The sequence below is a fragment of the Allobosea sp. LjRoot90 genome, from assembly GCF_964254315.1.
In the GTDB taxonomy this organism is placed as follows: Bacteria; Pseudomonadota; Alphaproteobacteria; order Rhizobiales; family Beijerinckiaceae; genus Allobosea.
Genome location: NZ_CAXUTF020000012.1, coordinates 1 through 97,973, shown reverse-complemented (window position 1 = coordinate 97,973; position 97,973 = coordinate 1). Strand labels below are relative to the sequence as shown.

At 66.7% G+C, this 97,973-nt stretch carries 87 protein-coding genes and 1 tRNA gene; 35 read left to right on the top strand and 53 right to left on the bottom strand.

What is annotated here, in order from left to right:
• Positions 1-124 precede the first annotated feature (124 nt).
• Positions 125-865, top strand: a complete 741-nt coding sequence (locus ACSQ3M_RS27410; protein WP_436153246.1) for a metallophosphoesterase family protein — start codon at positions 125-127, stop codon at positions 863-865.
• Between the two features lie 30 nt (positions 866-895).
• Here the strand turns inward: ACSQ3M_RS27410 and ACSQ3M_RS27405 are convergent, their stop codons facing one another.
• The 5 genes from ACSQ3M_RS27405 to ACSQ3M_RS27385 all read right to left on the bottom strand — a co-directional run bounded on the left by ACSQ3M_RS27405 (position 896) and on the right by ACSQ3M_RS27385 (position 6,919).
• A complete protein-coding gene (locus ACSQ3M_RS27405) occupies positions 896-2,527 on the bottom strand; it encodes an ABC transporter ATP-binding protein (protein ID WP_436153245.1) in 1,632 nt (543 codons plus the stop codon).
• Complete coding sequence (locus ACSQ3M_RS27400) at positions 2,524-3,354, bottom strand: ABC transporter permease (protein WP_436153244.1); 831 nt, start codon at positions 3,352-3,354, stop codon at positions 2,524-2,526. Before ACSQ3M_RS27400 ends, ACSQ3M_RS27405 begins: the two co-directional genes overlap by 4 nt.
• A gap of 3 nt (positions 3,355-3,357) precedes the next feature.
• The gene (locus ACSQ3M_RS27395; RefSeq protein WP_436153243.1) at positions 3,358-4,335 is read right to left on the bottom strand and encodes an ABC transporter permease; all 978 of its coding nucleotides are present in this window, start codon (positions 4,333-4,335) and stop codon (positions 3,358-3,360) included.
• A 28-nt stretch (positions 4,336-4,363) separates the two neighbouring features.
• Complete coding sequence (locus ACSQ3M_RS27390) at positions 4,364-5,968, bottom strand: ABC transporter substrate-binding protein (protein WP_436153242.1); 1,605 nt, start codon at positions 5,966-5,968, stop codon at positions 4,364-4,366.
• Positions 5,969-6,067: 99 nt separating this feature from the next.
• Entirely contained in the window at positions 6,068-6,919 is an 852-nt protein-coding gene (locus tag ACSQ3M_RS27385) for a VOC family protein (protein WP_436153241.1), read from the bottom strand.
• A gap of 326 nt (positions 6,920-7,245) precedes the next feature.
• On the opposite strand from ACSQ3M_RS27385, the gene ACSQ3M_RS27380 reads away from it, so the two are divergent.
• Complete coding sequence (locus tag ACSQ3M_RS27380; RefSeq protein WP_436153240.1) at positions 7,246-8,574, top strand: NAD(P)/FAD-dependent oxidoreductase; 1,329 nt, start codon at positions 7,246-7,248, stop codon at positions 8,572-8,574.
• Positions 8,575-8,584: 10 nt separating this feature from the next.
• On the opposite strand, the gene ACSQ3M_RS27375 is transcribed toward ACSQ3M_RS27380, so the two are convergent.
• From ACSQ3M_RS27375 to ACSQ3M_RS27335, 9 genes are all read right to left on the bottom strand, one after another.
• The gene (locus tag ACSQ3M_RS27375) at positions 8,585-9,409 is read right to left on the bottom strand and encodes an inositol monophosphatase family protein (RefSeq protein ID WP_436153249.1); all 825 of its coding nucleotides are present in this window, start codon (positions 9,407-9,409) and stop codon (positions 8,585-8,587) included.
• A 33-nt stretch (positions 9,410-9,442) separates the two neighbouring features.
• Positions 9,443-10,285 carry an endonuclease/exonuclease/phosphatase family protein gene (locus ACSQ3M_RS27370; RefSeq protein WP_436153239.1) on the bottom strand — a complete coding sequence of 281 codons (843 nt, stop codon included), beginning with the start codon at positions 10,283-10,285 and terminating at the stop codon, positions 9,443-9,445.
• 33 nt (positions 10,286-10,318) lie between these two features.
• Positions 10,319-11,185: a carbohydrate ABC transporter permease gene (locus tag ACSQ3M_RS27365; RefSeq protein ID WP_436153238.1), complete on the bottom strand. Its 867-nt coding sequence runs from the start codon at positions 11,183-11,185 to the stop codon at positions 10,319-10,321.
• Positions 11,182-12,060, bottom strand: coding sequence for a carbohydrate ABC transporter permease (locus ACSQ3M_RS27360; RefSeq protein WP_436153237.1), 879 nt, complete (start codon positions 12,058-12,060; stop codon positions 11,182-11,184). Before ACSQ3M_RS27360 ends, ACSQ3M_RS27365 begins: the two co-directional genes overlap by 4 nt.
• 4 nt (positions 12,061-12,064) lie before the next feature.
• A complete protein-coding gene (locus ACSQ3M_RS27355; RefSeq protein ID WP_436153236.1) occupies positions 12,065-13,354 on the bottom strand; it encodes an ABC transporter substrate-binding protein in 1,290 nt (429 codons plus the stop codon).
• A gap of 55 nt (positions 13,355-13,409) precedes the next feature.
• Positions 13,410-14,450 (bottom strand): ABC transporter ATP-binding protein, encoded by a 1,041-nt coding sequence (locus ACSQ3M_RS27350; RefSeq protein ID WP_436153235.1) that lies wholly within the window; start codon positions 14,448-14,450, stop codon positions 13,410-13,412.
• A gap of 183 nt (positions 14,451-14,633) precedes the next feature.
• Positions 14,634-21,008 (bottom strand): autotransporter domain-containing protein, encoded by a 6,375-nt coding sequence (locus ACSQ3M_RS27345; RefSeq protein WP_436153234.1) that lies wholly within the window; start codon positions 21,006-21,008, stop codon positions 14,634-14,636.
• A gap of 200 nt (positions 21,009-21,208) precedes the next feature.
• Positions 21,209-22,420 carry a D-alanyl-D-alanine-carboxypeptidase/endopeptidase AmpH gene (gene ampH, locus ACSQ3M_RS27340; RefSeq protein ID WP_436153233.1) on the bottom strand — a complete coding sequence of 404 codons (1,212 nt, stop codon included), beginning with the start codon at positions 22,418-22,420 and terminating at the stop codon, positions 21,209-21,211.
• Positions 22,421-22,596: 176 nt separating this feature from the next.
• Positions 22,597-23,583 (bottom strand): LytTR family transcriptional regulator DNA-binding domain-containing protein, encoded by a 987-nt coding sequence (locus ACSQ3M_RS27335; RefSeq protein ID WP_436153232.1) that lies wholly within the window; start codon positions 23,581-23,583, stop codon positions 22,597-22,599.
• Between the two features lie 274 nt (positions 23,584-23,857).
• Between ACSQ3M_RS27335 and ACSQ3M_RS27330 the strand changes: the two genes are divergently transcribed.
• Both ACSQ3M_RS27330 and ACSQ3M_RS27325 read left to right on the top strand, forming a co-directional pair.
• Complete coding sequence (locus tag ACSQ3M_RS27330) at positions 23,858-24,307, top strand: VOC family protein (protein ID WP_436153231.1); 450 nt, start codon at positions 23,858-23,860, stop codon at positions 24,305-24,307.
• Between the two features lie 129 nt (positions 24,308-24,436).
• Positions 24,437-25,648 (top strand): MFS transporter, encoded by a 1,212-nt coding sequence (locus ACSQ3M_RS27325; RefSeq protein WP_436153230.1) that lies wholly within the window; start codon positions 24,437-24,439, stop codon positions 25,646-25,648.
• Positions 25,649-25,661: 13 nt separating this feature from the next.
• Here ACSQ3M_RS27325 and ACSQ3M_RS27320 read toward each other — a convergent pair whose 3' ends face one another.
• The 8 genes from ACSQ3M_RS27320 to mdlC all read right to left on the bottom strand — a co-directional run bounded on the left by ACSQ3M_RS27320 (position 25,662) and on the right by mdlC (position 35,306).
• Positions 25,662-26,897 (bottom strand): MFS transporter, encoded by a 1,236-nt coding sequence (locus tag ACSQ3M_RS27320; protein WP_436153229.1) that lies wholly within the window; start codon positions 26,895-26,897, stop codon positions 25,662-25,664.
• Positions 26,898-26,969: 72 nt separating this feature from the next.
• Complete coding sequence (locus ACSQ3M_RS27315) at positions 26,970-27,866, bottom strand: polyphosphate kinase 2 family protein (RefSeq protein WP_436153228.1); 897 nt, start codon at positions 27,864-27,866, stop codon at positions 26,970-26,972.
• 148 nt (positions 27,867-28,014) lie between these two features.
• On the bottom strand, positions 28,015-29,079 hold the full coding sequence (locus tag ACSQ3M_RS27310) for a TRAP transporter substrate-binding protein (protein WP_436153227.1): 1,065 nt from the start codon (positions 29,077-29,079) through the stop codon (positions 28,015-28,017).
• A gap of 46 nt (positions 29,080-29,125) precedes the next feature.
• Entirely contained in the window at positions 29,126-30,460 is a 1,335-nt protein-coding gene (locus ACSQ3M_RS27305) for a TRAP transporter large permease (protein WP_436153226.1), read from the bottom strand.
• Positions 30,457-31,005, bottom strand: coding sequence for a TRAP transporter small permease (locus tag ACSQ3M_RS27300; RefSeq protein ID WP_436153225.1), 549 nt, complete (start codon positions 31,003-31,005; stop codon positions 30,457-30,459). Before ACSQ3M_RS27300 ends, ACSQ3M_RS27305 begins: the two co-directional genes overlap by 4 nt.
• Before the next feature lie 265 nt (positions 31,006-31,270).
• Positions 31,271-32,194 carry a ketopantoate reductase family protein gene (locus ACSQ3M_RS27295; protein WP_436153224.1) on the bottom strand — a complete coding sequence of 308 codons (924 nt, stop codon included), beginning with the start codon at positions 32,192-32,194 and terminating at the stop codon, positions 31,271-31,273.
• Positions 32,195-32,203: 9 nt separating this feature from the next.
• Positions 32,204-33,676 (bottom strand): aldehyde dehydrogenase, encoded by a 1,473-nt coding sequence (locus ACSQ3M_RS27290; RefSeq protein WP_436153223.1) that lies wholly within the window; start codon positions 33,674-33,676, stop codon positions 32,204-32,206.
• 16 nt (positions 33,677-33,692) lie between these two features.
• Entirely contained in the window at positions 33,693-35,306 is a 1,614-nt protein-coding gene (gene mdlC, locus ACSQ3M_RS27285) for a benzoylformate decarboxylase (RefSeq protein ID WP_436153222.1), read from the bottom strand.
• Between the two features lie 80 nt (positions 35,307-35,386).
• Between mdlC and ACSQ3M_RS27280 the strand changes: the two genes are divergently transcribed.
• Positions 35,387-36,325 carry a LysR family transcriptional regulator gene (locus ACSQ3M_RS27280; RefSeq protein WP_436153221.1) on the top strand — a complete coding sequence of 313 codons (939 nt, stop codon included), beginning with the start codon at positions 35,387-35,389 and terminating at the stop codon, positions 36,323-36,325.
• A 30-nt stretch (positions 36,326-36,355) separates the two neighbouring features.
• Here ACSQ3M_RS27280 and ACSQ3M_RS27275 read toward each other — a convergent pair whose 3' ends face one another.
• From ACSQ3M_RS27275 to ACSQ3M_RS27235, 9 genes are all read right to left on the bottom strand, one after another.
• Positions 36,356-36,835, bottom strand: a complete 480-nt coding sequence (locus tag ACSQ3M_RS27275) for a DUF411 domain-containing protein (protein ID WP_436153220.1) — start codon at positions 36,833-36,835, stop codon at positions 36,356-36,358.
• An 8-nt stretch (positions 36,836-36,843) separates the two neighbouring features.
• Positions 36,844-37,110, bottom strand: coding sequence for a heavy-metal-associated domain-containing protein (locus ACSQ3M_RS27270; RefSeq protein WP_436153219.1), 267 nt, complete (start codon positions 37,108-37,110; stop codon positions 36,844-36,846).
• A 110-nt stretch (positions 37,111-37,220) separates the two neighbouring features.
• Positions 37,221-38,321 carry an ABC transporter ATP-binding protein gene (locus ACSQ3M_RS27265; protein WP_436153218.1) on the bottom strand — a complete coding sequence of 367 codons (1,101 nt, stop codon included), beginning with the start codon at positions 38,319-38,321 and terminating at the stop codon, positions 37,221-37,223.
• 2 nt (positions 38,322-38,323) lie between these two features.
• Positions 38,324-40,042, bottom strand: a complete 1,719-nt coding sequence (locus tag ACSQ3M_RS27260) for an ABC transporter permease (protein ID WP_436153217.1) — start codon at positions 40,040-40,042, stop codon at positions 38,324-38,326.
• 136 nt (positions 40,043-40,178) lie between these two features.
• Positions 40,179-41,516 carry an ABC transporter substrate-binding protein gene (locus ACSQ3M_RS27255; RefSeq protein WP_436153216.1) on the bottom strand — a complete coding sequence of 446 codons (1,338 nt, stop codon included), beginning with the start codon at positions 41,514-41,516 and terminating at the stop codon, positions 40,179-40,181.
• 192 nt (positions 41,517-41,708) lie between these two features.
• Positions 41,709-43,064, bottom strand: coding sequence for a sigma-54-dependent transcriptional regulator (locus ACSQ3M_RS27250; protein ID WP_436153215.1), 1,356 nt, complete (start codon positions 43,062-43,064; stop codon positions 41,709-41,711).
• Positions 43,061-45,004, bottom strand: a complete 1,944-nt coding sequence (locus tag ACSQ3M_RS27245) for an ATP-binding protein (protein ID WP_436153214.1) — start codon at positions 45,002-45,004, stop codon at positions 43,061-43,063. Before ACSQ3M_RS27245 ends, ACSQ3M_RS27250 begins: the two co-directional genes overlap by 4 nt.
• Entirely contained in the window at positions 45,001-46,374 is a 1,374-nt protein-coding gene (locus ACSQ3M_RS27240; protein ID WP_436153213.1) for an ABC transporter substrate-binding protein, read from the bottom strand. The genes ACSQ3M_RS27245 and ACSQ3M_RS27240 overlap by 4 nt, the downstream gene beginning before the upstream one ends.
• 141 nt (positions 46,375-46,515) lie before the next feature.
• A complete protein-coding gene (locus tag ACSQ3M_RS27235; RefSeq protein ID WP_436153212.1) occupies positions 46,516-47,439 on the bottom strand; it encodes a TIGR01459 family HAD-type hydrolase in 924 nt (307 codons plus the stop codon).
• A 104-nt stretch (positions 47,440-47,543) separates the two neighbouring features.
• On the opposite strand from ACSQ3M_RS27235, the gene phnD reads away from it, so the two are divergent.
• From phnD to phnE, 3 genes are read left to right on the top strand one after another with little or no spacing between them, the layout of a single operon-like run.
• Positions 47,544-48,596, top strand: coding sequence for a phosphate/phosphite/phosphonate ABC transporter substrate-binding protein (phnD, locus tag ACSQ3M_RS27230; RefSeq protein WP_436153211.1), 1,053 nt, complete (start codon positions 47,544-47,546; stop codon positions 48,594-48,596).
• A 21-nt stretch (positions 48,597-48,617) separates the two neighbouring features.
• The gene (gene phnC / locus ACSQ3M_RS27225; protein WP_436153210.1) at positions 48,618-49,409 is read left to right on the top strand and encodes a phosphonate ABC transporter ATP-binding protein; all 792 of its coding nucleotides are present in this window, start codon (positions 48,618-48,620) and stop codon (positions 49,407-49,409) included.
• Complete coding sequence (gene phnE / locus ACSQ3M_RS27220; protein WP_436153209.1) at positions 49,406-51,037, top strand: phosphonate ABC transporter, permease protein PhnE; 1,632 nt, start codon at positions 49,406-49,408, stop codon at positions 51,035-51,037. Before phnC ends, phnE begins: the two co-directional genes overlap by 4 nt.
• Before the next feature lie 13 nt (positions 51,038-51,050).
• On the opposite strand, the gene ACSQ3M_RS27215 is transcribed toward phnE, so the two are convergent.
• Positions 51,051-51,569, bottom strand: coding sequence for a thioredoxin family protein (locus ACSQ3M_RS27215; RefSeq protein WP_436153208.1), 519 nt, complete (start codon positions 51,567-51,569; stop codon positions 51,051-51,053).
• Positions 51,570-51,685: 116 nt separating this feature from the next.
• Here ACSQ3M_RS27215 and ACSQ3M_RS27210 point away from each other — a divergent pair, with 116 nt between their 5' ends.
• Genes ACSQ3M_RS27210 through ACSQ3M_RS27200 form a run of 3 tightly spaced genes read left to right on the top strand, consistent with a single transcriptional unit; the run spans position 51,686 to position 53,521 of the window.
• Positions 51,686-52,042 (top strand): hypothetical protein, encoded by a 357-nt coding sequence (locus ACSQ3M_RS27210; protein ID WP_436153207.1) that lies wholly within the window; start codon positions 51,686-51,688, stop codon positions 52,040-52,042.
• The gene (locus tag ACSQ3M_RS27205; RefSeq protein ID WP_057191327.1) at positions 52,039-52,419 is read left to right on the top strand and encodes an ArsR/SmtB family transcription factor; all 381 of its coding nucleotides are present in this window, start codon (positions 52,039-52,041) and stop codon (positions 52,417-52,419) included. The genes ACSQ3M_RS27210 and ACSQ3M_RS27205 overlap by 4 nt, the downstream gene beginning before the upstream one ends.
• 28 nt (positions 52,420-52,447) lie before the next feature.
• Positions 52,448-53,521, top strand: coding sequence for a YeeE/YedE family protein (locus tag ACSQ3M_RS27200; RefSeq protein ID WP_436153206.1), 1,074 nt, complete (start codon positions 52,448-52,450; stop codon positions 53,519-53,521).
• 24 nt (positions 53,522-53,545) lie between these two features.
• Here ACSQ3M_RS27200 and ACSQ3M_RS27195 read toward each other — a convergent pair whose 3' ends face one another.
• From ACSQ3M_RS27195 to soxA, 3 genes are read right to left on the bottom strand one after another with little or no spacing between them, the layout of a single operon-like run.
• Positions 53,546-54,436 (bottom strand): MBL fold metallo-hydrolase, encoded by an 891-nt coding sequence (locus ACSQ3M_RS27195; RefSeq protein ID WP_436153205.1) that lies wholly within the window; start codon positions 54,434-54,436, stop codon positions 53,546-53,548.
• Between the two features lie 17 nt (positions 54,437-54,453).
• A complete protein-coding gene (soxX, locus tag ACSQ3M_RS27190; protein WP_436153204.1) occupies positions 54,454-55,077 on the bottom strand; it encodes a sulfur oxidation c-type cytochrome SoxX in 624 nt (207 codons plus the stop codon).
• Between the two features lie 11 nt (positions 55,078-55,088).
• Complete coding sequence (soxA, locus tag ACSQ3M_RS27185) at positions 55,089-55,910, bottom strand: sulfur oxidation c-type cytochrome SoxA (protein ID WP_436153203.1); 822 nt, start codon at positions 55,908-55,910, stop codon at positions 55,089-55,091.
• A gap of 182 nt (positions 55,911-56,092) precedes the next feature.
• Here soxA and soxY point away from each other — a divergent pair, with 182 nt between their 5' ends.
• From soxY to ACSQ3M_RS27130, 11 genes are all read left to right on the top strand, one after another.
• Positions 56,093-56,557, top strand: coding sequence for a thiosulfate oxidation carrier protein SoxY (gene soxY / locus ACSQ3M_RS27180; RefSeq protein WP_436153202.1), 465 nt, complete (start codon positions 56,093-56,095; stop codon positions 56,555-56,557).
• A gap of 43 nt (positions 56,558-56,600) precedes the next feature.
• Complete coding sequence (gene soxZ / locus ACSQ3M_RS27175) at positions 56,601-56,930, top strand: thiosulfate oxidation carrier complex protein SoxZ (protein WP_436153201.1); 330 nt, start codon at positions 56,601-56,603, stop codon at positions 56,928-56,930.
• An 89-nt stretch (positions 56,931-57,019) separates the two neighbouring features.
• On the top strand, positions 57,020-58,717 hold the full coding sequence (gene soxB, locus ACSQ3M_RS27170) for a thiosulfohydrolase SoxB (protein WP_436153200.1): 1,698 nt from the start codon (positions 57,020-57,022) through the stop codon (positions 58,715-58,717).
• Between the two features lie 43 nt (positions 58,718-58,760).
• Positions 58,761-60,035, top strand: a complete 1,275-nt coding sequence (soxC, locus tag ACSQ3M_RS27165; protein WP_436153199.1) for a sulfite dehydrogenase — start codon at positions 58,761-58,763, stop codon at positions 60,033-60,035.
• On the top strand, positions 60,019-60,759 hold the full coding sequence (locus ACSQ3M_RS27160) for a c-type cytochrome (protein WP_436153198.1): 741 nt from the start codon (positions 60,019-60,021) through the stop codon (positions 60,757-60,759). The genes soxC and ACSQ3M_RS27160 overlap by 17 nt, the downstream gene beginning before the upstream one ends.
• A complete protein-coding gene (locus tag ACSQ3M_RS27155) occupies positions 60,759-61,076 on the top strand; it encodes a c-type cytochrome (protein WP_436153197.1) in 318 nt (105 codons plus the stop codon). Before ACSQ3M_RS27160 ends, ACSQ3M_RS27155 begins: the two co-directional genes overlap by 1 nt.
• A gap of 35 nt (positions 61,077-61,111) precedes the next feature.
• Positions 61,112-61,639 (top strand): DsrE family protein, encoded by a 528-nt coding sequence (locus ACSQ3M_RS27150; protein ID WP_436153196.1) that lies wholly within the window; start codon positions 61,112-61,114, stop codon positions 61,637-61,639.
• 47 nt (positions 61,640-61,686) lie between these two features.
• Complete coding sequence (locus ACSQ3M_RS27145; RefSeq protein WP_436153195.1) at positions 61,687-62,961, top strand: FCSD flavin-binding domain-containing protein; 1,275 nt, start codon at positions 61,687-61,689, stop codon at positions 62,959-62,961.
• A 63-nt stretch (positions 62,962-63,024) separates the two neighbouring features.
• Positions 63,025-63,414, top strand: a complete 390-nt coding sequence (locus tag ACSQ3M_RS27140) for a c-type cytochrome (RefSeq protein WP_436153194.1) — start codon at positions 63,025-63,027, stop codon at positions 63,412-63,414.
• 123 nt (positions 63,415-63,537) lie between these two features.
• On the top strand, positions 63,538-63,912 hold the full coding sequence (gene copM, locus ACSQ3M_RS27135) for a CopM family metallochaperone (RefSeq protein ID WP_436153193.1): 375 nt from the start codon (positions 63,538-63,540) through the stop codon (positions 63,910-63,912).
• A gap of 179 nt (positions 63,913-64,091) precedes the next feature.
• On the top strand, positions 64,092-65,186 hold the full coding sequence (locus ACSQ3M_RS27130) for a lysylphosphatidylglycerol synthase transmembrane domain-containing protein (RefSeq protein WP_436153192.1): 1,095 nt from the start codon (positions 64,092-64,094) through the stop codon (positions 65,184-65,186).
• Positions 65,187-65,190: 4 nt separating this feature from the next.
• Here ACSQ3M_RS27130 and ACSQ3M_RS27125 read toward each other — a convergent pair whose 3' ends face one another.
• A complete protein-coding gene (locus ACSQ3M_RS27125) occupies positions 65,191-66,078 on the bottom strand; it encodes a DMT family transporter (protein ID WP_436153191.1) in 888 nt (295 codons plus the stop codon).
• 323 nt (positions 66,079-66,401) lie between these two features.
• The gene (locus ACSQ3M_RS27120; RefSeq protein ID WP_436153190.1) at positions 66,402-66,839 is read right to left on the bottom strand and encodes a winged helix-turn-helix transcriptional regulator; all 438 of its coding nucleotides are present in this window, start codon (positions 66,837-66,839) and stop codon (positions 66,402-66,404) included.
• Between the two features lie 85 nt (positions 66,840-66,924).
• Between ACSQ3M_RS27120 and ACSQ3M_RS27115 the strand changes: the two genes are divergently transcribed.
• Positions 66,925-67,932 (top strand): alpha/beta fold hydrolase, encoded by a 1,008-nt coding sequence (locus tag ACSQ3M_RS27115; RefSeq protein ID WP_436153189.1) that lies wholly within the window; start codon positions 66,925-66,927, stop codon positions 67,930-67,932.
• 94 nt (positions 67,933-68,026) lie between these two features.
• Positions 68,027-68,581, top strand: a complete 555-nt coding sequence (locus ACSQ3M_RS27110; RefSeq protein WP_436153248.1) for a helix-turn-helix domain-containing protein — start codon at positions 68,027-68,029, stop codon at positions 68,579-68,581.
• Between the two features lie 6 nt (positions 68,582-68,587).
• Here the strand turns inward: ACSQ3M_RS27110 and flhA are convergent, their stop codons facing one another.
• Entirely contained in the window at positions 68,588-70,711 is a 2,124-nt protein-coding gene (flhA, locus tag ACSQ3M_RS27105; protein WP_436153188.1) for a flagellar biosynthesis protein FlhA, read from the bottom strand.
• A 225-nt stretch (positions 70,712-70,936) separates the two neighbouring features.
• Here flhA and ACSQ3M_RS27100 point away from each other — a divergent pair, with 225 nt between their 5' ends.
• The 3 genes from ACSQ3M_RS27100 (at position 70,937) to ACSQ3M_RS27090 (ending at position 73,283) form a co-directional block, all read left to right on the top strand.
• A complete protein-coding gene (locus tag ACSQ3M_RS27100; RefSeq protein WP_436153187.1) occupies positions 70,937-71,296 on the top strand; it encodes a hypothetical protein in 360 nt (119 codons plus the stop codon).
• Positions 71,297-71,381: 85 nt separating this feature from the next.
• Positions 71,382-72,812, top strand: coding sequence for an MFS transporter (locus ACSQ3M_RS27095; protein WP_436153186.1), 1,431 nt, complete (start codon positions 71,382-71,384; stop codon positions 72,810-72,812).
• Positions 72,813-72,998: 186 nt separating this feature from the next.
• Positions 72,999-73,283 carry a hypothetical protein gene (locus ACSQ3M_RS27090; RefSeq protein WP_436153185.1) on the top strand — a complete coding sequence of 95 codons (285 nt, stop codon included), beginning with the start codon at positions 72,999-73,001 and terminating at the stop codon, positions 73,281-73,283.
• A gap of 54 nt (positions 73,284-73,337) precedes the next feature.
• On the opposite strand, the gene flbD is transcribed toward ACSQ3M_RS27090, so the two are convergent.
• From flbD to ACSQ3M_RS27050, 8 genes are all read right to left on the bottom strand, one after another.
• Positions 73,338-74,702 carry a sigma-54-dependent transcriptional regulator FlbD gene (gene flbD / locus ACSQ3M_RS27085; RefSeq protein WP_436153184.1) on the bottom strand — a complete coding sequence of 455 codons (1,365 nt, stop codon included), beginning with the start codon at positions 74,700-74,702 and terminating at the stop codon, positions 73,338-73,340.
• A 44-nt stretch (positions 74,703-74,746) separates the two neighbouring features.
• Positions 74,747-75,103 (bottom strand): flagellar motor switch protein FliN, encoded by a 357-nt coding sequence (gene fliN, locus ACSQ3M_RS27080; RefSeq protein WP_436153183.1) that lies wholly within the window; start codon positions 75,101-75,103, stop codon positions 74,747-74,749.
• A gap of 4 nt (positions 75,104-75,107) precedes the next feature.
• On the bottom strand, positions 75,108-75,671 hold the full coding sequence (locus tag ACSQ3M_RS27075; RefSeq protein ID WP_436153182.1) for a FliH/SctL family protein: 564 nt from the start codon (positions 75,669-75,671) through the stop codon (positions 75,108-75,110).
• Positions 75,672-75,693: 22 nt separating this feature from the next.
• Positions 75,694-76,779, bottom strand: a complete 1,086-nt coding sequence (gene fliG, locus ACSQ3M_RS27070; protein WP_436153181.1) for a flagellar motor switch protein FliG — start codon at positions 76,777-76,779, stop codon at positions 75,694-75,696.
• 14 nt (positions 76,780-76,793) lie between these two features.
• Complete coding sequence (fliF, locus tag ACSQ3M_RS27065; protein WP_436153180.1) at positions 76,794-78,482, bottom strand: flagellar basal-body MS-ring/collar protein FliF; 1,689 nt, start codon at positions 78,480-78,482, stop codon at positions 76,794-76,796.
• Between the two features lie 199 nt (positions 78,483-78,681).
• On the bottom strand, positions 78,682-78,957 hold the full coding sequence (gene sciP, locus ACSQ3M_RS27060) for a CtrA inhibitor SciP (protein ID WP_038359348.1): 276 nt from the start codon (positions 78,955-78,957) through the stop codon (positions 78,682-78,684).
• A 113-nt stretch (positions 78,958-79,070) separates the two neighbouring features.
• Entirely contained in the window at positions 79,071-79,748 is a 678-nt protein-coding gene (locus tag ACSQ3M_RS27055; protein ID WP_436153179.1) for a flagellar hook assembly protein FlgD, read from the bottom strand.
• 14 nt (positions 79,749-79,762) lie between these two features.
• Positions 79,763-81,370 carry a flagellar hook-length control protein FliK gene (locus ACSQ3M_RS27050; RefSeq protein ID WP_436153178.1) on the bottom strand — a complete coding sequence of 536 codons (1,608 nt, stop codon included), beginning with the start codon at positions 81,368-81,370 and terminating at the stop codon, positions 79,763-79,765.
• Between the two features lie 251 nt (positions 81,371-81,621).
• On the opposite strand from ACSQ3M_RS27050, the gene mnmA reads away from it, so the two are divergent.
• The 8 genes from mnmA (at position 81,622) to ACSQ3M_RS27010 (ending at position 89,994) form a co-directional block, all read left to right on the top strand.
• Positions 81,622-82,806 (top strand): tRNA 2-thiouridine(34) synthase MnmA, encoded by a 1,185-nt coding sequence (gene mnmA / locus ACSQ3M_RS27045; RefSeq protein ID WP_436153177.1) that lies wholly within the window; start codon positions 81,622-81,624, stop codon positions 82,804-82,806.
• Positions 82,803-83,432 (top strand): class I SAM-dependent methyltransferase, encoded by a 630-nt coding sequence (locus tag ACSQ3M_RS27040; RefSeq protein ID WP_436153176.1) that lies wholly within the window; start codon positions 82,803-82,805, stop codon positions 83,430-83,432. Before mnmA ends, ACSQ3M_RS27040 begins: the two co-directional genes overlap by 4 nt.
• A 91-nt stretch (positions 83,433-83,523) precedes the next feature.
• Positions 83,524-83,600, top strand: a tRNA-Met gene (locus tag ACSQ3M_RS27035).
• A 271-nt stretch (positions 83,601-83,871) separates the two neighbouring features.
• The gene (locus tag ACSQ3M_RS27030) at positions 83,872-84,642 is read left to right on the top strand and encodes a DeoR/GlpR family DNA-binding transcription regulator (protein WP_436153175.1); all 771 of its coding nucleotides are present in this window, start codon (positions 83,872-83,874) and stop codon (positions 84,640-84,642) included.
• 73 nt (positions 84,643-84,715) lie between these two features.
• The gene (locus tag ACSQ3M_RS27025; protein WP_436153174.1) at positions 84,716-87,145 is read left to right on the top strand and encodes a GcvT family protein; all 2,430 of its coding nucleotides are present in this window, start codon (positions 84,716-84,718) and stop codon (positions 87,143-87,145) included.
• 34 nt (positions 87,146-87,179) lie between these two features.
• Positions 87,180-88,052, top strand: a complete 873-nt coding sequence (purU, locus tag ACSQ3M_RS27020) for a formyltetrahydrofolate deformylase (protein WP_436153247.1) — start codon at positions 87,180-87,182, stop codon at positions 88,050-88,052.
• A gap of 44 nt (positions 88,053-88,096) precedes the next feature.
• Positions 88,097-88,984, top strand: coding sequence for a bifunctional 5,10-methylenetetrahydrofolate dehydrogenase/5,10-methenyltetrahydrofolate cyclohydrolase (locus tag ACSQ3M_RS27015; RefSeq protein ID WP_436153173.1), 888 nt, complete (start codon positions 88,097-88,099; stop codon positions 88,982-88,984).
• Positions 88,985-89,115: 131 nt separating this feature from the next.
• Positions 89,116-89,994, top strand: a complete 879-nt coding sequence (locus ACSQ3M_RS27010) for a LysR substrate-binding domain-containing protein (RefSeq protein WP_436153172.1) — start codon at positions 89,116-89,118, stop codon at positions 89,992-89,994.
• A 15-nt stretch (positions 89,995-90,009) separates the two neighbouring features.
• Here the strand turns inward: ACSQ3M_RS27010 and ACSQ3M_RS27005 are convergent, their stop codons facing one another.
• The 7 genes from ACSQ3M_RS27005 to ACSQ3M_RS26975 form a co-directional block, all read right to left on the bottom strand.
• Entirely contained in the window at positions 90,010-90,855 is an 846-nt protein-coding gene (locus tag ACSQ3M_RS27005) for an EamA family transporter (protein WP_436153171.1), read from the bottom strand.
• A complete protein-coding gene (locus ACSQ3M_RS27000) occupies positions 90,852-91,607 on the bottom strand; it encodes a metallophosphoesterase family protein (RefSeq protein WP_436153170.1) in 756 nt (251 codons plus the stop codon). Before ACSQ3M_RS27000 ends, ACSQ3M_RS27005 begins: the two co-directional genes overlap by 4 nt.
• A gap of 64 nt (positions 91,608-91,671) precedes the next feature.
• Positions 91,672-92,226, bottom strand: coding sequence for an RNA pyrophosphohydrolase (locus tag ACSQ3M_RS26995; RefSeq protein ID WP_436153169.1), 555 nt, complete (start codon positions 92,224-92,226; stop codon positions 91,672-91,674).
• A gap of 3 nt (positions 92,227-92,229) precedes the next feature.
• Positions 92,230-93,894: a Na/Pi cotransporter family protein gene (locus ACSQ3M_RS26990; protein WP_436153168.1), complete on the bottom strand. Its 1,665-nt coding sequence runs from the start codon at positions 93,892-93,894 to the stop codon at positions 92,230-92,232.
• 20 nt (positions 93,895-93,914) lie between these two features.
• Positions 93,915-95,630 (bottom strand): putative 2-aminoethylphosphonate ABC transporter permease subunit, encoded by a 1,716-nt coding sequence (locus ACSQ3M_RS26985; RefSeq protein ID WP_436153167.1) that lies wholly within the window; start codon positions 95,628-95,630, stop codon positions 93,915-93,917.
• Positions 95,627-96,718: a putative 2-aminoethylphosphonate ABC transporter ATP-binding protein gene (locus ACSQ3M_RS26980; RefSeq protein WP_436153166.1), complete on the bottom strand. Its 1,092-nt coding sequence runs from the start codon at positions 96,716-96,718 to the stop codon at positions 95,627-95,629. Before ACSQ3M_RS26980 ends, ACSQ3M_RS26985 begins: the two co-directional genes overlap by 4 nt.
• 126 nt (positions 96,719-96,844) lie before the next feature.
• The gene (locus tag ACSQ3M_RS26975; RefSeq protein ID WP_436153165.1) at positions 96,845-97,864 is read right to left on the bottom strand and encodes a putative 2-aminoethylphosphonate ABC transporter substrate-binding protein; all 1,020 of its coding nucleotides are present in this window, start codon (positions 97,862-97,864) and stop codon (positions 96,845-96,847) included.
• Between the last annotated feature and the right edge of the window lie 109 nt (positions 97,865-97,973).

Genomic DNA, 97,973 nt, shown 5'->3' with positions numbered 1-97,973 from the left:
CCTCCGCGTCCGGCTCACTCCCGGGTTGCAGCACAGCGTCATCCCCGGGCTTGGCGGCAGCCCCGGAACGCGCCATCACAAGACCGGCTAGCACTGAGCCGGCTCTGGATTCGGGATTTGTGACATGCGGTTAGGCGTCATCGCCGATGTGCACGGCAACCTACCGGCCCTCGAAGCCGTGCTGGCCAGCCTCGCCGGGCTCTCCGTCGATGCGGTGGTCAATCTCGGCGATTGCGCTTCGGGCCCGCTCTGGCCGGCGGAGACAGTACGACTCCTGCGCGCCAGCGAGATGAGCCATGTCCGCGGCAACCATGACAGAGCACTCGGCGCGGCCTCCCCTGAGGAACTCGGCGCTTCCGACAGCTTCGCCTGGCGAGACCTCGACGCCGAGGCGCGCAACTGGCTGGCGGCTCTTCCGTTCGAGATCGAGATCGGCAAGGCGCGCTGCTTCCATGCCAGCCCGACTGACGACGAGACCTATCTGCTCGACGAGGTCGAAGGCGGGCGCCTGGTCGCGGCCTGCCCTGAGGCGGTCGAGACGCTCCTCGGCGTAACCGGTCATGCCGTGGTCCTGTGCGGACACAGCCACCAGCCGCGCCTGCTGCGCCTCGGCAACGGAACCATCGCCGTCAATCCCGGCAGTGTCGGCAACCCGGCCTATCACGCCACTTATCCGAGCCTTCATGTCTCGGAAAGCGGCGCGCCGCACGCCCGTTTCGCAGTCGTGACGATGGCGGATGCGGTCGAGATCGAGCATCACGCCGTCGCTTATGACTGGAACCACGCAGCACGGCGTGCCGAAGAAAACGGCCGAGCCGACTGGGCCCACGCCTTGCGTAGCGGCTGGATGCCGAGATCGCGATAGCAGGAACCCTGGCCACCAAGCAGCCTTGGATCAGCTCATCGCCTCTACGGCGAGCCTTTGCCCATTGCCGAAGTCGCGGCCTGGAATCGAGGCGAGCAGCGCCTTTGTGTAGGGGTGCTGCGGCTGGCCAAAGACCGTGCCGATCGGACCGCTCTCAACCACCTCGCCGCTCTTCATCACCGCCACCAGGTCGCAGACCTGCGCCGCAACGCGCAGGTCATGGGTGATGAAGACGATCGACAGGCCGAGGCGCTGGCGCAGCTCCGCCAGGAGCTTCAGCACCTGCGCCTGCACGGACACATCGAGCGCCGAGACCGGCTCGTCGGCGACCAGCACCTCCGGCTCGAGCGCCAGTGCCCGGGCAAGGCCGATGCGTTGGCGCTGGCCGCCCGAGAATTCATGCGGATAGCGTTCGGTCGATGCCGGATCGAGCCCGACCAGCCCGAACAACTCCTTGGCCCGGGCCATGGCCTGAGGCCGCGCCATGCCATGAACGATCAGCCCCTGCGCCACCGCCTCGCCGGCCTTGCGGCGCGGGTTCAGCGAGGCGAACGGATCCTGGAACACCATCTGGATATCGCGTGTCGCCGCGCGCATCTCTTCGCGGCTCAGGCTGGCGAGGTCGGTGCCGTTCAGGCGGATCTCACCGCTATCGGGATCGATCAGCCGCACGAGGCAGCGCGCCAGCGTCGACTTGCCCGAGCCGGATTCGCCGACGATGCCGAGCGTCGCGCCCTTGGGCAGCACCAGCGAGACATCCTTGACCGCATGGGTGACGCGCTGGCCGCGCCCGAGGAAACCGCCGGTGCGATAGGTCTTCGAGACATGGCTGGTCGTCAGGATCGGCTCGTCGGGCAGCGCCCGCGGCGGCGGCGCCTTCAGCGGCGGCACCGCGGCGATCAGCTGCCTTGTATAGGCGTGCTGCGGATTGCCGAGCACGGCCTGCGTCGCGCCTTGCTCGACGACATGGCCCTTGCTCATCACCGCGACCCGGTCGGCGATCTCGGCCACCACGCCGAAATCATGGGTGATGAACAGGACAGCCGTGCCCTTGCGGCGCTGCAGGTCACGGATGAGCTCGAGGATCTGCGCCTGGGTGGTGACGTCGAGCGCCGTGGTCGGCTCGTCGGCGATCAGCACCTTCGGATCGAGCGCCAGCGCCATCGCGATCATGGCGCGCTGGCGCTGGCCGCCGGAGAGCTCATGCGGATAGGCCTTGAAGGCGAGCGTCGGATCGGGAATGCGGACTTCCTCGAGCAGCGCGAGCGTGCGGGCCTTGATCTCGGCGGCCGACAGCTCGGTGTGCAGCTCGAACATCTCGCCGATCTGGTCGCCGATGCTGCGCAGCGGGTTGAGCGCCGTCATCGGCTCCTGGAAGATCATGGCGATGCCGGCGCCGCGCACCTTGCGCATCTCGGCTTCGCCGAGCCCGCAGAGATCGCGCCCCTCGAACAGGATGCGGCCGCCATCGATCGCGACGCCGCCGGGCAGGAGCCGCATGATCGCATTGGCCATCATCGACTTGCCGGAGCCGGATTCGCCGACGACACAGAGGATCTCGTTCGCCGCGAGCGCGAGCGAGACTTCAGCCATCGCATGCGAGCGGTCGCCGCCGGCCGGCAGCTTCACGCTGACATCGTCGAGGACAAGGATCGGGCTCATCGGCTCTTCAGCCTAGGATTGAGAGCGTCGTTGAGCCCCTGCCCGACCAGCGAAACGGCGAGCACGGTGACGAGGATGGCGATGCCGGGAATGGCCGAGACATACCATTGCACCCGCAGCACGTCGCGGCCCGCCCCGATCAGGTTGCCCCAGGAGGCGACGTTCGGGTCGGAGAGCTTGAGGAAGGCGAGCGCGCTTTCGAGCAGGATCGCGATCGCCATCACGACGCTGGCATAGACGATCACCGGCGGCAGCGCGTTCGGCAGGATCTCGCCGAAGATCAGCCTGACATCCTTGAGGCCGAGCGTGCGGCCCGCCTGCACGAATTCGCGGTTGCGCAGCGACAGGAACTCTGCCCGCGTCAGTCGGGCCGAAGCCGGCCACGAGACGATGCCGATGGCGATCGTCACGGTGGTGATGGTCGAGCCGAAGACCGCGACCAGCACCAGCAGCAAGAGGAAGTTCGGCAGGGTCTGGAACGCCTCGGTGACGCGCATCAGCGCGGTATCGACGTAAGCGCCGTAATAGCCGGCGAAGGCGCCGATCGTGATGCCGATCATGACCGAGATCACCGTCGCCACGCCGCCGATCAGCAGCGAGATGCGGGCGCCATGGAAGATCTGGGCGGCGATGTCGCGGCCGGAATTGTCGGTGCCGAGCAGGAAGCGCGGATTGCTGAACGGCCAGATCAGCGGCCGCCCGGCGAGCGCCAGCGGATCGCGCGGGTAGAACCAGTCGGCGCTCGCGGCCATGGCGAGCACGAGGATGAGCAGCAGCAGGCCGATGATGGCGGCCGGACTGCGGCAATAGAGCTTCACTAACTCCATGGCTCAGTTCCCCGCCGTGATGCGCGGGTCGAGCCGGGCATAGAGCAGGTCGACGATGAAATTGACCGCGATCACCAGCAAAGCCGAGACGAAGACGATGCCGAGCAGCGTGTTGAGGTCGCGCTGGATCACCGATTCATAGGCGAGGCGCCCAAGCCCCGGCAGCGAGAACACGCTTTCGACCACGACCGAGCCGCCGAGCATGGTGCCGGCCTGCAAGCCGATCAGCGTCACCATCGGCAGGAGCGCATTGCGCAGCACATGCCGCACCACGACCCGCGTCTCGTCCATGCCCTTCGAGCGCGCTGTGCGGACGAAATCGAGGTTCAGCACTTCGAGCATCGAGCCACGCATGATGCGCAGATAAATCGCCATGTAGAACAGGCCGAGCGTCAGCGTCGGCAGGACGAGATGCAGGGCGATGTCGAGCGTCCGCCGTAAGCCGATGTAACTGACCGTGATGTCCTCGAACCCGCCCGCCGGCAGCCATTGCAGATAGATCGAGAAGATGACGATCGCCATCAGCCCGAACCAGAAGGTCGGCATTGCATAGAACATCAGGCCGAAGGTGGAGATCAGCGTGTCCGGCCATTTGTTGACGCCGCGCGCCGCAACGACGCCCAGGATCAGCCCGAAGAAGAAGGCGAAGGAGAGCGAGGCGGTCATCAGCAGGATGGTCGCCGGCAGGCGCTCGGCGATCACCGTCGCCACCGGCTTGCCGTAGATCGCCGAGAAGCCGAGATCGAGCCTGACCAGTCGCCAGAGATAATTGCCGAGCTGGGCCCAGACGGAGAGGTCGAGCCCGTAGAATTCGCGCAGCTGCTTGGCGGTGGTCGCGTCGCCCCCGCCCATCTGCGCCATCATTGCATCGACGGTGTCGCCGGGCGCGAGCTGCAGCAGCAGGAAAACCCCGATCAGGATCAGGATCAGGGTCGGGATCGAGGCGGCGAGACGCCGCCCCGCGAGAGCTAGGACACGCATGGCAGCACTGACAAGGTTGGCGAGAGCGTCACTCCGCCAACCACAGATCATGCCAGGAGGACGAGCCCCAGCGCGGTGTGTTGGAGTGGTTGCGGGCCTTGGCGCTGATCGCCGTCAGGAAGATCTGCTCGATCGGCGTCCAGATCGGCAGCTCGGTGTTGGCGCGCCGCACGAAGTCGCCATAGAGCGCCTTGCGTTTGGCCGCATCGACCTCGGTCGCCGCATCGTCGATGAGCTTGTCGATGGCCGGGTCGGTCCAGTCCCACTGATTAGTCCAGGGCGCGCCCTTGGGCTGGCCGGAGCGATACCAGACAGTGGTCGAGACGGCCGGGTCGTTGCGGTACTGGTGCCAGCCAGTGGCGAGATCGAAGGCGTGGTCGTCATAGACCTGCTTCAGATAGCCGCCGCCATCATTACGGACGATATCGACCTTGATGCCGACATCGACGAGCGACTGCTGGATGAAGGTGGCAAAGAGCGTGATGTCCTCGCCCCAGGGCGCAGGCAAAAGCCGCAGCGAGAAGCGCGTCCCGCCGGCGCCGGGCTTGAAGCCGGCCTCGTCGAGTAGCTTGGCGGCGAGCTTCTTGTCGAACGGGTACTGCGGGCCGTTGTCGGCCGGATAGAAATCGGTCGAAACCGAGGGGATCGGACCCGTGCCGCGCTTTGCGAAATCGCCGAGGAAGTTCTCGATGAAGAACGGAATGTCGAGCGCATGCGCAATGGCGCGCCTGACGCGGATGTCGGCGAGCTCCTTGCGGCGGAAATTGAACTCGACCGTGTTGGTGCGGGCGTTGCCCTCATTGCCCTTGGTCGAGACGATGAAGCGCGGGTCCTTGCCGAGGCGGGCCGAGTCCGAGATCGTAAGGCCCGAGAACGGGCTGTAATGGATCTGTCCCGCCTCCATCTGGGCGGCGGCCGCGGCGCGATCGGTCACCACGCGCCAGACGATCCGGTCGAGATAGGGCGCGTTGGCGCGCCAGTAGGTCGGGTTGCGCTCGGCGATGACGTGCTGGCCGCGCTCGTACTGCACGAACCTGAACGGGCCGGTGCCGACTGGCGCGAGGTTGACCGGGTTCTGGCGGATGTCGCCCTTACCTTCATAGAGATGGCGCGGCGAGACATAGCCGAGGTCCGGCAGCGCGCGCAGCAAGAGGTTGAGCGGCATCGGGCGCTCGTAGCGGAACACTGCCGTCAGCGGATCTGGCGTCTCGACCGCGGTGAGGAAGAGCTGCAGCGTGGTGCCGTAGTTCAGGATCTTCTTCCACATCTCCATCGCCGTGAACTGCACGTCGGCGGAGGTGAAGGGCTTTCCGTCATGCCAGGTCACGCCGGGGCGGAGCTTGAAGGTGATCGTCTTGCCGTCGGGCGCGGCCTCCCAGCTCTCGGCGAGCACGCCGACGGGCTGGCCGTTGGCGTCGAGATCGACCAGCTGCTCCTGGATCTTGCCGCCGATGATGTAGACGCCGGTCGAAGCCTGCAGGCTCGGATTCAGCTGGCGTTGCTCGGCGCCGTAATGGACGGTGAAGACACCGCCCTTGCGCGGCGTTTCCTGTCCGAAGGAGCGCATCGGGAACAGCACGCTGGAGGCGATGGCGGCGCTGGTCATCAGCGCGGCGCGGCGGGTCATATCCATGGATGATCTCCTGGGGCCGGCGTGCATATCAGGCACGATGCGGTCGTCGCTGAGCCCCGTCAATTCGACGGGGCCGTTCTTAAAAAAGGGAAAGCCGCCCTATTGCGGCAGGAAGCTCACGATCACGCCATTGGCGGAGGCGGCAGGCACACTGACGGCGCCATCGTGCCCGACCCCGGCAGGGCCGAGCGCCTTGGCAGCGCGGTCGAGATCCTCGCTCGCCAGCACGATCGCCACGGCACCGGCCGGCGCCGTACCGACCCGCACCGCATCCGGGTAGCGCCGAGCGAGGCCGTTGGCGTCATAGAACAGGAAGTCGGCGCGCTTGCCGCCCGACGGCACCAGCCAGGCATCGTCCTGCTGCTTCACCGGCTCGTCGATCAGCCGGCTCAGATGCTCGGCGGCGGCCTTGGGATCGGTGGCAAGCACTTCGACGCGGATGATGCGGCTCGCGCCGTTCGCATGGCTCTGCAGCTCCGGAATCCAGACCGTCTCGCGGGTCAGATGCTGGCAGGCGAAGATGCGCAGGCTGCCGGGATTCTCGTCCAGCGGCCAGCGGAAGACGTTGAACCTGGCCTCGCCCTTGCCGCCATTGGGCAGATCGACCGGCCGGCCGAAATGGACAGGGCCGAGCGGCTCGAGGCCACGGCTCTTCAGCTCGGCGGCGCCGGCGGCGGCATCGTCCGTGGTGAAGGCGGCCCGCTCGATGCCCTCGCGCTCCCGAAGAAAGTCGCGGGTGGGCTTGTTGTGTTCGGTCTCGGCCAGGATGCCGAGCAGCTCGACATAATCGTCACCGAACATGATCGTGTAGTTGCCGCTGCCGAGAATGGGCGAATGCGTGCCGCGCGGCGAGACGGTGAAACCGAGGCGCTGCCATTGCCGGGCCGACGCGTCGAGATCGCGAACCGTCACCACGACATGATCGAGACCGAGAATGTGCTTCAGCGGCATGACGCCCCCTTATGATCAGAACCCAACGGAAGGAGAGTTCATCCGAACGGAGGTTAGGGCGCAACCGCTCCGGGATGACGATTCCAGCAACCCCCACTGCGTGGGAGACATAGCGTCGGGAGAATAGTATTTTCAAGAACCCGAGAAGCGAAGGCAAAATTTGGTAGAATTCATTCGTTTCAGGCGCAGAAAGTAGTAAATTATTCTCCGGCAGACGAAGTACCGGGAACGGCCTACTTGCGGGCTGATGGCCATGGCGGCAAGGATACGGGTACGCCCGCGGCGCGGGTCGTCACTCAACCCCTCCCTGCCGAAAGACGCCGCCGATGACTGCCCCCTCTTCCGTCGCCTGGCCGCCCTCGCTCTGGGCCGCGACGGCCCAGCCTGGCTCCGTGCTCGGGACGCTCGAAGGGCCAGTCGAGAGCGATGTCGTGGTGATCGGCGCCGGCTTCACTGGTCTCTCGACCGCGATCCACCTGCGCGAGAGCGGGATCGGCGTCACCATCCTGGAAGCGGCCGAGCCCGGCTGGGGTGCCTCCGGGCGCAACAATGGCCAGGTCATCCCGACGCTGGCCGGCCATGATCCTTCCGCGATGGTTGCCCGGCATGGCGAGGCCGGCGAGCGCTTCAACGCGGTGCTGCGCGACAGCGCGCAATATCTCTTCGATCTCGTGCGCAAATACGAGATCCCGGCCGAAGCCGAGCAGGCCGGCTGGGTCCAGCCCGTGCATTCGCCCGGCCGTTTCAAGCTCGCCGAGAAGCGCGTCAGGGAATGGTCCGCGATCGGCGCACCGGTCGAACTGCTCGATCGTGTGGCGACGGCGCAGATGCTCGGCTCGGATGCCTGGTTCGGCGGCTTCTGGAACCGCACCGGTGGCCATATCAACCCGCTCGCCTTGACTCGCGGCCTTGCCGAGGTCGCGCTCAGGCTCGGCGCGACCATCCATGCGCGCTCGCCGGCCGTGAGCATGGTCCATCAGAACGGCCGCTGGCTGGTGACGACGGCACAGGGGTCGGTGACGGCACGCGCGCTCGTGCTGGCGACCAACGCCTATACCGGCGAGTTCGAGCGCGACCTCGCCCCGGAGATCGCCAGCGAGGTCATCCCCGTCCTGTCCTGGCAGATGGCAACCAAGCCGGTCAGCGACAATATCGCGAAGACCGTCATCCCCGGCCGGCAGGCGATGTCGGACACGCATCGCGAGCTCTATTTCGCCCGCTGGGACGCCCGCAACCGCCTGGTGACCGGCGGTGCCGCGGTCCTGCCCGGAGCCGGCGGCGCCAAGCTTCGCCCGGCGGTCGCAGCACGGCTGAAGCGACTCTGGCCGCAGCTCGGCGAGGTCGAGTTCGACTATGTCTGGTCCGGCTATGTCGGGATGACGCCCGACAATCTTTTGCAGCCGCAGGTGCCGGGCTATCCGCGCATCCATCAGCTCGGGCCGAACGGTTTTGCCTGGGTCGGCTGCAACGGCCGCGCCGTCGCATTGTCGATCTCGCTCGGACGCGAGCTGGCAAAGGCAACGCAAGGCGCGGCACTGGAGACGCTGGGCCTGCCGCTCTCGGTGCCGAGGGCACAGCCCTTCCAGGGCTTGATCCGCCGCATCGCGCCGCTGGCCCTGCCGCTCTACCGAAGGCTGGATGCGCAGGAAATCTAAACAGCTCCCATCAACTCAGCAGGATCGCGCGGATTTCCTGCCAGCTCTCCGCATCGGGCGCGCAGAGCAGGCCGAGCGTCGGCCGTGCCGGCTGATAGGGCTGGCCATCCAGCATGCGGACATGGCCGCCGGCCTCGGCATAGATCAGCGATCCCGGCGCGTGGTCCCAGGGGCTGAGCCGGCCATAGAGCAGGAAGTGGCCGTTGCCCGCGGCGGCGAGCCGGTATTCATGGCCGCAGCAGCGCAGCGACGAGACATTGGCGAAGGCCGGCATGTGCCCCGGCAGCTTGCTGCGCAGCGGCTCCGGGAAATACTGCCAGCTCATCATGCCGGTCATCTCGCGCGGAGGGGCGGCCGGCGCCACCCGCAGGTCGCGGCTCTTGCCGTCGTCGGAGCCGAGCCAGGCACCCTCGCCACGCAGCGCCATGGCGCTGTCCCCGACGATCGGGTCATGGATCACCGCGGCGACGACCTCACCCTTGACCAGCACCGCAGCCATCACGGCGAAGAGCGGCAGGTCGGAAGCATAGTTCAAGGTGCCGTCGATCGGGTCGATGACGAAGGCGAGCTCGGCATCGCCGAGGCGCTCGACCAGCGCCGGATCGGCGGCGACCGCCTCCTCGCCGATCAGCGCGGCGCCCGGAAAGGCCCGGGCGAGCTCGGCGCTGATGAAGCGCTCCGCCGCCTCGTCGGCCTCGGTGACGAGGTCGGTCGCCGAGCGCTTTTCGCGGATCTCGCCCTCAGCCAGGTTGCGGAAGCGCGGCATGACCTCGCGGCGCCCCGCCTCGGCGAGGATGCGGGCGAGCGTCTCATGGTCCTGGCGTGTGAAGATCATCGTGGTCCAGTCGGCAAGAGTAGTGTGCGGCAATCAGCCCAGGTCGAACTCGACCAGGATCGGCTGGTGGTCGGAGACCTTGGTCTCGATATCGCAAATAATGGTGCGGGCCCGCGCCGCGAGATCGGGCGTCGCCAGCACATAGTCGAGGCAGCCGGCCTGGCCATAGGTCTGGTCGAACAGGTTGGCGGTCAGCGGGTGCGTCGCCTCCCCCATCACCGAAGGCCAGAGGTCGACCAGCGGCGGCTCGCCGCCGTCGAACGGCGCCAGCAACCGTGCCAGCACCGGATCGTCCGGCCGCATGTTGAAGTCGCCGGTCAGCACCGCGCTCACCGAGCTCGGCGTCATCCGATAGGTGTGCGGCCCGGCGGCTCGAGGCCTGGCATGACGCGCCAGCGCCATGCGGTGGGCCTCGCGAATGCCGTCGACCTGCGCGGCGCGCAGCTCCGACGACGAGTATTCGAGATGCGTCGTCATCAGCCTGACCGGGCCGAGCGGCGTCAGCGCCATCGCTTCGATCAGCATGCGCGGCATGTTGCGGGTCTCGGCCGCTTCCCAGGGCAGGAGATGGCGCAGCGCCTGCGCGACGGGATAGCGCGTCAGCAAGAGGTTGCCGAAGCGCTGGCGGCCGCCCTTGCCATCGTCGACATCGACGCCGATGCCCTCGATCGCGGTGAAGCCCGGCAGCAATTCGGCGAAGCGGGCGAACTGGTCGGTCTCGTCGTTGAAGTCGAGCTCGGGGAAGTTGTCCGCGACCTCCTGCAGGCAGAGGACGTCGAAATCCGCCATCTGCCGGGCATGGGCGACGACGCGCGCCGGGTCGACGCGGTTGTCCATGCCGCGGGCCCATTGGATGTTCCAGGTGATCAGTTTCATCCGAGCCGCCATGTCGTCACTTGATGCATGTCGTCACTTGATTCCTGCGCGCATGAAGCTCTGCACGAACTGGCGCTGGAACAGCAGGAAGCCGACCAGCAGCGGCGCCGAGGTCATCAGCGTCGCAGCGCAGATCACGGCCCAGTCGATTCCCTGGTCGCTCGACGAGAAGACCTGGAGGCCGACCGTCAGCGGCCGCGACTCGACCGAGTTGGTGACCAGCAGCGGCCAGAGGAAGTTGTTCCAGTGATAGCTAACCGAGACGAGGCCGTAGGCGATATAGGTCGGCTTGGCGAGCGGCACATAGACCTTCATCAGCACTTGCAGCGGACTCGCCCCCTCGACGCGGGCCGCGTCGTCGAGCTCCTTCGGCACGGTCTTGAAGGTCTGCCGCAGCAGGAAGATGCCGAAGGCCGAGGCGATATAGGGCAAGGCGATGGCCGGGATCGTATCGATCAGGTTGACCCTGGCGAGGGTGCGGTAGTTCTCGACGATCAGCGCGTCCGGCATGATCATCAACTGCGCCAGGATCAGCGCGAAGGCGATGTCGCGCCCCCAGAAATCCTGCCGCGCCAGCGCATAGGCCGCGAGCGTCCCCAGCACGAGCTGGAAGGCGAGGATCATGGTGACGAGGATGAAGGTGTTGAGAAAATAGCGCGCGAAGGGCGCGGCCGCCCAGGCGCGGGTGAAGTTGTCCAGCGTCAGCGGCGCGGTCAGCTCGAAACGGGTCGTGTACTCGGCCGGATGGATCGCGGCCCAGACGGCGTAAGCCAGGGGCAGAATCCAGATCAAGGCGAGCAGGATCGCGCCGATCGATTCCAGCGTCAGCGCCAGGCCCTTCGGCGCGTAAGGATCGGGGCGGCTGGAGGCCGCCGGCTGCGGTTGAGGCGCGCCGCTCATTGGTAATGCGTCCTGCGTTCGAGCCAGCCGTACTGGACGAAGGCCACCAGCGCGAGCAGCAGCAGCAGCACGCAGGTCAGCGCCGCGGCATAGGCGGTGTCCCAGAAGCCGAAGCCGACCTGATAGATGTAGAACAGCAGCAGCGTCGTCGCATTGTCCGGGCCGCCGCGCGTCATCACGAAGATATGGTCGATCATGCGGAAGGCGTTGATCACCGCATTGATCAGCACGAACAGCGTCGTCGGCATCAGCAGCGGGAACTGGACGCGCCGGAAGAACGTCCAGCGCGAGGCGCCCTCGATCGCCGCCGCTTCGCCGAGGCTGGGCGGGATCGCCTGCAGCGCCGCGAGGTAGAAGATCATGAAGAAGCCGGCCTCCTTCCAGATCGCGACGACGGTGACGGCGTAGAGCGCGGTGTCCTGCGACCCCAGCCAGTTGGTGGAACGCCCGCCGAAGGCGCCGACGATCTGCTCGAGCAGGCCGTATTGTGGGGTGAAGAAGAACAGCCAGATATTGGCGACCGCGATCATCGGCAGGATGGTCGGGGTGAAATACGCCATCCGGACCAGGGTGCGGCCGGCGATCCTGTCGTTGACCCAGACCGCCATCAGCAAAGCGAGCGCGATCGAGGTCGGGATCGTGCCCATGGCGAACCAGAGATTGTTCGCCATCGCCTTCCAGAAGATCGGATCGGCCATCATCTGCTGGTAATTGTCGAGCCCGACGAAACGCGCCGGGCGGCGCGCCCGCGGGGTCGACATGAAGCTGTCGACGAAGCTCGCGATCGCGGGCCAGTGCGTGAACAGGGCCAGGCAAGCCATGGCCGGCAGCAAAAGCAGCCAGCCATGGATCGTCGCGGTCGCGCGGTTGTTCATCGGCTCAGCGATAGGACTTCAGGATGCGCTCGGCTTCCGTCTGGGCGTCGGCCATCGCCTGCGCCGGCTGCTTCGTGCCGGTCAGGGCCGCCTGCAGGCCGTCGTTCAGTGCCTTGGTGACGCGCTGGTTCTCATGGGTCGAGAGCTCGGCGACGGCGGTCGGCAGCTGGTCGCGGGCGACGAGGGCCTGCGGGAAGTCGGCGACGTATTTCTTCATCGCCTCGGTCTCGTAGGCCGCCGGCGTCACCGCGACATAGCCGGTATCGGCGCTCCACTGCGCCGCCCGCTCCGGCGTGGTGATCCAGCGCACGAACTTGAAGGCAGCTTCCTGCTCGGCCGGACTCGCCTTCTTGGAGAGGTAGAAATTGCCGCCGCCGGTCGGGCTGCCGGGCTTCTTGCCGGCGGGCAGCACGGCGACGCCGAAGGGGAACTTGGCGTTGGTCCTGACATTGGTGAGGTTGCCGGTGGTGGTCCACATCATCGCGACCTTCTTCTCGAAGAAGTCGCGCGGCGTGGTGCCCCATTCGACGATGCCGGGCGGGTGGACCTTGTGCTTCTGCGCCAGGTCGACCCAGTACTGCAGCGCCTCGACCACGCCGGGGTTGGCGTAATCGGTCTTGTCGCCGGCCGGATTGGCAAGGATGGCGCCGGCCTGCGTCGTCAGCCCCTGGAAGAGCCAGTAGGGGAAGCCCGAAGACGGGATCTGGATGCCCCACTGGCTGGTGTTGCCGGCGGCATCGCGCTTGGTCAGCTTCTGCGCGAATTCGAGCTGCTGCGCCCAGCTGGTCGGCGGCTTCTCGGGGTCGAGCCCGGCCTCCTTGAACAGCTCTTTATTCCAATAGAGGACCACCGTGGAACGCTGGAACGGGATGCCCCAGGTCTTCCCGCCGGTCTGGCTGTTCTCCATGAAGCTGGGGAAGAAACCCGAAAGCCACTTCTTGTCGTCCTCGGTCTTGATGAAGGGATCGAAGGGAACGATCGCTTCCTCGTCGATCAGCGTGAACATGTCGGTCGAGAGCAGCACCGAGAGCACCGGCGGCGTGCCGCTCTTGTGCGCGGTCAGCGCCTTGACGATCGTCTCCTGATAGGTGCCGGCATAGATCGGCTTGACCTTGATGCTCGGGTTTTCCTTCTCGAAGCCGGCCGCATAGCTGTCGATCAGCTTGGTGATCGGCCCGCCGACGGCAACCGGATAGAAGAAGGAAAGCTCGGCCGATTGGGCGAGGGCCGGTCTCGCCATGGCGAGCGAGCCGGCGAGAGCCGCGGTGCTGCCCAGAAATTCACGCCTGTCCATGCTGTTGCACTCCCCTTGATACGGCGTTTTGAACGCCTTGGTTGTTCAGGCGTCGTCAGTCGAGGACGAGCCTTTGCTCGGTCTTCAAATCGAACCAGTGCACCGCCGCCTGCGACAGTCTGATGTGGACCCGGTCTCCCGCCGCGGCGCGAACCTTTCCGGGCCGGCGCACGATGAAGGGCTGGCCGTCGACGCGGGTCTCGACCAGGGTGTCGGCGCCGAGATACTCGACCGCCACGACATCGGCCGCAATGCCGGCCTCGGTGAGCTCGGTCATCTCGGGCCGGATGCCCACCGCAAGCGAGCCCGGCTCGGCATGAACCGGCGGCGAGAGGCCGGTGCCGCCGCTCGCCGAAATGGAGGCGAGCGGGATCACGTTCATCGGCGGCGTGCCAACAAAGCGGGCGACGAAGATCGTCGCCGGATTCTCGTAGAGCTGGTCGGGCGGCGCATCCTGCTCGATCCGCCCGTTGCGCATCAGCACGACCTGGTCGGCCATGGTCATCGCCTCGACCTGGTCATGCGTGACATAGACCATGGTGATGCCGAGGCGCTGCTGCAGCTCGCGGATTTCGCGCCGCATCTCGACGCGCAGCTGGGCATCGAGATTGGAGAGCGGCTCGTCCATCAGGCAGACTGGCGCCTCGGCGACGATCGCCCGGCCGAGCGCGACGCGCTGCTGCTGGCCGCCGGAGAGCTGCGAGGGCTTGCGCTCGAGCAAGGCGGTGAGCCCGAGGATCGAGGCGGCGCGGGCGAGCCGCTCATCGCGATCCGCGCGCGACACTTTCCGCACCTTCAGCCCGAACAGGATGTTCTCGGCGACAGAAAGATGCGGGAACAGCGCATAGTTCTGGAACACCATGGCGATGCCACGCTGCGACGGAGCCGCGCGGGTGACATCGCGCCCGCCGATCGCGATCGAACCGGTGCTGCTGTCCTCCAGCCCGGCGATCAGCCGGAGCGTGGTCGACTTGCCGCAGCCGGAGGGCCCGAGCAGCGCGACGAGCTTGCCGCCCTCGACGGTGAAGCTGACATTGTCGACGGCAGCTGCGCCGCCCCAACTCTTCGAAACGGCCTTGAGCTCTACCGAAACCATTCGCGACCCGGCCATCCCCAGCAATTCGTCGTGAGCCGGCGCAAGAATCCGACCTGCCGGCTACGCGCCGAGGGGCGAGCATGATGCCAAAATCCGCGCTGAGACAAGAGCGCGCCCGTAAGGGTCCGCGAGCTCCTGTGCGATCCCCGGCGAACGGTCGAACCTTGCCCGCACCCTGCCCTATCAGAACCTGACCGCGAGCCTGGCGTTGAAGGCGTGATCGGTGGCGTGCTTTGCGAGCTGGCCGTCGTAGGAAAGCGCAATCTCGGCGCCTGGTGTGAGGTTCAGCGCGAACCCTGCGCCGACGACCAGCGCGTCGCGGGCGATCGGAACGCCCGCGATCGAGAACGGCGAACCACCCGCAAAGCTCTGCAACGACAATGGGGTGACACCGCCCGCGGCGCGGCGCCAGCCGAGCGTGGTGTCGAACCGCACAGGCAGGCTGCCGAGATCGAAGCCGATCTGCGCACGCAGGCCCAATGTCGCGAAGGCCACCGCGGTGGTCTGCGCCTTGGCGGAGAGTGCGGCGACGCCGCCGGTTTCGGTAAAGGCGCTGCTACGCAAATTGACATAGGCGAGATTGGCGAAAGGCTCGAATGCAGCCGGGCCGAGATCGAACCGATAGGCGATCTCGCCAAAGGCCTGGATGCTGCGGGCGTCATAATCCGACTTCAGCGTCTCACCGAAGCCCGGGAAAGACACTGTGCGCCGCGTCGAGAGCTCGTGCCAGGCATAGGTCAGGCCGCCGCTCAAGCGGAAGCGATCGAGGCGTGCGCCGCCATAAAGGCCGACATGGTAGTTGTCCGCCTCGCCGCGGGAGAGGCGTTTGGCGACCTCGAAGGTCGAGCGCGAATAGCCAGCGGCGATGCCGATCCGGGCATCCTGCGCCGCCGCGATGTCAAAACCGGCATTGAGCCCATTGTTCGAGCGGGTGAGCGAGGCGGCATTGCCGTCGCCACGCGTCTGGCCCCAGGAACCGAAGCCGCGTGCCCACAGCGCGAAGCTCTCTGCTGGCGTGGCCGAGATGGCCCCTTTGCTCGAGGCATAGGCCAGTGTCGCTATGTGTGGTGCGCCAATCCCGTCGAAGGCGGCGCGGATCCGGTCGGAGACGGCGCTTCGGGCGATATGACTTCCCTCGATCACGGCGGTCTTGGCCGAGGCGTGGATCTCGCCAGACAGGCTGTCATAGGCGCGCCGCGCCTCCCCCTCGTCGCGCAACTGCGTGAAGCTCAGCCAGAGCGGGCTGGCATCGCCGAGGCTCTCCAGGCCGAGCGCGGTCTGCGCCTGATTGCGCGTCTGCGCGATCGCGGTGAACGGCAGATCATTGCGCAACAGAGTCAGCGTGACGCTGGTCGCGTCGTAGTCCAGCCTCGGATCGAGAAAGAGGTAGCGCGACGCAACGTCGTCGAAGCGCCCGTCGACGCCCTGGGTTGCGGTCAGGATGGTGTAGCGCCGGCTTGCCCAATAGGTGCCGTCCTCGCCGAGATGGATGACCGAACCGCCGGCAAGGCGCGCCTTGCCGCTGGCGCGGATCAGGTCGCTCGACGTGCCGTCCGGGCTGACCTCGACCTCATAGGCCGCGCCGCGCTCGAAGCTGATGTCGCCGGCGACGGTGAGCGTGCCGATCGAATTGCCGGGCGCGACGGTCGCACCGGAGCGGATCGTGGTCGACCCGACGGTGCCGCTGCCCTGCAGCCGGGCGCCCGCCTGTACACCGAGCTCGCCGCCGAGTGCGCCGTTGACGACGAGCATGCCAGCGGAGACCGTGGTCGCGCCGGCAAAGCCGGAGCTGTCGCCGATCAGTTCGAGCCCGCCCCTGCCGGCCTTGGTGAACCGGCCTGTTCCGGAGAACACGCTCGCCAGGCTGGCATCGCCCTGCTGGTTGAACACGACCGCGCCATTGTTGGCGATGTTGCCGGAGATCGAGGCGGCATCGCCAATAAGCGTGCCGGCCGTGACGATCGTGTTGCGGTAAAAATTCGTGCCCATCAGCGTCAGCGCGCCGGCGCCGGTCTTGACCAGGTCGCCATAGCCGTAGACGCCGCCGGACAGCGTCGCATCATGGCCGTTGGTATCGAGCGTCCCCGTGCCGATCAGCAGCACGGTTCGGTCCGTATTGAACGAAGCGCCGAAACGCAGCGCACCACCGAGGAAACTGATCGCGGTCCCGCTGGCGCCAAGATTGCCGTCGGCGGAGACCTGCAGCGCGCCGGCCCGGATCAACGTGCCGCCGGAATAGGAGTTGGCGCCAGTCAGGATCGTCGTGCCTGTGCCGGATTGCACGACGGCACCCGTCCCCGAAATGGCACCGCCAAAGGTGTAGTCACCCGAGCGGTTGAAGCTCAGCACAGCATCGTTGACCACATTGCCGGCTAGGTCGCCGGTCGAGCCGCCATCGCCAATCTGCAGCATGCCGGCTGCGATCGTCGTGCCGCCGGCATGTGCTGCGCTGCCGGTCAGAACCAGCGTGCCCCAGCCTTCCTTGATCAACTGGTCGCCGAGGATCGTCCCGCTGGTCGCGAAGCTGGTCCCAGCCCAGGTCTCGATCGTGCCGGCTCCCTGCAGGAAGATCGGCCGGCTGCTCGTGATATCCGCCAGCGTCGCGAGTTTCGCGCCGGAGATCAGCAACGGAGCGGTCGCCGCACCGAGATTGGCGTCGGCGACGATGGCGAGCGTGCCGCCGATGATGCTGGTTCCGCCGCTATGGCTGTTGCTGCCGGTGAGCAGCAAGGTGCCGTTCCCGGCCTTGATCAGGATGCCACCATTGCCGGTGATCTGCCCGGCAAAGACGCTGTCCTGTGCCTGATTGACCGTGAGGTCACCGTTGGTGCCGAGCGCGACCTCGCCGCCGGTGCCGGCGAGCAGGCTCATCGACAGGGGAAAGCCGTTGAGATCGAGCTTGCCGCCGGTCAGAACCCAGTCGGTGTCATTCGGCAGCGCGCCGGCGCTGTCGGCGCGAAGCGTGCCGGCGGTGATCAGGGTGCCGCCGGTCCAGCTGCCCGTGCCTGAGAGGGCGAGCGTGCCATCGCCCCATTTGATCAGCCCGCCGGCGCCGCTCACTGAGCCGGACAGGGCAAGCGTCGTATTGGCCACGGTCTCGATCGCACCGGTGCCGCGCAGGGTGACCGCGCGGGTGGATGCGATGTTCGCCGTCGTGTGCAGCGCGCCATTGTCGAGGGTCAGCCCGCCGCCCGCGGCGCCGAGATTGCCGTCAGCCGCGATCTGCAAGGCGCCGCCGGAAATGATGGTGCCGCCGCTGTAGCTGTTGACACCGGACAGGATCAGCGTGCCGTCGCCGGTCTTCTCGAGGCCCTCCGTGCCGGTGATCGTCGCATCGATCCGGGCGGTCTCGCCGTCGAGCACCCGGATTTCGGGCGTGGTGATGGTGATGCCACCGCCGCTGAAACTGTGCAGGTTGAGGCTGCCCCCGGAGCCTCCAACCAGCGTGTAGCTCCCCCCGGCGAACTGCAGCCCGACGGCGTTGTGCTGGCCATCCAGGGTGACCGTGCCGCCGGGGCCGCGGAAGACGCCATAGGCGCTGCCCCATTGCGTCGGCGCCGCCCCACCGAAGTCGAACCAGTTCGGATTGGCAGCGTTCCAGATACCGGAGCTGCCGCCGGCCGGCGTCGTGCCCCAGAGCTGTAGGATAGTGAGGCCGTTGGGAGTGACGAGGACGTCGACCTTGCCGGCTTGCGAGGTGTCGACGGCATAGCTGTAGGCGAACGGCGTGGTATTCGGGGTCGTTCCGCCAGCGAGCCCGCTGCCCGACAGGCTGCCGGTATAGCTGAAGACGCGATGGTAGCCGATCGCAGGCTGGGAGCTGCTGGCAAGGTTCAACGTGCCGTTATTGAGCACGAGATTGCCATTGACCCGCGTCGTCGCGGAGCCGACCGATGAGGCGCCATAGCCATGGAGCTGGTAGTCGTAGTTGCTGCCTGAATTAAGCGTCAGCGTGCCGTTGACGATAAGCGCCGCGGCGTCCGACGGCTTGACGGTGCCACCCGCATTGGCGGTCAAATCGCCCTCGACGGTCAGCGAGGTCCGCCCCGAGGGCGCGAACGTGCCGCCACTGTTGACCGTGGTCGCGCCGATCGCGCCTTCACCGGCGGCAATGCCGGCGGCGTTTATGGTCACCGTGCCGCCGAGACGCGCTGTGCCCGCCATGCGCAATGTGGCGTTCGACACGGTCGTGGCGCCTAAGAAGCCGGAACTGTCGGCGGTGAGGCTGGTCGTGCCGGAGAGGACGCTGATCGCCCCTGCACCGGAGATCGCGCCCGAGAAGGTGTAGTCACTGGTGGTGTGGTTGAACACCAATGTACCGGTACCCGCGCCGAAGCGGATATCTCCCTCGAGCATGCCGGAGGCGACCGCGGCCTGCCCTGCTGCGGCGCCAATGTTGATCGTGCCGGTGCTGCCGGCATTCCGGGCGACATCGATCCGCTTGCCACGTCCGGCGCCAGCCCTGCCGCCATCGGCGACGGTCAGCGTGGCGCTGCCGGAGTTCCCGACCGTGAACGTCGTCGCGATCAGGCTGGATCCCGGGCCGGAAACCAGCGCCGAGCCTGTGCCGTTCTCACCGAGCGCGAGCTCCCGGGCCGAGACATGCGATCCATTGCCGGTGACACTGATCGCACCGGCTCCTCCGGCTGCTGCCGCGGTGGTGATCAAACCGGCTTGAACGATTCCGCCATTGGCGACGCTGAGGCTGCCATGACCTGCATCGCCAATCGCGAGCCGGCTCCCGACGGTCCATGCCGCGCCGGCCCCCGCGACCTCGACAGCCGCAACCGCGCCTGGAGCGTTCGTGATGTGGGCATTCGCAGTCGTCAGTTGCGCTCCCGGCGCAAAGACGAGTGTCCCGGCCTCGACCGCCATGTTGCCGACGCGGGCCGTCGCCGCTCCCGAAAGCGTCCAGCTGCTCGCGCCGCTCTTGTTGAAGTCCAGGAAGCCCTGATATTGCGAGCCCAGTCCGCGCAGATCGAAGCTCGCATTCGCCGCACCGCCGAGGATGAGCGTCGCATTGCTGCCACCGAGCACCTTGCCGACGAGATTGTATCCCGCCTGAAGCTCCACCGCGTTGCCGCTGCCGTTGAGGGCGATGGCCGCGCCCTGCGCGCCCGGAACGAAGCCCTGGCTGCTCCCGCCGCGAACCTCGCCCGCGATCGTTAGGGACGTACCGCCACCGGTCACGCCGATGCCCGACCCACCATCGCCGCCGCGGCCGCTCGATGATTGCTGGCCGAGGCCGCCGAGCCCGCCTGCTACCTGCGCGCCGCTCTGGACCGTAATCGTCGCCTGGCCGTCGACAAAGATACCGGCGCCCCCGACAGCTCCGAACCTTGCATAGCTGGTGTTACCACCGCCGCCGCCGGTCACGGTTCCGCCCACCGTGATCGAGGCGGAACCTGTCACATGGATGCCGTCGCCACCCGCTCCAGCCGAGCCGCCGTAACCCTCGCGGCCACCATTGCCGCCCAGCGCACGGCTATTGGAGGCCAGGGTGACGATCGTGCTGCCACCGTACCTGGCGTCAACCTCGATCCCGGCGCCGCCGCGACCGCCGTTTCCGCCATTTCCAAAATTGCCGCGGTTGCCGTCTGGCATGCCGCTATAGCCGTGGCCGGAGCCACCATCGCCTCCGCCGCCGGCGTCACCGCCATCGCCGCCATTCCCGCCCTGAGCGGTGGTCGCGAAGAGGCTGATCTGCCGGCCATACAACGAGGAGAGCCCAGCACCGCCGGAACCGCCATCGCCGCCAGAGCCTCCGGGGCCGCCATCGCCGGGGTACATGCGGATCGGTATGCAGCCCCGGCCTGCCGGAAGGCAGACTTGTGTCTCGTAGCCGCCAGAACCATGACCGCCATCGCCGCCGTTTCCGCCCCGGCCGCCATTGCCTCCCTGGAGAGTCGCATTGGTGGTCGTCACGACGAGGTTGGGCGGCGCGTTGAAGTAGAATCCTTTGATGGGATCGTAAACGAGCTGTCGACCGGGCAGAGCTAGCCCCGCTGCACCGCCGCCGCCGCCACCGCCACCACCACCGCCTGCGCCCCCGTGCCCGATGAAGGGATCCCGGTAAGAGTTGCCGCCCGTCCCTCCGGTTCCGCCGCCACCGCCATGGCCACCCACCAGGCTGATCGTCTGGCCCGCTGTCAGCAATGTCCCGTAGAAATCGAGGCCGACGGCTCCGCCGCCACCGCCGCCGCCGCTGCCGCCATCATGGCCCGGCGCGCCAGCCGCCCCATGCGACGGCGATCCACCAGCCGAGCCGGATTGCCCGACATGTCCGAGATAACCAGGCGGGATCGACTGGAGGACGGATGTGCTGCCGCTGATATCTCCGCCCTCGCCGCCGCCATGGCCGCGCACGCCGCTACCGCCCTTGCCGCCCTGGGATCCACCGCCCGCTTTGGCATTGGCTCCGCCACCACCGCCACCGCCGCCGCCAGAATATTCGCCACCGGAACTCCCCGCTTGCCCGGCGGTCGGGCGACTGATGCCATGGGCGCCGCCGGCCCCGCCCTTCCCGCTTACTTGTCCCCAAGCGGGCAGCGCCAGCATGAGCGGCGCGCACAGCGCTAGAGGGCCAGCCACCGCGAGCAGGACACGCAACACCGCGGTCGATGGCGCGAAGGCGTCCGGCGCACGGACAGGACGCGGGCCAGCCCACGGCGCACGCGCCTTGGTTGCCAGCTTACCGTCCGTCCAGTGCCTCAATGACCCCGAGCCCACCTCAAGAAATCTCTCGAACCCCGACCTTGCTATGGACTCGCCGGCGCAAGCTCCGCCGCTAGGTCGCGCACGGCGGTCCGCAGCCCCTCGAACATGGCGAAGTCGACCTTGCTGGCGGCGACGAAGATGCCGAGCCTGCGATTGGGCGAGAGCACGACATAGCTCATGAAACCGCCGAGCCCGCCGCTCTTGCCGAGCAGGAGCGGCACCTTGTCCTTCGGCCGGCTGACGATCCAGCCCAGCCCCATACCCTCTGAATCCGTGGCCTCGACACCGACCAGGCGGGAGAGCCCGTCATGCGGCCGCCAGAGCGCATGCGCGAGCGAGCGTGCCGGCCGCCCGGCCACGTCGTCGGCGAGATGCCAGCGCATCCAGCGCACCATGTCCTCGGCGGTCGTATAGATGCCGGCGCTGGCCTGCATCACCTCGGTGGCGTCCCAGTTCGGATCGGGCTTGCCGAACGGATCGAGGCCGGTCATCAGCCGGGGCTTCTGCGCCTCCGACAGGCGCAGGGCCGTGTCCGCCATGCCGAGCGGCGCGGCGATCCGCTCATGCACCAGCTCGGCGAAGGGTTTGCCGCCGGCCTTGCCGAGCGCCTCGCCAAGTAGGCCGAAGCCGACATTCGAGTAGATCGCCGTGGTCCCGGGCCGATAGGCGGGACGATGGCTGGCGATCCAATCCCAGTAATAGGAAGCCTTGTAGCCAGCGAACGGGTTCCGCTCGCCGGGCAGTGTCGTGGGGTCGGCCAACTCGCGCGGCAGCCCGGCCGAATGGGTCGCGAGATCGAGCAGGGTGATCGGCCGGTCGTCGAAGGCCTGCGGCGCCTTGCCGGGCGGCGCATAGCGGGCGAGCGGCGCGTCGAGCGAAAGCTCTCCTCTCGCAGCCATGGCCGCGAGCACGTCGGTGGCAAACACCTTCGAGACCGAACCGACCCGGACGATCGAACGACCATCCGGCTCCTTACCACTGCCCGGCGCGGTCTCGCCATAGCCAGCGATGAAACTGTCCTCGCCACGGACGACCGCAAGGATCAGGCCCGGTGCGCGGGCATTCAGGAACATCGCGACGCCCGTCATCGCGGCTGCCTCGCGCAGAGCGAGATCCTCGGCAACGGCCGGCCGCTGCCAGCCCATGGTCGACAGCGAGGCGAGCAGGCAGCCAAGGACGAGCCGTGCTGCCTTGTGCGCCGGGACGAGTTCCGGATGCCCGGCGGTGAAGCTGCGGTAGCGATGAAGCGGCATAGGCAAAGCGGGGCTTGTTGATCGGTTTCCGCAGGATTCCGCGCGCGAGCGGAGCGGCAAGCGGAATTCGACCAACGGACATGCCGGTTCGACGAACGGCGCTTTGGGCCGGATTCATCGTGAGAAATCAGTTAATTGGCAGGTTATCCCGGTGACGCCGAATCAAACGCCGACAGTCAAACGCCGAGACGCTGCCGCAGCTCCTGCCGATAGGAGCGCGACACCGGCCAGGCCTCGGCCAGGCGGCCGATCCCGATCGTCCAGCGGTCCCCGGCGCGCCGGTCGAGGCCGTTCACATGCTGCAGGTTAACGATCGCCGTGCGATGGACGCGCAGGAACGACGCTGTCGGCAGGAGCCCGGCCCAGATCGTCAGCGGGCGCAGGTCCAGCACCGTCGAGCCGTCCTGCAGCCAGACCTTCGCATAATCGCGCGCCGATCGGACCCCGAGGATGGCTTGCGGTTCGACGCCGATGATCTGCCCCTGCCGGCGCAGATAGATCAGCGGCGCGAACCCTCTGGAGGAATTGGCAAGCGCTTGCCCACCATGATGGGATCCATAGCGCGCCAGCGCGATCAGCTCGGCACATTGGAACAGTGCCCCGATATCGCTCGCCGACCAGCCGCGGATCGCGCTAGTCGCATCGAAGCCGATGCAGGCACGCAATCGCCCATCGTGGAAGACCGGGACGCTGAGCACGCTCTTGTCGCTCTGTCTGAGCATCTCGACCTGCAGCGGACGGGCCGGGCGCGGCAGCTCGGCGACCCGGTTGATCATCACCGCCCTGCTCTTGACCAGGAACTGGTGGAGCCAAGCGATCATCGTCACCGGCGTGTTCTGCAAATCCTCGACGAAGGACTCAACGCCTTGCCGGCTCCACTCGTGGGTGTTCTGGAAGCGCAGCAGCTCGGCGTCGTATTCGAACATCCAGGCTCGGTCGGCCCCGGCGAGCTCGCCGATCTCGGCCAGTGCTGCGGTGATCGCGATGTCGACCGGCTCCCGCAGCAGCCATCTGGCCATGCGATAGGGCCAGTCCGATCCCGCGGCATCGCCGCAATCGGCGAGCGAGCGGGCTTCATAGGCCGCATCCGGTCCATGGTCGGAGAGGACGTTGTCCTCGGCGCGACCGTGATCCTTTCGCTGCTGGCTCCCGTTCTCACGCACAGCGTTCGCCCTCGTCGGATCGCCGTATTTGGCCGGTCGATGGCGCGCTCGCAACCGAAATGTCGGTGGCCGCTGCCCGGTCGTCGTGCAGTGATGGATATTTACCGGGCAAGCGATCGCGACACCTCGAACCTTCCCGGTGCCCGGAGAGGTTGACATCGGTCGGCTAGATACGTTGATATCAACTCTCATGGAACGATACTGACCGCTTCTGGGGGCCCCGCGGTTATTTTGCCCGACGCCTATCGAAGCCTCTCTCAAAAAGGAGAAGACCATGAAGATCGTGACCAGCTTGAGCTTCCGCGGCCAATGCCGCGAGGCGTTCGAGTTCTACGCCAAGGTTCTCGGCGGAAAGATCACGGCGGCCATGCCTTACGGAGATGCACCGCCCGGCATGGGCATGCCGGCCGACGACAAGTACAAGACCTGGCTGATGCATTGCTGGCTCGAGGTCGGCGACCAGGCGCTGATGGGCGCTGACATGGACCTCGCTTGGGCCTCCAACATCGACAAGCCAAAGAACGGCTTCGACGTCACCTTGCACACCAACGACAAGGCCGAAGGCCAGCGCTGGTTCGACCAGCTCGCCGAAGGCGGCAAGGCGGGGATGCCGTTCAGCGAGACCTTCTGGTCGCCCGGCTTCGGCTCGCTGGTCGACAAGTTCGGCATCCCGTGGATGGTCAACACCATTCCGTCGGGCGACTGGAAGCCGCCGCAGGGCTGATCCCACGCCGCGACAAAAAATCCGCAGCGGCATGTCGGCATCGCCGATGCCGCTGCGTCCTTGGGGTATCGACCGCGCGCGATGTCTCAAGACAGCTCGGGCGGTGCACGGAGCGCCCCGGAGAATCCCATGAATCAGTCCTATCGCTGGGTGATCGTCGCGGCAGGCGGCCTTTTGGGCTGCGTTGCGATCGGCGCCATGTTCTCGCTGCCCGTCTTCCTGCGGCCGATGTCGCAGGATACCGGCTGGTCCGTCACCGGCATCTCGACCGCGATGACGTTCGGTTTCCTCGCCATGGCGGCCGCCAGCATGGTCTGGGGCGGCCTCTCCGACCGCTACGGGCCGCGTCCGGTGGTGCTGACGGGATCGGTCGTGCTGGCTGCCAGCCTGGCGCTCGCCAGCCGCGCCGACTCGCTGATCGAATTCCAGCTCCTCTTCGGCCTCTTCGTCGGTGCTGCGACCGCTGCCGTTTTCGCACCGATGATGGCTTGCGTCACCGGCTGGTTCGACACGCAGCGCGGCCTTGCCGTCTCGCTCGTCTCGGCGGGCATGGGGATGGCGCCGATGACGATGGCGCCGCTCGCGGCCTGGCTGGTTACCGGCCATGACTGGCGCACCGCCATGCAGATCATCGCCGGCATCGCGGCCGTTCTGATGATCCCCGCAGCGCTTCTCGTGCGCCGGCCGCCGGCCCTGGAGGCTGGGGCGCAGGGCGAGGCGATTGCCGATGCGCCGCAATCGGGGATGAGCGTCGGCCAGGCGGTGCGCTCGCCGCAATTCGTCACGCTGATGCTGGCGAACTTCTTCTGCTGCGCCACCCATTCCGGCCCGATCTTCCACACGGTGAGCTATGCCGTGACCTGCGGCATCCCGATGCTCGCGGCCGTGTCGATCTACAGCGTCGAGGGGCTGGCCGGCATGTTCGGCCGCCTCGGCTTCGGTTTGGTCGGCGACCGGTTCGGGGCGCAGCGCGTTCTGGTGATCGGGCTGCTGACGCAGGCCTTCGGCGTGCTCGCCTACGCGTTCGTTGGCCAGCTCGGCGGCTTCTATGCCGTGGCGGTGCTGGTCGGCTTCATCTACGCCGGCACGATGCCGCTCTATGCCGTGATCATTCGCGAGAACTTCCCGCTGAAGATGATGGGAACGATCATCGGCGGCACCGCGATGGCCGGCAGCCTGGGTATGTCGACCGGCCCGCTGCTCGGCGGCCTGATCTACGACCGCTTCGGCACCTATGCGCCGATGTATGTCGGCTCCTGGGTCATGGGTCTGGGAGCGATGCTGATCCTGCTGACCTTCCGGCCATTCCCCAGGAGACAGCCGGAAATGGCGATGGCATAGCGTCTGCCGCCTGCTAGCGCTTGGTCATCTCGATGTCCGGGATCGTCGGCCCGGTCGTGCCCCGCTCGCCATCGACCATCGGTGGCGACGGGTTTCGCGAGATCCGCAGCGCGATATAGATCGCGACGGCCACCGACAGCCCGGTGAGATAGACCAGCATGCCCTGCGGGCCCATGAACTGCATCAGCAAGGTCGCGGCGAGCGGTCCGATCGCCGAACCCGTGCCCCAGAGGAATAGCAACTGCGCCGAGAGCCCGACTGCATGGTCGCGCCCCATCCGGAAATAGGCATGCGTGACCGCAACCGTATAGAGCGGAATGCCGCAGCCGCCGATCAGCGCGAACAAGCCGAAGAGCCAGATCCGGCCATGGGCCGGATCTGCCTGCAGAAGCACCGCGAGCCCAGCGGCGGTAACCGCGACGATGCTGGTGGCGATGAGCATGATCAGCCTGCTGGCGATGCGGTCCGCCAGCAGGCTCATCGGCCATTGCAGCAGGAGCGCGCCGATCTGGATGCCCGCCGTAAGCAGGATGGTGGCGCGCTGATCGAGGCCCGACAGGATGCCGTAAGCGGGGGTCACGCTCGTCAGCGGGCCCCCCACCAGCCCGACATAGAGGCAGCCGACGACTGCAGCCGGCGCTTGCGACCATAGTGTCCGCAACCCGACCGAAACGATCTCGCTCGATTCAGGTCCCCGAGCACGTGTCAGCGCGACGGGGATCAGCGCAAGGGAGAAGGCCATGCTGGCGAAGAGAAAGACGTCCTGCGACTGGATCGCGACATAACCAACGCCGATCTGCGAGCCGATCAGCGCGACGCGGTTGAGGATCTGGTAGATGCCGAAGATGCGCCCGCGTTGCGCCCGATTGGCCTGTCCGCTGATCCAGCTCTCGATGCAGATGCCATGGCCGGCCGCCGCCAGGCCCATGACCAGCCGCGCTAGTCCCCACCATGCCTCCGGCAGCAATGGAAAGCTCAGCGTCGAGACCGCCTGAAGCGCGGCGAACACCGCAAAGCCACGGATATGCCCGACCCGGCGCACGAGCGAGGGATTGACGAAGCAGCCGATCAGGAAGCCGAGCGAATAGGCCGATGCGACGAGGCCGATCAGCAGTGGCGGCTGGCCTGCGATCGCCATCTGCAGCGGCACGACCGTGTTCACGATCGTCCCGGCGACCTGCAGGATCAAGGCACCCGCAACGATTGCGCCGAGCGCGGCGAAAGAACCGCCAGGGGGCTTTGCTGTCACAGCCCGCTCATGTCCAGAAAGCCCATCTCGGCGAGGCTAGCAGGTCGGTTAGCCTCGGAAAAGGCCAGCGGCTCACCCCTTGTGCTTGTCGTCCTCGGCCAGCAGTTCCTTTCGGGCCTTGGCCAACGCCTTGCGCGCCTCGGCATCGACCGTCGGGAATTGCGGGTCGAGCTGCTCGAGGCGATCGACGATCGTCGCTGCCACCAGCAGCCGGGTGAACCATTTGTTGTCGGCCGGTACCACGTGCCAGGGGGCGTGCTCGGTCGCGGTGTTGGCGATCGCGTCCTCGTAGAAGCGCTGATACGAGTCCCAGTGCTTGCGCTCGGCGAGATCGCCGGGCTCGAATTTCCAGTTCTTGTCGGGCTCGTCGATCCGCGCCAGGAACCGCCGCCGCTGCTCGTCCTTCGACAGGTTGAGGAAGAATTTCAGGATCACCGTGCCGTTGCGCGCCAGGTGCTTCTCGAAATCGCGGATGCTCTCGAAGCGCTCGCGCCAGATGTTCTTGCCGATCAGATCGGGTGCCAGTCCCTGTTTCGCCAGCAACTCCTCGTGGACTCGGACGACCAGCACCTCCTCATAATAGGAGCGGTTGAAGATGCCGATCTCGCCGCGCTCGGGCAGCGCGCAGGTGGTGCGCCAGAGGAAGTCGTGCCGAAGTTCGAGCGAGCTCGGGGCCTTGAACGAGGTGACCTCGCAGCCCTGCGGATTGACGCCCGACATGACGTGCTCGATCGTCCCGTCCTTGCCGGCGGTATCGATCGCCTGCAGGATGATGAGGACCGACCAGCGCTTCTCGGCGAAGAGACGCTCCTGCAGATCGCGCAGGCGCTTGACGCCGTTCTGCAGCAGCTCGCGCGCCTCACCCTTGTCGAGATCGAGGCCGCCGGTGTCGGCAGGATCGAAACGCTTCAGACGGAAATCATCGCCATCGGTGACCCTGAAGTGTTCGACCAATCCGTCTTTCAGCATGCCTGGCGTCCCGAGAGGAAGATTGTCCGCCAGTCTGACTTCATGCCGGTGATTGTCCAGCCCTCGGCGCTACCCTTGTCCGGGGACCGAGAAGCAGCAGTTGCGGGCTTCGCCGGCGGCCAGCTGCCGACGAAGCCCCTGTCTCTGCTTACTTGGCGTATTGCTGGATCAGTGCACGCGCGTCCGCGATCAGCTTCTTGCCGTCGGCGCCCTTCGCGCCGACCTCCTTGATCCAGTCCTCCTCGACCGAGGCGGTCGCGTCGACCCAGCGCTTGTACTCGTCCTGGGGCAGGTCATAGAAGACGCCGCCGAGATCGGCCGCCTGCTTCTTGAAGGGCTCGACCACCGCGTCGAAGCCGATCTCGCCAGCCCAGGCCGAGGTCTCCGGGCCGCTATTGGCGTCGATCACCTTCTTCAGGTCGGCCGGCAGGCTGTCGTATTTCGCCTGATTCATCCCGAACAGGAAGATCGTGTTCGAGATGCGCGGCGCTCCCGCCGGCACGTTGAGATGGTATTTGGCGATCTCGGCCAGCTTGATCGACGGCGAGCCCTCCCACGGCACAGCCGCGCCATCGACGACGCCTTTGGCGAGCGATTCCGGCACGGCGGGCAGCGGCATCTGTACCGGCGTTGCGCCCAACGCCGTGAGCATGCGCGAATTGGCGCGCGTCGCAGCCCGGATCTTCAGACCCTTGATGTCTGCCAGGGTCTTCGGCTGCTTGCTGGTGAAGTGGAAGAGCGCGCCGTCATGCACGTGCATGAAGATGCGCTTGACGCCCTTGAACTCGTCCTCGGCATTCTTCTCGACATAATCCCAGAAGGCGCGGCTGCCGGCCTTGGCCGTCACCACCATCCAGGGCAGTTCGAAGACTTCGGACTTGGCGAACCGTCCGGAGGCATAGGTCGGCACGGTCCAGATCGCGTCGACGACGCCGTCGCGCACCTGGTCGAAGAGCTGCGCCGGCGTGCCGCCGAGCTGCATCGCCGGATAGATCTGGCATTTGAGCTTGTCGGCCGATTCCTTGGCGATCTTGTCACACCAGGGCTGGATCAGCTTGACCTGCGCACTCGAGGTCGAGGGCAGGAAATGATGGACGCGTATGATGACCTGCTGCGCCGAGGCCTGTGTCGCCGCCATCAGGCCTGCCAACCCGCCGACAGCCAACAGGCCGCTGCGAAACCGGTTGAGGATGGATGTCCGTTGCTTGCTCATGCTGCACCTCCCTGTGTGGTTGTTGTCTGCTTCTTGGTGAACTGTCTCACAGCGCCCCGAACGCCTTGACCAGAACGAGCGAGATCGAAGGGAACGCGACAAGGACGACGATGCGGACGAGGTCCGAGGCGAGGAAGGGCATCACGCCCTTGAAGGTCTCGACCAGCGGCACGTCCTTGGCCAGGCGGTTGATGATGTAGACATTCATGCCGACCGGCGGATGCACCAGGCCGATCTCGACCACCATCAAGGCGAGGATGCCGAACCAGATCGACTTGTCCTCGACCGACATGCCGTAGAAATCGAGCCCGATGATCATCGGATAGAAGATCGGGATCGTCAGGAGGATCATCGCCAGCGAGTCCATGACGCAGCCGAGCAGGATGTAGATCACGAGGATCATCGCCAGCACGAAAAGCGGTGCGAGGCCGCTGTCTTTGACCCAACCCGCGAGCTCCGCCGGCATCTGCGACAGGGCCAGCGCGGTGTTCAGCATGTCGGCACCGAGCAACACCAGGAGGATCATCGCCGTCGCCTGCGCCGTGCCGAGCGCGCTGTCGATCAGGCCGCGCAGCCGCATGCCGCCGCTGACCACCGCGATCGCGCCGCAGGCCGCCGCGCCGATCGCGGCCGCCTCGGTCGGTGTCGCCCAGCCGCCATAGATGCCGACGATGACGATCACGAAGACGAGGATCACCGGGAGCACGCCGGCGAGGACCTTGAGCCGCTCCGGCCACGGCACGCGCGGGCCAGCCGGTCCCGCCTCCGGATTGCGACGCACGACCAGTTGCACCACGAACATGTAGCCGAACATCGCGATCAAGCCGGGCAGGACGGCCGCCATGAACAGCTTGCCGATCGATTCCTGGGTCAGGATCGCGTAGATCACCAGCGGTACCGAAGGCGGGATCATGATGCCGAGCGTGCCGCCGGCCGCAAGGGCGCCGGTCGCCAGGCTTCCCGAATAGCGGTAGCGGCGTAGCTCCGGCAGCGCGACCTGGCCCATCGTCGCCGCGGTCGCGAGCGACGAGCCGCAGATCGCGCCGAAACCGGCGCAGGCTCCGATCGCCGCCATGGCGACGCCGCCGCGGCGATGGCCGATGAAGGCATTCACGCACTTGAAGAGGCTGGCCGACAGGCCACCATGGGTGGCGAACTGCCCCATCAGCAGGAACAGCGGAATGACCGTCAGATCATAGTTCGATAGGCGGGCATAAGGGATGGATTTCAGGATGTTGAGCCAGGGCGCCCAATTGCCGTCCATCAGGTAGACATAGCCACCCGAGCCCGCGACGAACATCGCGATGCCGATCGGCACGCGGAATGTCATCAGCGCGAGCAGACCTGCGAAGATCGTGAAGCCGATCGAGATCCCGCTCATCGACGGGTCTCCTCGCGGCGCGCCGCTTCCTGGACATGGCGCGTCGCCATGTAGAAGCCCGCCAGCGCCAGCAGCGCAAAGCCCGGGACCATGGCGATCTGCGCCCACCAGACCGGGATATCGAGGATCGCGGAGGTTTCACCCGATTCCAGGGTGCCGATCGCGCCGACGTAGACGCGCCAGGTCAGCACGGCGCCGACGAGCCCGACCAGGAGCGAGCCGAAGGCATCGAGCAGGTGATTGACCCAGGGCGGTGCCGCCGCCGTGAAGAAATCGACCTTCACGTCACCATGGTTGAGATGGCAATAGGCGAAGAAGGCAGCGGACGCGGCCGCCGCGATCATCTGCAGGAGCTCGACATCGCCGGGCACGGGAGCGGACAGGAGCTTGCGGCCGACGATCGAGACGATCGACATGCCGACGAGGCCGACGAACGCCAGCCCCCCTGTGACCGCCAGCACCTTCGAGACGGCCAGCAGCACACGCCCGGACGCCCCGAAGGCAATCGGATCATTCGCTACCTCGCCCGGCACGGCTTCCTGCATCGGCTTTCTTCCCCTTGTTGGTCATCGTCGCGCTTGTCTCCGCGCGTCTGGTCGTCAGGCGGCTCGCTCCGCCATTGTCATCATGTGCGGAGGGCTTTGGCCTGCGCCTTCACCCCACGGGTTCTTCGGTCAGCTTTCGCGTCTCGAAGAGTTATTTCACATGTTAAATAAAATGCAGCCCGAAAATCAAGAAAGGCCACCGCACCGCCTGCCGTTGCCAAGTTCGGCGCGTAGCTCGGAGTGCCTGCTGCACGGATCCGCTTCATCACGCTGCCTGCTCCGCCATCTTCACCAAGGCGTAGAGGGTAGCCGTCCGCGGGACCGCGATCCCGTGTGTCCCGGCGGCGCGAACGACCGCGCCGTTCAAGGTCTCGATCTCAGTCTGGCGTTTTGCCAGCAGGTCCTGGAGCATCGAGGGCTTGTGCCCGCCATGATGGTCGAGCGCGTGATTGATCGTTGCGTGGGCGCGCTCGAGCGAAACCGCGAGCCCTTCGGCCTGCGCGACAGCCAGAACCTCATCCGCGACGGCATGCGCGAGCTGGCGCCCTTCGGCCGCGCTCCCGAGAGCCCCGACCGTGCGCTGCGTCACCGCACACAGGCTGTTCAGCGCGCTGTTGAAGGCGACCTTCTCCCAGATCGCGACGACGGCATCCGGATCGACCTCGCAAGGCAGTCCGGCCGCATTCAGCGCCGCAGCGAGCGCTTCAAGGGCGCCATCGCTACCGCCATTGGCCATGACCATTCGGGTCTTGCTCTCGCCATGCGAAGAGACCTCGCCGGGCGCAACGAGATCGGCCGGCACAGTGGTCATTCCGATGGCGATGCGCGATGGATCGGCGAAGGCCGCGAGCTTCTCGGCATTTCCGAGACCGTTCTGCAGGCTGAGCACGCGCATCTGCGGCCCGATCAGATGCCGGACCGACTCGAGCGCTGCCTGCGTATGCATCGCCTTGGTGAAGACGATCAGCCATTCGGGTGACGTCGTCGCCTCGTCCGGCCGCATGATCGGGATTGCAAGCCGCCGCTCACCGGCGTCGTTCCGGAGCAGCAGGCCGCGCTCGCGTACCGCGGCAATCTGGGCTTCGCTGACATCGAGCAGCTCGACGGCGTGCCCGGCTTCGGCCAGAAGCCCGCCGAAAAGCGAGCCCATCGCACCGGCACCCAGAATGGAGATCCGGATCGCGCTCATCTCCCGCGCCTAGAACGGGTAGTGGCGCGGCGCGGTCTGCAGCGTCAGCCAGCGCAGTTCGGTGAAGGCGTCGATGCCGGCGCGCCCGCCGAAGCGGCCATAGCCGCTGTTCTTGACGCCGCCGAACGGCATCTGTGCCTCGTCATGCACGGTCGGGCCGTTGACATGGCAGATGCCGGATTCAATGCGGCTCGCCACGCGCCAGCCACGCGCCGTGTCGCCCGTGAACACCGCGGCCGAAAGCCCATAGGGATTGTCGTTGGCGCAGGCGATCGCCGCTTCCTCGCCATCGACACGGACGATCGCCTTGACCGGGCCGAAGCTCTCTTCGCCATAGATCCGCATCGCCGGCGTGACGTGATCGAGCAGCGTCGCCGGGAACAATGTCGTATCCGCCTTGCCGCCACAGACGAGCGTCGCGCCCTTCGCCAGCGCATCGTCGATCAGGGCGTTGCAGCGCTCGACCGCCTTCATGTCGACGACCGAGCCGAGCACCACCGGGCCCTGGCGCGGATCGCCAAGCGGCAGGCTCGTTGCCTTAGTGGCAAGCCGCACGACGAAGTCGTCGGCGATGCTGCTGTCGACCACGATCCGTTCGGTCGACATGCAGATCTGGCCGGAATTGGCGAAGGCTCCGAAGGCGATGCCGGCAACTGCCGCATCGAGATCGGCATCGTCGAGGACGAGCGCCGGGGCCTTGCCGCCGAGCTCCAGCACCACCGGCTTCAAATGCTCGGCGCAGAGCTTCGCGATGATCCGGCCGACATGGGTCGAGCCGGTGAAATTGACCCGCCTGACCGCCGGATGCGCGACCATCGCCGCGACGACCTCGGCGGCATCCTCCGGCGCGTTGGTGACGAAGTTGACGACGCCATCAGGCAACCCCGCCTCCTGCAGCGCCGCGATGATCAGCCCATGCGTGCGCGGGCAGAGCTCCGAGCCCTTCAGGACCACCGTGTTGCCGCAGGCGAGCGGCACGGCGATGGCGCGCGTGCCGAGGATGATCGGCGCATTCCACGGCGCCATGCCGAGCACGACACCCGCCGGCTGGCGCACCGCCAAAGCGAGGCTGCCGGGCACATTGGACGGAATGACCTCACCGCTGATCTGCGTCGTCAGCGCGGCGGCCTCGATCAGCATGTCGGCGGCAAGGTGGACGTTGAAACCGGCCCAGATGGCGGACGCGCCGGTCTCGGCCGACATCGCAGAGGTGAAATCGGCGGCCCGTGCCTCAAGTGCATGCGCGCCCTTGACCAACAGTTCGCGGCGCTTGGCCGGCGGCGTTTGCGACCAGCTCGGGAAAGCACGGGCGGCGGCATCGACGGCCGCGCGGGCATCATCCACTGTGGCCGCGGCAGCGCGGCTCGCGACGGAGCCGTCGAGCGGGTTGCGGCGCTCGAAGACGCGTCCCCCGGTGGCCGCAGCCGCTTTGCCGTCGATCAGGAGGTTGACGATGTCGGCGCTGTCGCTGGCTGTTGTCATCTCGGTCCTCGCAAGGTCAGGCAATCACGATGTCGATCAGGTTCGGGCCCGAAGCCCCGAATGCGGCGCGCAGGCGCGGGGCGAGATCCTCGGGACGCTCGACACGCTCGCCCGGCACGCCCTGCCCACCCGCCAGCTGCGCGAAGTCGATGCCGGGCAGCTCGGTCCCGGCCGGCTTGTCGTTCGGCGCGTAACCGAAGACCGGGGCGAATTCCTGCAGCGCCGCATAGCGGCGATTGTTGAGGATCAGGAAGGTGATCGGCAGGTCCAGCTGCGCGGCGCTATAAAGCGCCTGGATCGAATAGAGGCTCGAGCCGTCGCCGATCAGCGCGATCGTCCGCCCCGGCTGCTTCATGCGCTGGCGCGCGAGTGCGACACCGACCGCCGCTGGCATGCTGTGTCCGAGCCCGCCGCTCGCCATGGTGTAGAAACTGTCGGCGCCACTCATCGGCAGATAGGCCTGGATCGTCGCGCGCGTGCTCGGCGCCTCCTCGACGACGACGTCGTCAGAATGGCGTTCCCGATCGATCACCGACAGCGCGTAGGCCGCCGACATCGGCACGCCGGGTGACGGTGTCCGCGGGACGGGGCGGGAGAGCGCCGCCTCGCGCCCTTGGTTAGGAGTGCTCGCGGCAAGCAGCGCACGCACCGCCAGATCGAGGCTGGCGACGACGCTGTCGCCGACCGGCGCCCAGGCCGCCTGCTGCGGATCGTCGACGATTTGGGCGAGCTCAGCGCCCTCCGGAATATGCGGCCCGTTGCCCTCGACATGGTAGGTGAAGGCGGGCGCGCCCAGCACCAGGATGAAGTCGTGCGGGGCGAGGCGCTCGACGATCCGCTCGCGCATCGCCGGCAGGAAGCCGCAGAACTGGGCGTGGCGCTCCGGGAAGCCGCAGCGCGCGCACATCGGCGCGACATAGATCGAAGCCTGGTGGCGCTCGGCGAGCGCGACGACGTCGTCGACGGCCTGGTCACGCGCGACGCCGGCGCCGACGACGAAGGCGGGGCGCCTGCTGGCGTTGAGGCGCTCAGCGACCGCTGCGATCGCGTCCGGAGCTGGCGCCAGCGCCTGGCTGACCCGGCGCGGCACGACGAACTCGCTCGGCTGATCCCAGTCATCGGCCGGGATCGAGATGAAGACCGGGCCGCGCGGCGGCTGCATCGCGATGTGATAGGCCCGCGCCAGAGCGAGCGGCAGGTCGGCGCCGCGGGCCGGCTCGATCGCCCATTTGACGTAAGGTTTTGGCAGCTCGGTCGCCTGCACCGAGGCGAGGAACGGGTCGAAAGGCAGGATCGAGCGCGCCTGCTGGCCGGCGGTGATCAGCAGCGGCGTCTGGTTCTTGAACGCCGTGAAGATGTTGCCCATCGCATGGCCGACGCCGGCGGCAGAGTGCAGGTTGACCAGCGCGGCATTGCGCGTCGCCTGGGCATAGCCGTCGGCCATGCCGACCACGACCGCTTCCTGCAGGCCGAGCACATAGCGGAAGTCCTCGGGATACTCTCGGAACATCGGCAGCTCGGTCGAGCCGGGATTACCGAAGACCGTGTCGATCTGAAGCTGGCGCAGCAGGTCCAGCACGGCTTCCCGGACGGTGAGGCGGGCTGAGGATGATGTGGTGTCGGCTGGCATGCGCGTCCCTCGGATCGGAGGGCACTTTGGCGATGCGACTGCCATTGCTCAATTAGATGAAGCGACTAAGTATTATAAGCATGGCGAATATCGATGCGATCGACCTGAACCTGCTGAGACTGTTCGATGCGGTCTATCGCACCCGCAATGTCAGCCGCGCGGCCGAGGAGCTCGGCCTCTCGCAACCTGCCACGAGCCAGGCCCTGACCCGCTTGCGCCTGCTGTTGCGCGACCCGCTGTTCGAGCGCGTCGCCGGCGGCGTGCGCCCGACCGCCCGCTCCGAGCGCCTGGCGCATTCGGTCCAGGCCGGGCTGGCGCTGCTCGAAGCAGGCCTGAAGGAGGACGAAAGCTTCGATCCGGCGACGACGGATGCCGAGCTGCGCCTGCATCTCAGCGATATCGGCGAGGGGCGCTTCCTGCCGCCGCTGATGACCACCTTCCGCGAGATCGCGCCAAACCTGCGCATCACCTCGCGCGCCTGGCCGCCGGAGGCGATTTCCGAGGCCCTGGACAATGGCCAGCTTCACTTCGCGCTGGGTTTTCTCCCCACCGTCAGCGATTCCGCCCAGGCCGAGATGCTGACCGATCGCTACCAGATCTTCGTTCGCGCCGGGCACCCGGTCACACGCCAGGCCGTCGACGGCGCCTTGAGCGCCGACGCTATCGCCCGGCTGGACTTCGTCTCCGTGCGCTCACACGCCCAGACGCAGCGGATCCTGGAGATGCTGCATCTCGACCCGCGCATCCGCCTGGTCGTTTCCAGCTTCACGGCGCTGCCGCCGATCATCCGGGCCACCGATCTCGCCGTCCTCATGCCGCGCCAGATCGGCCTCGGCCTCGAGCCGGTCAGCGCCTTCGCATTGCTCGAACCGGCCTTGCCACAGCGCGATTTCAGCGTGGCACTGCATTGGAGCCGGCGCCACGCGCAGAACGCCATGCTGCGCTGGGCGCGCGGGATCATCTTGGGCCTGTTCAGGGACACTCAGCGATTGGAGCCCACAGGCTCGGCCGACGGCTAAGGCCGCCGGCCGTGCTGCGGCAACGGGTTGTCAGATCTGCTGCAGCCCGCGATAGCGCGCGAAGACGTTCTGCCTGCCGGCAGAGAACACCACGACCTCGTAGGTGTCGGGCGCCTGTCCGGGCACTTCCATGCCGGGCGAGCCGACCGGCATGCCCGCGACGGCAAGGCCCGTCACCTTCGGCCGCTCGGCGAGCAGGCGCTTGATCGCCTCGGCCAGCACATGGCCCTCCACGACATAGCCGCCGACTTCGACGGTGTGACAGGAGGCGAGCGCATCGGGCACGCCGAGCCTCAGCTTGAGCGGCGCGACATCCGCGACCTCGACCACCTCGACCGGGAAGCCGGCGGCCTTCACATGCGTGACCCAGTTGCCGCAGCAGCCGCAGTTCGGATCGCGCGTGACGATCATCTTCGGCAAGGTCTCGGCGGCGCTCGCCGGGCGCGACAGCCCGAATGCGGCGGCGCCAAACAACAGGCCGCGGCGGGAGAGGGTGAACTCGTTTGCCATATCCCGTCTCAACCGACCAGTTCCGCGCTCGGCGTATAGCCGGCCGCAGTGATGGCCGACCTGATCGCAGCGGCATCGGCGCCGCCTTGCACGCTGACCAACTTCGAGCCCGGGTCCGCGGTGACGGAGGTGCCGGGAATCCGGCCTTCGATCGCTTGCTTGATCGTGCCGGCGCAATGGCCGCAAGTCATGTCCTCGACGCGAAAGCTGACCGCCCCGTTCGGGGCCGATGCTGCGACCGAGTTCGCGGTCGAATGCTGCTGGCAGGAGCACATGGCTGCAATGTCCTTCGTTTGACGATTGCAGCAGCCTGCACCTTCCCACCATGGCAAGGTCAAGCGGCTTTCGCTCGACCCCGCACAGGTGCTGATGCTTCCGACGAAGCCTATGCCGGCAGCCAGCGAAGCGCGCGCCGCGACAGGTTCAAGGTCGCCTGGCTGCCGCTCTCACGCAGCTCGCTGCCTGATTGGAACGGCATGTCGACCGCGACCTCGGTGCTGCCGATGCGAACGCCGTAGCGGATGCTCGCGCCGAGGAATTCGCGATGCGTTATCGTGCAGGGTAGCCCGAGAGCGTCCTCGCCCGCCTCTCCGCCGGCTGCCGCGAAGGTTGCATGCTGAGGACGGAAGACCAGCGTCGGGTTCTCCGGCAGCTTCACCGTCTCCGTGATCGGAACTGTCACGCCGCCCTCGACCTCGAAGGCGCGAGCGCCGCCGTTGCCGACGACGCGGCCCTTCAGGATGTTGGCGGTGCCGAGGAAGCCGGCGACGAAGAGGTTGGCGGGGCGCTCGTAGAGCTCCATCGGCGTGCCGACCTGCTGGACGATGCCGTCGTTCATCACGGCGATGCGGTCGCAGATCGTGTTCGCCTCTTCCTGGTCGTGGGTGACGAAGATCGTGGTTAGGCCGAGCCGCTGCTGCAGGTCGCGCAGCTCGCGGCGGACCTGGACGCGCATCTTGGCGTCGAGATTGGAGAGCGGCTCGTCGAGCAGCAGGACCTTCGGCTCGATCGCGACGGTGCGTGCCACCGCGACGCGCTGCTGCTGGCCGCCCGAAAGCTGGGAAGGCCGCCGGTCGGCGAGATGAGCGAGGCCGACGAGGCCGAGTGCCGTCTCGACGCGCCGCTCAACCTCGGCGCGCTTCACGCCACGCTCCTCGAGGCCGAAGGCGACGTTGCGGCGTACCGTCATATGCGGCCAGAGCGCATAGGACTGGAAGACCATGCCGACATCGCGCTTCCAGGGCGGCAGGTCGGTGATGTCCCTGCCGCCGATCTGGACATGACCGGTATCGGCCTGGTTGAAGCCGGCGATCAACCGCAGCAGCGTGGTCTTGCCGCAGCCGGACGGGCCGAGGAAGGCGAAGAACTCGCCCGGCTCGATCGCGAGATTGACGTTCTTGAGCACATGGTTGGTGCCGTAGGACAGGTTGACGCCTGCGATATCGACGGAGACCGCCGGCGTGGTCAGGGAGACAGGTGCGTTCATGGTCAGTGGCCCAATCCTTTGGCCTTCTGGCTGCGTTCGATGATGAGATGGGAGAGGAAGGTGCAGGCGGCGACGAGGATGACCGCGACGACGCCGAGCGCCGCTCCCGGACCACGGCCGGCCGCCGACTGCATGAAGACGTAGAGCCCATAGGCCAGCGGCGCGTCGGAGTTCGATTGCACCAGCATCAGCGTCGCCGAGAGCTCGACCGCCGCCGTCGAGAACGAGGTGACGAAGCCGGCAAGGATGCCGCCGGCCATCAAGGGCACGACGACGCGGCGTACCGTCCGCGACTTGGTGGCGCCGAGGTTCTCGGCAGCCTCCTCCAGCGAGACCGAGATCTGCTGGAGCGCCGCATAGCAGGCCCGCAGCGCATAGGGCAGGCGCCGGATCGCGAGCGCCAGCACGATGGTGATCCAGAGCGAGGCCAGGGGCGTACCGTCCGGCAGGGTGACCCCGTAGAACGTCCTGAGATAGCCGATGCCGAGCACGACGCCGGGGATGGCGAGTGCCGCCGAGGCCATCCAGTCGAGCCATTCGCGCCCGATCAGCTTGGTGCGCAGAACGAGATAGGCGATGGCGACGCCGAGCACGATGTCGATGCCACCGGCGAGGCTGGCATAGATCAGCGTGTTCTTGATGTAGACCGAGCTCTCGCCGAAGACGCGGCCGTAATGGGCGAGCGTATAGGCGTCGGGCAGCGGCGCGAACGACCAGATCGTGGCGAAGGAGAGCAGCAGCAGGCCGAGATGCGGCGCCAGCACCAGCGCCAGGATCAGGATGACGACGCCATAGCCGAGCACCGCCTCCCACGGCGTCATCACCCGCCTGGCGAGACCGCCGCCGCCGCGCTGGGTGGTGGCGTAGTCGCGGTCCTTCAGGGCCCGCGCAGACAGCCACATGGCGGCGACCGAGGCGACGATCAGCACGACGGAAATGACGTAGCCCATCGGATCGGCGATGCCGATCGAGGTGACGCGTAAGTAGGCCTGCGGCGCCAGCATGTCCTTGACGTTGAGCAGCAGCGGCGTGGCGAGATCGTCAAAAACCTTGACGAAGACCAGCGAGGCGCCGGCGAGATAGCCCGGCATGGCGAGCGGGAAGACGATGCGCCGGAACAGGCGGAAGCCCGACGAGCCGAGATTCTGCGCCGCCTCCTCCATCGCCCGGTCGACATTGCGCAGCGCCGCCGAGAGGTTGATCAGGATGAAGGGAAAATAATGGATCGACTGGACGAAGATGACGCCGTTCAGGCCTTCCATGAAGTCGATCTTGAAGCCGAACCAGTCGTCGAGCAGCAGGTTGACCGAGCCGTTGCGGCCGAAGAAGAGCTGCATCGCGACCGCGCCGACGAAGGGCGGCATGATCAGCGGCAGGAAGCCGAGCGTCTGGACCAGCGCCGCGCCGCGGAAGACGAAGCGCGTGGTGAGGTAAGCCAGCGGCAGGGCGAAGACCGAGGCCCAGACCACCGACATCGCTGAGACGTAGAAGGAGTTCCACAGCGAGCGCATGAACAGCTCGGTGCGGAAGAAATCGTAGAAGTTGACCAGCGTGAAGGTCGAGGTGCCCTTCTCGGTGAAGGCGACGTAGATCACCGTCGCCACCGGCAGCACCAGGAACATCAGCAGGAAGGCGGCGATGGCGAGCGCCAGCGCGATCTGGCCGGGCGTAGCGGCGAAGCGTCGGGCGCGCGGCGGCGTCAAAGTGGGAACAGCGGTCATGATGAGCCTTGCAACAGGGCGTCATGCCCGGGTTTGACCCGGGCATCTCCGGACAGCTGGCGTAGCTTCAACGGAGCCATATCCGGCATGAGTTTCCCGGGCCGGCGCATATGCGCCGCCCGAGAATGACGGTCCGCTACTTCGCCGCCTTCAACGCTTCGTCCGCCTTGGCCTTGGCCTTGGCGTAATTGTCGCGAGCGAAGCTCGCCCACTGGCTCTCGATCTCGGCCTGGCGGGCGCCCTTCTCCTTGGCGCCGGTGAAGGCGCCGCGCAGCTCAGGACTCCCGGCCTGCACCTGGGTGACCGGCAGTGCAGCGACCAGTGCGCGGGCTTCGTCGGCGAGCGCCTTGGCCTGCGGGTTCGGCTTCTTGGCGAGCGCCGCGTCGAGCTCGTGCAAGGTCTTGGTCACGCCCTTCAGCGCATCGAGCTGGAAGGAGATCAGCTGATCGAACAGCGTATCGACCACGGCGGTGCGGGCTTCCGACTTGTCGACGTCGAAGCCGATCATCTTCTGGAAGCGCGGATCGGTGAAGGGGTTGGGGTAGTCGGCCCCGGCCTTGGCGTAGACCTCCGGGTTAACCGGCAGGCGGCGGATGCCGGGATCGAGCAGAACCTCCTGGCCCGCTGGCGAGAGCAGGAACTCGATGAAGGCCTCGGCGGCGGCCTTGTTCGGCGAGTTGGCGATGATGCCGACATTGGCCGGAACGACGGTGGTCACGGTCGGGTAGACGAACTTGACCGGAAAGCCCGACGCCTGCGCCGAGAAGGCGAAGAAGTCGATGACGATGCCGACGCCGACCTGGCCGGAATTGACCGCCTCCGGCACGCCGAAGGAGCGATCGGTGATCGAGCGGAAATTGCCGGCCATCTCCTTGAGGATGCGCCAGCCCTTCTCCCAGCCCTCGCCCTGCAGGATGGTCTCGACGGTCAGGTGCGTGGTGCCGGAGCGGGCGGGCGAGGCAATCGAGACATGGTCGTAGAACACCGGCTTTGCGAGGTCCTGCCAGTCCTTGGGCTCGGGCAGCTTGTTCGCCTTGGCGTAGCGGTCATTCCACATGATGCCGTAGCCGGACGCGGCGAAGCCGAAATAGAAGCCGGCGGGATCGTTGATCGGATAGGAGCCGATCTTCTCGGGGATGCCGGTCGCCTTCGGCTTGTAGGCGGCGAGCAGCTTCTTACCCTTCAGCACCTCGAAGGCATCCGGCGCCGAAGCCCAGAACAGGTCGACCTGGTTGTTGGCCTTGGTCTCCTCGACATATTTCACGCCGGCATTGGTGTTGCGGTTCTGGACTTCAAGCGTGACGCCCGGAACGGCCTTCTCGAAGGCCTTCTTGAACGGGTCGGTGACGTCCTTCGAGAACGAGGTGACGACCGTGACCTTGCCCGACGGCGCCTGCGCCAGGGCGATGGTCGCGAGCGAGGCGCTCAGCGACAGGCCAAGAGTGGCCGCGAGCGCGACCCTGCGATTGAGCATGACTTCCTCCCGAATAGTCTCTTCAGTTCGGCGTCGAGGCCGATGCTCCCGGTCAGCAACTATGGTGCCAACCGGGAGCGTCCCTGATTCCATTCGGAATTTCGTCAGCCGGCTCCAAAAGCGACGCTGTTTTGGAGGCGTAGCGGTAACCTCCGGACGCGGCCGATGGGTCAGTGCGGTAACATCGCCGCCTCAGTCGGCGAGCGCGGCAGAACCGCTTAGCCCGTAGCGGCGCATCTTGAGGTAGAGGGTCTTGCGGGTGATGCCGAGGGCCGAGGCGGTGACGCCGATGCGCCCGTTATGACGCTTCAGCGCAGCGTCGATCGCCTCGGCTTCGGCCAGCGCGACCTCCTCCTCCAGCGTCCGCTCGATCCCGCGGGACGCTGCGACGCCGGCATCGAGATCCTCGAAATCCTCGTCCATGCCGAGCAGGCTGCGCTCGGCGGCATTGCGCAGCTCGCGGACATTGCCGGGCCAGTCCTGTCGCGACAGCCGCTGCAGCAGGTCGCGCCCGAGTGGTGGCGCGGAGCGGCCGACCCGCGCCGCCGCGAGCGCCAGGAAATGCCGGAACAGCATCGGGATGTCGTCGCGCCGGTCGCGCAGCGGCGGCAGGCGCAGGGTCACGACATTGAGGCGATAGACCAGGTCTTCCCGAAAGCCACCCGTCCTGGCGAGCGCGGCGAGATCGGCCTTGGTCGCGGCGACGATGCGGATGTCGACCGGGATTTCCTTGTTGGAGCCGAGCCGTTCGATCCGGCGCTCCTGTAGCGCGCGCAGCAGGCGCACCTGCGCCGCCATCGGCATCGATTCGATCTCGTCGAGGAAGAGGGTGCCGCCGCTGGCATGCTCGATCTTGCCGATCCGGCGCTCGCGCGCGCCGGTGAAGGCGCCAGCTTCGTGACCGAAGAGCTCGCTCTCGATCATGGTCTCGGGGATCGCCCCACAATTCACCGCGACGAAGCGCCCGGCGCGGCGATTGCCGAGGTCGTGCAAGGCGCGGGCGGCGACCTCCTTGCCGGTGCCGGTCTCGCCGAAGAGCAGCACGTCGGTGTCGGCGTCGGCGAGGAGCGCGAGCCGGCCGCGCAGGCGCGCAACCAACGGGGAGCTGCCGACCAGGCGGGCGGCCCATGGATCCTCGGGCGTTACGCCTGCCCGCAGCGAACGGTTCTCGATGATCAGCCGGCGGTATTCGCTCGCACGCCGGACCGTCTCGATCAGCAGCACGGGATCGGCCGGCTTCTCGACGAAATCCCAGGCGCCCTCGCGGATCGCCTTGACCGCCATCGGAACGTCGGCATGGCCGGTGATCAGCACCACCGGGATCTCCGCATCGATCGCGGTCACCGCCGCGAGCAGCCCGAACCCGTCGCGGCCCGGCATGCGCACATCGCTGACCAGGACGACGGAGCTGTCGCGGGTCAGATGGCCAAGCGCGGCATCGCCGGTGCGCTTGGCGATGACCTCGAAGCCGTCGAGCTCCAGCGTCAATCGCCAGGCTTCGAGCACCTCGGCGTCATCATCGACGAGGACGATTTTGGGAACGCTCATGCGTCGACTTCCAATGGGGCCATGACATGGGTCGTCGCACCCTCGAGCGTGATCAGGAAACGCGTGCCGCCGGGGCCGGTCTCCGCCACGGCGAGCGTGCCGCCCAGATCCTTGATGATGTTGTAGGACAGCGAGAGCCCGAGCCCGAGGCCCGAGCCGACCGGCTTGGTGGTGAAGAACGGATCGAAGATCCGCTCCAGATGGGTGCGGTCGATCCCCGGGCCGCTATCCTCGACCCAGATCTCGACCATGTGTCCGCGCCGGCGCGCGCCGACCGCCAATGTCGCGTCCGCGACGCCCGCAACGGCATCGAGGGCATTCGCAACGAGATTGACCAAAACCTGCTCCAACCGGATCTCCTCGGCATGCACATAGAGCCGGCCGCTCGGCAGGTCCCGCCGCAAGCTCACGCGTTCGGCGTCGAAGCGCGGGCCGAACAGGGACAGGGCGGTCTCGACGATCTCGCCGACCTCGACGGGGGCGAGCACGACACCGGGCTTGCGTGCAAAACGCCTGAGATGAGCGATCAGCTCGGCCGCACGCGTCGTCAGCGCCTGGATGCGTGCCATCGCCTGGCGCGCCTCCTCCGGCCGGCCGCGCTCCAGCAACAGGGCGCCGTTATGGGCATGGGAGCGAATCGCGGCGAGCGGCTGGTTGAGCTCATGGCTCAGGCCAGCCGCCATCTGCCCCAGAGCGGCGAGCTTGGCCGCCTGGATCAGGTCGTCGCGTGTCTGCCGGAAAACAGCCAGCGCGCGGGCGAGGTCGCCGAGCTCGTCATTGCCCGCTTTCGGCAGGACAGCGGAGGACTGGCCGCTGGCAATGCTGGTCGCCGCCTCGGTCAGCACGCGAAGCTGCGCCACGAGATGGCGGCGCACATAGAACCAGCCGATCAGCAGGGCTCCGAGCAGCGAGGCAGCCGCGATCGCCAGGAGCAGGTTGCGGCCGAGCAGGATCGCTTCGGCCGAGCGGTCGGCGGCGGCTTTCGCGACGGCCTCGGTCCTCTGCACCTCCTGCGAGACCAGCGCGCCGAGCTCGGTGACGAGGCGGCGGCTCTCGGAGATCAGGCGCTGGGCGTCGGCCATGGCCGCAAGTTCGACACGCTTGATGCCGGGCAATCCGGTCGCGGCATCGGCAAGGCCGATCAGGCGCTGCGTGATCTGCCGGACGGTGATAGTATCAGGCCAGCCGGCCAGCGCCTTCGCCTCGACCTCGAGCTGGTCGACGGCTTCGCCGATGACATGGCCGGTCTGCTCCATGTCTTCGCGGGTCTGGACCGTGCCCAGCCGGCCGAACAGGCCGACGATCAGGTTGGCCTGGGCGTTCAGCGTCATCAGCGCTTCGCTCTTGCGCATCTCCTCGCGGATCGCGTTGGGCTTGCCGGCTGTGGGGGCATCGCTGCCCGCCTGCCCCAGGGCCGTCTCGATGTTGAAGCGGCCATCGTCGGTCAGCGGCTCGATCTCGTCGAGAAGGTTCGCCTGCAGCCAACGCAGCTCCTCGCCGATAGCGCGGTTGCGCTCGCCGAGCGGGAAGCGGCGCTCGGAGACGGTATCGATCGCGCCGAGATTGCCGCGGATCGCCGTCGCCACCGCCGTCAGGGCCGGCACGTCGAAACCGCCCTTCGCCCGCTCCGACAATACGCTGTCGAGTTCGTCCAGCCGCTCGTCGACCACACGCCGGTTGCGCTCATAGCCGTCGCGCCGCTCGGCATTGGCGAGTTCCGGCATGCCCGCGATCACGCGGGCGCTCGCTTCGGCGAGCCTGGCAGCCGAGGCGAGGCCCGGCAGGTGGTCGCGAGCGATCGCCGCAAGCTCCTTGCTCAGCCGCTCATAGGAGATGACGCCGACGATGCCGGCGCCCACCGCAAAAAGGCCGACGCCGAGGAAGGCGGCGATCAGGCGCCCGCCAATGCCGAAGCGCCGGCCGGCCCAGGGAAGCCTCATGGCCGGCCTCCCGCCAGCCCGTCCTCGGCGCCAGCCCAGCCCGCAGCGACCAGCCGCTCTCCCGCCTGGCGCAATCTGGCCACGGCTTCGGCGGCGTGGCTTGCGATCGCGCCGCGGATCCCGGCTTCGATGCGCGCCTGCTCTTCGGGCACGGCGAGGCCGCGCGGCACATGCACGAGCTTGCGGAAGCGTTCCGGCTTTTCCAGTTCCGCAGCGGCGACCGGAGGCCGGGTCAGGGAAGCGCGGGCTTGTGTCAGAAACCGCGCCGCCTGCTCGTCAGGGTGGCTCAGCAGCGCCGCCTCCATGGTCTGGAGACTGCGCCAGAGCCTGGCATGCTCGGCGCGGCGGAAGGTGATCCACTCGTCGAAGACAATGTTGACCAGTTCGTAGCGGCCGGCCGAGAGACCTGCGTCGAAGCGGGTCTTGTTGAACAGGCCCGCCGTCTCCGACAGATGCGGCGGCGTCTCGTCCGGGCCATAGGCCGCGGGCGAAACCGCGAGGCGGCCGATCCGCGGCTCGCGCAGCAGCTTCTGCCCGTCGGGCGACAGCACGAAGTCGATGAAGAGCTCGGCCTCCTTCGGGTTGGGTGAGGTCGCCAGCCGCGCGATGTTGGCGGGCGCGAACAGGGTTTCCTCAGGCAGGACGAACCGGTTGGCCTCGCCTTCGGCCGAGCCCGCCTCGGTCAGGAAATCAATGGAAATACCGATGCCGAACCGGCCGCGTGCGACACCGGTCGTCACGCCGAAGCTGCGCGCCGTGATGGTCGCAAGATTGCCGCCGATCGCCGACCACAAAGCCCAGCCGCGCTCCCAACCGAGCGATTGCAGGAGGGCCTCGACCATCAGATGGGTGGTGCCCGAGCGGGCGGGCGAGGTCAGGCCGATATGACCGGCATAGACCGGCGCGGTAAGATCGGCCCAGTTGCGCGGCACCGGCAGGCCGCGCGCCGCAAGATAGGCCGGGTTGTAGACCAGCCCATAGCCGGAGATGGCGAAGCCGAGATAGCGGCCGGCCGGATCGTTGACCGGGTAGCCGGCAATGGTTTCGGGTGCGCCCGTCGCGCGCGGCTGCAGCTGCGCCAGCAGGCCGGCCTGTTTCAGAAGTTCGAAGGCATCGGGCGCCGAGGCCCAGAGCAGGTCCGTGTCATGCCGTTTGCCCGCATGGATGTCGGCGACCGCGGCCGTCGTCTTGCGTTGCACGATCTCGACGAGGATATCGGGATGCCGGGTCCGGAATGCACTGCGGAAAGGTTCGAAGAAGGAGGGCGGGAACGAGGTGACGATCTGGACACGGCGCGTCTGCGCCTGGCCGGCGCTCTGCCAGCCGAAGGTCAAAAGGACAAGCCAGAGACAAATGGCGCGGCGGCTCATGAAACCGTCATATAGCCGGCGATCGGACCCGCATAGATCGAGGGGCGCGACTTGCGGCAAGGGACGCCGACCTGTCGTGACCAGTCCCGGACGGATTCGAACGCCTGGTTTTCGGCTTGCAGATCGCCGTGCTGCTGTTCTTCAGCCGAGCAGCGGCAGCGCATAGGTCGGGGTCCGTCCGGCACTGGCGAAGAGCGCGAGGCAGCTCGCCACGTCCATCGCTGCGCCGTCCCAACCGATGTCACCGCGATGGATACCGCCGCCGATGAAGACGCTGTCGATGCCGGCCGCCTGCGCACCCGCGATGTCATGCTCCAATGAATCGCCAATCGCGACCACCAGGCTCTGCTCCAGCCCGAGCCGTGCGAGGCAGCTGCGGTAGATCCGCGGCTCGGGCTTGCCGTGATAGCGCACCGTGCCGCCCAGTTGCTCATAGGCACGCGCGACGAGACCGGGCGCTTCCTGCAGGCCGCCGTCAGGGCTGGCGCGATGCAGGTCCGGATTGGCGCAAACCATCGGCAGCCGGCGCTCGCTGGCGGCCCTGAGCACGTCCATCCAGCCGGCGACCGATTGCCGGGGCGGGTCCATGGTCATCAGCAGAATGAAATCGGCGGCCTCGACGTCATCGGCGAGGTCGAGGCCGAGCCCGTCAGCCAGATGGGCCTCGCCCGCGCGCGCCAGCAGCAAACAACGGCGGCCGAGCGCGCGATGGAACGGCTCGTCGCGCGTCGCCAGCGCCTCGCGGGCATCGTCGCCGGCCGATACGACCTCGCCATAAAGCGAGCGCGCAAAGCCCAGCTTCGCCAGCTGCGCGGCGTTCTCGGTGCCGAGGCGGCCGGAATTCGACAGGATGATCACGCGCTTGCCGGCGCGGCGCAGGGCTTCGAGCGCAGCCAGAGCGCCGGGGTAAGGCCGCACCCCGTCATGCAGCACGCCCCATTGATCGAGCAGGAAGCCGTCATAGCGCGGCACCAGCGCGGCCAGACCGTTCGGAAAGGTTGTGGGAGAAGGCAGCTGCGTCATCAGGGTTGGGGCGATACCGCCCGTCGCGGTGGATAAGGCCACTTAAGTTGCAAAACGACGGCGTCTCGCCTGGCTGGAATATGACAGTTTTGTGTCACATACTATAGCCGGCTCATAACGAAGATCGACCGGGAGAGACGCCAACAATGATCAAGACGCTGACTTGCCTGTCCGCCACGACCTCGCTGCTCCTTAGCCTCGGGCTCGGCGGCGCGGCGCAGGCACAGGACGCCTGCCCCAATCGCGGCCAGCTCGACACGATGTATTGCGACACCAACAAGGATCTCGTCGCCGACGTGCCGACCGAGGCCTCGAAGCAGAAGGACCCGTCGGCGCTGGTCTGGGCCTATACGCCGGTCGAGGACCCCGCCGTCTATGCCAACATCTTCAAGCCGCTATCCGACCACCTCGCCACCTGCACCGGCAAGCGCATCGTCTATTATCCCGTGCAGTCGAACTCGGCCGAGATCGAGGCGATGCGCTCGGGCCGCCTGCATTTCGCCGGCTTCTCGACCGGCCCTACCGGCTTCGCCGTCAACCTCGCCGGCGCGATCCCCTTCGCCGCCAAGGGTTCGGCGGCCGGCGTGCGCGGCTACAACCTCGTCGCCGTCGTCAAGGCGTCGAGCCCCTATCAGAAGCTCGCCGACCTCAAGGGCAAGAAGGTCGCCCACACCTCGCCCTCATCCAATTCCGGCAACCTCGCGCCGCGCGTGCTTTTCCCCGAGCTCGGGCTCGAAGCGGACAAGGACTACAAGCCGCTGATGTCCGGCGGCCACGACAAGTCGATCCTCGGCGTCGTCTCGGGTGACTACGATATGGGCGCCGTCGCCGGCGACGTCTACGAGCGCATGATCGTGCGCGGTACGATCAAGAAGGAGGACACCCGCGAGATCTATCGCAGCGCGATCTTCCCGACCTCCTCCTTCGCCTATGCCCACGACCTCAAGCCCGAGCTCGCCAAGAAACTGACCGACTGTTTCTTCTCCTTCCGCTTCACCCCGGAGATGACCAAAGAGTTCAACGGCGACGACCGCTTCCTGCCGATCACCTACCAGAAGGACTGGGCCGTCGTGCGAGATGTCGCCGAAAAGTCGGGCACGCCCTACAATAAGTCGGCCTACGACACCGAGGCCAAGCGCGAGGCCGACGAGCTGGCCAAGAAGAAGGCGCAGCAGCCGGCGCCGGCCAAAGCTCCCTGACGCGAAGGCCATAACAAGCTCATGAGCGCGCTTCCCGCCGCAGAGGCGCCCGGCCATGGCCGGGCGCTCGTCATCCGCAACCTCGTCAAGGAGTACCGCAAGGGCCAGCCGGTCCTGCGCGACATCTCGCTGAGCGTCACCGAGCCCGGCATCGTCGCGATCATCGGCCCATCCGGCACCGGCAAGTCGACGCTGATCCGCTGCATCAACCGGCTGGTCGACCCGACCTCCGGCTCGATCATGCTCGGTGGCACGGACCTGGCAAAGCTGCAGGGCGAGGCGCTTAGGGCCGCGCGTCGGCGCCTCGGCATGGTCTTCCAGGAGTACAACCTGGTCGAGCGGCTCACGGTGATCGAGAACGTGCTCTGCGGCCGGCTCGGCTATGTCCCGGTCTGGCGGGCCTGGACGCGGCGCTTCCCCGAAGCCGACATCGCCCGCGCCTTCGCGCTGCTCGAATCGGTCGGCCTTGCCGACTTCGCCACCCGCCGCGCCGACCAGCTCTCCGGCGGCCAGCGCCAGCGCGTCGGCATCGCCCGCGCGGTGATGCAGGAGCCCGACCTGATCCTCGCCGACGAGCCGACCTCCTCGCTCGATCCCAAGACCTCAGTCGAGATCATGGAGTTGCTCGCCAAGGTCGGCCGCGAGCGCGACATCCCGGTGCTGGTCAACATCCACAACGTCGCCTTGGCGCGCCGTTATGCGCTGCGCATGATCGGCATGTCGAAGGGCGTCATCGTCTATGACGGCCCGCCGGCCGGGCTACAGGAAAGCCACCTCGCCGAGATCTATGGCGGCGAAGGCTGGATGGAATGAGCGCTCCTCCCGTCAGCGCCGGCGGTAGCCTGCGCGCCCGCGCCTTCCCGCCGAACTGGCCGCTGCGCATCGGCGCGCTGCTGTTCGTCGCCTATGTGATCTATGCCGCCGGCATCGTCGACATCCGCTGGGAACGCTTCGTCCAGGGCCTCGGCAACGGCGCGCGCTTCCTTGGCCGCATGTTTCCGCCGAACCTGGCGCACGACAAAATGCAACTGCTCGCGCAGGGCATGCTGGAATCGCTGCAGATCGCCATCATCGCGACCGGCGCCGGCGTGCTGCTCGCCTTGCCCATCGGCCTCTGCGCCGCCCGCAACCTGATGCCTTTGCCGGTGACGGTGCTGGCGCGCGGGCTGATCGCGCTCTGCCGCACGTTCCACCCGGTCATCGTCGCCATCCTCTTCGTCAAGGCGGTTGGCTTTGGCGCGCTCGCCGGCATTTTGGCGCTGATCGTCGCGACGATCGGCTTCATCGCCAAGCTGATTGCCGAGGCGATCGAGGAAATGTCGATGAAGCCGATCGAGGCGCTGCGCGCCGCCGGCTCGCCCTTCCTCTCGGTCGTGACCATGGGCGTGGTGCCGCAGGTGTTGCCGCGCTTCATCGGTTTCGCCGCCTACCAGCTCGATTCCAACCTGCGCAATTCCGCCCTCGTCGGCCTCGTCGGCGGCGGCGGCATCGGCGCCACCCTGTTCACCGCCTTCCAGCGCTTCGACTATGATTTCGTGCTGACCATCATCATCGCGATCATCCTGGCGGTGATGGCCGGCGAGATCCTCTCCGCCTTCATGCGCCGGGTCTATCAGGACGAGGCGCCGAGCGGCGAGGTTAAGATCGGCGCCGCCGGCCCGGTCTGGCACCGCTTCACTACGGCCGAGCGCAGCATGCGCCTGGCCTTCTGGGGCTTGGCGGCATTGGCGCTCGGCTGGTCGGTCCAGACCATCGAGGTCATCCCGGAATTCCTCTATGACGCGCCGGCGCAGACGGTCGATCTCTTCGCCCGGATGTGGCCGATCGACTGGGCCTATTTCCCCAAGACCGTGCAGCAGGCGCTGATCGAGACGCTGCACACCGCGACGCTCGGCACGATCCTGGCGATCCTGCTGGCGACGCCTGTCGCGCTGATGTGCGCCCGCAACATCACCTCTTCGGCCTGGGTCAACACGCTCGGCCGCTTCATCCTGGTCGCGACGCGTTCGGTGCACACGTTGGTCTGGGCGTTGTTCTTCGTCGCCGTCTTCGGCCCCGGCGCGCTCGCTGGCGTTCTGGCGGTCGCGGTCCACTCGATCGGCTTCACCGGAAAATTCCTGGCCGAGGCGATCGAGGAGGCCAAGCCCGGCCCGATCGAGGCGCTGCGGGCAGCGGGCGCGCCATGGGGCTCCGTCCTGCTCAAGGGCTTCTGGCCGCAGGTGAAGCCGGCATTCCTGGCGGTCAGCCTGTTCCGCTGGGACATCAATGTGCGCGAAAGCGCCGTGCTCGGTTTGGTCGGCGCCGGCGGCCTCGGGGTCGCCCTGCAGGCGGCGATGGACAACCTCTATTGGGATCAGGTCGGGCTGGTGCTCGCCGTGATCTTCGCGGTGGTGGTCGTCACCGAGATCGTCACCGCCACATTGCGCGCGAAGGTGATCTGAGGGTCGGCTGGCTTCACACGCCGTTTCGGACAGCGCGGAACTGCGCGATGAAGGCCTGCGGATCGGGGAGCGAAGCCATCCGGGCGACCTCGCGCTCCTTCGGCGCCTTGGCTGCGAGCCCGCTCACGCTGGTCGGGAAGAACTGGATCGCCGGCGTGCCCTCGATGCCGTAGCGCGCCGCGAAGGCCTTCTCGGTCAGCTTGCTCCCGTCAAAATCGGTGACTTCGCGCGCGCCGAGAATGTTGAGATGCAGTACCGCGAAATTGTCGCGGATATAGGCTTCGATCGCCGGGTCGGCGAGATGGACTTCGTGCATGCGTCGGCAGGCCGGGCAATTGCGCAGGCCCCAGAGGATCGCAAAGCGCTTGCCGCCCTGGCTGGCAGTGCCGAGGTCCTCGGCGAGGTCGAGGAAGCTTTCGAGATACCAGTCCTCCTGGTAGAGCCCATCCTCGCCGAGCCGCGCCTTGGCCAAGGCCGGCACGAGCCCCGCCACGACCATCGTGCTCGCCAGCAAGCTGCGTCGTGTGATCATGGCGTCGCCTCCGCACAGAGCCTCGGCGGGCTCTGGTATAAACATATGAATACGACTATGTTCGGGGGATGATTGCAAGCGGGCGATATCGCGCGGGGCTGGCGGCAGCGTTCACGTTGTCGGGATTGCTGTCGGCGCCAGCCTTCGCCGCCGAGCTCGTCATGTACACGCGCAATGGTTGCCCGTTCTGCGTCCGCTTCGAACGGGAGGTCGCGCCGGTCTACGCCAAGACCCCGGAGGGCAAGGTCGCGCCGCTGCGGCGGATCGAGCTTCCGGCCGGCGGTGTCCGCGGCGGCGAATTGCGCGAGCCGGTCATCGCCACGCCGACCTTCGTGCTGGTGGAGGATGGCCGGGAGGTCGGCCGCATCACCGGCTATCTCAACGACGACATGTTCTGGGGTTTGCTCGGGCGGCTCGTTGCTGTCATTGAGAATCCCGAACAGGTTCAACGATCAGGCGCACAGACCCAATGACCGCGATCGTCTCAAAAGCGCTCGAAACCGAACTGCGCGACGGCGCCGAGTTCTCGCCCGAACTCGACCAGCTGATGCGCAAGGCCCGCAAGGCCAGCGATTTTCTGAAAGCCCTCTCGCATGAGAACCGGCTGCTGCTGCTCTGCCTGCTCGCCGAGCGCGAGCGAACGGTGACCGAGCTCGAGAACCTGCTCTCGCTGCGCCAACCCATGGTCTCGCAGCAGCTGGCGCGCCTGCGCCTCGACCAGCTCGTCACCACCCGCCGCGACGGCAAGGCGATCTATTACAGCCTCGCCAGCGACGATGTCCGGCGCGTCATCGCCGTGATCTACGACATCTTCTGCGGCCCGCCCGGGACCGAAGCCGGAAAATCGTGAGCAATCGTCGCCGCCATCGGCGCTTGTCATGATTGCGCTATCTGCCTGGGGCGCGACGCTCGCAGGCGTGGCGGTGGGCGCCGCCTGCGGCTTCACCGTCCGCCGGGCACGCCTGTGCTCGTTCGGTGCGGTCGAGGATGCCTGGATGGGTGGCGACACCCGCCGGCTGCGGATTTTCGGTCTTGCCCTCGCCATCGCACTGGTCGGCACACAGACGCTGATTGGCCTTCGCCTGCTCGACCCGGCGAATTCGACCTATGTCCAGTCGGCCCTGCCCTGGCTGTCGATCATTGTCGGCAGCACGCTGTTCGGGCTCGGCATGGCGCTGGTCGGAACCTGCGGCTTCGGCTCGCTCGTCCGCCTCGGTTCCGGCGATTTGCGCAGCCTGATCGTGATGATGGTCTTCGGCGCTGTCGCCTATGCGACGCTGCGCGGCATGTTCGCCCCGATCCGGATCGAAGTGCTGGAAAAGGTCTATTGGCCGCTTCCCGGTGGCCTCAAGGGCGATCTCGCCGGCATCCTGACCTATCTCGGTGCGCCGGCTGCGCGCGAGCTGATCACGGCCATAGGCGCCCTCGTCCTTATCGCCATCGTCGCCGCCGACCCCCGGTTGCAACGCTCGCCGCGCTTATTGCTGGCCGGCGCAACGCTCGGCCTTGCCGTCGTCGCCGGCTGGTGGGTAACCGGCGTTGCCGTCGATGCCTTCGAGACCGTGCCGCGGGCGCAGAGCCTGACCTTCGTCTCCCCCGTCGGCCGGGCGCTCTATGGTGTGCTGAGCGCGCCCTCGGCTTTGCTCGAATTCGGCATCGGCACGCTCGTCGGCGTGACGCTCGGCTCGTTCCTCTCGGCGCTCTACGACCGCGAATTCCGCTGGGAGGCTTTCGACGACGATCGCGAGATGCGCCGCCATCTCCTCGGCGCCGTGCTGATGGGCGGTGGCGGCGTGCTCGCTGGCGGCTGCACCATCGGACAGGGCATCTCCGCCGGCTCGATGCTGGCCCTGTCCTGGCCATTGGCGATCGCCGGCATGATGATCGGCGCACGGATCGGCATTGCCATCCTGATGGAGGGCTCGATCAAGGGGCTCTGGCAGCGCGGCTGAGGAGCCATACCGCTCCGACTTGCCTCAGGACGCCGCGACGAAGCGATAGGCCGTGCCCTGCCGCTCGACACGCCCGACCGCGCCGGGCAGATGGTAGCCGATCACTTGGCTCTTCTCCTGGCTGAGCCGATCGAGCAGGCGGCGCCGCGTCGCGACGGCGAGATCGGCATCATGGTCGGACGCCGGCCGCCACTCCGGCCGCGCAAACGAGATCTGCGGATGCGTCAGCGCATCGCCCAGCACCATGACTGGTCCACCGGCGCCCTGCAGCGCGAACGAGACATGGCCCGGCGTGTGGCCGGGCGTCACCACCGCCTCGATGCCCGGCAGCCATTCGCGGCCGGGCTCGAGCCGTTCGAGCTTGTCGCCCAGTTGCTTGGCGATCCGCTGCGCCCCGGCGGCGAAGGCGTGCCGATCCTCGGGCAGGCGCTCATAGACCTTGGGATCGGTCCAGAATCCGATCTCGGGCGCGGCCACCAGCCAGCGCGCATTGGGAAACAGCGGGCTGTCGAAATCGTCGAGTGCGCCCCAGAAATGATCGGGATGGAGATGGGTGAAGAGCACATGTGTCACCGCATCGGGCTCGATCCCGGCGACCTTCAGGCTCTCGCCGAGCTTGCCCGAGCCGGCCAGGAAATTCGCGCCCGAGCCGCAATCGAACAGGATGACGTCCTTGCCGCGCTTCAGGCAGGTGACGTTCAGCACCGACCGCGTCGGCCCGGTCTGCTTCGCCTCGGCGGCGAGTTCCGCCGGCGCGACATCTCGCGCCAGCATCGAGAGCGGCAGCTCGAAGCTGCCGTCGCTGAGGACTGTCAGCGTCTCGTCACCGCTGCCGAGCGTCGCGACGACCTGCGCCAGAGCCGGAGAGGCCAGGGCGCAGGCACCGGCGGAGACAAACAGGCGACGCGTCAGCATGGGCTGCTCCGACGAGGCTACTTGTTCACCGGCGATTCCGGGTCGAACAGATAGGCCATCACGTCCTTGATCTGCTGCTCGTCGAGCACCTTGTTGACGCCGAAGCGCGGCATGTTCGAGCAGGGCACCACCGCCATCGAATTGTAGATCTTGGTGTAGGCGTCCTTGATCGTCTCCGGATCGTATTTGCGGTCCTTGCCATAGGCCGCAAGGCTTGGGCCCAACGTGCCGTAGCTGACTTCCTTCGGATCGAGCTGGTGGCAGGCGAAGCAGTTGCCGCCGGCAACCGTGCCTGCCGGGTCGGAGAACTGGCCGCCGCGGCCATTGTTGGCAACCTGGTAGCCGTTCTTCCAGTTGCCGAGGAACTTGCCGTCGGCGGGATAGACGACGCGTACGGATTCCCGCTTCAGCATTTCGTCGGACTGCGCTGAGGACGGGTTGTTCCGCGTCACATTGCAGACCGAAAGCGAGTCATCCGGCTTGATCCTGGCCTGCCATTCGGCCGAGGCCTTGCCGAAGGTCGACTTCAGATAGGCGTCGATCACGGCCTGTGCCGGCCGTTCCTGGGCGTTGGCCGAACCCGCGGCGAGCAGCAGAGCCGTCAGGGGCAGGGCCGTCAGGGAAATGAGAACCTTGATCATCACGTTTCCCCTCAGCGCTTGATCGACGGAACTTTGATCTCACCGCCTTCGGCCTGCTTCTGCAGGAAGACGGTGAGCGCGGTCAGGGCCTCCGAGCCATATTCCGGCACCGGCCAGCGCTGCTGGCGATAGCAGTCCCAGAGCCGGTGCTGCATCGTCCTGAGCGCGCTCTGCGAGACGCGATAGGTCGGCCAGGAGCCCATCGTCTCCTGCGCGGTCTTGCCCTTGACCGAAAGGTTGGGCAGGCCCTGCAGGCGGATGCGCTTGCCTTCCTCGGCATGGCAGGTGGCGCAGGAGAAGTCGTTGACGCCGCCGCGCGTGTAGAACAGCGCCTCGCCGACCGCCGCCATCTCCTTTTCCTTGGGATGCGAGAGCTGCGGCTCGATCCTCATCTCGCTCGACTTGTTGGCGATGAAGGCGACGAGGTCCTCCATGTCCGAGGCCCGAGCCGGGCCCGAAAAGCGCCGCAGGACGACCTCCTTGGTGTCGAGCCCCTGCAGCTTGTCCATGCACCAGAGCAGGCGCTGCTCGGTGTCCATCACCTTGTCGGCGTCGGCGAAATAGCGCGGCAGCTTGGCGAAGGCGCCCTCTAACTTGCCCGGCCCCTCGCCGAGATCGCAGCCTTCCAGCGAAACGCCCTTGGTGCCGCGCTTCTCCGCCCACAGCCCTTCGCCGCGATCGACCGCGAGGAATCCCGGATTCGAGAACGGATCGGAGAGCATCTGGCGATAGCGCTCGATCTCCTTCTCGCTGTCGTCCTGCGGCGGCGATTGGGCCGTCAGCGGCCCGGCGGCCACTATCAAGACAGCCGCCAAAGCAGCCGCTCCGATCATCGGAAGCTTCATCCCTCGCCCTTTCGTTTCCTCCGGGACCGCTTATCCTGCGATCTCGTCGCCAGCCCTCTCGGGGGCTTTACATTCACAAAAAACAATATCACGATACGTGCAAATGATTGGCGTCCCGCTGTCGCGCCGTCAAGAGTTAAAACAAGACGAATTCGAAGGAGGAGCCCTCTATGCTGACCCACCTGCCGACGCTGTCGCGCCGTGATGCGGTGAAGGCCGCCGCCTGGGCTCTCGCCGCTGCCGCGATCGCGCCGCGGCTCGCTTTCGCCGACGAAAAGACCGTCGCCGCTGAGATCAAGAAGCTCTACGGCGACAAGCCGATGACCTCCGGCAAGATCAAGCTCGATGTGCCCGAGATCGCCGAGAACGGCCTGGTCGTGCCGATCAACATCGAGATCGAGAGCCCGATGACGGAGGCCGATTACGTCAAGGCCGTGCACGTCTTCGCCGAGGGCAACCCCCAGCCCGGCGTCGTCAGCTACCAGTTCACCCCGGCCTGCGGAAAGGCCTCGGCCGCGACGCGCATGCGGCTCGCGCAGACGCAGGACATCATCTGCGTCGCCGAAATGTCGAACGGCGCGCTGCATACGGCCAAGGCCAACATCAAGGTCACGATCGGCGGCTGCGGCGGCTGACGCCCCGCATCGTCATCGACCAGAACAAGGCGAGGAAATCCCCATGACCACCAAGCCCACGCCCCGCGTGCGCGTCCCCTCCAAGGCGACCGCCGGCGAGATGATCGAGATCAAGACGCTGATCTCGCACGAGATGGAATCCGGCCAGCGTAAGGACGCCAAGGGCGAGACCATTCCGCGCCAGATCATCAACAAGTTCTCGGCAAGCTTCAACGGCAAGCCCGTATTCGCAGCCGACTGGTTCCCGGCGATCTCGGCCAATCCCTACCAATCCTTCTTCTTCAAGGCGACGGAATCGGGCGAGTTCACCTTCACCTGGAAGGACGACAACGGCTCCGAATACGCCTCGAAGAACAAGCTGACGGTCGGCTGAGCCTTTAGGATCGCATCGCCGCCAGCTCCGGCGGCGCCTCCGCTTTGGATCCCCTGGATCGCGATGTGCGCGCATCCAAAGGATAAGTCATGATCTCAAGACGCGAATTCCTGCAGGCGACGGCGGTCGCCGCAGCTTTGACTGCTGGCTCCGGCCTCGGCCCGCTCGGGCGCGCCGCCGCCCAGCAGAAGCTGTCGCAGGCCGATATCCTGCGCTTCGAGCCGCAGGGCCAGGTCACGATCCTGCATGTAGCCGACATCCATGCCCAGCTCATGCCGCTGCAATTCCGCGAGCCGGCGGTCAATCTTGGCGTTGGTGAGGTCAAGGGCCTGCCGCCGCATTTGACCGACGCCGCCTTCCGCGAGCACTTCAGGATCGCCACCGGCTCGGCCAACGCCTTCGCGCTGACCTCGGACGACTTCGTCTCGCTCGCCCGCAATTACGGCCGGATGGGTGGGCTCGACCGGATCGCGACGCTGGTCAAGGCGATCAGGGCCGAGCGCGGCGACGACAAGGTCCTGTTGCTCGACGGCGGCGACACCTGGCAGGGCAGCTGGAGCGCGCTCCAGACCCAGGGCCAGGACATGGTCGACGTCATGTCAGCCCTGAAGCTCGACGCGATGACCTCGCATTGGGAGTTCACCCTCGGCGCCGAGCGCGTCAAGGAGATCGTCGAGAAGGCGTCCTTCGCCTTCCTTGCCCAGAACATCCGCGACAAGGAGTGGAACGAGCCGGTCTTCGCAGCCCGCAAGGTCTTCGAGAAGGGCGGCATCAAGGTCGCGGTCATCGGCCAGGCGCTGCCGCGCACCGCCGTCGCCAACCCGCGCTGGATGTTCCCGGAATGGGAGTTCGGCATCCGCGAGGACGAGTTGCAAAAGCAGGTCGAGGAGGCCCGCGCCGAAGGCGCCGCGATCGTCGTGCTGCTCTCGCATGACGGCTTCGACGTCGACCGCAAGCTGGCGAGCCGGGTCAAGGGCATCGACGTCATCCTGACCGCCCATACCCATGACGCCATGCCCGGGCTGATCCGCGTCGGGCAGACCGCCCTCGTCGCCTCCGGCTCGCATGGCAAGTTCGTCTCGCGCCTCGATATCGCCGTGAAGGACGGCAAGGTCGCCGATATCCGCTTCAAGCTGATGCCGGTCTTCGCCGATGCCATCGCGCCCGATCCGGAAATGGCGGCGCTGGTGACCAAGCTGCGCGCGCCCTTCGCCGCCGACCTGGCCAAGGAGATCGGGCGCACCGACTCCCTGCTCTACCGGCGCGGCAACTTCAACGGCAGCTTCGACGACCTGATCTGCGACGCGATGCTGAGCCAGCGCAACGCCGAGATCGCGCTCTCGCCCGGCTTCCGCTGGGGCGGCTCGCTCCTGCCGGGCGAGGCGATCACCTGGGAGGCGATCACCAATGCGACCGCGATCACCTATCCGAACTGCTACCGGATGGAGATGACCGGCCTGCAGCTCAAGGACATCCTCGAGGACGTCGCCGACAACATCTTCCACCCCGACCCCTATTTCCAGGGCGGCGGCGACATGGTCCGCATCGGCGGCATGGGCTACGCCATCGATGTCGGCAAGCCGATGGGCAGCCGCATCTCCGGCCTCACCCATCTGAAGTCGGGCCAGCCGATCGACGCCTCCCGCAAATACGTCGTCGCCGGCTGGGCCAGCGTCAACGAAGGCACGCAGGGGCCACCGATCTGGGATGTGGTGCGCGACCACGTCGCCGCGACCAAGACCATCACCATCAAGCCGAACGACGCCGTGAAAGTGAGCGGGGCATGAGCGCCTGCACCACCACGGCCGTGAAAAGACGAGGAGACGAGCGATGAGCTCTCCCGCAAAGCCCGATGCGCTGAGCCGCCGCCGCTTCCTCGGCGGGGCGGCGATCGCCGGAGCCGGCCTCGCCGCCGCAGGTTCCGCCCGTGCCGAAACGGGCAAGCCCGATCCGCTGATCACCGAGGTCCAGGACTGGAGCCGCTATCTTGGCGAGGGCGTCGACAAGCGGCCCTATGGCACGCCGTCGCGCTTCGAGAAGCATGTGATGCGCCGCGACGTCTCCTGGCTGACGGCCTCGCCGGAATCCTCGGTCAACTTCACGCCGCTGCACGAGCTCGACGGCATCATCACCCCGTCCGGCCTCTGCTTCGAGCGTCATCATGGCGGCATCGCCGACATCGAGCCGGCCAATCACCGGCTGATGATCCATGGTCTCGTCGAGAAGCCACTGGTCTTCACCATGGAAGACCTCAAGCGGATGCCGCGGCAGAACCGCATCTACTTCCTCGAATGCGCCGCCAATTCCGGCATGGAGTGGCGCGGCGCGCAGCTCAATGGCTGCCAGTTCACCCACGGCATGGTCCACAACGTCATGTACACCGGCGTGCCGCTGAAGCTGCTGCTGGCCGAGGCGGGGGTGAAGACCAAAGCCAAATGGCTGCTGCTGGAGGGCGCCGATTCCTCCGGCATGAACCGCTCGCTGCCGCTCGAGAAGGCGCTCGACGACGTGCTGATCGCCTTCGCCATGAACGGCGAGGCGCTGCGGCCCGAGCAGGGCTATCCGCTGCGTGCCGTCATTCCGGGCTGGGAAGGCAATCTCTGGGTCAAATGGCTGCGGCGCATCGAGATCGGCGACCAGCCCTGGCAGGCGCGCGAGGAGACCTCGAAATACACCGACCTCCTGGCCGATGGCCGCTCGCGCCGCTTCACCTTCTTCATGGACGCCAAGTCGGTGGTGACCAATCCCTCGCCGCAGGCGCCGTTGAAGCAGAAGGGCCGTAACGTCCTCTCCGGCCTCGCCTGGTCCGGGCGCGGCACGATCAAGCGCGTCGACGTCACGCTCGATGGCGGCAAGAACTGGCAGCACGCCAGGATAGACGGGCCGGTGCTTGATAAGTCGCTGACCCGCTTCTACGTCGATTTCGACTGGACCGGGCAGGACCTCCTGATCCAGTCGCGCGCCATGGATTCGACCGGCTATGTCCAGCCGACCAAGGACGAGCTGCGCAAGGTCCGCGGCTCGAACTCGATCTACCACAACAACGGCATCCAGACCTGGCATGTGAAGGCGAATGGGGAGACCGAGAATGTCGAAATCGGTTAGTCCCGTCCTGCTTGCCGGCCTCGCAGCATTCGCTGTGCTCGCCGCCGCGCCGCTGATCGCGCAGACCAAGCCGGCACCGGCCAAGCAGGCCCAGACGCATCCGCCGGCAAAAGCCGCTCCGGCCCCCGCCCCCGCGGCGAAGCTCGGCCTCGGCCGCGAGGCCCTGCCGGAGGAGATCAAGGCCTGGGACATCGCGGTGCGACCCGACGGCAAGGGCCTGCCGTCCGGCAAGGGCACGGTCAAGCAGGGCGACGAGATCTTCCAGGCGCAATGTGCCAGCTGCCATGGCGAGTTCGGCCAGGGCAATGGCCGCTGGCCGGTGCTGGCCGGCGGCATGGGCTCGTTGAAATCCGATCGCCCGGAGAAGACGATCGGCTCGTTCTGGCCCGATCTCTCGACCGTGTTCGACTATGTCCGCCGGGCCATGCCCTATGGCAACGCCCAGTCGCTGTCGCCCGACGAGCTCTACGCCGTCACCGCCTATTTGCTCTACCTCAACGACATCGTGAAGGATGAGGACTTCGAACTGTCCAACAAGAACTTTACCAATGTGAAACTGCCGAACGCGGCCGCCTTCTACGATGACGACCGCGAAACGACGGAGAAGGCGTTCTGGGGCAAGGAGCCGTGCATGGCCAACTGCAAGCCGGAAGTGAAGATCACCGGACGGGCGACGATCCTGGACGTGACGCCGGATTCCAAGACGGCGCCGAAGGTCGACTGATGCGAGGAGCCGGCGCCGTCCGTCTTGCGGTGCTCGGCTTCGTCCTGGCCTGCGCGCCGGCAGAAGCGGCCGGCGACCGGGCACTGGGGGAATATCTCTCGTCGGAATGCGCGACCTGCCACCAGACCAGCGGCCGGCAGGTCGGCGGCATCCCGGCGATCATCGGCCACCCGGCCGAGCAGTTCGTCGCGCTGATGAACGCCTATCGCGAGCGCCAGCGCGAGAACCAGGTCATGCAGGCGATCGCCGCCCGGCTTTCGAGCGAGGAGATCGCCGCGCTGGCTGCGTACTATGAGAGCCTGAAACCCAATCCTTAGCCGGGCATATGGCCCGAGCAGCGGAGGAGGACACGATGTCGGAAGACACTCACCAGGCTTCGCGCCGGGCGCTGATGCTGGCGGCGGCGAGCGGGGTTGTCGCTGCGACCGCCCCGGCCCTTGCCGCGCCCCGGCAGACGGCGCTCGCCGACCTCAAGAAGGACGCCGACATCGCCTGCCTCTACCATTGCGATTTCGGCGAGCCGCAGCGCTTCATCCAGATGCTGCAGAACATCGCCAATCACTACTCCGCCTATGGCGCCGACCCGTTTGCGCTCCAGCTTGCCATCGTCGCGCATGGGCCCGGGGTGAAGTTCTTCCTGGAGAACCTCGATGGCACGACTTGGAGCGACGAAGCAGCTACGATCCCGAAGATCTTCGAGCGTGTCGAGGATGTCGCCAAGAACGGGCTGAAGATCCATCTCTGCGAGATCACCTTCACCCGCTTGAAGATCGACAAGAGCAAGGCCCGCAAGGCCGAGTTCGTCGGCTTCGTGCCCTCGGGCGTCGCCGCCGTCGCCGCGCTGCAGGCCAAGGGCTTCGCCTATTTGAAGGTCGGCTAGGGCCCGTAAGAGGCCCGCCGTCATCCATGGGAACGGGAGAGAAAACCATGTCAACCAGCCGCCGCACATTCCTGTCCGGCCTCGCTGCCGCAGGCAGCTTCGCCATCGCCTCGCCCGCCGTGCTCGGCCAGGGCAAGCCGCGCGTCGTCGTCATCGGCGGCGGAGCCGGCGGCGCGACCGCGGCGAAATACCTCGCCAAGGATTCAGGTGGCGCCATCGCGGTGACGCTGGTCGAGGAGAACGAGGTCTACCAGACCTGCTTCCACTCCAACCTCTTCATCGGCGGCTTCAAGAGCTATGAAGAGATCAGCTATCGCTACGACGCGCTGGCGAAGAACCACGGCATCACGCTCGCTCGCGCCCGCGCCACCCAGATCGATCGCGACAAGAAGGAGGTCGTGCTCTCGACCGGCGACCGCCTGCCCTATGACCGCCTCGTCGTCTCGCCTGGCATCGACCTGAAATACGATTCCGTCCCCGGCTGGTCGAAGGACGTCGAGGAGGCCATGCCGCATGGCTGGAAGCCCGGTCGCCAGACCCAGCTGATCAGACAGAAGCTCGACGCGGTGCCGAATGGCGGCACGATCCTGATGATCGCCCCGCCCAATCCCTATCGCTGCCCGCCCGGCCCCTATGAGCGCGCCTCGATGTTCGCCCATGTGCTCAAGGCGAGCGGCAAGCGCGACTGCAAGATCTTCATCCTCGATCCGAAGGACAGCTTCTCGAAACAGGGCGTCTTCCAGGAGGGCTGGGAGAAGCATTACGGCGCGATGATCGAATGGCTCGGGCCGAAGGTGCATGACGGCATCAAGTCGGTCGACCCGAAGACCAACACCGTCGTCACCGGCTTCGAGACCTACAAGGACTGCGCCTTCGTCAACGTCATCCCGGCGCAGATGGCCGGCGAGATCGCCCGCTCGGCCGGGCTAGCACCGGCCGGCGGCTACTGCACCATCGATCCCGCCTCGATGAAGTCGGTCGTCGATCCCAACATCTTCGTGCTCGGCGACGCCTGCATCGCCGGCGATATGCCGAAATCGGCCTTCGCCGCCAACAGCCAGGCCAAGGTCGCGGCGATGGTGATCCGCGGCGAGCTCACCAATGCCCGCACCTTCCCGGCGCGCTACATCAACACCTGCTGGTCGCTGATCGAGACCGACGACACCGTCAAGGTCGGCGGCCGCTACGAGGCCAAGGACGGCAAGATCGCGGCGACCGAGACCTTCGTGTCGCAACCCCGCGAGAGCGCCGAACTGCGCAAGGAAAACCAGGCCGAGAACGTCGGCTGGTATGCCGGCATCACCGCCGACATGTTCAGCTGAAGGCCATCCAGCGCCGTCGCCCTCCCGCCGCGGCACCACCCCTCTCCTCACCGGGATCTACGTATGAAACTGCCGATCATTGCCGCCATGCTGGCCGCCGCCACCCTCGTCACGACCAGCGCCTCGGCGCAGGACGTCGCCGCCGGCGAACGCTCCTGGAACAAGTGCCGCGCCTGCCACCAACTCGGCGAAGGCGCCAAGAACCTGGTCGGCCCGCAGCTCAACGGCCTGTTCGGCCGGCATACCGGCGAGGTCGAGGGCTACAGCTATTCGACCGCCAACAAGGGCGCCAACATCACCTGGGACGAGGCCGTCTTCGCCGAATACATCAAGGACCCCAAGGCCAAGATTCCCGGCACCAAGATGATCTTCGCCGGCATCAAGAACGAAAAAGAGGTCGCCGACCTGACCGCCTTCCTCAAGCAGTTCGGCAAGGACGGCAAGAAGATGTGACGGAGGCATGGGTTTCGGCCAAGACGGCGGTTTGGTTCAGCGCCGCCAGCCTGCCGCGCTCATGACATGATCGGCCCGGAGGCTTGACGGCACGCTACAGCCGGCCCCCGAAAGGACCTCCGCATGACCACCAGCCGTAACATTCTCGCGGGCGCGGCCCTTCTCGGTGCGCTCGCCCTCGGTGGATTCGCCCTGGCCCAGAGCCATCAGGGGCATGGCGCAGCTGCGCCTGCCACTGCCGATACGGCTGCGACGCAGGCCTACAAGGCGGCCAACGACAAGATGCACAAGGAGATGGGCGTCGCCTTCACTGGCGATCCCGATGTCGACTTCGTCCGCGGCATGATCCCGCACCATCAGGGTGCGGTCGACATGGCCAAGGTCGTGCTCGCCCACGGCAAGGATGCCGAGCTGCGCAAGCTCGCCGAGGGAGTGATCACCGAGCAGGAAAAGGAGATCGCCTTCATGCGCGAGTGGCTGAAAAAGCGCGGCAAGTAACCGCCTCGCCCTGCCGGCTCCGGATCGACAGATCCGGGGTCGGCGTCACGCCGCCGCTTGCCCTGCAAGGCCGGCGCTGGCAGAGAGGCGGCGCGACTTGCCTCCACGCATACCTGCATGTACAGGCCGCGACTCTCACACAGGCTTCCCCTCTCGCCGTTCGGCCGCTCGCGGGTTCTATGAAGAAGTACCTGGATTATCTCTGGCCGGTGATCGGCCTCGTTGCAGTCGTCTGGTCGGTCGACCTGCTCTGGGACAAGCTCAAGGCCGAGGCCCTGACCAATGAGGCGCTCGCGGCTCAGCTTGAGCTTGCCGGCCTCTGGGATTCGGTCAGGATCGTCGCCACGGGCATCGGCCAGAAGATCGCGGTCATTCCGCCTGCCGCCTTCTTCCATGCCGGGCTCGCGACGCTCGTCGCCTATGCCGCGCTCGCCTGGTACGACCGGATCGCGCTCCTGCATCTGCACCGCGAGAAGGGCATCTCCTGGGCCTATATCTCGCTCTGCTCCTTCGTCACCTACGCGCTCTCGCACAATATCGGCGCCTCGGTGTTCTCAGGCGGCATGGTGCGCTACCGCGCCTATCACGCGAAGGGCCTGAGCGGGGCCGAGATCGCGGTCCTGGTGGCGCTCTGCTCCTTCACCTTCGCCTTCGGCACCATCCTGCTGATGGGCCTCGTGCTCGTCGGCGAACCGCAGATCCTGCGACCACTGCACCGGCTCTCCGACTGGTTCGGCATCGGCGACAAGCAGGCTCGCCTGATCGGCTTCGGTCTGCTCGCCTTCTGCGTGCTCTATACGATCGGCTCCTGGCTGCGCTTCAAGCCGCTGAAGATCGGCTCGTTCGAGCTGGTCTATCCGCGCCTGCCGATCGTCGCGCGGCAATATCTCGCCGCTCCGCTCGAACTGATGGGCGCCGCCGGCATCATCTATTTCGCCCTGCCTGATCAGGGCAATCCCGGCTTCTTCATCGTGCTCGGCGCCTTCCTGATCTCGTTCTCGGCCGGTTTGCTCAGCCAGGTGCCGGGCGGGGTCGGCGTGATGGAAGCGGTGTTTCTAGCCGTGATGCCGGGCGTGCCGGCCCCCGCCGTCTTTGCAGCATTGCTGGTCTGGCGGATGTTTTACCTGATTATTCCGCTGGTCGTGTCGCTGCCGATCGTGCTGGCCTTCGAGCGGGCGCAGTTGCGCAAGGCGCTGGCGCATGAGACGCAGGTCAAGGCGCAGGAGCAGGCGGCGGCCAAGGCCGCAGCCCTGCATATCGACCAGCCGGAGTGACGCGTCAGCGCTTCAGCGCGATCGCCGCTGCCCCGAACATCAGGAGACTGCCAATCGCCTCGGCCGGGCCGAACGGCTCGCCGAGCGCGAGCACGCCGGCCGCGACCGCGACCGCCGGGCTGATGAAGGCATAGAGCCCGGCCCGGAAGGCACCCCAGTCGCGCACCAGCCGCAGATAGATCGTGAAGCCGATCAGCGAGCCGCCGACGACCAGCACTGCCAGCGCGGGCAGCGTCGGCCAGGACAGCAGCGCACTGAAATGGGCCGTTGTGACGGTCTCCAGCATGGCCGACATCAGGCAGAGCCCGAAGCCGCCGATCAGCGTCTGCCAACCGGCCAGCGTCAGCGTCGGAATCCGGCCCATCACCGGCCGCGACCAGACCGCGCCGAAGCAATAGAGCAGCGTGCCGGTCGCGACCGCCGCCAGCCCCCAGAGTTCGAGCGGGCCGCCCTTGGCCGCCGCTAGTCCGCCGAGCGCCCGAGTCGAGAACAGCAAGCCGAGGCCGACAGCACCGAGCCCGATCGCCGCGAGCTTGCGCCCCCCGATCGCATGGCCCTCGATCAGGCGGCTGGCGATGATGGTAAAGATCGGGATGGTGGCGAAGTTGACGATCGCCGCAAGCCCCGTCGGCGCCTGGGCCGTGCCCCAGAACAGCAGGGTGTAGTTGCCGGTGTTCAACAGGAGCGCGGTCATGACGACGCGCGGCCAGGCCTCGCTTGGCACCCGCAGCACGTCCCGGCCGGCCCAGGCCAGCATCAACGCCCCGGCGATGACGAAGCGCGAGGCGGCGAGGAAGACCGGCGGCACATGCTGCGAGCCGACCTTGATCGGCAGCCAGGTCAAGCCCCAGACGAGGCACATCAGCGCGAAGAAGGCGGCGTTGCGGGACATGGATTACGCTTAGCGAGGGAAGCGACGCAGGGCCAATGCAGGCCAGACATGCCGCCATGTGGCGACGCAAAGCGTCGGTCTCGCCATCTGGCCAACGCCCTTGCTGCGCTCTATTATAAGAGAATCAATGGTATTATAATGGACGCTCTTGCGTCAAGGTTGGCAGAACGGCTGCGTGGCGAGCATGAGGCACGCGGCACGAGCCTGAACGACCTCGCCGAACGCTCCGGCATCTCGCGCGCCATGATCAGCCAGATCACGTGCGGCGAGGCCAGCTCGACCGCAATGTCGCGCGACGTCGCCCCAAGCCACCACGTCCGCCCCTATCGGACGACAGTGTCCTCGGGCGCTAGCCTGCGCCCGTCCTGCGAGCGCAGCTCCAATTTGCGTACCGGCTGCCCGCTCTCCCTGTCGACCAGGCGGACATGCTCCTCGCCCGGTTCGAAAAAGAAATCCTCGCCCCATTGCCGGAGCGCGACGAGGAGCGGAAACAGGCCGCGCCCCTTCGCAGTCAGGACATAGTCCTGATAGGGGCTGCCATCGGAAGCGGGGATCGTGTCCATGATGCCATGCGCCACGAGATTGCGCAGGCGGGCCGACAGAATGTTCTTGGCGAGCCCCAGATTCTTCTGAAACTCCCCGAACCGGGTCAAGCCATCGAAGGCGTCGCGGATGATCAATAGCGACCACCAGTCGCCGATCGCGTCCAGCGGCCTGGCGACACCGCAGCCGGCATCCCGGTGGCTGATCCTCTTGGCCAATTCGACATCTCTCCACGTTCGAGTACGCCCCCGGGGCGCCGCCATGGCTCTCGAGGGAGATCACGATCAGCCTTGAATATAATGGTTGCAAACTAAAACCTCAATCGATACGAACGAGGCGGTTTTAGTTTGCAACCACACGGCAGTCAGAGCTGCCGAAGAGGAGAGTCACGTGATCCGATTCGACGACACTTTCGGTGGCAGCTTTCCCTACGAGCCGCACTTCGCCACCGTCTCAGGCTTTCGCATGCATTATGCAGACGAGGGGCCAAGGGATGGGCAGGTGGTGCTCTGTCTCCATGGCGAGCCGACCTGGGGATATCTCTTTCGTCACCTGATCGCTGCGCTGCGCGGCACCTACCGGGTGATCGTTCCCGATCACATGGGCTTCGGAAAGAGCGAGACGCCGCAAGAACGGAGCTACTGGCTGCAGGATCACGTCGACAATCTGGAACGCTTCGTGCTCGCACTCGACCTCCGCGATATCACCCTGGTGATGCACGATTTCGGTGGCCCGGTCGGAATGGGCCTCGCCACTCGGCTTCCCGATCGCATTCGCCGCGTGATCGCGGCGAATGGGCCAACCCCGTTCGGCCAGCCCGATCTCGTTGACCGGGTGACCGCAAATGCCGCCGCCTCGCCCTGGTTCCGGTGGATTGCGAAGGCGCAAGCCGATGGCAGCCTCGAAACGGTCTTGGGACAGCTCGGCTTCAACACCCTGAGCACCCTCAAGCTCAACGGCTTCGAGAACAACGCCCTCATCACCGATACCTGGCTTTCAGCCTATGGATCGCGTTTCGCGACCCCCGCCGACTGCCTGGGCGCGATTGGCTGGGCAAAGGGCTTTGCGACGGGTGCGCACCGGTTCGAGACGCCCGATGCCGCGACAGATCGCACAATCCGGGCAAGGCCGGCGCTAGCCATCTGGGGCGAAGCCGATCGGACGCTTGGCGCCGGACACTTCCTGCCCCTGTTCAGCGAGATCTTTCCCAATGCGCCCATCCATCGCCTCGCCGGCGTCGGCCATTACTGCTTCGAAGACGCTCCCGGCGATGTCGCGACTCTCGTCGCAGGGTTCATCGGGCGAACCTGAAGCGGGAAGCCCTCTCCGATAAAATCTCCGGAGCAGCCTGCCGATGGCATTGGCGGCGCCAATCTTCTACGATAAGAGAATCCGTACCATGATGATGGACGATCTCGCGTCAAGATTGGCGGAACGGCTGCGCGGCGAGCGTGAGGCGCGCGGCTGGAGTCTGAATGACCTGGCCGAACGCTCCGGCGTCTCGCGCGCCATGATCAGCCGGATCGAGCGCGGCGAAGCGAGCCCGACCGCGGTGCTGCTCGGTCGGCTCTCGGGCGCCTTCGGCCTGACCCTGTCGAACCTGCTCGCGCGGATCGAGAATGCCGGCGAACGCGTCCGCCGTGCCACCGAGCAGCCGATCTGGCGTGACCCGGAGACCGGCTTCGTCCGCCGCGCGATCTCACCGGCCGGCAATGGCGATCTCGAACTCGTCGCCGGCGAATTGCCGCCCGGCGCGGCGATCGCCTATCCCGCCAGCTCCTACGCCTTCATCCGCCAGCAGATCTGGATGCAGACGGGCCTGCTCGACTTTGACGAGGGCGGCATCGTCACCCGGCTCGGGCCGGGTGACTGCATGGAGCTCGGCCCGCCCGCCGATTGCCGCTTCAGCAATCCCGGCACCGAACCGGCACGCTATCTCGTCGTGGTGAGCAGGCGCTGACCTCCGTCAGACGCTCCCCACCGTCCTGAGCTTGGCCCGCGGGTGGATCTCGCTTTGCGAGAGCACTGGCGTCTCGCGGCGGAAGCGCTCGATGATCTGGCGCACGAAGGGCCGCGCCATGCCGGAAGTGACCAGCGACGGCATCTCGCCGAGGCGCGCCGCGTCCTCGAACTTCTCGCGCACCTGATGGACGAAGTCCTGCAGGCGCGAGGGCTGCATGGCCAGATGCCGATCCTCACCCTGGCCGACGATCGACTCGGCGAAGACGCTCTCCCAGGCCGGCGACAGCGTGATGATAGGCAATTGCCCGTGCTGGTTGGAGAACTGCGCGCAGATCTGGCGGGCGAGGCGGACACGGACATGCTCGGCGATATCGCGCGGGCTCTTGATGGCGCCCGCGACCTCGGCGATCCCTTCGACGATCGTGCCGAGATCGCGGATCGAGATGCGCTCGGAGAGCAGCAATTGCAGCACGCGCTGGATACCGGTGGTCGAGATCTGGTTCGGCACGATCTCCTTGACCAGGTCGGCATGGTCCTTGGGCAATTCACGCAAGAGCTTCTGCACCTCGCCATGCGAGAGCAGCTCCGGCATATGCGACTTCAACACCTCGGTGAGATGGGTCGAGATCACGGTCGCGGCGTCGACCACGGTGTAGCCGCGCAATTGCGCCTCGTCCTGCAGCGCCCCGTCGATCCAGGTCGCCGGCAGGCCGAAGGTCGGCTCCAGCACGTTGTGGCCGGGCAGTGTGACGCTGCCGCCCATCGGGTCCATCGCCATGTACTGGCCGGGATAGACCATGCCGTGCCCGGCATCGATCTCCTTGATCTTGATGAAGTAGTGGTTGGCCTCGAGCTGGACGTTGTCGACGATGCGCACCGCCGGCATGACGAAGCCGAGTTCGGCAGCGAGCTGACGCCGGAGCGCCCTGACCTGATCGGTCAGCCGGTCCGCCCCACCGGGCGCATTCACCAGCGGCAGCAGGCCGTAGCCGATCTCGATCTTGAGCTCGTCGAGCTTGAGCAGGTCGTTGAGCGTCTCTTCCTTCGGCGTGCCGTCGGCGGCGAGCGGCGAGGCCTCCTGCGCCTGCACGGCCGCTTCCGTTTCCCGCGCTTTGGCAAGGCGGCCGAAATGGTGCGCCAGCCAGCCCGAGCCGGCGGCCAGCACGAGGAAGGGCAGCATCGGAATGCCGGGCAGGACCGCGATCAGCAGCATCACCGCCGCCGACATGCCGAGCGCCTTAGGGTAGCCCGAGAGCTGCTTGCCGAGCGCCTTGTCGGCGGCGCCGCGCACGCCCGATTTCGAGACGAGCAGGCCCGCCGCGGTCGAGACGATCAGCGCCGGGATCTGGCTGACGAGGCCGTCGCCGACGGTCAGCAGCGTGTAGCTGTGCGCCGCCGCGCCGAAGCTCATGCCCTGCTGCGCCACGCCGATGATGATGCCGCCGATCACGTTGATGAAGGTGATCAGCAGGCCGGCAATCGCGTCGCCGCGCACGAATTTCGAGGCGCCGTCCATCGAGCCGAAGAAGTTGGCCTCGTCCTCCAGCGCCTTGCGCCGGGCCTTGGCGACGTCCTGGTCGATCAGCCCGGCCGAGAGGTCGGCGTCGATCGCCATCTGCTTGCCCGGCAACGCGTCGAGGGCAAAGCGCGCGGCGACCTCGGCGATACGGCCCGAGCCCTTGGTGATGACGACGAAGTTCACGATGATCAGGATGGTGAAGACGATCACCCCGATCACGAAATTGCCGCTCATCACGAAATTGCCGAAGGCCTCGATGACGTGGCCGGCGGCAGCCGTGCCCTCATGGCCATGGGCGAGGATCAGGCGTGTCGAAGCCAGGTTCAGCGCCAGCCGCAGCATCGTCACGATCAGCAGCACGGTCGGGAAGGCCGAGAATTCCAGCGGCTCCTCGATGAACAGCGCCGTCATCAGGACGAGCACCGAGAGGATGATCGAGAGCGCCAGCAGCATGTCGAGCAGCATCGCCGGCAGCGGGAAGATCAGCACCACGAGGATGCCCATCACGCCGATGGCGAGGAACAGGTCCGGCCGGTTGAGCAGCGCGCCCATCTGGCCGCGCGTCGGCATCTGCATGCCCCCGCCGCTGCCTGCCGTCACATCGCTCATCGACCAGAAGCTCCCACGCGTCGTCCATCAGGACGGCTGTCGTACCCGGCAATTCTTGCCGAGCGCATGGTGAACGAGTGGTTAAGACGCCTCAAAAAATCCCGTCTGGAACCTTTCCCTGAACGGGCTGTTATCGAATGGCCGCGTTCTGGCCGCATTCGGCCAGCCAACTCGTACGGGGTCGACGACCTCGGCCATCAGGGCCGAAGCCTTCTGGAGGATATCTTGGATAGACGTTCATTCATGCTCAGCCTGTTCGGCGGTCTCGCCGCCGCCAGCGTCGGCGGCATGGGCATCGCCCAGGCTGCGACCGCAGCTCCAACCGCCCCGCTGCCGAGCCCGGAAGATCTCGCCCCGGCGCTGAAGGCCGGCCTCGACAAGGCCGATGCCGACTTCAGCCAGGTCGTAGTCCGCCGGACGACCGTCGTCCGGCCGGCCTACCGCCGGCCCGTCGTCGTCCGCCGCACCACTGTTGTCCGTCCGGCCTATCGCCGTCCGGTCGTCGTCCGGCGCACCACGGTCGTGCGTCGGCCCGTGCCTTACCGCCGCCCGGTCGTGGTGCGTCGCCGCGTGATCTACCGCTGAGAACGTGAACCCATCGGCGGGCGGCCCTCTGCCGCCCGTCGCCTTTGAAGCGGCACCAAGACCGTCTGTCGAAGGGAAAAGCCTTTTGAACGAGGGACGCGAGAGTTCGGGCGAGATCGTCACCGACATTCCGGCGAGGCTCGACCGCTTGCCCTGGTCACGCTTCCACACGCTTGTGGTCGTTGCACTCGGCGTCACCTGGATTCTCGATGGGCTCGAGGTGACGCTTGCCGGTGCCGTGTCCGGCGCCCTCAAGGAAAGCCCGGTGCTGCGCTTCACCAACACCGAGGTCGGGATGGCGGGGGCCGCCTATCTCGCCGGCGCGGTGATCGGCGCGGTTCTCTTCGGCTGGCTGACCGATCGGCTCGGCCGCAAGAAGCTCTTCTCCATCACCGTCCTGGTCTATCTGACGGCAACCGCCGCGACCGCCTTTTCCTGGAATCTGTGGAGCTTCCTGCTCTTCCGCTTCCTGACCGGGATGGGCATCGGCGGCGAATACACCGCGATCAACTCGACCATCCAGGAGCTCGTGCCGGCGCGCGTGCGCGGCTGGACCGACCTCGTGATCAACGGCTCCTTCTGGGTCGGCGCCGCGATCGGCGGCGTCGCCGCCATCATCCTGCTCGATCCCACCTTCGTTTCGCCGGACATGGGCTGGCGCCTCGCCTTCTTCATCGGCGCCGTCCTCGGCCTGATCATCATGATCCTGCGGCAATGGATCCCGGAGAGCCCGCGCTGGCTGATGAGCCATGGCCGCATCGCCGAGGCCGAGCGCATCGTCGCTCACATCGAATCGTTCTCACCGCCGCAGCCAGCCGCAGAACTGCCGACGCTCACCCTGCGCCCGCGCTCGCGCACGTCGATGAGCGAAGTGGCTCACACGCTCTTCGTCACGCACCGGCCGCGCACCCTGGTCGCGCTGGCGCTGATGACGTCGCAGGCCTTCTTCTACAACGCCATCTTCTTCACCTACGCTTTGATCCTGACCGACTTCTACGCCGTTCCGTCACAGGCGATCGGCTGGTTCATCCTGCCATTCGCCGCCGGCAACTTCCTCGGACCGCTCCTGCTCGGCCGGCTCTTCGACACCCTCGGCCGGCGTCCCATGATCGCCGGGACCTATATCCTGTCCGGCGTGCTCCTCGCCGGAACAGGCTTCCTGTTCGCGCGCGAAATGGTCAGCGCCAGCCAGCTCACCATCTGCTGGAGTATCGTCTTCTTCTTCGCATCCGCCGCGGCCAGTTCCGCGTATTTGACCGTGAGCGAGACCTACCCACTCGAGATCAGGGCGCTTGCGATCGCGGTGTTCTATTCGCTCGGCACCGGGCTCGGCGGCGTCGCCGGGCCCTGGCTCTTCGGCGCACTGATCGATACCGGCTCGCGCATCAGCGTGCTCGGCGGCTATCTGTTCGGCGCCGTGCTGATGATCGCCGCCGGCCTGATCGCCTGGCGCTTTGCGGTCAAGGCGGAGCGGCGTTCGCTCGAGGACGTCAGCAAGCCGCTCGGAGCGATATGAGGATGCAGCGGCTGTCGCCGAGGCAATTGCGCCTCAGACCGTCACAACAAGCTAGCGGCCGGTATCCCGCGCCGTCGGCCCTTTGTGAACCATTGTCACAACGCCAAGGTGACGATGGGTCAAAAAGGGGAATAGAGTGGCCTCGTGGGAACGCGGCGCCCGGATCGAACCAACTGGAGGCATGACATGGATCGACGTTCATTCGTAATGGCGCTGTTCGGCGGTCTCGCCGCTGCCAGCGTCGGCGGCATCGCCGCCTCTGAAGCTGCACAGCCCAAGCTCGCCCCGCTCCCGGCCAAGAAGCCGGAAGAGCTGGCGGAGGAACTGAAGGAGGGCCTCGATAAGACCGATGCCGACTTCAGCCAGTATTATTATTACCGGCGCCCGCGCTATGTTCGGCGCTACTACGCCCGCCCGCGCTACTATTACCGTCCGCGGCGCTCTTATTATCGTCGTCGCTACTACTACTGAGCGACGGGGACCGGGCCGGGGCGCAAGCTCCGGCCCGTTTCGATTCGGGACCGTTTAAAGAGCGTTTGTCCGCGCCTGCCCCGGCTCGGCCACCGGAACGCCGTCTGCGACGTATTCGCTGAGCTTGTTGCGCAGCGTCCGGATCGAGATGCCGAGGATCTTGGCGGCGTGGGTCCGGTTGCCCAAGCAATGATCCAGCGTGTCGAGGATGAGATCGCGCTCGACATCGGCGACCGTGCGCCCGACGAGACCGCGCGTCACCGCTTCGGCCGTCTGCGCCGCCCGTGTCGCGACATCGCGCCCGCTCGCCGGGCCGAGCGTCTCGCCCTCCGGCGTCAGCATCGCCTCGGTGCCGATCTCGACGCCCTGCGCCAGCAGAACGGCGCGGTGCACGGTGTTCTCGAGTTCACGGACATTGCCGCGCCAGCCATTGCCGAGCAGGAGCTTGCGCGCCTCGGCCGCGATCGGGCGCAGCGGCAGCCCGTTCAGCTCGGCATATTTCTTCGCGAAATGGTCGGCCAGCGCCAGGATGTCGCCTGGACGCTCGCGCAGCGCCGGCAGGCGCAGGTGCACGACGTTCAGCCGGTAGAACAGATCCTCGCGGAAGGAGCCCTCGCGCACGGCATCGCCGAGATTGCGGTTCGAGGTCGCAATGATGCGCAGGTCGACCTTGACCGGCTGCGAGCCGCCAACCCGATCGATCATCCGCTCCTGCAGCGCACGCAGGAGCTTGGCCTGCAGGCGCACATCCATCTCGGAGACCTCGTCGAGCAGCAGCGTGCCGCCATTCGCCTCCTCGAACTTGCCGATGCGCCGTGCGATCGCGCCGGTGAAGGCACCCTTCTCATGGCCGAACAGCTCCGATTCGAGCAAATTGTCCGGAATTGCCGCGCAGTTCACCGCGACGAAGGGCTTGTCCTTGCGCAGCGACTTCTGGTGCAGATGCTGCGCGATCATCTCCTTGCCGGTGCCGCTCTCACCGGTGACCAGGATCGGCGCATCGGAGCGCGCAATCTGGTTGGCGAGCTGGACGACGCGCTCCATCGCCGGATCGCGCCAGATCAGGCTCGCCTTGTCGCCCACGACCGCGGCGAGCACGGCGGCGATCAACTCCGGATCGGGCGGCAGCGGCACGTATTCGCGCGCGCCGGCCTGGATCGCAGCGACGGCGGCGCGGGCATCGGTCGAGGTGCCGCAGGCGACGAGCGGGGTGCGGATGCGCTCGGCGTCGAGCGCCGCGACCAGCTTGGCGATCGGCTGCTCGACATCGACCATCAAGAGGTCGCCGCCCTTGGTGCGCAGCACGGCCAGCGCCTGCTCGATGCTCTCGGCATGGGTGACGGCGGCGCCCTGCGCGACCGCGATCTTCGCGGCGGTGATGAGCTGGCCCTTGAGGCTGCCGACGATGATGAGGCGCATGGCTCAGGCCTTCCTTGAAAGATGCATTCGCTCCGACCGGCTCGTCACCGGTCGGTCTTGATGATTTCCGTCATGGTGACGCCGAGGCGCTCCTCGACCACGACAACCTCGCCGCGCGCCACCAGGCGCTCGTTGACGAAGATGTCGATCGCCTCACCGACGCGCCGGTCGAGCTCGAGCACGGTGCCGGGCGTGACGCGCAGGAGATCGCCGACTGCGATCCGCGACGAGCCCAGCACGGCGGAGACCGTGACCGGCACGTCGAAGACCTGTTCCAGATCCTCCGCCGTCTTGACCGGGACCGGCCCGGAGCGCGCGATCGAGTCGCCCCCGGCATTATGGTCGAAGGAGAGGTCGGCCGAGTTGAGCGGCGGCAGGTTGAGATCGTTTTCGTTCGGCATCTTGTTACCCCGCTACCGGTCCGAAGACGGCCTTGACCGCCCTGTCGACCGCTTCGTCTAGCTCCGCGCGCTCAATCGCAATACCGCCATCGGCCCATTCGAGCCGGCCATCGCCAATGGCGATGTCCGGCTCGCCGAGCACGACGATCCGGCCGGCAAAGCCGGTCTCACGAGCGAGCCCGGAGAGTTTTCCCTCGACGGTCTCGACCAGACTTTCATGCACCCGGATCGCCAGATGCGGCGCATGCCGGGCATGGGCCAGGCATTCGCGCGCCGCTGCGAGCAGTTGCACCAGCGGCTTGTCCGCCAGGGCGGCGCCGGCGAGGCTGCGCGCGGTCGCGATCGCAAGCTGCGCCGCCTGGGCTTCGATTTCCGCCAGGCGCTCGTCCTGCTGCGCCAGCAGCCGCTCGCCATGGCGCACCAGCTGCGTCAGCAGGCTTCCCAGCTGCTGCTCGGACTCGTGCCGCGCCTGGTCGAGGCCGCTGTGGAAGCCCTCTGCCCTGGCAGTCTCGAGCGCAGCTTCGTCGACCGCCTTGCGGCCATTGCCGCGGAAGTCGGTGTCGAACATGAATTTCTTGGCGGCTGCCATCTCAGTAAACCAACTCGTCTTCGGAATTGCCCTTGGCGATGACGATCTCGCCCTTCTCGGCAAGGTCCTTGGCCAGGGTCACCATCTTCATCTGCGCCTCGTCGACCTCCTTGAGCCGCAGCGGCCCAAGCCCCTGCATGTCGTCCTGCATGTTCTTGGCGGCGCGCTGCGACATCGCCCCGAGGAAGAAGGCGCGCATCTCCTCGTTGGCGCCCTTGAGGGCACGGGCGAGCATGTCCTTGTCGACCTGGCGCATCAGCGTCTGCAGCCCGGCGGAATCGAGCTTGCCGAGGTCTTCGAAGGTGAACATCAGGGCGCGGATGCGCTCGGCCGAGTCCTGGTTGGTCACGTCGAGCGCGGCGAGGAAGCGCACCTCGGTCTGGCGGTCGAAGCCGTTGAAGATCTCGGCCATCATCTCGTGCGGATCGCGCCGGCGCGTCTGCGTCAGCGTCGAGACGAATTCGGTGCGCAGCGTGTTCTCGATATGATCGAGCGCCTCCTTCTGCACCGATTCCATGCGCAGCATCCGGCCAACCACCTCGATGGAAAGCTCGTTCGGCAGGTTGCGCAGCACATTCGCCGAATGATCGGGCCGGATGCGCGAGAGGATCACCGCGATCGTCTGCGGATATTCGTTCTTGAGGAAGTTCGCGAGCACGACGGCGTCGATATTGCCGAGCTTCTGCCACATGTTGCGGCCGGCAGGACCCCGGATCTCCTCCATGATCAGCGCGACCTGATCGGTCGGCAGGATCTTCTCGAGCAGCGAGATCGTGCGGTCGAAGGAGCCGGTGATCGCGCCGGCGCTGGAGAGCCTGCCGACGAAATCGAGCATCAGTTTCTCGACCTGATCGGAATCGACCGTGCCGAGTTCCGCCATGGCGCGGGTGATGATGCGGATTTCCTCGTCGTCGAATTCTTCCCAGATCGCCCGGCCATGATCCTCACCGAGCACGAGCAGGATGACGGCAGCGCGCTGCGGGCCGGTCATGCCCTCGATCGTCATCGGCCCGTCGGAATAGCTCGCGGCGTCGCCGTCGGAGCCGGCGCTCTTGCTGCGGGTTGCGATGGAGCGTGTCGCGGCCATGGTTCAGGCTCCCGTCACGCTGGTGCTTTCTCGTGGATCCAGCCGCGCAGCACCGCGACGGAATCCGCCGGGTTCTGCGAGACCATGGCGCCGATCTTCTCGACCGACTGGGCCTTGAGCTGGCCCTTGATCTGCGCGATCGCGAGCATCCGTTCCGATGGCGCCTCGACATCGACCTGGCCGGCATTCGCGCCGCCGGCCGAGCCTGCTCCGCCGGAGACGGAGGAGAACGTCGCCGGATCACCGGTGCCCTGGTCGACCACGAGCGTGCCGTTGCGCATGAAGCTCGGGAGTGCCCTGGCCTCACGATCCGGCGCGAGCACCTGCTTAAGCAGCGGGCGCACCACGACCATCAGGACGATCAGGATGAGCAGCGCGATCACGGCCATCTCCGCGAAACGCACGAGATCCTCCCTGGTGAAGGAGGTGAGCTGTTGCATCAACGTCTGCTCGGTCAGGTCCGTCGGGGCCTGAGGCGCCTCGGCAAAGCGCAGATTGACGACCTCGACCTGGTCGCCGCGCTGGCGGTCGAAGCCGATCGCGGTCCGCACCAGCTGGCCGATCCGCTCCAGTTCCTCCTGCGACCGCGGCTGGTAGTTCGTCTCGTTGCCCTGCCGGCTGTAGACGCCATCGACCAGCACGGCGACGGAGAGCTTGCGGACCCGCCCGCCATCCTGCACCTCGGTGCGGGTGGTGCGCGAGATCTCGTAATTGACGACCTCCTCGTTCTTCGAGCTGGTGTCGCGCTGCTGGCCTTGCTGCTGGCCCTGGTTCTGCTGGGCGCCCGGCAGTTCGTTGCCGACGGTGACGCCCTCACGCTGCTCGTTGCTGGCGGAGGCTTCCGTCCGGTTCTGGCTTGAGCGGATGACCTTGCTCTCGGGATCGAACGTCTCCGAGCGGCTTTCGACGCGATTCGAATCGAGCGCCGCCGAGACCTGGACGCGGGCGCGGCCCGGCCCGACGATGCTCGCGACGATGTCGTCGATCTGCGCCTTGATCCGCCGCTCCACCGCACCCTGGCGCTCGTCCAGCGCCAGGCCGACCATGCCCTGCTCGCCTTGCGCACCGTCGGCGAGAAGCCGGCCGCGCTCGTCGACGATCGAGACCCGTTCGGGCTTCAGCCCGTCGACGGCCGAGGAGACGAGGTGGCGAACCGCCCTGACCTGGGCGGCGTCGAGGTCACCGGCGAGCTTGAGCGCGATCGAGGCCCGGGGCGGCTCGCGATCGCGCTCGAACAGGCGCCGCTCGGGAATGACGAGATGAACGCGCGCCGCCTGGACGCGGCTGATCGAGCGGATGGTGCGCGAAAGCTCGCCTTCGAGCGCGCGCAGATGGTTGATGTTCTGGACAAAGCTCGTCGAGGAGAAGGCGTCGCCCTTGTCGAAGATCTCGTAGCCGACGCCACCGCCCGACGGGATGCCCTTGCCGGCGAGATCGAGCCGCAACCGCGGTACGTCGGCGCGCGGCGCCAGGATAGTCTGGCCGTCGCTGCGCAGCTCGTATTTCACGCCGCGCGTATCGAGGTCCTTGACGATGGCACTGACGTCCTGGCTCGACAGATCGGCGAAGAGCACACCCATCGTCGGCTGCGACATGCGCAGCATCACAAAGGCGAAGAAGCCGATCAGCGCCAGCGTCACCGCCAGCATCGCCGCCAGCCGCGCCGCGCCGAATCTCCGGAACTGATCGACTAGCCCGTTCACGCCACGTTTCCGTTGCCCGGTGCCTGCGCAACCAACGCGCAGACACACCACTAGGCAAGTTTTTCCCAGTGCATGGTTAGCACCGGGTTAACGGCGGTTAGGAAACAGGCAATTCGGCTGGAAAGACACACTATCGCGAACGCGAAAAGGCGCCGGCCGCTCGGCCGACGCCCGGTAAATCCGGCGGATCGCCCGCAGGTTATTGGCGATAGTGCTGGATGCGGGTGGTGCGCAGGCCGGCAAGGCCATGCTGGTCGATCGACATTTGCCAGCTCAGGAATTCGTCGACCGTCAGCGTGTAGCGCTGGCAGGCCTCCTCCAGGCTGAGCAGGCCGCCGCGCACGGCGGCAACGACTTCAGCCTTGCGCCGGATCACCCAGCGACGTGTGTTCATCGGCGGCAGATCAGCAATGGTCAGCGGGCTGCCATCGGGCCCGATCACATATTTGACGCGCGGTCGCAGCGGCTCGGTCATGGTAACTCTCACACAACTCAACAGACCTACTGCCCAGGAGCCTAGCCCCGACGGGCTTAAATTTTGCCTAAAGCAATCACACAGGCTTTCGGCATGGCTCATGAGGCCCTCCATCAGGGGCTGCTCTTCACCGATTTGACCTTGTCGAGCGGCACCTTGATCGCGCCGATCAGCAATGTCGGCACGGTGGTCGAGAAGTCGATGCCGTCGACCTTGCCGGTGATCTCGGTCTTGACCGTGATCGCCGCGCCCGAGACGTCGGTGCCATCCACCGTGATGGTATATTCGCCGGCGGGCGCGGTGGAGCCGGTCGAGGTCTTGCCGTCCCAGCTATAGGTCTGGTCGCCGGCGACGAGTGTCTTGCTGCCGCTGTAGACGACCTTGCCGCTCGCATCCTTGATCGTGACTGTGCCGGTGCCGCCCTTGGAGGCGTTGAGCTTCCACTCCGCCTTGCCGTCCTTGAGCTGCGTCGCCGCGCCATCGGCCGTGACCGTCTGCCCGACGAAGCCGATCGCGCTCGCGCCCGTCGTCGCCTTGCTGACGCCGAGCAGCGCCGTCAGCGTCTCGTTCTGCTTGAGCTGCTGCTCGACGCCGGCGAACTGCACCAGCTGCTGGGTGAACTGGTTGGTGTCGAGCGGGTCGAGCGGGTTCTGGTTCTTCAACTGCGTCGTCAGCAGGCTGAGGAACTGGTCGAAATTATTGGCGATCGACGTGCCGCTGCCGGTCGCTGTCTTGTTTTGGGCAGCGGCAATCTGGGAGTCGGTGAGTTTGCCAGTGTTGGAGACGGCCATCGTCCGTTCCTCCTTCAGATGCTGAGATCGACGCCGCCGAGGCGGCCGCCGGTTCGCGGCAATGTCGCCGCTTCGGTGATGAGTGCACTGTCGTCTGTGGCCTGGACCCAGGCGCGGCGGCCGCGCGGCGTCTCGTCATCCTGCCGCTGCTGGCGCGTACCCGCCTGCTGGTCGCTGGAATCGCGCAGGCTCATGTCGATGCCGCCTTCCGACGGCTTCAGGCCGGCCTGCTCGAAGGCGCGCTCGAGCGTGCGTGCATCGCGCTGCAGCATATGGAGCGTCTCGACCCGGTCGACCGTCAGCTTGGCGCTGACCTCGCCCTTGTCGGAAAATTCCAACCTGACATCGATGCGCCCGAGCTCGGCCGGATCGAGCCTGATATCGAAGCGCTTGTTGCCTGCGAGCGCCCTTGCGCCGATCTCGACCGGCACGACGTGCAGCGGCGTCGCCCGGCCGGTGTCGCCCGAGATCATCCTGTGGGTGGCCTCGGCCTGGGCCTGGGCCGTCGCCTGGGCAGCGGCGTCGAGCTCCGTCAGAGGTGCCTGCGGCGTGGCCAGGCTCTGCGGCCCGGCGGCGAGAATGGCCTGCGGGCTCAAGGGCGCGGCGGCTTGCTGCGTCGTAGTCGTCTGAGCAGGATTGTCCGAGGTGGCCGGCTGCGCGGGTTGACCTGCAGTGGTCGGCTCGGCCGCCTTGACCTCGGCGCCGGTGGGGACTGTCGTCGCCTTGCCCGCCTCGGCCGATTCCTTCGGCACCGCCTGGCCATCGACCGGCTTGGCGTCGCCCTGCTGCGCTTCGCCAGGCTTCGTTTCCGCCTTGATCGCGACGCCGGCCGCTGGAAGCTGCGCCGTCACGCCGGCTTTGACACCGGTGACCGCAGCTTCACCACCCGCGCTGCCTTGACCGTCGATCTTCACCAACGCTGCCGGAACCGGGACTGCAACACCGCTCGCCATCGGCTGTACAGCTGCACCCGCCGCGCCGGTCGCCACGACCGTCTGCCCCTCCGGCTTGCTTTCCGGCGTGGCGGCACCGTCCGGCTTGGCCTGCTCGCCGCCCTGAAGCGTCAGCGCCGCCAGTGCCAGGAACTCGGCAGATACACTGGGAACCGGCACAGGCTGCGGCGCGACGACCGCTACCGCCTGTTCCTGGGACGGGTCTTTGATCACGGGGGCGCCGTCGAGCATGGCAGCCAGCGCAGCCTTGCGCTCTTCGATCGTCTTGCCAGCGGCCGGCTTGTCGCCAGCGGCCGTCTCGGTCTTTTTGCCTTCGGGGGCCGCAGCGTCCTTCGTCGATGCCTCGTCCGTTCCGGGTTCGGTCTTCGCCTTGTCGGATCGCTCGGCAGCACCTGCCGCTTTCCTGTCCTTGCCAGCCTCATCGGCACGAGCGGGCGATTTGGTCTCGGCCGCGGCCTCCCTGCGGGCGCCGTCATCGGATTTCGAGGGCTCGCGTGTCTCCGCGCTGTCGCGCGAGTTGCGGTCGTCCTCAACGCGCGGACGCGGCCGCTCCACCGGCTCCGGCGGCAGGGCGAAGGCCTGCTCGGGCTCGCTGCGCTCCGGGCTGCGGCGGCTCGGAGGAGTAATCTCGGGCAGCGCAGACGAACGCGAGACCGGCGCGGCGGACATGGGGTACTCTCCGGAACAGAACCGTGACGACGTGGCCGCCCCTTCCCGAGCAAGAGCCAAGCCAACCGGAAAACTATTTAGATTCAAAGATTTGACTGAATTGTCAGCACTGGGGACCCGGCAGGAATCGCTTCCTCGGGTGACCTGGCCCGGCAGGAATTGCCGGCCTTGTGCTGGCCCGCATCTGTCAAAACCGCTATAGAGCGCCCAAATCCTCGGACGCTTCTCGTCCGAACCCACCCGGAACCCTGATGACCGCTTCGCTCAACTCGCTCGACATCGCCAAGCCGCCTGCGGCGACGCGCGTCGTCGCGGCCATGTCGGGCGGCGTCGATTCCTCGGTCGTGGCGGCGCTGCTGAAGCGCCAGGGCTACGACGTCGTCGGCGTCACGCTCCAGCTCTACGACCATGGCGCCGCCGTGCACCGCGCCGGCGCCTGCTGCGCCGGCCAGGACATTCACGATGCCCGCCGCGTCGCCGAAGCGATCGGCATCCCCCATTACGTGCTCGACTATGAGAGCCGCTTCCGCGACGCGGTGATCGAACGCTTCGCCGAGAGCTATCTCGCCGGCGAGACGCCGATCCCTTGCGTCGAGTGCAATCGCACCGTGAAGTTCCGCGACCTGCTCGGCCTCGCCCGCGAGCTCGGCGCCGACGCGCTCGCCACCGGCCATTACGTCGCCAGCCGCGACCTCGGCACCGGCCATCGCGGTCTCTTTCGCGCCGCCGACGAGAGCCGCGACCAGAGCTATTTCCTCTATGCGACGACGCAGGAGCAGCTCGATTTGCTGCGCTTCCCGCTTGGCGGGCTCGACAAGGCCCAGACCCGGGCGCTCGCCGCCGAATTCGGCCTCGCCATTGCCGACAAGCCCGATAGCCAGGACATCTGCTTCGTGCCCAACGGCCGCTATGCCGAGGTGATCGAACGGCTGAAGCCCGGCGCTGCCCGCCCCGGCGCCATCGTCCATCTCGATGGCCGCGTGCTCGGCGAGCATGAAGGCGTGCTGCGCTACACGGTCGGCCAGCGCAAGGGCCTCGGCATCAGCTCCGCCGAGCCGCTCTATGTGGTCGCGCTCGATGCTGAGAACGCCCGCGTCATCGTCGGCCCGCGCGAGGCGTTGAGCGTCAGCCGCGTCGACCTGCGCGATCTGAACTGGCTCAGCGATGTTCCAATCGCCGAGTTGCCGTCCGAGGGCATCGAGGTCGCGGTCCGCGTCCGCTCGACCCGCGCGCCGCGCGAGGCGCGCCTGCTCGTCGACGACAAGGGCGTCCATGTCCTGTTGGCGCAGGGCGAGGAAGGCGTCTCGCCCGGCCAGGCCTGCGTGATCTACGACCATGCCGGCAGCGGAGCCCGCGTGCTCGGCGGCGGCGTCATCATGGCCAACCGGGTCCCGCGCCCGGCGCCCCAGCCCGAGCCTGCCTACGCCATCACATGACGACGACGAACGGTCTCGACGCGCAAAGGCGCGTCTACGCGGTCTGGGCGAAGTTCTACGACCGGATCTATCAGGGCCTGCTCGCCCGCGCCCAGCGCGAGGCGGTGGCGGCGGCCTGCGCCAGCGGCCGCGACATTCTCGAGATCGGTGTCGGCACCGGTTTGACCCTGCCCTATTTCGAGCGCGACCGGCAGGTTGTCGGCGCCGACCTCTCGCTCGACATGCTGCGCGTCGCGCGGGCCAAGGTACTGAGCCAGGGCCTCACCCATGTCCGCGGCCTGATGGTGATGGACGCCTGCCGGCTCGGCTTCGCCGACCGCTCCTTCGACGCGGTCACCGCCCAGTTCGTCATCACGCTGGTGCCCGATCCCGAGCAGGCGCTCGCCGAGATGGACCGGGTGCTCCGCCCCGGCGGCGAGATCGTGATCTCCAGCCGCCTCGTCGACGATGGCGGCTTTGCCGCGCCGTTCTGGAAGCTGGTCGCGCCGTTGGCGAGGGCGATCGGCTGGAGCAGCGACTTCAAGGTCTCGCGCCTGACCGACTGGGCGGCCGCGACCGGCCGCTACGAGACCGTCCATGTCGGCCAGGGCTATTTCAAGGTGGTCAGGCTGCGGAAGCTCAGCTGATCGGCGCCATCAAGGCTTGACGCCGACGCCTGCCGCCCCCTATATCCGCGCCGTCGCGATTGGCCACCTTCTCAAGGTGCGTCGCCATCGGGGCGGGGTAGCTCAGCTGGTTAGAGCAGCGGAATCATAATCCGCGTGTCGGGGGTTCGAGTCCCTCTCCCGCTACCAAACTATCTTTCATCGCGTATCGGCCGTTCAGCTGAGATTGGCGCATTCCAACGGCGCCGACTTGTACTCAAGCATTCCGCCACCGGGTTGCTGGAGCATGGCTCAGTCGAAGCGTCCTTTTCCGCTCGTTCGACCTCGCCATTTGCCAGGCCAAGGTCGAAGGGCTTACTCCATGGCGCCGCCGACGATTTCCTGTTCGGTTGCCATGCGTCGATCAGCAACTTAAGCCAGATCGGTCTCATCCTGCTGGCATGACACTCGGTCTATTTCCATGGCACGCGATATCGCTGCGCGGCGGCACCGCACCATTCTTGAGAGGCTCGACAGGTTTGAGTCCATAACCGTCGAGGAGTTGGCCCAGTCACTGGACGTCTCGCGCGAGACAATCCGGCGCGACCTCAAGGCCCTGTCGACGAGCGGATTGCTGTCGGTCGTTCACGGTGGGGCGATCCGAAACGAGCGTTCGGAAGCGCCCTTCACCAGCCGCCGGACCGTGAACCGTGCCGGCAAGGAGCTCATCGCCGATCTGGCGGTCTCGTTGCTAGGCGACGGCATGACCATCCTGCTCGATTCGGGCACGACGACCGAGGCCCTGGCGCGTGCTCTGGCGCGGTCGGACCGCAAGCGCCTGATCGTACACACGACGTCGCTCGAGAATGCGCGGCTCGCGAGCCGGCTTCCCGGCGCCCGTGTCTTCCTGATCGGCGGTGAGTTCGACCGAAACGAGGATGCGACGACCGGCGCCGAGACCTTGCGGGCGATCGCGCGACTCTCCGCCGACTTCGCCTTCGTCAGCGTCGGCGGGGTCGATCCCGATGGGCGGCTGACCGACTATACCCGCGCCGGCGCGGCGACCCGAAGCGCCCTGCTGCATGCCGCGGAGCAGGGTTTCCTGATGGCTGACAGCAGCAAGTTCGGGCTCGTCCTGCCCAGCCGCATCGGCAGCGACGAGCCTTTCGCGGGATTGCTGGTCGACCAGATGCCGCCGGCGCCGCTTGCCGCGAAGCTGGTCGAATGCGGGGTCACCGTACGCGCTTCCTGAATTGACCGTTTTTGTGGTTTTTTGTTGTTTCTTGATTCCCGTTTGCTAAAGTGCCTCCATCGCGGAGGCGCTCATGTCCATTCCCACCCAATCTCGCGTCGTCATCATTGGCGGCGGTATCATCGGCTGCTCGGTCGCCTATCACCTGACCAAGCTCGGCTGGCGCGACGTGCTGCTGCTGGAACAGGGGCGTCTCTCCTCCGGCACCACCTGGCATGCCGCCGGCCTCGTTGGGCAACTGCGCAGCCAGTCCAGCATGACGCGGCTGATCCGCTACTCCACCGAGCTCTACGCCTCGCTGGAGACCGAAACCGGGCTCGCCACCGGCTGGAAGTCCTGCGGCTCGGTCTCGGTCGCCCGTACGCCCGAGCGCATGACGCAATTGCGCCGAACGATTTCGGCGGCACGCGCCCAGGGCGTCGAAATCGAGGAACTCAGCCCGAAGGAGGCCGGCGACAAATGGCCGGTGATGCGTACCGACGACCTCGTCGGCGGCGTCTGGCTCCCCGGCGACGGCAAGGCGAATCCGGCCGATATCACCCAGGCCTTGGCGCGCGGCGCACGCAACGGCGGCGCCATTGTGCGCGAGGGCATCCGCGTCACCGGCATCGAGACCGACAAGGGTCGGGTCAAGGCGGTACTCACCGATCAGGGCCGGGTCGAATGCGAGGTTCTTGCCATCTGCGCGGGACAATGGTCTCGCACCGTCGGGCAGATGTGCGGCGTCTCGGTGCCGCTGCACTCGGCCGAGCACATGTACATCGTCACCGGCAAGATCGAGGGCGTGACGCCGGACCTGCCGGTGATGCGCGATCCCGATGGCTACACCTATTACAAGGAGGAGGTCGGCGGCCTCGTCATGGGCGGTTTCGAGCCCGATGCGAAACCCTGGGGCATGGACGGAATCCCCTACCCATTCGAATTCCAGCTCCTGCCCGACGACTGGGACCAGTTCGCGATCCTGATGGAGAACGCGCTGCAGCGCGTGCCGGCGCTGGAAACGGCCGAGGTCAAGACCTTCCTCAACGGCCCCGAGAGCTTCACGCCCGACAACAACTTCCTGCTCGGCGAGGCACCTGAGGTCGCCGGCGTCTATGTCGGGGCAGGCTTCAATTCGATGGGCATCGCCTCCGCCGGCGGCGCCGGCCGCGCGCTCGCCGAATGGATCGTTGAGGGCGAGGCGACGAGCGACCTATGGCCCGTCGATATCCGCCGCTTCGCGGACTTCAACAACAACCCGGCCTGGCTGAAGGATCGCATCAAGGAGACGCTCGGACTCCACTACGCCATGCCCTGGCCGAACCGCGAGCTCGATACTGCGCGCCCCTTCCGGCGCTCGCCGCTCTATGAGCGTCTCGCGGCCAAGGGTGCGGTCTTCGGCTCAAAGATGGGCTGGGAGCGCGCGAACTACTTCGCACGCAATGAAGACGAGCGCACGATCCGCTATTCTTTCGGTCCGCAGAACTGGTTTGAGACCGTCGCCGCCGAGCACCGCGCCTGTCGCGAGGCGGCCGGCATCGCGGACATGAGCAGCTTCGCCAAGTTCCTCCTGCAAGGGCCGGATGCCGAGCAGGCACTACAGCGCCTCGCCGCCAACGATGTCGCTGTGCCGGTCGGCAGTTCTGTCTACACCGCGCTGCTCAATGCGCGCGGCACCTTCGAAAGCGATCTGACGGCCGCCCGCATTGCACCCGACACCTACCTCCTCCTCACCGGCACCGCGCAAGCGACCCGCGACGCCCACTGGATCCGGCGCCAGCTTCCCGTCGGTGTGACGCTGACGGACGTGACCTCGGCCTACGCCGTGCTCTCGCTCGCCGGCCCGAAGGTGGTCGAAATCCTGAGCCGCGTCTCGCCGACCTCGTTCGCCCTCGCCGACTTTCCGGCCAATGCGATCCGGCAGATCACGATCGGCTATGCCACGACCTGGGCCTGCCGCCGCTCCTATCTGGGCGACGGATTCGAGCTCTACGTGCCGGTCGAATTCGCGCCTGCCATCTACGACACGCTGCACGAGGCCGGTACCGATCTCGGTTTTCTCGATGTCGGATACTACGCCGTCGACTCGCTGCGCATCGAGAAGGGCTTCCGCGCCTGGGGCCGCGAGCTGACGCCAGACATCAATCCCTACGAGGCCGGGCTCGGCTTCGCCGTGAAGCTGAACAAGGGCGATTTCGTCGGCCGCGGCGCACTCACTGCGGCCCGAGCGGCCCCACGCACAAAACGGTTGGTGGCGCTTGTCGGCCCCCGCCCGAACGGTCAGATGGCCTGGGGCGGCGAGGCGATCCTGGCGGACGGCAGGCCGGTCGGCGAGATCACCTCCGCGGCGTTCGGCGCGACCGTCGACGGAATCGTCGCGCTCGGCTGGGCCGAGAGCCCCGAGCCTATCGACCAGGCTTGGCTCGACGCGCGCAACTGGACGATTGATCTTGCGGGCGTCGCAATCGCTGTGACCGCCAGCCTCGCCGCGCCGCTCGACCGCAAGCAGCAGCGCGGGAATTAGGCGCATGACCGACCTCGCCCCACTCGCGCCGGCCATGCCCAGGGACATCGCGGTGCAGAAGCCGGCCCGCATCCTCACCCTCTCCTGCGAGGATCGGCCCGGCATCGTGCACGCCGTGAGCGGCGCGCTCTACCGCCAGGGCTGCAACATCCTGGAGAGCGCGCAATTCAGCGACCCGCGCGACGGCCGCTTTTTCATGCGGGTCGCCTTCGCGGCGGGCGAGCGCTTCGACGATGCGGCGCTCCGGCGCGAATTCGACGGCGTGGCCGGAACCTTCCGCATGGACTGGGACGCGGTCGATGCAGCGCGGCCGGCCCGCGTGCTCCTGATGGTCTCGCGCTTCGGCCACTGCCTGAACGATCTGCTGTTCCGCCAGGCGACAGGAAATCTCAACATCGAGATCCCCGCCATCGTCTCGAACCATCGCGATTTCGAGCCGCTGGCGAAGAACTACGGCATCCCGTTCCACCACCTGCCCGTGACGGCCGCGACCAAGGCGGAGCAGGAGGCAAGGCTGCTCGGGATCGTCGCCGAGACCGACGCCTCCCTCGTCGTCCTGGCGCGCTACATGCAGGTGCTGTCGAACGATCTTTGCCGCGCGCTCGACGGGCGGGCGATCAACATCCACCACTCCTTCCTGCCGAGCTTCAAGGGCGCCAAGCCCTACCACCAGGCCTATGAGCGCGGCGTCAAGCTGATCGGCGCGACGGCGCACTACGTGACCCCCGACCTCGACGAAGGTCCGATCATCGAGCAGGACGTCGCGCGTGCCGAGCACTCGCTTGCGCCCGACGACCTCGTGAGCGCCGGAAGGGACATCGAAGCCGTCGTCCTGGCCCGGGCCCTGCGCCTTCACATCGAGCGGCGGGTGATGCTGGCCGGCCGGCGCACCGTCATCTTCCGCTAAAGCCCGTTTCCACGTTGCAGCACCATTCGCAGCCGGAGATTCACGTGAGCGCCCGGATCCTCGATGGCCGCGACATTGCGCGTGACATCCGTGCCGAAACCTCTTCGCGCGTCGCCGATCTGGCCGCGAGTACCGGAATCGTGCCGCAGCTGGTCGTGATCCTCGTCGGCGAGAATCCGGCCTCGCGCGTCTATGTCGAGAACAAGGTCCGCGCCTGCGCCGAGGTCGGCATCAAATCCACTCTCATCACGTTAGATGCCGGCATTCCGGCGCAGGAACTCATTTGCGAGATCGAACGCCTGAACCGATCTCCCGATGCCCATGGCATTCTCGTTCAACTGCCGCTGCCGCCTCATCATGACATCCAGGCCGTCTTGCGGACGATCTCGATCCACAAGGATGTCGATGGCTTCCATCTCTACAATGTGGGCGGTCTGGTCGTCGGCAAAACGATCTTCTCGCCCTGCACGCCCTACGGCGTCATGCGCATGCTCGAACACGCTGCGATTCCGGTCGAGGGCCGCAACGTCACGATCGTAGGAGCCAGCAACATCGTCGGCAAACCGATGGCCTTGATGATGATGGCGCGTGAGGCGACCGTCTCGGTCTGCCATGCCAAGACGCGCGATCTTGCTCAATACACCATCCTGGCCGACATCCTGGTGATCGCGGCCGGCGTGCCCAAACTGATCGGGGCGCAGATGGTCCGCACAGGAGCGGTCGTGATCGATGTCGGGATCAACCGCGACCCGCAGGGCAAGCTGCAGGGCGACGTGGACTTCGAGGCCGTCAAGGCCAAGGCGTCCTACATCACGCCCGTTCCGGGAGGCGTCGGCCCGATGACGGTGACTATGCTGCTGGTGAACACGGTCTCCGCAGCGGAACAGATCTCGGCCGGTGCGAGCAACGCATCGCTATCCGGCGGTCGATGAATACGGTCCCCACGGCCGTCTGAAGGCACGGGACATGTCTTCTTCTAAGCCGGCAGACGCGCATCGAGAGCCGTGCTTGACATAGGACTGCTGGATAGCCTTTGCTCCTCCTATTGATAGGAGCTATGGCATTGACCGTAAGCTATTCTGGCCTCGCTGCATTTCATGCCGTCGCGGAGGCCAACAGTTTCACCGGGGCTGCCAAAGCCAGGAATTTGAGCCAACCGACCTTGTCATCCCAGGTCCGCGGGCTGGAGGAAGCCTTCGGGGTGAGGCTGTTCGACCGCATGGGGCGGCAGGTGAAGCTGACGCCGCTGGGTCAAAGCCTGTTCGTCATCACGGCCCGTCTCTTCGCTGCACAGGATGAGGCGCAATCGCTGCTCACCGGAACGCGAACCTTGCAGCGCGGACATTTGCGGATCGCGGCCGATAGCGCGACTCATGTGATGACAGCGCTGGCGCGAATGCGTGAGAAATACCCGGGACTGACCTTCTCCATGACGATCGGCAATTCATCGCAGGTCATCGACCAGATCATGGATTTCGCGGCCGATGTTGCGATCACGGCCAGGCAGAGTTCCGATCCACGACTGCACACGGTGAAGCTGCGTTCCGATCGGCTGGTCGCGTTCATTTCGAGCAAGCATGCTCTGGCGAGCTACGACGCGTTGCCGATTGAGGCTTTCGCTGGTCAGGACATCGTCCTGCGCGAGCGGGGATCGATCACACGGGAGGTCTTCGAGCGAAGACTCTTCGAGGCAGCGGTGCGGCCGGCGAACCTTCTCGAAGTTCAGTCGCGCGAAGCGGTGTGCGAGGCCGTTGCAGCTGGGTTCGGCATCGGCGTCATCTTCGATGCGGAATTCAAGTCGGACATCTCGGTGAAGCGCCTTGTGATCACAGGCGCGGATTTCTCCGTCGGCGAGTATGCAGCGTGCCGTGCCGAACGGCGGCGAATACCGCTCGTACGCAGCTTCTTCGAGACGGTGCAGGGGCTGACATCCACAACGTGAGGCTCGAGGGCTGCGCTATGCGATGCGCATCAGAGCAAGTGAAATCAAGATCAGCCCGCAGGCGAGCAGGCGTGACGGTTGCAGCGGCTCCTTGAGCCAGACAAAGGCAATGACAGCAGCGAAGAGCACCGAACTCTCGCGCAGCGCTGCGACGAGAGGGATCGGTGCGACGGTCATGGCCCAGATCGCGATCCAGTAAGCGCCGAGCGCGAGCGTGCCGCCCGCGCTGCCCTGGAGCCAGTAGGGCTTCATCGTCGCCCAGGCCGGTCGTCCGCGGCGAATTGCGACGAAAATGGCGAGCGGCAATGCGTCTATGACGAAGAGCGCGGCAGAATAGGCGTGCGGATCGCCTGCCGCGCGCGCGCCCAGCCCGTCGACCAGCGTGTAAGCGGCGATCATCACTGCGGCCAAAGCTGCGAAGCCGAGCGCGATGGGATCGAACCGGCTACCGCGCCGACGACCGAGGATCGAGATCAGCATGATTCCGAGGCCGAGGACCGCGATCGCTCCCAGTTGCAGAGGCGCAAGCTTTTCGCCGAAAAAACTGATGCCGATGGCCGTCGTCAGAAGTGGTGCACTGCCGCGGGCCAGAGGATAGATCTGGCTCATCTCGGCGCGCCGATAGGCCTCCGCGAGCCCAATATAATAGCCGACATGAAAAATCACGGAGCCAAGAAGCCATGGCCAGGCTTCGATGCGAGGCAAACCCGTGACCGCCAATGCCGGCAGGGCCAGAACGCCTGCGGCCGAGGTGATCATAGTCATCGCCAGGAGAGGCTCAAGCCGGATCTTGACGAAGGCATTCCAGCCGGCATGCATCGCTGCGGCGGCAAGCACCGCGAGAAAGACACCAAGGGTCAAGGCAGCACTCCGGCGCCGCTCGGCGACGTCCCCGTTCGCAAGGCATGCGCCCAGTCCCGCCGTCCATTTCGCTCCGCCTGCTCCGCCGCGCGCTCCCAATCATAGGTCGCGGCGTGAAGTTCGACGTCGATACTCTCCGTCAGCGTGACCAGTGCGAAACGCGCGTGAGGCGAACCGCTTTCCGACACATGCGTTTGCTCGGTCGCGTCGTGATAGGCGGGACAGCCGACGCTGTCGGGATTGACGATCACCGTTCCATCGGCGAGCCGGAGCACCGCAGGCAGATGGCTATGCCCGCACAGGACGAGCCGCGAGCGCGAATTACCAAGCCGGGCAGCGGCAGTCGCCCCCTTGCTCGGCAGAAGGCGGCCGGCGATAACGTCCTCCATGAAATACGCTTCATCATTGCCCGGACAGGCATGGAAACATCTGACCTGCGGAGCCGGCTCTATCTCGCCGGGCAGCCCGGCAAGCCACGCCCGGTCGTTCTCGTCGAGGCGTTGCCAGGCAAAGCGGTCGGAGGCGCCCAGATGTTGCGGCGAGGCCGAGCCCAGCGCTCGATCGTGATTGCCGCGGACATGGAAGGCGGTCGCGCCGCGCAGCAAGTCCACGGCCTGGCGCGGCCAGAGCGGGCCTGAAGCGCAATCGCCGAGGTTGACGAGTAGGTCGACCGAGTGCCGCAGAAGCTTCGCGAGCACGGCCTCCAAAGCGGCGGCGTTGCCGTGGACGTCTGCAATGACTGCTATGCGCATGAAGAGAAGCCAGGAATGCAGGTTCCGGGGACGAGCGGCTGAAATCCGATCAAGCTGGCACGGCCTATTCTCGAGCCGGCACGGTGCTACAGATCGGCGAGGCGAACTCGGCAAAGCTGCGGGCAAGCTTTCGATAGGTACTCCGCTTGAAGGAGACGACGCGATCAGGCATGGCGGCGAGCGGCAGCCATGCCCACTCCGAGAATTCGGCCGGCTCGTCGCCATTCGGCCTCGATATGTCGATCTCGGCTTCCGTCCCCGCGAACCGAAAGGCGACCCAGCGCTGCCTCTGCCCGCGAAACGCCGCGAGCTTGTGGGGTGGCCCCGCATAGGGCGGAAACTCGTAAGACCACCATTCGCTCGTCACCGCGAGCAACGAGGCCGAGGCGATGCCGGTCTCTTCGACAAGCTCCCGTCGCGCCGCGGCGACGATATCCTCGTCCTCGTCGATGCCACCCTGCGGCAGTTGCCAATCCAGGCCCGGCTCGACGATCTCCGGCCCGGACGAGCGGCCGCGACCGGCGAATACCAGTCCCGCCTCGTTGAAGAGCACGATGCCGACATTCGGGCGGTAGGGTAGCGCGACACACTGGCCGTCAGTTAATGAAGCGATCGCCACTGCTCACTCCGCCGCATGAAGCAGACGCGACGCCTGCAACAATCCACGCTGTTCGAGGAGGCCATGAACAGTCGCGGCAATGTGGGCGTCGATCCGCTTGAGATCGCGTGTGATGTCGAGCTGAAGCGCGCTGACGATGACGGTTTCGCGATCGCCGGTGCGCATCTCGGCAAGATGGGACTCGATCGCCTCGCGCTCCAGCTCGCGGAAGGTCTCCTTCTCGTGCACGATGCGGCGCGCCGTCGTCTCGTCCTCGGAGATGAAGACCGTGATCGCAAGGCGCAAATGATCCCGCAGCCGCAGATGCATGCCGGCGATCCGCGCCAGCGCTTCGGCGGGGAGCCGGCGCTGGTCGCGGATGCGCTTGCCGGCCATCTGCATCAGGTTCTTCTCGATGATGTCGCCGATATGCTCGAGGTTGATCGCCAGCACGAGCACCGCCGATAGCCGGCGTTCGTCGGTTTCCGACAAGTCCGCCTGGGCGATTGCGCCGACATAAAGCTGGATCTGGTTGTACAGGCTGTCGAGCACGTCGTCGGCACGGCTCACCGCAGCGACGCGGGCGAGATCGTCACCCTCGAAGGCCGCGAGCGAGGTCTTGAGCATGTCGTCGACGACATCGACCATGCGCAGTACCTCGCGCGTCGCGTTCGAGAGGGCGATGGTGGGCGTGGCGAGAGCGGCCTTGTCGAGATAACGCGAGCGCGACGGGTCCGCTTCCGGAGCAGGCTCGGGCATGAGGTGCATCAGCATCCGCGCAATCGCGGGCAGCGGGACGAGGAAGAGCGCCGCCATCACGAGATTGAAGGCGAGGTGAAACAAAGCCGCAGCCTGCGCCGGGGCGAAGGCGAGCTGTCCCATCAGCCGCGTCAGCAAGGGCAGCAGCGCCAGCCCCAGCAGACAGCCGAGGATCCGGTTCGCCAGGTTGCCCAATGGCACCCGGCGGGCTGCGGCGTTGCCTTTCATCGACTGGACGAGCGGATTCAGCGCGGTGCCAAGATTGCAGCCCAGCACCATCGCCAGCATGGTCGGCATGCCGATCACGCCGGTCGCGGCCAGGCTCATCACGACCAGGATCGCTGCGAGCGAGGAATGGGCGGCGAAGCTGAGAACCGCAGCCAGGAGCAGGGCAATCAGGGGATCGCCCGAAAGCGAGCCAAGCACCGTGCGCAGCACCTGCGAGTGCTCGACAGGCCCCATCGTGCCCTGCATCAACCGAAGCGACAGCAGCATCAGACCCACGCCGAAGAGCGCTTTCGCCGTTTCCCTGGCAGAGAGCCGGGCGAAGCGCCGCATGCCGACATAGCCTGCCAGGATCAGCAGCGGCACGAGCGTGCCGGTATCGAAGCTGACGAACTGGACGATCAGCGTCGTGCCGACATTGGCCCCGAGCATCATGGCAAGAGCCGGCGCGAGCGCGATCAGCCCGGCTCCCGAGAAGGAGGCGATCATCATCGCCGTGGCGGTGCTGGACTGGAGGCCGCTGGTCACGAGCACGCCCGCTCCGAAAGCGCGCCAGCGGCTGTCGAGGCCGGTCGCCAGCACGGCACGCAGGCGGCTGCCGACGGCGGCGGAGATGCCCGCCGTCACCATCTGCACGCTCCAAAGCAGCAGCGCGACCTCGCCGGCGAGCGCGAGCAGGATCTGGGTTGGCGTCTGTCCGGTCATGGCGACGCTCCCGAGCAGCGCTAGCGTTGCCGCCAACGCTGCAGGCGGCCGAACACCAGCCGGTCGAGCCCGACATGGGCGAGCTTCACGCTGATGGCGGTCAGCATGATCACGCTCGCCATGCCGGCGGCCGAGGCGATGGCGCCGGCTTCGTCCATATGGACGATGGCGATCGAGGCGAGCTTGGTGTCGGCGCCGTAGAGGAAGATCACGGCCGAGACCGTCGTCAGCGCATTGACGAAGACATAGACCGCAATGTCGAGGATCGCCGGCAGGCAGATCGGTGCGGTCACGCGGCGAAAGGTCGACCAGAACGGCACCTTAAGCGAGGCGGAGACCGATTCGAACTCGCTGTCGATCTGCTTCAGGCTGGTCAGGGCGGTGATGTGCCCGACCGTGTAGAAATGGGCGATGGTGTTGATCACCAGGATCGTCAGCGTCCCGTAGAGGACGCCGAGCGGGTTCCAGCCCGCATTGAAGAAGAAAACATAGCCGAGACCCAGCACGAGACCCGGCACGGCCATCGGCAGCATCGCCAGGAACTGAGCGAACGCGCGAAGGCGCGGGAACAGCTTCACCTTCTCGATCAGATAGGCCCCGGTGAAGATCAGCGCCGTGCCGATCACAGCGGTCAGCGACGCCAGCAGCAGCGAGTTGCCATAGGTCGTCCAGCCCTCCGGCTCGACGGTGGCGAAGTCGTAATTGTTCAGCGTCAGGGACAGGTTGTAGGGCCAGTATTTGACGAAGGAACCCCAGATGGCGACCGCATAGGGTCCGATGATCGCGAGCGCCGTCACGGTGACGAAGCCGAGCAGAGCAAGATCGCGGCGCTTGTCCGGCTGCGGCGTATAGGGCACGGCGCGAGCGGAAAGCATGGCGTTCTGACGGCGCTGGACAGCGCGGTCGACGAAGAAGGCGAGCACCGCCGGCACCAAGAGGATGATGCCGACGACAGCGCCCATCGGGAAATTCTGCTGGCCCACGACCTGGCGATAAGCGTCGGTCGCGAGCACGCTGAACTGCCCGCCGATCACCTTGGGGATGCCGAAATCGGTGATGACGAGGGTGAACACCACGAAAGCGGCGCTGATCACGCCGTAGCGCGCGCCGGGCAGCGTGATCGTGTGGAAGATGCGCCAGCGCGTGGTGCCCATCGCCTCGGCCGCCTCGCGCAGCCGGCCATCCGACAGGCCGAGCGCCGTGACGAGGATCAGCACGGCATGGGGAAAGCTGTAGAGCGCCTCGGCGGCGATGATGCCGACCGGCCCGTAGAGCGAGGCGCCCATCATCCAGGATTTGAGCAGGCCCTGATTGCCGAAGATGTAGATGAGGGCAAGGCCGGAGAGCAGGGAGGGTGCGAAGACCGGCACCATCGCCGCGGCATAGAACAGGCCTCGGCCGGGGATGCAGCTGCGTCGCAAGCCATAGGCATAAAGGAAGGCAAGCGGCAGCACGATCCCCGTGGTCACGCTGGCGATGAGCAGGCTGTTGGTCAGGGAGGAGAGCAGCGCCGGCGTCGTCGCGTAGCTGACGAAGTTCGCCAGTCCGATGAAGCGCCCCTGTGTATCCTCGAGGCTCTTGGACAGCAGCGCCCAGAGCGGCAGGGCGATGATGAGGACGAGCACCGCGCACAAAGCCAGGATCAGCACCCCGGCGACATGGCGCTCGCTGATCCGCACCGGCGACACCTTCACGGACGTATCGGTCATCGTCAGCGGCGGCGCGAGATCACTCATCGCCCGCCCCCGGCGAAGACGTGCAGCGACTCGGGCGGAAAGGCGACCGCGCGCACCTGCCCCGGCAAAATGCCGAGGTCGCGCATGGCATTGGTCGAGAAATCGGCCGCGATCCTTGTCGAGCGCGAATGCGTCGGTTCCAGATGCGCCCGACAATAGGATCCGAGGAATGACAGGTCGCCGATCGTCGCCTCGAACCGATTGGGCGTCTCGGCTGTGATGCTGCGGGTGCGGACCTCCTCGGGGCGCATGGCGAGCCGCACCGGCGTGCCCACCGCGAGGGGCGCGGCATTGGCGACCACAAGGTCGAGCTCGCCCACCCGCACCCGGCCCGGCCCGGTGACGACGGCGTCCAGAAAGGTCATGTGGCCGACGAAGTCGGCAACGAACGGCGTTGCCGGGCGACGATAGATCTCCTCGGGTGTGCCGACCTGCTCGACGGCGCCGTCGCTCATCACGACGATGCGGTCGGCCATGGCGAGCGCTTCCTCCTGGTCGTGGGTCACCATGACCGTAGTCACGCCGAGGCGCTGCTGCAGCGACCGCATTTCGTCGCGCAGCCTGACCCGGACCTTGGCATCGAGCGCCGAGAGCGGCTCGTCGAGCAGCAGCAGCTCCGGCGCGGTCGCGAGCGCGCGGGCAAGTGCCACGCGCTGCTGCTGCCCGCCCGAAAGCTGGATCGGATACTTCTTGCCCTGCTCGGGCAGGCCGACGAGTGCAAGGAGCTCGTCGACACGACGCTTGATCTCGCTGGCGGGGCGACGCCGGTTGACGAGGCCGTATCCGACATTGTCGATGACCGTCAGGTTCGGAAACAGCGCATAGGATTGAAAGACGATCCCGAAATCGCGTTCCGCCGGGCTCGCCCGGGAGACGTCGCGGCCGCCCATCTGGATGCTGCCACTGTCCTGCAGATCGAGACCGGCGATCGCGCGCAGCAAGGTCGTCTTGCCGCAGCCGGACGGGCCGAGGAAGCAGACGAACTCACCGCGGCGGATGTCGAGATCGATGCTGCGCAGAGCCTGGAAGGCGCCAAAGCTCTTCGCGAGCTTGCGGATCGAGATAAACGGAGTCGTGTTCGTGGTCATCGTACCGACTTTCAATCTGAGCGCGCGACGATCCGACCTCGGAGTACCGGCAAGCCTGGTCCGCGGCGCACCGCATAAGCCGTGCCACCCGGTCCGCCTGAGCGGGCCGGGCGCGATCGGTAGCCGTCAGTTCTTCGGCGCGGCCTTCGACTCGTAGCGCTTGGACCACTCGGCGAGCACGCGCTCACGGTTGTCGGCCATCCAGGACAGGTCGTTCCTGATCATCCCCGCTTCAGCGTTGGCGGGATAGTTGGCGGGCTTGTTCTCGATGCCCCGCGCAGCCACGATGGCATAGGTCTTCGAGTAGAGCTCGTTGGCCGTCGTGGTCGTCGACCAGTCGGCGATCTTCTTGGCAAGCGTCAGGTTCTTGCTGCCCTTGACGATGGCGCTGGCTTCCATCTCCCAGCCGACGCCTTCCTTCGGGATCACGACCTCGATCGGAGCGCCCTTGCTCTTCTCGGCCGCGCCGCGCATGTCGAGCGCCAGGCCGATGGTGCGCTCGCCGCGCGCCGCCTGGACGCATGGCGCCGAGCCCGAATGCAGATAGGCGGCGATGTTCTCGTGCAGGCCGTCCATGAACTTCCAGCCCTCGGCCTCGCCCATGCTCTGCAGCCAGCCGGCGACCATCAGATAGCCGGTGCCGGACGAAGCCGGGTGCGGCATCACGATCTTGCCTTTGAACGCCGGGTTGAGCAGGTCCTTCCAGGAATCCGGCACCGCGATGCCCTTGGCCTCGGCGGTGTTGTAGCAGACGACGCCGAGATAGGCGTCCATGCCCGTCCAGGTGTAGGGCTCGTTGCCGTCGCGGAAGACCGGCTTCAACGCGTCGGCGCCGACGGGCTTGTAGGTTTCGAGCAGGCCGGCCTTCTCGAACATCAGCAGGCTCGAGGCGGCCAGGCCCATCACCATGTCGGCCCGCGGATTGTCCTTCTCGGCCAGGAAGCGGGCAGTGATGACGCCGGTGGAATCACGGACCCAGACCACGTCGGCCTCGGGCACGGCCTTCTCGATCGACGCCTTGAATGGGCCGAGCTGGTCGTTCTCCAGGGCGGTGTAGACTGTCACTTTCGTCTTCTGGGCCTGGGCGACGCCAGGAAGTGCGAGCGCGAAGGCGCCGATGACGCAGGAAGCAAGCCAGTTCTTCATCTTCTCATCCCCTCGTTGTTGTCCGGTTGGGCGCTCTTTCGGCGTTTCATCCCCTGATCGTTGAAAACGCAGGCGGGGCGAGCCGCCTGCGCCTGGCATCTTCAGCTGC

What these genes read in the sequence shown, in the direction of transcription:
- ACSQ3M_RS27410 (WP_436153246.1), top strand. Translation starts at nt 125, where the DNA reads ATGCGGTTAGGCGTCATCGCCGATGTGCACGGCAACCTACCGGCCCTC.
- ACSQ3M_RS27405 (WP_436153245.1), bottom strand. Translation starts at nt 2,527, where the DNA reads ATGAGCCCGATCCTTGTCCTCGACGATGTCAGCGTGAAGCTGCCGGCC.
- ACSQ3M_RS27400 (WP_436153244.1), bottom strand. Translation starts at nt 3,354, where the DNA reads ATGGAGTTAGTGAAGCTCTATTGCCGCAGTCCGGCCGCCATCATCGGC.
- ACSQ3M_RS27395 (WP_436153243.1), bottom strand. Translation starts at nt 4,335, where the DNA reads ATGCGTGTCCTAGCTCTCGCGGGGCGGCGTCTCGCCGCCTCGATCCCG.
- ACSQ3M_RS27390 (WP_436153242.1), bottom strand. Translation starts at nt 5,968, where the DNA reads ATGGATATGACCCGCCGCGCCGCGCTGATGACCAGCGCCGCCATCGCC.
- ACSQ3M_RS27385 (WP_436153241.1), bottom strand. Translation starts at nt 6,919, where the DNA reads ATGCCGCTGAAGCACATTCTCGGTCTCGATCATGTCGTGGTGACGGTT.
- ACSQ3M_RS27380 (WP_436153240.1), top strand. Translation starts at nt 7,246, where the DNA reads ATGACTGCCCCCTCTTCCGTCGCCTGGCCGCCCTCGCTCTGGGCCGCG.
- ACSQ3M_RS27375 (WP_436153249.1), bottom strand. Translation starts at nt 9,409, where the DNA reads ATGATCTTCACACGCCAGGACCATGAGACGCTCGCCCGCATCCTCGCC.
- ACSQ3M_RS27370 (WP_436153239.1), bottom strand. Translation starts at nt 10,285, where the DNA reads ATGAAACTGATCACCTGGAACATCCAATGGGCCCGCGGCATGGACAAC.
- ACSQ3M_RS27365 (WP_436153238.1), bottom strand. Translation starts at nt 11,185, where the DNA reads ATGAGCGGCGCGCCTCAACCGCAGCCGGCGGCCTCCAGCCGCCCCGAT.
- ACSQ3M_RS27360 (WP_436153237.1), bottom strand. Translation starts at nt 12,060, where the DNA reads ATGAACAACCGCGCGACCGCGACGATCCATGGCTGGCTGCTTTTGCTG.
- ACSQ3M_RS27355 (WP_436153236.1), bottom strand. Translation starts at nt 13,354, where the DNA reads ATGGACAGGCGTGAATTTCTGGGCAGCACCGCGGCTCTCGCCGGCTCG.
- ACSQ3M_RS27350 (WP_436153235.1), bottom strand. Translation starts at nt 14,450, where the DNA reads ATGGTTTCGGTAGAGCTCAAGGCCGTTTCGAAGAGTTGGGGCGGCGCA.
- ACSQ3M_RS27345 (WP_436153234.1), bottom strand. Translation starts at nt 21,008, where the DNA reads ATGCTGGCGCTGCCCGCTTGGGGACAAGTAAGCGGGAAGGGCGGGGCC.
- ampH (WP_436153233.1), bottom strand. Translation starts at nt 22,420, where the DNA reads ATGCCGCTTCATCGCTACCGCAGCTTCACCGCCGGGCATCCGGAACTC.
- ACSQ3M_RS27330 (WP_436153231.1), top strand. Translation starts at nt 23,858, where the DNA reads ATGAAGATCGTGACCAGCTTGAGCTTCCGCGGCCAATGCCGCGAGGCG.
- ACSQ3M_RS27325 (WP_436153230.1), top strand. Translation starts at nt 24,437, where the DNA reads ATGAATCAGTCCTATCGCTGGGTGATCGTCGCGGCAGGCGGCCTTTTG.
- ACSQ3M_RS27315 (WP_436153228.1), bottom strand. Translation starts at nt 27,866, where the DNA reads ATGCTGAAAGACGGATTGGTCGAACACTTCAGGGTCACCGATGGCGAT.
- ACSQ3M_RS27310 (WP_436153227.1), bottom strand. Translation starts at nt 29,079, where the DNA reads ATGAGCAAGCAACGGACATCCATCCTCAACCGGTTTCGCAGCGGCCTG.
- ACSQ3M_RS27305 (WP_436153226.1), bottom strand. Translation starts at nt 30,460, where the DNA reads ATGAGCGGGATCTCGATCGGCTTCACGATCTTCGCAGGTCTGCTCGCG.
- ACSQ3M_RS27300 (WP_436153225.1), bottom strand. Translation starts at nt 31,005, where the DNA reads ATGCAGGAAGCCGTGCCGGGCGAGGTAGCGAATGATCCGATTGCCTTC.
- ACSQ3M_RS27295 (WP_436153224.1), bottom strand. Translation starts at nt 32,194, where the DNA reads ATGAGCGCGATCCGGATCTCCATTCTGGGTGCCGGTGCGATGGGCTCG.
- ACSQ3M_RS27290 (WP_436153223.1), bottom strand. Translation starts at nt 33,676, where the DNA reads ATGACAACAGCCAGCGACAGCGCCGACATCGTCAACCTCCTGATCGAC.
- mdlC (WP_436153222.1), bottom strand. Translation starts at nt 35,306, where the DNA reads ATGCCAGCCGACACCACATCATCCTCAGCCCGCCTCACCGTCCGGGAA.
- ACSQ3M_RS27280 (WP_436153221.1), top strand. Translation starts at nt 35,387, where the DNA reads ATGGCGAATATCGATGCGATCGACCTGAACCTGCTGAGACTGTTCGAT.
- ACSQ3M_RS27275 (WP_436153220.1), bottom strand. Translation starts at nt 36,835, where the DNA reads ATGGCAAACGAGTTCACCCTCTCCCGCCGCGGCCTGTTGTTTGGCGCC.
- ACSQ3M_RS27270 (WP_436153219.1), bottom strand. Translation starts at nt 37,110, where the DNA reads ATGTGCTCCTGCCAGCAGCATTCGACCGCGAACTCGGTCGCAGCATCG.
- ACSQ3M_RS27265 (WP_436153218.1), bottom strand. Translation starts at nt 38,321, where the DNA reads ATGAACGCACCTGTCTCCCTGACCACGCCGGCGGTCTCCGTCGATATC.
- ACSQ3M_RS27260 (WP_436153217.1), bottom strand. Translation starts at nt 40,042, where the DNA reads ATGACCGCTGTTCCCACTTTGACGCCGCCGCGCGCCCGACGCTTCGCC.
- ACSQ3M_RS27255 (WP_436153216.1), bottom strand. Translation starts at nt 41,516, where the DNA reads ATGCTCAATCGCAGGGTCGCGCTCGCGGCCACTCTTGGCCTGTCGCTG.
- ACSQ3M_RS27250 (WP_436153215.1), bottom strand. Translation starts at nt 43,064, where the DNA reads ATGAGCGTTCCCAAAATCGTCCTCGTCGATGATGACGCCGAGGTGCTC.
- ACSQ3M_RS27245 (WP_436153214.1), bottom strand. Translation starts at nt 45,004, where the DNA reads ATGAGGCTTCCCTGGGCCGGCCGGCGCTTCGGCATTGGCGGGCGCCTG.
- ACSQ3M_RS27240 (WP_436153213.1), bottom strand. Translation starts at nt 46,374, where the DNA reads ATGAGCCGCCGCGCCATTTGTCTCTGGCTTGTCCTTTTGACCTTCGGC.
- phnD (WP_436153211.1), top strand. Translation starts at nt 47,544, where the DNA reads ATGATCAAGACGCTGACTTGCCTGTCCGCCACGACCTCGCTGCTCCTT.
- phnC (WP_436153210.1), top strand. Translation starts at nt 48,618, where the DNA reads ATGAGCGCGCTTCCCGCCGCAGAGGCGCCCGGCCATGGCCGGGCGCTC.
- phnE (WP_436153209.1), top strand. Translation starts at nt 49,406, where the DNA reads ATGAGCGCTCCTCCCGTCAGCGCCGGCGGTAGCCTGCGCGCCCGCGCC.
- ACSQ3M_RS27215 (WP_436153208.1), bottom strand. Translation starts at nt 51,569, where the DNA reads ATGATCACACGACGCAGCTTGCTGGCGAGCACGATGGTCGTGGCGGGG.
- ACSQ3M_RS27205 (WP_057191327.1), top strand. Translation starts at nt 52,039, where the DNA reads ATGACCGCGATCGTCTCAAAAGCGCTCGAAACCGAACTGCGCGACGGC.
- ACSQ3M_RS27200 (WP_436153206.1), top strand. Translation starts at nt 52,448, where the DNA reads ATGATTGCGCTATCTGCCTGGGGCGCGACGCTCGCAGGCGTGGCGGTG.
- ACSQ3M_RS27195 (WP_436153205.1), bottom strand. Translation starts at nt 54,436, where the DNA reads ATGCTGACGCGTCGCCTGTTTGTCTCCGCCGGTGCCTGCGCCCTGGCC.
- soxX (WP_436153204.1), bottom strand. Translation starts at nt 55,077, where the DNA reads ATGATCAAGGTTCTCATTTCCCTGACGGCCCTGCCCCTGACGGCTCTG.
- soxA (WP_436153203.1), bottom strand. Translation starts at nt 55,910, where the DNA reads ATGATCGGAGCGGCTGCTTTGGCGGCTGTCTTGATAGTGGCCGCCGGG.
- soxY (WP_436153202.1), top strand. Translation starts at nt 56,093, where the DNA reads ATGCTGACCCACCTGCCGACGCTGTCGCGCCGTGATGCGGTGAAGGCC.
- soxZ (WP_436153201.1), top strand. Translation starts at nt 56,601, where the DNA reads ATGACCACCAAGCCCACGCCCCGCGTGCGCGTCCCCTCCAAGGCGACC.
- soxB (WP_436153200.1), top strand. Translation starts at nt 57,020, where the DNA reads ATGATCTCAAGACGCGAATTCCTGCAGGCGACGGCGGTCGCCGCAGCT.
- soxC (WP_436153199.1), top strand. Translation starts at nt 58,761, where the DNA reads ATGAGCTCTCCCGCAAAGCCCGATGCGCTGAGCCGCCGCCGCTTCCTC.
- ACSQ3M_RS27160 (WP_436153198.1), top strand. Translation starts at nt 60,019, where the DNA reads ATGTCGAAATCGGTTAGTCCCGTCCTGCTTGCCGGCCTCGCAGCATTC.
- ACSQ3M_RS27155 (WP_436153197.1), top strand. Translation starts at nt 60,759, where the DNA reads ATGCGAGGAGCCGGCGCCGTCCGTCTTGCGGTGCTCGGCTTCGTCCTG.
- ACSQ3M_RS27150 (WP_436153196.1), top strand. Translation starts at nt 61,112, where the DNA reads ATGTCGGAAGACACTCACCAGGCTTCGCGCCGGGCGCTGATGCTGGCG.
- ACSQ3M_RS27145 (WP_436153195.1), top strand. Translation starts at nt 61,687, where the DNA reads ATGTCAACCAGCCGCCGCACATTCCTGTCCGGCCTCGCTGCCGCAGGC.
- ACSQ3M_RS27140 (WP_436153194.1), top strand. Translation starts at nt 63,025, where the DNA reads ATGAAACTGCCGATCATTGCCGCCATGCTGGCCGCCGCCACCCTCGTC.
- copM (WP_436153193.1), top strand. Translation starts at nt 63,538, where the DNA reads ATGACCACCAGCCGTAACATTCTCGCGGGCGCGGCCCTTCTCGGTGCG.
- ACSQ3M_RS27130 (WP_436153192.1), top strand. Translation starts at nt 64,092, where the DNA reads ATGAAGAAGTACCTGGATTATCTCTGGCCGGTGATCGGCCTCGTTGCA.
- ACSQ3M_RS27125 (WP_436153191.1), bottom strand. Translation starts at nt 66,078, where the DNA reads ATGTCCCGCAACGCCGCCTTCTTCGCGCTGATGTGCCTCGTCTGGGGC.
- ACSQ3M_RS27110 (WP_436153248.1), top strand. Translation starts at nt 68,027, where the DNA reads ATGGACGATCTCGCGTCAAGATTGGCGGAACGGCTGCGCGGCGAGCGT.
- flhA (WP_436153188.1), bottom strand. Translation starts at nt 70,711, where the DNA reads ATGAGCGATGTGACGGCAGGCAGCGGCGGGGGCATGCAGATGCCGACG.
- ACSQ3M_RS27090 (WP_436153185.1), top strand. Translation starts at nt 72,999, where the DNA reads ATGGATCGACGTTCATTCGTAATGGCGCTGTTCGGCGGTCTCGCCGCT.
- flbD (WP_436153184.1), bottom strand. Translation starts at nt 74,702, where the DNA reads ATGCGCCTCATCATCGTCGGCAGCCTCAAGGGCCAGCTCATCACCGCC.
- fliN (WP_436153183.1), bottom strand. Translation starts at nt 75,103, where the DNA reads ATGCCGAACGAAAACGATCTCAACCTGCCGCCGCTCAACTCGGCCGAC.
- ACSQ3M_RS27075 (WP_436153182.1), bottom strand. Translation starts at nt 75,671, where the DNA reads ATGTTCGACACCGACTTCCGCGGCAATGGCCGCAAGGCGGTCGACGAA.
- fliG (WP_436153181.1), bottom strand. Translation starts at nt 76,779, where the DNA reads ATGGCCGCGACACGCTCCATCGCAACCCGCAGCAAGAGCGCCGGCTCC.
- sciP (WP_038359348.1), bottom strand. Translation starts at nt 78,957, where the DNA reads ATGACCGAGCCGCTGCGACCGCGCGTCAAATATGTGATCGGGCCCGAT.
- ACSQ3M_RS27055 (WP_436153179.1), bottom strand. Translation starts at nt 79,748, where the DNA reads ATGGCCGTCTCCAACACTGGCAAACTCACCGACTCCCAGATTGCCGCT.
- ACSQ3M_RS27050 (WP_436153178.1), bottom strand. Translation starts at nt 81,370, where the DNA reads ATGTCCGCCGCGCCGGTCTCGCGTTCGTCTGCGCTGCCCGAGATTACT.
- mnmA (WP_436153177.1), top strand. Translation starts at nt 81,622, where the DNA reads ATGACCGCTTCGCTCAACTCGCTCGACATCGCCAAGCCGCCTGCGGCG.
- ACSQ3M_RS27040 (WP_436153176.1), top strand. Translation starts at nt 82,803, where the DNA reads ATGACGACGACGAACGGTCTCGACGCGCAAAGGCGCGTCTACGCGGTC.
- ACSQ3M_RS27030 (WP_436153175.1), top strand. Translation starts at nt 83,872, where the DNA reads ATGGCACGCGATATCGCTGCGCGGCGGCACCGCACCATTCTTGAGAGG.
- ACSQ3M_RS27025 (WP_436153174.1), top strand. Translation starts at nt 84,716, where the DNA reads ATGTCCATTCCCACCCAATCTCGCGTCGTCATCATTGGCGGCGGTATC.
- purU (WP_436153247.1), top strand. Translation starts at nt 87,180, where the DNA reads ATGCCCAGGGACATCGCGGTGCAGAAGCCGGCCCGCATCCTCACCCTC.
- ACSQ3M_RS27000 (WP_436153170.1), bottom strand. Translation starts at nt 91,607, where the DNA reads ATGCGCATAGCAGTCATTGCAGACGTCCACGGCAACGCCGCCGCTTTG.
- ACSQ3M_RS26990 (WP_436153168.1), bottom strand. Translation starts at nt 93,894, where the DNA reads ATGACCGGACAGACGCCAACCCAGATCCTGCTCGCGCTCGCCGGCGAG.
- ACSQ3M_RS26985 (WP_436153167.1), bottom strand. Translation starts at nt 95,630, where the DNA reads ATGAGTGATCTCGCGCCGCCGCTGACGATGACCGATACGTCCGTGAAG.
- ACSQ3M_RS26980 (WP_436153166.1), bottom strand. Translation starts at nt 96,718, where the DNA reads ATGACCACGAACACGACTCCGTTTATCTCGATCCGCAAGCTCGCGAAG.
- ACSQ3M_RS26975 (WP_436153165.1), bottom strand. Translation starts at nt 97,864, where the DNA reads ATGAAGAACTGGCTTGCTTCCTGCGTCATCGGCGCCTTCGCGCTCGCA.